We start from the raw sequence: 111,598 nt of genomic DNA, 5'->3' as shown, positions 1-111,598 counted from the left end.
AGTCGCGCTCTTTGAACTTGGGTACGTGTTAATCGATATGGACACGTTTTATGTTGTTATGAGCGCCAATTCGTTTGTGAACTACAGGCGTGCCAACGATGAATGCACAGAGTAGATGCCATGGTGAAGCGTGCCGCACACCCAGAGATCATAGGTTGGCGTGAACGCATCAGCCTGCCCGACTTTGGAATAGAGAATATACCGGCCAAGATAGACACGGGCGCGAGAACCGCAGCGCTCCATGCTGTGGATCAGTCAGTGTTCGAGATTGACGGCGAGCGATGGGTCGAGTTCATGATACCAGTCCAAAACCGCCGTTCGCCAAACCGGGTTCGAACCAGGGTTGTCGACGAACGCGAGATTAAGAACACCGGAGGTGTCCCCGAACGTCGACTGATTGTGAGAACGCAGCTTTTGCTCGGGCGGCATCGCTGGCAGATCGACGTCTCTCTGGCCAACCGTGCGAAGATGGAATTTGATCTGATCCTTGGCCGCACCGCTATTCGCAGGCGGGGGATTCTTGTCGATCCGGGTCACTCCTATCTGCTGGGTTCCGGAAAAGCTCCAACAGGGAAAAAAAAGAAAGCAAGAAGCAGGGACCCGGAGGGACAACGCCAATGAAATTTGTCATGCTGGCCCGGAACCCGGGCCTTTATTCGCACCGTCGTCTGAAAGAAGCCGCAGAGCAGCGCGGACACGAGCTGGATATCGTGAACACTCTGCGCTGCTATATGAACATCGCTTCACGCCGACCTGAGGTCTATTACGATGGTAAGAAGCTTGGGCGTTATGACGCTGTGATCCCCCGGATCGGAGCATCGGTCACTTTTTATGGATTGGCCGTGCTGCGGCAATTCGAAATCATGGGGGTCTTCCCGCTCAACGAGTCAGTGGCGATTGGCAGATCGCGCGACAAGCTGCGTTCAATGCAGCTCATGGCGCGGGACGGCATTGGCCTGCCTGTTACCACCTTCGCCCATGACCCGAAGCAAACCGGTGAAGTCCTCAAACTTGCGGGCGACGCGCCACTGGTGGTCAAGCTGTTGGAGGGCACACAGGGTATTGGGGTGGTTCTTGCCGACTCAAACCGGTCGGCAAAATCCGTGGTCGAGGCATTTCGCGGCGCGAAAGTTAACATCATGGTGCAGGAGTTCATCAAGGAAGCGGGCGGCGCGGATATTCGTGCGCTCGTGGTTGGTGGGCGCGTGATTGCAGCGATGCAGCGGAAAGGGGCAGAAGGAGAGTTCCGATCCAATCTACACCGGGGTGGAAGTGCCCAACCCATCAAGATCTCACCCGAGGAACGCTCTACCGCTGTGCGCGCGGCCAAGACGATGGGGCTCAATGTTTGCGGCGTGGACATGTTGCGAGCCAATCATGGTGCCGTGGTCATGGAGGTGAACTCCTCACCCGGTCTGGAGGGAGTTGAAAAGGCAACTGGCATCGATGTTGCCGGCAAGATCATCGAGTTTCTGGAAAAGAACGCCGCCAAGGGAAACACCAAGACCAGAGGGCGCGGGTAACGGCCATGCGCGAGCCATTTGAAATCGGGGGCTTCAGCGTCCCGGCAGGTACGCGGGCTACGCTGGACCTGCCGGTGAGCGTGATGTCCGATCATACCCCGGTGAGCATGTCAGTGCATGTGGTTCATGGCCGCCGCCCAGGACCAGTCCTGTTTGTCAGCGCGGCAATTCATGGCGATGAGGTGATTGGTGTCGAAATCGCACGGCGGCTGCTACGGGCACCGCAGCTGGACAAGGTCGCAGGCACTTTGCTGGTTGTGCCCATCGTAAACGCGTTCGGCTTCATGACCCAATCGAGATACCTTCCGGACAGGCGCGATCTGAACCGGTCGTTTCCCGGTAGCGAGGGCGGATCATTGGCGGGCCGCCTCGCACATATCTTCATGACCGAAATTGTTGAGCGTTCCGATCTCGGTATCGATCTTCATTCTGCCGCGATCCACCGCACAAACCTGCCTCAAATTCGAGTTTCGCCAGCCTCGGATGTGACGATCAGATACGCCGATGCGTTCGGTGCACCGGTCGTCATGATTTCCAAGCTGCGCGACGGGTCACTGCGAAAGGCGGCCCAAGAGCGGGGCGTCGATGTGTTGCTGTTCGAAGGTGGTGAAGGGCTGCGTTTCGACGAACTCTCGGCACGTGCGGGTCTCGTTGGTATCCTTCGGGTTATGAACGCGATGGGCATGGTCGCCAAGCGCGGCATCGCTGCCGTACGTGAGGCGCCGGTTCACGCACGGACGAGTTCCTGGGTACGCGCACCCGCCGGTGGATTGCTAAGAACGTTCAAGGCAGCGGGCGAATATGTGAAGGTCGGCGACTTGCTTGGCCGGATCTCGGACCCGTTTGGTGAAATCAGAATGGATGTTCTTGGAGAGTCTGACGGCATCATTGTGGGCCGCACCAACTTGCCATTTGTGCATGAGGGCGACGCCTTGTTTCATATCGCCAAAACGACGAGCGCAGATGTTGAAATGCGGGTCGACATGATCGCCAATCAGCTCGATGGTGATCCAATGTTTGATGAAGATGAGATCATTTAGGTGGCCTGATTGTGAGAGCGCGGGGCAGTTGCCCGCCCCGCGCCATTTTACGAGATTGCACGTAATCCGCGGCTCGCCATTACCTCCCATACGGCGAGCGCGATCAGCGCCGATCCTGTTAGCCAAGCGTTGGCCGTTGCCACAATGTGGCCGGTGAAGTTCAGCGCCGCAGGTGCGGCGATCAGAGAAATCCCCAGTGCCGAAACCGGAGCCACCCGTGCGAGAAGGTGGCTCCGGCCGTCAGCGCCGGACATGACCAGGACACTAATGCCAATGGCCATGAAGGCGAGCGCTTCAAGTTCAGCCATGCCCTGTAAAAGAGCTTCCTCACGGAACAGGACAAATGGGGAAAGAACCAACCAGATACCCATCGCGGCAAGCAGCCATTTCTGGGGCGGGATGGGCTTCCTCATAGCCGTGACGACTTTTGCTTACTGATCCCCTGCGGGACCAGGGAGAAGTTCTGCATCAACAGCGGCAGTCAATTCGTCGTCATTGACGAAACCATCGGCGTTTGCGTCGATCTCCAGGAAAAGATCTTCCGAGACTTCAGGGTACTTCGTCTGAAGCTCCGCCAGCGATGCTAGGCCGTCACCGTCCATGTCAAGATCAGCAGGCATGGCGAATGCCGGAAGGGCAAACAGGGATGAGAGCAGAGCAACAGCAGAAACTCGACTCATTTTGTTCTCCATCAGAAAATGGGTGTTCAGCCCATAGTGGGGTTGGTGTAGCGCTTGGGTGTCGGTGGCATTTCTACGGGTTTCAGGTTGCAACAGTTCCTCAGATCGAGATCTCCACTACAAAATGAGAAATTTTGATTGGCGTTCCGATCTGGTGGGGCACTTTCGCGCTACGTGGGGAATATGGCACAATCACTTCATGCTGAATATCGAATTTTTTTCGTGGATAGTATCGGAAAATCGAATAGGAAGTTTTAGGTGCAAAGGGCTGTCCAAACTAGCCTCGATACGGTGGCCAAGCTCCACCTGCGATCCAAGAAGTGCGAGCGGGTTTCGGCAATCTAGAATCCGTTCTGATGACGATTGGGCGGCACCCTTCTATGAATTGCTTAGGGTTGGCTGCTTTCGCAGACACGAATACACCTTTGCGCGCGCCAAATCCGGCAGATCAAAAGCTCCAGCCAAGCGGTCACTCGAAATAGCGCACCAAACAATGATTAAGTTCTTCAGCCTTCAAGTTCTGGAGCTAGTCAGCGAATAATCCGTTTCGGAACAGTTAAGATGGTTTGGCCTAAATGACCGCTCTGACGAAATTACTGCGACCGAAAAATACACATGGTGCAATCATTCGGGTTCAATCTGGTGATACTGTGCCGGGTTTTGGATAGCGCTGGTGCAACATGCGTTGACCGGGTTTTGGACGATACCGGCACTTGCAACATTACCTGAGTACCTTGGAGTCACTGCGATACCGGTGGGATGGGATTTGGATGCCCTTGCCTCCGCAACCTCGATCTATGCAGCAATCATCGGATTGAAAGCCATCGGCCTACTAGCCGTGAAAGCGCACATGATGAAAGAAGACTTCATGAAGTCCGATTCTTCGAAAGAAGGTGCCTGAACTTCCGAAGAGTATGACTGCAGTATGCAGGCAAAGTGAGTGTCCGCAAACGACCCAACCTTCAAACTCTTGTCGGTCTGTTAGTGACAGGTTTGTTGCGCATCTCGGAAGCTGCAAAGCTTGGTGGTGAAGGCCCGCTACGGGCTGTTTGTTCTGGTCGCTTGGTTCAATCGGCGAAAAAGGCCTCTGGGAAGCGACCTAATAATTACACCTCAGTAGCCTCCGCGATGGCGAGTGCTTCTTCTATACCCACGCCTAAATAGCGAACTGTACTATCCATCTTGGAGTGTCCATTTAGCAGCTGTATTGCCCGCAAATTGCCAGTTTGCCGCGGAAAATCCAAGATCATTGAGACGCGTTTTCCGGAACTCCCAATTTTCGCAAATCGTCTAACCAACGGTTGTGGAACTCTTTGTCGGTGAACGGAGCAGCTCCCGCTTCTTCAATATCGTAGTCGGGATTGTCTACTAGAAACTCGCCCATCATGGTGCGGGCCTCGTCATCCCGCCCCAACCGCAGCAAGATCGGAGCAAGAGTACGCCTGAGGCGATCCGGGACCCCGTTCATCTTCTCGATCGAAGCGAGCGCTCCTTCGTAGTCCTCCGCGAAGTACTGAGCCCAACCCAGATTCCACAGATACCAATCTGGATGATGAGGATTGAGGCGTATTGCAGCCTTCATCCGATCAACGGCTTCATCTGCCCTTCCGCTGTAGATCAAAGGATCAATAGAGTCGGCAAGTACCTGAGCAGAGTTCGGGTTTAGGGATATCGCCTTCTCATAAAGTGATGCGGCCTTCTCAAGATCGCCACTTTGCACTGTAACATTCGCCAAAACCTGATGAGCTTTGAAATTGAACGGCTCCAGTTTTATCGCTTTTCTGGCCATTTCAAACGCGAGCGCCAAAGATTCTTCACGCGATGTGATTTCAGTCCACCCCCAACGGTAGCCGAAGTTATGGGCCCAAGCGAGTTCGATGTATGCACTTGCGAAATTCGGATCCAGTTCGATTGCCTTCTTGCTCAGCTCCATCGCAAGAATGTTGCCTTCTTTCGTGAAGGTGAATGATTGTTCCTGCGCGCGCTTAAAAAGTTCGTATGCATTCAGGTTGTCAGTTGGTTGGTGTTCCAACCGGTCATACTCCGCCAGATCGATGTTCTCGTTGAGAGTCAGGGCGATGGTTCGCGTAACATCGTCTTGTACAGCAAAAATGTCCTCAAGACTGCGGTCGTAGCTTTCTGCCCAAAGATGTTTGCCGTTTGTTGCGTCAGTCAATTGCGCTGTGACACGCAACTTGTCGCCGGAAATTTGAACACTGCCCTCGACAATGTAGCGAACGCCCAGCTCTTCGGCCACCTGTTGTACCTTTACCGGTTGATCCTTGTAGGTAAACGTCGAATTGCGCGAGATTACGAAGAAGTCGACAAATCGGGAGAGCGCAGTGATGATGTTTTCGCTGAAGCTGTCGCTGAGGTAATCATGTTCCGGATCGCTGTTCAAATTGTCGAACGCCAGTACGGCGATAGACGGTTTGCCAGCTAGTGGGACGCCGGTTGGACCGGTCGTGTCGGATGATTGGTTCGAAGCAATCCAAGTTTGCCACAAGACCATCCCCCCGACCGCAACTGCAACCGCGACCAGAACAGCTACTAACCATGAGCGACGTGTCGGCGTCTCGGGTCGGGGTATAGTGGAAACGAGTGCCTTTGCTTTGTCATCAAGCAACAGGCTGAAAACACGTATAGGTTCTTCGATGTTTTTGACCTCATGCAACCCAAGGTCTTCAATGTTGAGGTCCAGTTTGTCCTTTACCTGATCAAATACGCTTGCCGCCATATAGATGCCATCAGGCACAGCCAGACCTTCCAGTCGCGAAGCAACGTTTACACCATCCCCGTAAATGTCATCGTATTCCACGACGACGTCGCCAACGTTGATTCCAATTCGGTAGTGTATCTGGTTGTTTTCCAGAACGTCCTTATTTTTCAGTTCGACGTAATGTTGAAACTCTATCGCGCATTGTACTGCTTCAACGGCGCTGGCAAATTCGATTAGCAGACCATCGCCCATCAATTTGACGATGCGCCCGTTTCGGGCTGCTACGATAGGTTCTATCAGATCTTCGCGATGTGCCTTTATGGACGCCAGAGTACCTGCTTCATTTTCCCGAATGAGGCGGCTGTAGCCCACAACGTCGGCAGCAATTATTGCCGTGAGGCGTCGTTCCAATACCTAACCTCCCTAGCTTAGCCAACAGGCTAGCCAAAAAGTCAAACCTAATCCAGATACGAGGTGAACCGCCACATCTCGTCAACGAAAGAAACCAATTTAATATTGGTCGAGAGCGGTAGCTTTGGTGCGCTTTGCTGGAACCGCAAAGCACGGTTTTGACAGTCTGCTTGGGGCTGCGAACAGCCGGTAACACGATTTGCAGTGAACGTAGGGAGTGAGCCCAGAGCCGACGAAAAACGCATGTCAGCTACACTGGTAGAACCATGTGGTAGTGTGTACCAACCCCATGGTTTTTGTCGAGTTCTGGCACGCGAGTTTCCACGGCAATCCGCATTCCGATATTCTCGTAAAACTGAACGGCGTCATTATCCGCCGCAACGTCAAGGCAAATTCGTTTGCAACCGGCGTCCTGAGCCTTTGCCTTAGCAACATCAATCAGTCGCCGGCCGATTCCCATGCGTCGAGATTTTGAAGAAACAGCCAGATCGAACACGAAATAGGACCCGTCCAATCCGGGTGGAAATAGCTGTTCCATGAGGTCGAATGCGTGGTCAAGGTGATTTCGGAACTCGGGGCTTTCGTTCCGTCCTTGCCGCGCTCGGGTCTGGACAAAGTGCTCATCAAACTCATCAAGTGTATGGGAGACGAGGACCCCGAGAACTTCGTCACCCTGCATCGCAAGCGTGGTCTGCTTGTGGCAAACAATGCCTTCCATTTCCGACCAATCATATGCGAAGATTCGTTTCCAGCGCTCCTCGTTTCCAAAAAGGAACTGCATGAGGGGTGGGTCGACGGTCCAGATAAGATCAGCGACAGGACCGGGCGGATGACTGGCCTTTGCTGCGAGAATTGACAACTCCATAGCTAAGAGGACCTCTCGGTAGATCGTTATCCGTCCAAGCATGGTTCAAACGAGCGCGAGTTTCCAAGTGATTTTTTGTGTTGGTTAAACAAGCGGGCCTATGCGTCGTCGAACGGCAAGTTCGTCCGCTATCCAGAATAGCGAGTTTTCCTTGTGGCTGTCGGATTTGGCTGTGACCTGCCTCATCAAGCCTATACCTGACACTCCGATAGCGAGAAATTCTAGATCTTTTCACCGCAATAACTAACCGGCGGCCTCTGCAAAGACTTCGACCGGCTCCCTAATGCGCTTGTTCTTTTCCTCGCCCCGGCTTTCAGCTTCAAGCGCACCCTCAAATGCGGCCCAGGTTCGAAGAGAAATAAGAATCTCATTGTTATCCGCCATGTCGCAGAGACGAGCAGCTGTGTTGATCGATGTTCCGGAGGCAGTGTAGTCGAAACGACTTTCGGAGCCGACGATACCGACCGTGGCATAGCTGTAGGAGATCCCGGTACCAAATTCTCTGCTCTGTGACCCCAATGGAGGGTTCCACAGTCGAGACTGTTGACTCGTTGCGACAAGTTGTACATTCTCTATATCAATACATATGTGCTGAAATACAGAACAACAGTGGAGTGAAGAAAAATGCATGTCAAAGGTATAGTGGCAAGTATAGCTGTTGCCGCAGGGTTCGCTTTCCCAAGTTTGGCACTTGCGGAAAGCCCGACCATCAAAGCAATCCAAGAGCGTGGCAAAATGCTTTGCTCAGGTCACAACGGCTCATATTTTGGTTTTGTCGAAGTGAATGACAAAAATGAGTGGAAAGGCTTGGACATTGACCTTTGCCGAGCGATGACCACCGCCTTGCTGGGTGATCCGGACAAGGCACAGATTGTTCCGCTTAGCTGGGCGCAGCGTTTCCCGGCCCTGCAATCGGGCGATGTGGACATCATCATCAAGGCCACCGGCTGGACCATGGGCCGTGACACCGAACTGGGTCTGCAGTTCTCGATCCCCTACTTCTTTGGTGGCGCACAATTCATGGCGCATGGCGATCTGGGGATCACCGAAGCGAAAGAATTGGAAGGCGGCACAATCTGCGTTGAAGCCGGAACCACCATCGAGCGCATCGCTGCTAACTACCTTGAGAGCCTTGGCGTAGAGCACACGATGGTGAGCTACGAAAAAGCATCGGAACTACGCGCGGCTTATCTGGCCAACAGATGCGATAGCTTCGTCGCCTGGGGTCCGTTCCTGGCCGTCCTGCGCGCCACCGAGATTGAAAATCCAGATGCGCACGTGATCTTAAACGATCAACTTTCGAATGAACCGATCTCAGCCGCGATGCGTCAGGGCGACGAGGACTTTGTCGACTTTACCAACTGGATGCTGGCCGCTCTGCTGATCGCCGAAGAAGAAGGCATTACATCGGAGAATGTCGAAGAAATGGCAGCAAACCCGCCGAACCCGAAGATCGCTCGGCTGTTGGGTGCGGAGCCAGGCATGGGCGAGCGTCTGGGGATCCGTGATACATGGGCCAAAGAGATGATCGCAGTCGTAGGCAACTATGGCGAGATTTATCACCGCAACCTTGGTGACAACAGCCCATACAAGCTGGAACGCGGTCTGAATAACCTCTGGAGCCACGGCGGTGTTCTGTACGCCCCGCAGCTTGACTAAGAGCTAACTTAGACACGGGGGCCGCGTGACATTGCGGCCCCGCATTCTCCCCTAAAATCAGAAGATTAAAAGCCATGGACGCATCCGAACTGAAGGCGCGCGCCAACAGGCGCAAATTGATCATCCAAAGCGCACTGATCGTGTTTACTGTGCTAGTTGTGATTAGCGCCATCCAAAGTGCCAAGGTCAATCTGAATGCGCTGGGTCTGGCCAGCGGCTTTGGGTTCCTTGAACGGTCTACAGGCTGGTCTTACTCTTTCTCGCTGATCGACCGGGATATCAATGACAGCTATGCCCGGACCCTGACGATCGGGTTCCTGAACACTGTTTTCTTGGGCTTTCTGACGATTGTGCTTTCCACTGTCTTTGGGTTTCTCATCGGGACGTTCCGAGACGCGCGGAACCCGGCGCTGAAAACCGCTGCAACGGTCTATATCCAAACCTTCCGGAACATTCCGCTGATCCTGCAGGGCATCTTCTGGTACGCCGTTGTGATCCACCTGCCGGGACCAAGGCAGGCGATGAACCTGGGCGAAGCGATTTTCCTGTCCAATCGGGGGTTGATGATCCCGCTGCTGAACGTATCTCTGACCGTCGCTCTTGTCATGGTATTGGTTCTGATCGCTGCGGCATTCTTTCTGTCGCGGATGAAGATCAGCCTTGCCAAGATCCTGCTGGCGCTGATCGGCCTGGGCTTTTTCATGGTTCTGGTCGCAACCGGCTTGACAGTTCCGGCGGGTGAGGGGGCAATCTCCTGGCCTGCGCTCAAGGGTCTGCGGTTTGAGGGCGGCCTGACGATCTCACCAGAACTGCTGGTCATGATCATAGCCATCACGCTGTATGGTTCGGCCTACATCGCCGAGGTTGTACGCGGTGGCCTTGCCGAAGTGCCAAAGGGTCTGATCGAGGCTGGTGAGGCGCTGGGGCTGACCCAACGTGCGATCTGGGCGCGGATCAAGATGCCCATGGCGCTGCGGACGATCATTCCGCCGCTTGGCAACCAGTGGATTTTCATCATGAAAGCCACAACCATTGGTGTCGCCATCGGGTTCTCTGACCTGTTCTACATCGTCTCTACCTCAATCACGCAGTCCGGGCAGACACTGGAACTGATCGCCATTCTCATGGGCGCGTTCCTGCTGGTCAATTTCTCGATTGCTCAGTTCATCAACTGGCTGAACGAAAGCCTCAAACTGAAGGCGCATTGATATGGCTGACGCGGTACTTACCAATAAATTCGACTGGGAGAAATTCCGCCGCCGTTCGTTCGCCACGCCGACGGATTCCGTCATCACAGTTGTTGTCTTTGCGGGCCTCGCTTGGCTGGTCTGGCAAGCGCTCAGCTGGGGTGTCTTCCACGCGGTGTGGAGCGCAGACAATGTCGAGGAATGTGGCCATGGCGGAGCATGTTGGTCCGTTATCGACGCCCGGCATCGGCTGATCCTGTTTGGTCTTTATCCGTATGATGAACACTGGCGCTCAGCGTTAGCTTGTTTGTCGATTGTCGGCACGGTTATCATCTCGTGCTTTCCATGGACCTGGACAGCCAAGCGCCTGTCTACCATTTGGATAGTGGGTTTCGCCATCTACTACCTGCTGATGGAGGGCAGTCTGCTGGGCTTGCCGAAGGTTACCACGGATCAGTGGGGCGGTCTGGCGCTGACATTGTTCCTGTTCTCAAGCGTAGTTCTAATCGGGATGCCGATGGGGCTTGGTCTTGCGTTGATGCGTCGGTCAGAGATGCCCGTCGTGCGCGGCTTTGCCTCGCTGGTGATCGATATGATCCGGTCTTTGCCGCTGCTGACAACGCTGTTCACCGCCGCCGTTGTGATCCCGATCCTACTGCCAAGTTGGCTGGAAGGAGATAAGATCTGGCGCGTGATCATAGCGTTTGGTTTGTTTTTTGCTTGTTATCAGGCTGAGGTTTTACGCGGCGGGTTTCAGGCTATCCCAAAAGGCCAGTTCGAGGCTGGCAAAGCGCTGGGTTTGACCTACTGGCAGATCCTGGCACGCATCGTTCTGCCACAGGTGTTCCGTCATGCCTTGCCCGCGACGGTCAACAACGTTGTCGTGACCTTCAAGGAAACCGCGATCGTGATCATCATCGGGTTCTTTGATGTGCTCGCCTCTGCCAATGCGGCCTTCGGGACGGGCGAATGGGCCCCATATTACATCGAAGTGCTGGCCTTTGTGGCGGCGATCTACTGGGTCTTTCTGTTCGGCCTTGGTCAGTATGGAGAATATCTAAAGCGCCGCATGAAAGTTGCAGAGCGGTAACCTCCCCGTCTTCCATAACCGTAACTGCACCAGAAGCCGCTCATCTGATTTCAGATGGGCGGCTCATTTGTGAACTCTTGTTTAGGCGGGATATTGGTCAAAGCTTGTTGATAGGGGTTCTAAGCATCATGTTCCCTTGGTCGTCTTCGGGAATCTCACCAGCGCGCATGTTTACTTGCAGCGATGGAAGAATGAGTTTTGGAACGGCCAGTTGCGCGTCGCGTTCCGTGCGGAATTTGATGAATTCCTCGCGTGATTTCCCACCGCCAACATGGATGTTCTTGGCCTTCTGCTCACCAATGGTGGTTTCCCACGCAATCGCGCGCCCTCCAGGGCCATAGTCGTGGCAGATAAAAAGCCTCACCTCGTCGGGGAGTGAAAGAACCCGCTGAATGGAATCGTAAAGCTGCCCTGCATCGCCGCCCGGGAAGTCGGCGCGTGCGGATCCGCCGTCCGGCATGAACAACGTGTCTCCAACAAAAACGGCGTCACCGATGACATGGACCATGCAGGCCGGTGTGTGACCGGGTGTGTGAAGCGCAAAGCAGGACAGGCTGCCCAGTTGATATGCTTCGCCGTCGCCAAAGAGGGCATCAAACTGCGAGCCATCCCGCTGAAACTCCGTCCCTTCGTTAAAGATTTTTCCGAACGTATCCTGAACCGTCTGGACATGTTCGCCGATGCCAATTTTACCACCCAACTCCCGCTGAAGGTAAGGCGCCGCTGACAGGTGGTCGGCATGAACATGTGTTTCGATGATCCACTCAAGCGTAAGATTTTTTTTGCGGACATATGCGATGATTTGGTCACCGCTTTCAAATGTCAGACGGCCCGCTGCAAGGTCGAACTCCATCACAGGGTCGACAATCGCGCAGGACGTCGAGTTTGGGTCGCGCACCACGTAGGTGATTGTGTTCGATCCCGGATCAAAGAAACCGGTGACGTCTGGCTTTTGTGTCAGGTTGACCGATGGGATCGACATGGGACACCTCTTTGTTAGTCGAGCGTAACTGTCCCGTTTGGGCTTTCCAGAACAAATGAAAGCGCAGTGGGACCTTCGCAAATCTCAGCCAGATGCGAGATCCCCAGTTTTTCAAACACGTCCTTTATGCGTGCAGCATCCGGTGTTTGAACCTGAACTTTCGACAGCGTCACCCCAAGGTTCTGCTGACCTGTGGAAGGGTGCGGACCCGGAGACCATTCGATGAAAGCCGGCAGCAGACCGCCTTCGGGCAGGTGGCCGTCTTTCGGCACGGTCAGACGCCAGGTCCGATCACCACGCTGAAAATTGACAACTTCGCCCAGGTCAACCGGGCTTGCGGCGATGACGGCATCCAGATCATCGGTGTTCACCACCCAGCAGAGCGCCCGCGGGCGGGCGCTCAGGCGGTCTTGCGTGCGGGGATCATCCAGAGTGAACCACCGTACCCGGCCCGGATCCGCCGCCTCGGGGTCGATTGCGATCAGTTCAAAGAAGCTCTCGTTACCCGCCTGCATAACGCAATTATGCGTGCTCATAGCATCGTGTTTTGATCCTTGAGGCAACTCGACACCCAGCGCGTCTTTCATGGCCGCAACGCCTTGGGCCAGAGTGTCGGCGCCGATGGCAAAATGGTCGATCTTGTTGAGCATTCTCAAATCCTTACTGATCAAGCAGGGGGATGGCGTTGGCGACGTCTGCTTTTAGGCTATCAAGGTCCTCCAACCCGATATTGAAACGGACAAGCTGGCCGGTTTCTGACCACTCGGTCGCTGTGCGTACAGGCGTGACCGGCAGGGCGAGGCTTTCATATCCGCCCCAGCTGACCCCTATTCCGAAATGGTGCAGCGCGTCGACAAAGCGATGCGCGGCGCTTTCACTTGTGGTGTGGAAGACGACGCCAAATAGCCCGGCAGCGCCGGTAAAATCCCGCGCCCAGTTCTCATGTCCTGGACAGGAAGGCAGCGCCGGATGCAGAACGGTTTTGACCTGAGGTTGGTCCAAAAACCAATTTGCCATCTCGCGACCAGCTCTATCGAAATACTCCATCCGCAGCTTCAGTGTTCTAAGTCCACGCAGGGCTAGCAGGATTTCCTGACCACCGGTTTTATCGCCGATCTGCATGACCGCCTTGCGAATGATCTTAGCGTAAGCAGCGTTGCTGGCGGTTATCCCCAGCATGCAGTCTGAGTGGCCTGAAATGTATTTGCTTCCCGAGTAGACAACGATATCAACGCCCCAGGACAGCGGTTGGCTAAAGATGGGCGTTCCCCACGTGTTGTCGAGGACGGTCGGCACATTTGCCGCTTTCGCTGCTTCCGCGGTAGCCCGGATATCAGGCATCTCGAAAGTTCCCGACCCCGGGCTTTCAAGCATGATCGCCGCTGTTTCTTCACGTATCAGATCGCTGATCGCGCCACTAATCAGCGGATCGAAATACTCAATCTGCACCCCTTGTTGAGTGAGCAACCCATCGCAAAAGGCACGCGTGTTACCATAGACGTTGTCCGCGACCAATAGATGGCTGCCGGGTCGGGTTAGCGCCATCAAGGTGGTCGTGATGGCGGCCACACCGGAAGATGTCAGCGTGATCGAGTCGGCCCCTTCGAGCTTGGCGAGTATCAGCTCCAACTTACGGGTCGCAGCGTTGCCATAGCGGCCATAGTAGAGTGTGCCGCTTTCGTACCGCGCGTCGCGCGCGGCCTCGAATTCCGAAAACGTATCAAATACCATCGTCGAGCCCAGCTCGATCGGCATATTAACGTGCCGCCCTTCTGCACGATCAGGCCGCCCATCCTGCACAAGGCAGTCTGATATATTAAATGGTGTGTCCTGCAATTTTATGCCCTCTGTGTTGATCGGCATGATGACAGTCCAGTTAAATTGTGTCAATATTCGGAAAGAGTGTTTTTCATATCGGAACAATAGACGTGACCGCAGATACTTCTCGGACCCTTACAGGAAATCATTGGGGTGCAGGTATTTCCGAAGCCAAAAACGGTAGACTGGTGGCGGTGCATCCGCATCCAAACGATCCGAATCCTTCAGAGATCAACCGCAATATCGCTTCAAGTCTGAATGGACGCGCCCGCGTGTTGCGCCCGGCAATTCGCCGCGGTTGGTTGGAGGGTCAAGGTGTCCGAGGGCGAGACAGTTTTGTAGAGGTAAGCTGGGATGACGCGCTGGACTTGATTGCCTGCGAATTGAATCGCGTGCGGGACACTCACGGCAACAATGCGATCTTTGGAGGGTCGTACGGTTGGTCCAGCGCGGGGCGATTTCACCACGCGCAAAGTCAACTCAAGCGATTCCTAAACGGGCAGGGAGGTTATGTCCGTTCGGAAGGCAACTACAGTTACAACGCTGCACTGGTGCTGATGCCACATATTGTCGGACCGTTTCGAACCCATGTGGCGCGGGCGACGCGATGGCCTGTTGTTGCCAAACATACCAACCTTGTGGTGATGTTCGGGGGCATGGCAACGCGCAACACACAGGTCAGTGATGGCGGCGTTGCGCGCCATCGGATGCTGGACAATCTGAAAGCCTGTCGTGCGGCCGGCGTTAAGTTCGTGAATTTCAGCCCTTTGCGCACGGACGCTGCGGACGAGATTGGCGCCGAATGGCTGCCACCCAAACCCGGCACAGATACTGCCGTTATGATGGGGCTGGCACATACGCTGCTGACCGAGAACTTGCATGACCGAGAGTTCCTTGATCGCTATACGGTCGGGTTCGACAAATTTGCGGCTTACCTGCGCGGTGATGACGATGGGATTGTCAAATCAGTGGGTTGGGCGGCGTCGATCTCGGGCATTTCTGCCAAGCGCATTGCAACCTTGGCGCGGGAAATGGCTGCCGGGCGAACAATGATAACCTGCGCAGCGGCGCTTCAGCGTGCCGACTACGGCGAACAGCCGTTGTGGATGACGGTCACTCTGGCGGCGATGCTCGGGCAAATCGGATTGCCCGGTGGCGGCTATACGGTCGGCTATGGAGTGAACGCCAATATTGGCAATATCGAACGACCGTTCCGTTGGGGTACGTTGCCACAGGGCAAGAACCCGATTTCTGATTTCATCCCGGTGGCAATGATTTCAGACATGCTTCTGAACCCAGGTGGTGAATACCAGTACAACGGCGAAACCCACGTGTTTCCTGACATTCGGATGATCTGGTGGGCTGGAGGAAATCCATTTCACCACCATCAGAACCTACGGCGCCTTCACAACGCGTTTCAAAGCCCTGAAACCGTGATCGTGAACGAGCTCAACTGGACCGCAACGGCGCGACATGCAGATATCGTTTTGCCAGTGGCCGCGCCGCAGGAGCGTACGGATTTCGGCGGCGGCAAATCAGATAATGCGCTGGTGCCCATGCCTGCCAGCACTGAACCACGCGAGGAGGCACGGATCGAGTTTGAACTATACGCTGACCTCTCCAAGCGAATAGGCAACGCGGACTTGTTCACTGACGGGTTGGACCAAGAGGGCTGGTTGCGTCGCATATGGGCTCAGACACAAGAGGCGGCATTGGCAAGTGGTGAGCGCTTACCGAACTGGGATACTTTCATCCAGGGCGACGTAGTGGAATTGCGCGATCCATCCCCGACGCAAGTATTCATGGCTGAGTTTCGGCAGGATCCGGATGCCAACCCGCTGCCAACACCCAGTGGCCGAATTGAGATATTCTCTGACAAAATTGCAAGTTTTCAGTTGGACGATTGTCGCGGGCATCCGACCTGGTTCGAGCCGCGCGATACTGCTGCGGGCACGCAACCGCTGTATCTTCTTTCGGGTCAGCCGGGCACCCGGTTGCATTCCCAACTAGACAATGGAGACTATAGCCTCAGCCTGAAGGTGCAGGGGCGGGAACCGGTTTTGATCCACCCGGAAGACGCGGCGGACCGAGGGATCTCGGATGGCGATGTCGTTGAGCTCTACAATGATCGCGGTCGGTGTTTGGCCGGAGCGCGCATCACGCCCGACATCCTGAAAGGCTGTGTTTTCTTGTGGACGGGTGCCTGGTACGACCCGGACTACGATGCTCCGCAACAACGAGATCGACATGGCAATCCGAACGCCTTGACCCACGACTTTCGCACATCGAGCCTGACGCAGAGCCCTGCGTCGCATTCGACAATGTTGGACGTACGCCTCTTTGACGGCGAAGTGCCCGAACTGACGGTTCATGAACAGCCTGCATTTGAAGCTGTTCCGCGTTCTGTTATACAGAACAAGTTGCGAGGAAAGGACGAGCTTTGAACAAAACACCAAAAGCCCCGAAAGTGGATTCAACCCTGTCTAAAGGGCTGGCTATACTAGAGAATCTCGCGGCACATCAGGGTAGTAAGGGTGTTACTGAGTTATCACGGGAACTGGAGCTGACGAAATCAAACACGTTCCGCCTACTGCAAACACTGATCACGCTTGGGTATGTAAAGCATCTGGACGATAAAACCTATGCAGCAACCCTTAAAACCTGGCAGGTTGGGCGCAGTTCAGTTGAAAACCTGAATCTACGGGCGGTGGCAGCGCCCGAGATGGCATTTCTGAGCCAGGAGACGGGTGAAGCGATCTATCTCGCCGTGCCAGAGGGCCTAAGCGTCATCTATATCGACAAAGTTGAAAGCTTAAAGCCGATCCGGTCCTGGAACCCGGTTGGTGGTAGCGCACCCATTCATTGTGTTGGAACAGGTAAAGCTATTTTGTCGAGCAATTTCGAGCAACTGCGAGAAAAGCTGGATGGTCAACTGGCCAGGTACACCGACAAAACCCTTACCACGCTGGATGAAGTGACTGCTGATGTAGAAGAAACGCGCAAACGGGGTTATGCCTATGATCGTGGCGAATTCCGCGATCGCATTCTGAGCTTTGGCGCTCCTATCCTGTTGCCTGACGGTGAGGCAATCGCGGCGCTTGGTATCTCACTGCCTGATATCAACATGGGCGACGGCGGTGAAGAACGGTTGGGCATGTTGGTACATCACGCTGCGGAAGGCGTAACCCAGAAACTGCGGCAACTCTGAAGCGCAGCTTCCGGTTCGAACTCAATCCTCCTTCTCGACTGGTCCACCGGATTTTTCCCAGGACCCGAAGCCGTCCTTCAGATGTGCGGCTTCAAAACCCATATCCTGCAATGTGGCTACAGTAAGGGCTGAGCGCCAGCCTGAGGCACAATGGAAGACGTATTTTGTGCCTTCCTGCGCAAAAATCTCCTTGTGATAGGGGCTGTCGGGGTCGACCCAAAACTCGATCATTCCGCGCGGAGCGTGGAAACTGCCCGGGATGAAACCGGTGCGCTGACGCTCGCGCACGTCGCGGATGTCCACAATAACAACACTGGGATCGTCGATCATTTCGATCAGGTCTGCTGTTTCGATTTCTTCGATGCGGTCCCGCGATTCCTGAACCATCTGGGCTGCTGTTTTTTTGAGCTGGGTCATGCTGTATTGTTCCGATATTTAAAACACGCTTTTCGTATATTGACACATTGAGGAGATCGTTGCAACGTTAGTTAACAGGAATCGCCGGATAGCTGGTGTGTTCTTTGCTTCAACACAAGAGGGTGCCCGCGCATGAATACAGACAGCCCGATCTCTCTTTGGGATATGTCAGCTGAAGAACCGGACCTTCGAAACCCGATGACAGGCGACGCGGAAACGGATGTCGCCATTGTTGGTGGTGGGTTCACCGGTTTGTCGACGGCGCTTCATTGTGCAGAGCAGGGATTGGGTGCCCACGTGCTTGAGGCCAAGCATATCGGGTTTGGTGGCTCAGGGCGCAATGTGGGTCTGGTTAATGCAGGGGTTTGGCACCCGCCAGCTGCGGTCCGCAAGAAGCTGGGTGACACTTACGGGCCTCGCTTTGTCAAGCGGTTTGGTGAGGGGCCCGCGCAAGTCTTTGATCTGATCGAAAAGCATCAGATCCGCTGCGAGGTTACCAAAACCGGAACAATTCACGCAGCGCATGCACCGTCAGGCTTCGAAGACTTAAAGGCGCGCCATGCGGAATGGGCACGTCTGGGCGAACCCGTCGATTTGCTATCCGCTGAAGAAATGATCGAAAAAACAGGAACAAGCGCATTCCATGGCGGTCTGTTGGACCATCGAGCGGGCACCATCAATCCGATGGGTTATTGCCGAGGCCTGGCGCGTGCCGCAAAGGGTGCGGGAGCCGAAATCAGCACAGGCGTACGTGCAACCAACCTGCGGCGAGACGGTGAAAATTGGATTGTCGAAACCGACAAAGGGGCGGTCAGAGCCAAGTACGTTGTGCTGGGTACCAATGCCTACAGTGACACACTTTGGCCGGGATTAAATCGCGTGTTCACAATGATCCGGTACTTTCAGTTGGCAACGAAGCCTCTGACCGCTGATATGTCGCATATCCTTCCGGGTCGTCAGGGCGTCTGGGACACAGGCCAGATCATGTTCAGCATACGGCGCGATGCGCATGACCGCCTGGTGATCGGTTCCATGGGAGCGGTCGTCGGATCAGTCGGTCGAGGATTGTCGCACCGCTGGGCCAAGAAACAGCTTGCGCGCCTCTACCCAGAACTCGGTCCGGTAGAGTTCGAGGAAGCGTGGCATGGGAAAATAGCCATGACCCCAGATCACCTGCCGCGTATCTATCAGTTGGCACCCAATCTGCTTACTCCGATCGGCTACAACGGGCGTGGCATCACCACCGGAACAATTTTTGGCGAATGCATGGCCAAACTGATCTCGGGCATGGATCCTAAGGACCTCCCGCTTCCCATGACCGAGTTGTCGACTGTGCCGTCGGCCCCGATCATGTCCCGCCTCTACCAAACGGCTTTTACTGCCAACCAAATCTTCAAGAGCCTTTAGAGATCCATGAGCAATTCAGAAATACGCGTCGGCGTAGATATTGGTGGAACCTTTACGGATGTAGCGCTGCAACATCCCGGCGGTTTGTCCACCTGCAAGGTTCTGACAAATTACAGTCAGCCGGAACAAGCCATACTGGATGGGATTGTTAAAGCAGCGGATCAGGCGGGTGTAGCACCCGGTGAAATCGGCCAGGTCATCCACGGCACCACTTTGGTGACCAATTCACTGATCGAACGGCGCGGCGCAAAGACTGCCTTTATCACGACCGAAGGGTTCCGGGACGTGATCGAGATGCGCTCGGAAAACCGGTTCGAGCAATATGACCTGAACTTGAACCTGCCGAAACCTCTGGTGCCGCGTCAGGACCGGTTCACCCTGAACGAACGCATGGGGCCGGACGGGGAGGTTCTACTGGCGTTGGACCTGTCTGAGGTCAACGCGATGGTCGACACGATCAAGGCAGGTGGGTTCGAAGCGGTCGCCATCGGCCTGATACACGCCTATGCCAATGACGCGCATGAGATCGCCATGGGCGAGGCGCTACGCAAGGCGATGCCAGACCTTTCGATTTCGTTGTCTTCGGTGATCTCGCCGCAGATGCGAGAGTTGCCGCGTTTCAACACGGTGATTGCAAACGCTTATGTGCAACCGCAGGTCGCCGACTATCTGGGCCGTTTGGTGGCGCGTCTGCGCGACAACGGGGTGACGGCGCCTGTGTTTATGCTGCACTCCGGTGGAGGTCTGATCTCGGTCGAAACCGCTGCGGAACAACCCGTGCGACTGCTGGAATCCGGCCCGGCCGGCGGGGCAATCTTTGCCGCCGATTTTGCGCGGGCGCACGATTTGGACAAGGTTCTCAGCTTCGACATGGGCGGGACCACAGCCAAAATCTGCCTGATCGAAGATGGTGCGCCCAAAACCGCCAACGCGTTCGAAGTCGCGCGAACTTATCGGTTCAAAAAGGGCTCGGGCATGACCGTGTCGACGCCTGTCGTGGAGATGGTCGAGATCGGTGCCGGAGGCGGTTCGATTGCTTCTCTGGACAGCATGGGACGACTTCAAGTTGGTCCGCGCTCGGCGGCGTCCGAACCGGGACCGGCCTGTTACGGGCGTGGTGGGACAGAGCCAACAGTGACCGATGCCAACCTGTTGTTGGGCCGTTTGGATCCAGACAACTTTGCCGGCGGTGCGATCCCGCTGCACACGGCGCAGTCCGAAAAAGCTGCTGCTAAACTGAACCTCTCCGCCAGGGACGCTGCCTTCGGCATTACTGAGTTGGTGGATGAGAATATGGCCAACGCCGCGCGCGTTCACACAGTCGAGAACGGGCGCGACATTGAACATTTCACCATGATCGCCTTCGGAGGCGGAGCACCGCTGCACGCCTGCCGCCAATGCGAAAAGCTTGGGATCAAGGCGCTGATCATCCCACCGGGTGCGGGTGTAGGCTCGGCCATCGGGTTTCTGAAAGCTCCGTTCAGTTTTGAGGCGACACGCGGGCTGTTCCAGCGACTGGACGATTTCGACGCTGGCGCGGTGAACGCTGCGCTGATCGATATGGAAGCCGAAGCGCGTGCCTTTGTGGACGAAGGTGCCAAGGGTGCTGAAACCGAAATCCGTATGACCGCGCAGATGCGTTATTCCGGCCAGGGCTGGGAAATACCTGTGGTGCTGCCCCACAAACAATTTGAAGACAGCGACGTATCGCTGATCCTCAATGCCTTCGAAGATGCCTATCGAACGCTGTTTGGCCGGATCATCGATGGATTGGCGGTTGAGATCACCAACTGGCTTCTGACAGTTTCCACGGTTTTGCCGGATGCCGAACCTGTCGTCGGTCATAACAGCGGGTCTGGCGCGGACGTCGCACGGATGCGCGGGTTTTTTGATGCCGCCCTACGCAAATCCGTCGAGGCACGCGAGGTTGAACGGTCGAGTATGACACCAGGCAAGGCGGTTGAAGGCCCCGCGATCATCGTCGAATCCGAAACATCAACCGTAGTCACTTCGGGCTATCGCGCGGTGGGGCAGGGCGATGGAAGTTTGCTTTTGCTGGCGAAGGAGGCTTAAGCCATGGGTGCGTCAGATATCGATCATCAGATCATGTGGAACCGCCTGATAGCGGTTGTAGAGGAACAGGCCACAACGCTGATCCGCACGGCCTTTTCAACTTCGGTCCGCGAGGCGGGCGACCTGTCGGCGGGTCTGTTCGACCGCGAGGGCCGGATGATCGCGCAGGCGGTGACCGGAACTCCGGGCCACGTGAATGCGATGGCAGAAAGCGTCACGCATTTTGCTGCTCAAATCGGGCCGCAGAACACGTTCGACGGCGATGTTTTCATCACCAACGACCCTTGGCTGGGCACCGGGCACCTGCATGATATCACCGTTGTCACGCCGGTGTTCCGCAAGGGGGCCCATATTGGGTATTTCGCCTGCACCGCTCATGTGGTGGATATCGGCGGACGTGGTTTCGGGCCCGATGGTAACGAGGTGTTCGAAGAGGGTCTCTTGATCCCCATCACCAAATTTGCCGAACGCGGACAGGTCCAATCCCTGCTGATTGAAATGATCCGTGCAAACGTGCGGACCCCGGATCAGACCGTTGGCGACATGTACTCGCTGGCCGCCTGTAACGAGGCGGGCGACCGTCGCCTTCAGGCGATGATGGATGAGTTCGGTATCGACGACCTGCAATCACTGTCGGATTTCGTCATCGAAACAAGCCGCAAAGCGACACTGGAAGCCATCGCCAAAGTGCCCTCGGGTACCTATCACGAGACGATGCAGGTCGATGGCTATGACGCCCCGGTGCATATGGAGGTGACGCTCAGCGTCGATGGCGATCAACTTCTGGCGGATTTCGCGGGCACATCGGGTACGAGCCGGTTCGGCGTAAACTGCCCCGAGGTTTATACACGTGCTTATGCCTGCTACGCGCTGAAGTGTGCGATTGCGCCGGAAGTCCCGAACAATACCGGCTCGCTTGAGCCGTTTCGGATCACCGCGCCCGAGGGTTGCATTTTAGCGGCCAAACGCCCCGCGCCAGTTTCGGTGCGCCATGTGATGGGACATCTGGTGCCCGATGTTGTGCTGGGTGCGTTGCACAAGGCGCTGCCGGATACGGTTCCGGCCGAGGGGGCAAGTGCGCTGTGGAACATTCAGATTTCCGCCCGGGCTTCGGACCCGGAAAGCGGCCTGCCGAACCGAGAGGTGCTGATGTTCAACTCGGGCGGCACCGGCGCACGCCCCGCCTTTGATGGGCTGAGCGCCACGGCCTTCCCCTCGGGTGTATCGACCATGAGCGTCGAGGCGACCGAACACGTCGGGCCAATCACTGTCTGGCGCAAGGACCTGCGCGAAGGCTCCGGCGGGGCCGGAGCCCTGCGGGGCGGTCTCGGTCAGACCATCGAGATCGAACCACGCGCGGGCTATGATTTCTATTTCAACGCCATGTTCGACCGTGTGAAAAACCCGGCGCGCGGGCGCAACGGCGGCCTGGCCGGTGGTGCGGGTGCTGTTGAGCTTACCGACGGGACAAAATTACGCTCGAAAGGGCGGCAATTGGTCAAATTCGGCCAGCGGCTGAAACTCAGCCTGCCAGGCGGCGGGGGCTACGGCGCGCCGAAACAGAGAGATCGCGCCGCAGTAGCCAACGATTTGGCGGCCGGTTTCATTACGCCAGAGCAGGCAAAGAACGACTATGGATTCGAAGGGTAAACGCAGATGGCTAATACTCCAGTTGCAGTTGTAACCGGTGCCGCTCAGGGCATTGGACTGGCCTGTGCCGAGGCGCTGAAAGAGGATGGCTTCAAGGTCATTCTGGTTGATATTCAGGACAGCGTGCACGAGGCGGCCGCCGCCCTTGGCGGGGTCGGAATGGTGTGTGACATGGGCGATGTGGACGCCATCAGAGCAATGTTTGACACGATTGAGACCGAACACGGCCCGGTGTCGGCGTTAGTGAACAATGCGGGCATCGCGATGCCGGGGAATTTCCTGGATTATGATCTGGCCGCCTATGACCGGGTGATGGATATCAACCTGCGCGGCGTGTTCGTGGCGATGCAACGGGTTGCGAACACGATGGTCGAAAAGGGCATTGAAGGCGCGATCGTGAACATGTCGTCGATCAACGCGCAGGTCGCGATCCCTGCGATCCCGGCCTATTGCGCCTCAAAAGGCGGGGTTATGCAGTTGACCAAGGCGGCTGCACTGGCGCTGGCTCCGAAAAATATCCGTGTCAATGCAGTCGGCCCCGGCTCGATTGATACCGAGATGATGGCAGGTGTGAATGCCAATCCCGAAGCCTTCAAGATGGCGATGTCGCGCACGCCAATGGGCCGTGCAGGCACCGCGCGGGAGATCGGAGATGTGGTGGCATTCCTCTGCTCGAAAAAGGCCAGCTATGTCACCGGCGAAACGATCTATGTCGATGGCGGGCGCCTCGGCCTGAACTATGTGATGTCATGAGCTACGCAGACGCATATGCAAGCTGGCAGGCTGATCCTGCGGCGTTTTGGGGCAAGGCCGCCGAGCAGATCGATTGGTTTACCACGGCGGAAAAAGTCTTTGACCCGGACATGGACGTCTATGGGCGCTGGTTCGCAGGGGCCACCTGCAACACCTGCTGGAACTGCGTCGACCGCCATGTCGAGGTCGGGCACGGCGACCGCAAGGCACTGGTTTATGACAGCCCGGTCACCGATACGGTTCAGACCTACAGCTTTGCTGAATTGCAGACCGAAGTCGGCGCGCTGGCCTCGGTCATGAGGGCGAATGGCGTCAGTAAAGGTGACCGCGTTGTCATCTATATGCCGATGGTGCCGCAAGCGGTGTTTGCGATGTTGGCCTGCGCCCGTCTGGGGGCAATCCATTCGGTTGTGTTTGGCGGATTTGCGCCGCACGAACTGGCCACCCGTATCAACGACGCCGCGCCCAAGATGATCATCTCGGCCTCCTGCGGGATCGAGCCCGGACGGATCGTACATTACAAACCGCTGCTGGACGCGGCCATTGAGGAAGCCAGCACCAAGCCCGAGCATTGCCTGATCCTGCAACGCGACATGGAACCGGCCGAGATGATTCCGGGCCGCGATCTGGATTATGCCGAACTGGTCGGCGCTTCAAAAGCAGCAGGGGGGACCACGGAATGCGTGCCGGTTGCGGCGACCGATCCGCTCTATATCCTCTACACCTCGGGAACCACCGGCCAGCCCAAGGGCGTTGTGCGCGACAATGGCGGGCATATGGTGGCGTTGAAATGGACGATGGAGCACCATTACGGGATCAATCCCGGTGAGGTTTTCTGGGCCGCGTCAGATGTGGGCTGGGTCGTGGGGCATTCCTACATCTGCTACGGGCCGCTACTGCATGGGTGCGCCACCGTGGTCTATGAGGGCAAGCCGGTGGGCACGCCCGATGCGGGCGCCTTCTGGCGGGTCATTCAGGATCATGAGGTTGCCGCGCTGTTCACCGCCCCGACCGCTTTCCGCGCGATCAAGAAAGAAGACCCGAAGGGGCAGTTGATCGGGCAGTACGACCTGTCGAAATTCCGTACGCTGTTCCTGGCCGGCGAACGCTCGGATCCGGCGACGATCCAATGGGCCGAGGAAAAACTGCAGCGCCCGGTTATCGACCATTGGTGGCAGACAGAAACCGGCTGGGCGATGTCGGGAAACCCGGTCGGGCTGGGACAGTTCCCGGTTAAATACGGCTCACCCGGTAAGCCAATGCCGGGCTACGACATTCAGGTGTTGGATGATGAAGGCCATGAGGTCCCGCCCGGCACCTTGGGCAACATCGTCTGCAAACTGCCGCTGCCGCCCTCGGGCTTTCCGACGCTGTGGAATGCGCCGGAACGGTTCCTGTCATCATATATGAACGAATTCCCCGGCTACTACGCCACTTCTGATGCCGGGATCATTGATGAGGACGGATATGTCTTCATCATGGCCCGCACGGATGACATCATCAACGTGGCCGGGCATCGCTTGTCGACCGGCGCGATGGAAGAGGTGATCGGGGCGCATCCCGACATCGCGGAATGTGCTGTGGTCGGCGCGGCGGACGCTCTTAAAGGTCAAATGCCGTTGGGTTTCTATGTGACCAATGATGGCGCTGACCGGGATTCGGGTGAGCTGGAAAAAGAGTTGGTCGCGCTGATGCGGGAACAGATCGGGGCCGTCGCAGCATTTAAAACAGCCATTCCGGTCAAACGGTTGCCGAAAACACGATCCGGCAAGGTATTACGCAGTACGATGCAAAAGATTGCCGATTGCGTCGAATTCAAAATGCCGGCCGCCATTGATGATCCGGCCATTCTGGATGAGATTTTCGATGCACTGAAGGGCCGGGGGTTGCTGAAATGATTGAACGTCTCCACACCAGCGAGCGGATGTCGAAAATCGTCAAGCACAATGGTGTGGCCTATTTGTGCGGTCAGATTGGCGCTGGAGAAAGTGTCACCGACCAGACGCAGGACTGCCTTTCGCGTATCGATGCCCTGTTGGCCGAGGCGGGTTCGGATCGAGAACACATCCTGCAGGCCATCGTCTGGCTGCGGGATATGGCGGATTTTGCGGAAATGAACGCCGTCTGGGATGCCTGGGTGCCTGAGGGACACGCGCCAGCACGTGCTTGCGGCGAGGCCCGGCTGGCGCGGGATGTACTGAAAGTCGAGATCATCATCACAGCCGCAATAAGAACTTGAAGGGGAGATTGCCATGTCCGAAACACCAGCCGTCAGACTAAGCAAAGTGGAAAAATACTACGGATCTTTCCATGCCCTCAAGAACATTAATCTGACCGTGACCAAGGGCGAGAAAATCGTCGTCTGCGGGCCGTCGGGATCTGGTAAATCGACCATGATCCGAACAATCAACCAACTCGAGGAACACCAGTCCGGTCTGATTGAGATCAACGGCCACGCGATCAGTGCCGAAGATCCGAATATCGACAAGATGCGGCAGGAAGTAGGTATGGTGTTTCAGCACTTTAACCTGTTCCCGCACATGACGATCCTTGAGAATTGTACATTGGCCCCGATGCTGGCCCGCAAAATCTCTCAGGCTGAGGCGGAAGAGACCGCGATGATGTATCTGGAAAAGGTCCAGATCGCCAATCAAGCTCCAAAGTATCCCGGCCAGCTGTCCGGCGGCCAACAGCAGCGCGTAGCCATCGCGCGAGCGCTTTGTATGAAGCCCGACATTCTGCTGTTTGACGAACCTACTTCGGCTCTGGACCCGGAGATGATTGGCGAGGTTCTGGACGTTATGGTGACACTGGCCCAGGAAGGGATGACTATGATTTGCGTCACGCATGAAATGGGTTTCGCACGAAAAGTTGCGGATCGGGTTATCTTCATGGATGCCGGCGAAATTATCGAGGAAGACGACCCGGAGAGTTTCTTCAACAACCCCAAGAGCGAACGCACAAAAAACTTCTTAGAGCAAGTTCTAGTTCATTAGAGAGCAAGAACTCACTCTTGCGAAAGTCCTATCAGTTTGGCGTGGAGCTATGGCACTCTTCGCTGAAATTCTTGGTGTGGCCGTTTCTTCCCAAGTATAAGGCAATATGCCCAATGAAAGCTCTTATTTTTGCTCATGCTCAGTTTAGGCTGGCATTCGAGGTGCTCGATAGAAATGGCTATGGTCCATTTCTTTTTACAAACTGAACGCTCGGAGGGTTTAGGGCCGCGTAACAAAAGGCCAAGAACTCGGAGGGACGAAGGGTTTTAAACTGCTCATAGCGGTCATGGTGCCCACCCAAGCTTTGGTTGGTATGCAAATTTGAGCACAGGCGTTGCAATCCACTGGTTTCTGTAAACAGATACATAGAACCTGTCTCTGTGTGTTGCAGTTTTGCTGAATTGACGCTGACGGCACTGTGGGAAGATGGCAATGAAGGAAAAAGGTCTCAAAAACAGACCGAAAAAAGAGGCATCTCCCCAATGCTCAGCAATTCTGATCTGATCGAGTTGACCGCGCTTCGTCGCAAGCTTCATAGCCGTCCGGAGTTGTCTGGCCAGGAAGTCGAAACCGCAAAGACCATTGCCAAGGAGGTGGCGCTACTAGGTCCTACTAAGGTTCTGAGGAACATCGGCGGGCATGGAGTTGCCGCTGTGTTTGATAGCGGTGAAGAAGGACCAACAGTGTTGTTTCGCGCTGAACTTGACGCTCTTCCTATTCAGGAAAAGTCCAATGCTCAATGGGCATCAGAAATTTCAGGTAAGGGGCATATGTGTGGTCATGACGGTCACATGATGTTCTTGATGGGGCTAGGGCGGTTGCTTTCGCGCAGGCCGGTAGCGAAAGGTCGTGTCGTATTGATGTTTCAGCCGTCCGAGGAAGACGGGCGCGGAGCACGCGCTGTAATTTCAGATCCGGCCTATGAGGAAATAAGAGCTGACTGGGCATTCGCAATTCACATCGAGCCCGGACGGCCGTGGGGTTATGTGTCCACTCGCAAAGGATTGATCAATTGCGCCTCTCAGGGGTTGAAGATCAAACTGTCTGGAAAAACGGCGCATGCTGCGGATCCCGAAGATGGCATCTCGCCGTCACTGGCAGTTGCGAAAATCGTTCCGGCGCTCGACGCTCTGGGTCAAGGTGGCAAGCTAGACGATGACTTCCGCCTCGTCACGGTCACTCATTTTCAGGTGGGGGAGCCCAATTTTGGAACGGCACCAGGAGATGGGGTGATTTTCGCCACACTTTGGTCTGTGAGTGACGATGCACTGGCGGGCATCGCAAAAGATGCGCGTAACTTGGCCTCGAAGGCAGCCGGCGAAGCTGGGCTTGAAGTGGACTTTGATGTGTTTGATCACTTTGCTGCTTCAATCAACGATGTTGATGCTACCGATGTTGCTATTGCCGCTATGGACAAGCTGGGAATCCAGAATGGCGATCTTGGTTTGCCAATGCGTGCGTCCGAAGATTTTGGTGTTTTCGGTTGGGATGCTAAAGCGGCCATGCTGTGCCTAGGGCCCGGTGAAGACTATTTCCCTCTCCACAGTCCAAACTATGATTTCCCGGATGACTTGTTGCCAACCGGCGTAGCGATCTTCGAGCGGATCGCAAGAGATCTCTTGGGTGGATAAACGGCTGAACTAGTACATTGTAGCAAGACATAGTCGTGTTGAGTAACGTGAAGCGCGCTAAGAGCAGTCATCTGCTGCAATTCCCAAGGTAACCGTTTTGTCGACAATGCTGCGGGACTCAGAGTGTGCGGCATTGATAGGGAATAAGCAGCAGCTAGCGAACGGGTGAAACCATGTCGTTACACATCCAGAAGCTTGTAGTTAGCTGAACTCTGCCATGTCTATTTTGCTCCTCGCCGTTGAGTGGAAGTTTTCAATATTGAACTCAACTTCATCCCCGGTGGTCTAGTCGAACAGTGAGCGGTCAACTTTTGTCAAGCCCACTGCTTCCAGCGCCTCTCGCGCTTTGTCGCCTCCCTTGCCGAAATAGAAAGTGTGGGTCACTTCCGGCCAATCACGTAACGCGACGGGGCCGGTCGGATGAAAGAAGCGGGAGTCATCGTCAACACGCCCTTCGGACGGCATGAAGAAAGCCAGCCATCCATCGCGCGGCCCCAAGCCGCCCCAAACACCCTCAGGCAGTTCATCAAGGCTTACAGCAAATATTCCCGTCAACGACTACCCGGAATTTGCCAAGAACACCGTCAACCTTGGCAAGCGCCTGGCTGCGGATGACTTTGACATTTATGCCCCTGAGGGCGCGGCATAGGTGAGAGCCCGGGTCATTGGCGTCATTGAAAACCAAGCCCCGACACGGGCGCTGGAGGCCAATCTCAGCGTCGAGAACGGGTTGGTCAGCATGGATGCCGGAAAAGATGTTTGTCAGATCGCGCTGGTCGAGCGCCACCGAGGTACCGGCGGTGTGGTGAATGGCTTCGTATCCGGTTTCAGCTATGACAAACCCTGTGCGGTGGCCTCAACTGTCGCACATGACAGCCACCATGGGATTGTTGTTGGCACCTCCAAGGAAGACATGGCGGAAGCGGCCAATCACCTGGGAATAGTCGGCGGGGGTATCACCGTCTTCTCCGAAGGCAAGGAGTTGGCAACAGTTGAACTGGCCATTGCCGGTCTGATATCAGAGGAACGCGCGGAGATTGTCGCCGAGAAAGCCGCGGCGATGGTCGCCGCTATGGGCACATGCGGCTGCAAGCTGAACAATGCCTATATGCAGCATTCGCTGCTGGCGCTGGTTGTGATTCCCGAAATCCGGATTTCAGATTTGGGGATCATTGACGTCTCAAAGTTTGAAAAGGTCGATCTGTTCATCTGAATCAGGAGGAGAACGGTTACCGTAACCACCCTTCTGGAACCTTCAGCGAATACTCACTTGGTTCTCTGTTCTATGAGATTGGCTTCTGGTTTTCATTGCGAAGGAAATAAACTGCCGTATTCCCAACCGTCGCAGCGCGAATTGAGAGCGGGTGCAGCAAACTTTCGCTGCGCCTGTGATCAACGAGAATTCAGCGTGAGCTGCTCGCCTCAAACGTCTGCAGTTTGAAGTTAACCTGTTCTCCAAGCCAGGAGATAAACAATGCTCATAAACCGTTTCAGAGAAGTGCAGATTACTGGCATCCTGAAAGAGCATCAGGTTGAATGACCACAAATGGGAAATTGGCAGCGCTGAAGGCCACGTGACAGAGGGCGTAAGGTGACCGTCTTGCCATTTTGTTGGACGTGCATTGGTCGAGAGTTTCGTGACTTGCAGATGCACGTCAGATGCCCCGGTTCAAAACTGTGGAAAGCACTTTGGACGCTCTGCATCTCCGCGCCGGGTGAACCACAAAATGCTGCGATTTGCTGAAGAAGTTCAATGACCGCTTTGTCCGCGTTTCGCGAATTGGATCTATGTGTGTATTTCTCTCACGGCGAATGTCCGGAAGGAGGGCTGAAATCGCAGCGTCTGGGGTAATGCGCCAAGGTCCGCAAAGGGCCGCGCTTATCAAATGCTACAGATTGAAGTAGCCTTTTCCGAAAGCGTATCCGGGATTGAAATTTAAGATGGAAAAAGTAGTAGGAATTGGGGGGTTTTTCTTCAGGGCAGACGAGCCCGTCGCTTTGGCGGCATGGTATCGTGATATGTTGGGCATTGATCTCGTACCAAACGACTATGAAACACCGTGTTGGACGCAGGAAGCAGGTGAGACTGTATTCGCCCCGTTCGAAAAGGTGACAGAATACTTCGGGAACCAAGAAAAGGCATTTATGCTGAATTTTCGTGTTCGCGACATTGAGAAAATGATCGCACAGCTCGAGTCTAAGGGTGTTGAAGTCCGCCGGGATCCAGACTCGCCTTATCCAAATGGCAAGTTTGCTTGGCTCAATGATCCAGAAGGTAATCCAATAGAGCTTTGGGAACCCGCTTAGCCTGAGTCTGGAAGGCTGCATTTTGTGTCTTGGTGATCCAAATTGCTATCTTATGACCCCGCATTCTGGGTCCGTTGTCGGATTTGCATGTTTTCGCGCGTCCTTGCACCATGTGACTGAAGGATGGAGGCGAAAATGATTTACGCAATCACAATCTATGGGGAACCTGGCGTGTTCGAGGCGCTACCCAAGGAACGCCAGGACGAAGTGATGTTGGGCCACAGCGAACTGCAATCGGCGTTAACGGGCCGCGGTGATTTCGTCACTATGAAGCTGATGCCGCCAACTTCTGCAGTGATGGTCGAGCCCGCCCAGACCGACGGCGCGCGGCCACTGATCACTGACGGTCCGTTTGCCGAAACAAAGGAAAACTTCCTTGGGTTCTATGCTGCCGATTTCAAAGATCTTGAAGAAGCGCTGGAATACGCAAAGATGATCTCATCTCCAGTTGCACGGCTTGAGGTGCGACCGGTCGCCTGGGCCGGCGGTGTGATCTCGTCGGAATAGGCCATGTCGGACTGGCTTGAGGCCACATTCGCCCTGTACCGCCCGCGTGCGCTTGCGGCCTTGACCCGGTTGTTCAAAGATATCGACATGGCCGAAGAGGCTTTTGCCGACGCTTGCCTGAAGGCGCTGACGGTCTGGTCGGAAGATGGGGCGCCGCGCGATCCGTTGGCCTGGCTGCTAACCACCGCGCGCAACGCAGGTCTTGACCATGTGCGAAAATCACAGCGCCGCGCGGCAATCCTGTCGCGTCACACCGAGGAGTTTCAGCCTGTGCCTGCCGAAACACCGGATCCGGACGAGATGCGAGATGACGTTTTGCGGCTGCTGTTCATCTGCTGTCACCCGGAACTTGATCGTCGGGACCAGATTGCCCTTGCCTTGCGGGTCGTCCTGGGGTTGAGCGTGGATGAGATTGCCAGCGGATTTCTGATCAAGTCCAAAACCATGGAGCAGCGGATCACCCGGGCGAAAAAGAAAATAGCGCTCAGCCCGGTCGCCTTTGAAACGCCAAGCCCGGCGAAAAGGGGCGCGCGATTGAGCGAAGTGTCCCTGATGGTCTACCTGATGTTCAGTGAGGGGTGGTCGACCTCGGCCGGGCCAGATCAGATCAGGCTTACCTTGTGCGAAGAAGCGATCCGATTGGCGCGTCTGCTTGCGACGCTGTTTCCGGCGATGGGGGAACAGGCCGCGTTGCTGGCGCTGTTGCTGTTTCAACACGCCAGGCGCGGCGCGCGCATTGATCCCGAGGGTAAGCTTGTCGCGCTGGACGATCAAGATCGCACTCTTTGGAACCGCGCGGACATAGCCGAGGCAACCGGTCTTTTGCAAAAGGCCCAGAGGACGGGCCATCATGGTGTCTATATCATCCAGGCTGCAATCGCTGCGACGCATGCTCGGGCAGCGTCGGATCGGGATACGGACTGGGCGTCGATCGAAAGCCACTATGCTGCCCTTTACGCCTTGCAGCCGACGCCTGTGGTGCGTCTCAATCAGATTGCAGCGCAGGCCAAGCTGCACGGTTCGCATCATGCGCTGAAGGCGATGGAACCTTTGGCGCAGGAGCTGTCCACCTATCGCTGGTTTCATGCGATGCGGGGCGGGCTTTTGCAGGACACAGGCGATCACCGTGCGGCCATTGCGGCGTTTGAAACCGTGATGACGCTTGGCCCGACAACCCTTGAACGTGTTGCGATTACGGAAAAAATCGCGATCAGCCAAGAAAATTTGCGCCGCGTGTAGGGATCGCGTCGTTTCGTGCGTCCTTGGATCAGACCCGTATGTGGCGGGCGCAACCAAGGGAGAAACACATGAGTATTCTTGAGATGACCACCGTCGGAAACTCCGGCTGGATCGGACATTCCGGCCCTGATCAGGGCAAAGCCAAGGCGTTCTATCAAGAGGTGCTGGGCTGGACGATCAAAGACATGCCCATGCAGGACGGGTCGAGCTATTCTGCTGCTGTCGTGGGGGAAACCGCTATCGGTGGGTTTTCTCCGATGCCCGAGGATCAGGGAAGTTGGACGATCTTTTTTACCGTGGCTGATGTGGATGCCAGCGTCGCCAAAGCCCAAGCCAAGGGCGCCACGATCACTCAGCCTGCGATGGATGTGCTGGGGGTCGGCCGTATGGCCACGCTGACTGACCCTCAGGGAGCACGGTTTGCGCTGATCACCTATGAAAGCATGGCGATTTAAGCTCGACCAGACAGGAGACATCAAATGGAACAGGTTCCCCAAATCGCGCTGGCTGTCACAGCCATTTTTGTTTTGATGAGCATTCCGATGGCGATTGCCGTAGGCGTGCGGCGTACCAGAACCGGGATCCCTTTGCTGCATGGCGAAGATGAGAGCCTGCTGCGGCTGATGCGGGCGCATGGCAATTTTATCGAATATGTGCCGCTTGCCCTGCTGGCGCTGGCGGGGGCAGAGATCGCGGGAACCCCATCCTGGTTGGTCGCGGCCTGCGGTGGCATACTGCTGCTGGCCCGTCTTGTCCACTATTTCAGCCTGAGCGCCTCGGTGGATGGTCAGGGGCGTTCGGTTGGCGCGGCGCTGACGACACTGACCATGCTGGTGCTGGCGCTGGCGATCCTCTGGCACCTTTGGGCTGCCAATTGATGTCGGTGGATGAAGCCCTCAACGCCCGCATGCGAGAGGCATTGACCGCGCATGTGGGCATTTCCGAAAAGCCGATGATGGGCGGCCTGTGTTTCTTTTTGAACGGCAACATGCTGTGCGGAGCGCGGCGGCACAAGGACGGCGTGGGCCGGTTCATGTTCCGCGTCGGTAAAGTGAACGAGCCCACCGCATTGCAGAACGTCACCGCCCGTGCCGTGATCCACGGAACCCGTAAGCTGGGTGGTTTTGTGAACGTTGACGAAACAGATTGCGATGATTCCGCTTTACTGCGTTGGCTGCACCTTTGCCTTGAGCACGCCGCAGCGCTGCCGAAGAAAGACTGAACGGAGGACTCCATGGCTCAATTTGACTGTTTCTCGCCTGAGGCACTTGGCTTCCTGCAAGGTCTGAAGGCCAACAATACTAAAGATTGGTTTGCGGCGAACAAAGCGACTTATGAAACCCACCTGAAGGCACCCAGGAAGCTTTTCGCCGACGACTTGGCGTTGGTCTTGCGTGACCTAACCGGTCAGGATCACGGCAGCAAGATCTTTCGGATTTATCGCGATGTTCGGTTTTCCAAAGACAAGACACCCTATAACGCGCATTTGCACCTTGCGTTCATGCCGACAGGGCAGGGGGTTCAGCCGCCGATGTGGTTCTTTGGGCTATCCCCGGAAAAGCTGTCCCTCGGATGCGGGGTTTTTCAGTATGGCAAAGCGGCGTTGGATGCCTTCCGCGATGCGATGGCAGGCCCATTGGGAGCAGAGTTGATCCAGACCACGACAGAGTTCCGAGAACGCGGGTTCCGGATTGGTGATCCGGAATTGAAACGCGTTCCGTCCGGATTTGACAAGGATCATCCCCATCAGGAGGCGCTGCGGCGCAAAGGCTTCGCGGTTTGGGTGGACGCTGAGACTCCTGACTTTGTTCTTGAGCCGAACCTGACAGAAAGAACAAACGCAGTGTTCGCCGAACTCTTGCCGGTGTTTCGCCTGCTTTCCCGGATCAAGTGACCCCAAATTTGCGAATGCAGCGAATGGCGTCTTTTTCAGCCCGCATTGCGGCGAAAGTAGAAATCGGCAAAAGTCGGCTTTGAGCCGTAGGCGATTGCCGCTAAGTAGCGCATGGGCTTGCGGACTTGGCAATAACGCGCTGTACTACTTTGTGGTACTCTCCCCGAGAAATACGAGACCAACTGTTTGCGCTCTAGCCCAAACCTTCCTCTGCTTCTATCGCAAAGCACGGTCAGTCATCACATTCGGCAGTTTAAAACGATGCGCGGAACGCCGCTTTTCGCACGGCATGCCCGCAGCATCTCTTTGACACCTGAAGATAAGCGTTATCTCGTCGAAATTAACGCCGCATTCCGTACGATCACGGATGCGACTGCGGAGCTTCGGGCTGAGGCAGGACGAGAGACGCTTCGCGTAACGGCGCTGCCGTCCTTCTGCTCAATGTGGCTCATGTCACGTCGTACCTCTTTTGCGGCTGTTCATCCAGGGATTGAAATTGACCTCGACCCGACACTTGAGATTGTCAGCTGTGCTCGCGCCGAGGCTGATCTGGGCGTGAGGTTCGGAACCGGCCCTTGGAAGGGTGTGGACGCCCGACTGCTGCATGTCGAAAAGATTGCTCCCGTAGCAAATTACAAGCGAACCCTCACGCTCACAGACCTGTCTGACGAAAAACTCCTTGCGAGCCTTAAGGAGTAGGAATGGCAGTCTTGGGCGGGGTCGCGCGGAATAGATATTGCGGGTGCGAAACGGATGCAGCTCAACGACTTTAACGTGGTGATCCGAGCCGCAATCAATGGCGGAGGTGTGGCGATCGGTCGTCAATTACTCGTTGAAACATTCGTGGGTGAAGGTCGGCTAATTTGGCTCGCAAAACCCGAGTGTGTTTTTCGCCTAGAACAATGATCGATTCGCTTAAGTAAAAATTTCGTTAATGTTGCGTTAACGTCTCTTTTCCGCCTCATTTTGCGTTGATAAGAGAAGCCTAGTCAGTAGTGAAATGTTGAAGGTGCAGGCGGGTACAATGAGAGCCGGAGAAAACGGTCGAACGGCAGTATTTTGGAGTCAGACGGAAATCGATGGACTTGAGGCGGCGCCTTTGTCCTTTCTGTCTATCGGAGCCGCGTGGTCATGGCGCGGACAGACGCGACACCTGGTTGAGACGGCCGAACACGCGCTGGAATGGACCGGACATGCCCGCGGCAGTGCAGCTGCAACTCTTGATCGTTGTGCTCAAGTCGAATACCTGCCGGACGAAGCAAACGGGCTGGTTGTTTTGACCAACGGCGCGCAAACATTCACAGCAGCCTTGTTTCCTGTAGCCGGAGAATCGGTTCCGATGCTGGTTTTCGAAGGCGATTGCCCCGAGCGGGAACAGGATTTCTGGATCAGCGAAATTGCTGAAAGCGGACATCAAAGCCGCACTTCCTCCGGTATGGCGAACACCGTTGTCGCGTTTCCGGTCCGGTCAAGGCAGGATGTGGATGAGGCCGACCTTCGGGTTGCGGTTTCCGCCGGGCGCAGGGCCGAATAGTTCTCAGTTTTTTTCGGAAAATCCATTGCTGCACAGCGGGGCGTGTTGACTCTGCTGGTTTCGCGGATATAAGCGCGGCTTCATTGGTGTTGGTGGCCCCCGCAAGGGGATGCCTGTCATGGGGGAAACCTCAAGAGGACAACGCCCTTCAAAGTGGCCCGCAGGGCCTCGACCGAAACGAAGGAGATCAGCCGTGACCAAACGCACGTCTGCCAAGTACAAAATCGACCGCCGGATGGGCGAAAACATCTGGGGCCGTCCGAAATCCCCAATCAACCGCCGTGAATATGGTCCCGGCCAGCACGGTCAGCGCCGCAAGGGTAAACTGTCGGACTTCGGTCTGCAGTTGCGCGCCAAGCAGAAGCTGAAAGGCTACTACGGCGACCTGACCGAGAAGCAGTTCCGCCGCATCTACGCAGAAGCCGAGCGTGTCAAAGGCGACACCGGTGAAAACCTGATCGGTCTGCTGGAGCGCCGCTTGGACGCCGTTGTCTACCGCGCCAAGTTCGTGCCGACCGTCTTCGCTGCACGTCAGTTCGTGAACCACGGCCACGTCAAAGTGAACGGCAAGCGGGTCAACATCCCGTCTTACCGCGTCAAAGAAGGCGACGTGATCGAAGTACGTGACAAATCCAAGCAACTGGCTGTCGTTCTGGAAGCTGTCGGCTTGGCCGAGCGTGATGTTCCTGACTACATCGACGCCGACCACTCGAAAATGACCGCGACTTTCGTGCGTGCACCGGGCCTGAGCGATGTGCCTTACCCGGTCATGATGGAACCGAACCTGGTTGTCGAATTCTACGCGAAGAACTAATCTTCGCTGATCCGACTGGAATTCAGAGCCGCACTGAGAAGTGCGGCTCTTTTTTGTTTTCACCCAAGCAAAACTATGTCCGATGCACCGGTGCTGCGGCGCAGTTCGTGGAGGTCTTTCAGTTCCGGGTCGTTGATCCAGCCAAGGGCTGCCTCTCTGTCCGGAAAGGACAAAAGGGCGGCAACGTCCGGAAGATCGGGGGTGCCATCCAACGCCGTTGTTTCGGCTGTGGCCTGTTCAACCTTGCCGCCGTGACGGGCCAAGGCAGGGCCCGCCTGCTCGCGATAGGCGGCCAGAGATTCGGGATTATTCACGGTAAGCTTGGCGTATGCGTAGATCATGGTTCTTGTCCTTATTTGTGTAAGGCAAAGCTAGGTTGAGCGGGATACTGCGAAAACGCGTGCGATTGCATCCAATACATGCAAATTTGCATGCATGGAGATTCACTGGGATGATTATCGGGCGGTGTTGGCAGTTGTCCGTCGGCGGACCTTGTCTGCAGCGGCCAATGAACTGGGCGTAAACTACACTACAGTTGCACGTCGCATTGTGCGGGCCGAAGCGGCAACGGGGGAGATCTTGTTCGAACGTTTGGCCGATGGGTATCGGCCAACCGAGGCCGGACAATTGGTTGCCCGGCATGCGGCCGAGATGGAAAGCGCTGAGCACGCGATGCTGCGCGGGCTTACTGGGCGAGACGAAACGCTGGAAGGGGAGCTAACCCTGACGGCCCCACAATTGCTGATAGCGCATATGCTTGCGCCAGTGCTGGATTCCTACAGCAGAAAACATCCTTCGGTCACACTTCGGGTCCGTGCGGCAAATGAAATCCTCGACCTCAACAGGCGTGAAGCGGATATTGCCATCCGTATCAGTCGGAACCCCGGCGATACCTTGAAAGGGTTGCGCCTGGCCGAACAGCATGCGGCCAGCTTTGCCACGCCTGAACTGGCCGAGCGAATTGCCAATGACCCAGAGGGCGTTGTGGATTGGCTGGCCTACGAACGCCAGCAGGGCCTGCCAGACCATGTTCGCACGTCACGCCCTGGCTCGCGTATCAAGATGCAGTTTGATGACATGGTTGCTATGGCCGCCGGTGCGCAGGCAGGGTTGGGCGTGGTCAAGATGCCCGTGTTTCTGGGGCGGTCACTGCCGGGACTGGTGCAGGTGCCTGAATTTCAGACGCAACCCTACGCGGATATCTGGATCGTCGCCCATCCGGATGTCTGGCCCTCGGCCAAACTCGAGGCGTTTCGCGCCATTGCCGTTCCATTCTTCCGTGAAAAACGCCCGTTGTTCGTGACCTGATCAAATCGGCAGCGGGCGGCTTTCGGCGATCGCTTCCATTGCAAAATACGAGGTCACGCTGTCCAGTTCGACTTTTTCGATCAGGCGTTGATAGACCTTGTCATACGAGGCCATATCCTCGGTGACGACTTTCAGCTGATAATCGTAATCACCGCCAATGCGGTGAAAATCGACCACCTCTGGGATAGTCAACACATGGCTGCGAAAGGCTTGCAGCCATTCGGCGGAGTGGTGCCGCGTGCGCAGCATGACGAAAACCACAAGGCTCAAACCCAGTTTCTCGCGCGCGATCCGTGCGGTTGAGCCGGTGATCACCCCATCCTCGTTCAGTGCCTTGAGCCGCCGCCAGCAGGCATTCTGCGACAGCCCGACCCGATCCGCCAGTTCACGCTGAGATAGGGTTGCGTCGGTTTGCAGTTCGCGCAGGATGCGTTTGTCGATATGATCTATTTTTTTCCCCATCATTGATCATATGACACAAAGAATGACAAATCTATCGAAATAAAGGTGATGTTTTCTCACACTTAATCAATCACATTGGAGGGGCAATATGGAGACCACGCCATGACCCTGTCCAAATTTCGCGCAGAAATCCAATCCACCACTCGCAATTCAAACCTGCGCGACGGGCTGATCGGAGAGAATGTTCTGATCCCGGGTCTGCATGGGGATGTACCGCTGGTTTATGCGGATTATGTCGCCTCGGGGCGTGCGCTGCGGCAGGTTGAGGATTTTGTCGCCGAGCAGGTGCTGCCTTTCTATGCCAACAGTCATACCGAGGCCTCCTATTGCGGATCCTACATGACTCGTCTGCGCCGAGAAGCGCGCGCAGAGATTGCCCGCATTGTCGGTGCAAGGGAAGAAGACGCGGTGATCTTCACCGGGTCTGGCGCCACTGCGGGCCTGAACCGGCTGGTCAGCCTGTTGGGTGTGGATGCGGCTGACCGGCCGGTCGTTTTGATCGGGCCATACGAGCATCATTCGAACATATTGCCTTGGCGGGAAAGCAAGGCGCAGGTGATCGAGATTCCCGAAGCCGCCGGGGGTGGCGTTGATCTGGATGCGCTGGAGCGGGCTTTGGTCGAGAACGCCAATTCTGACCTGATCATCGGGTCATTCTCGGCAGCATCGAATGTCACAGGTATCATCACCGAACCGGACCCGATCACCCGGTTGCTAAAAAAGCATGGGGCGGTGTCGGTCTGGGATTACGCAGGCGGTGGGCCATACCTGCCGATGAATATGGGGCCTGCGGATGCGCGCAAGGATGCCATCGTTGTTTCACCGCACAAGTTCCCGGGCGGGCCGGGCGCGTCGGGCGTGCTGATCGTCAATCAGACCGGCGTGAAACGCACATGCCCCAGTTGGCCCGGCGGTGGTACAGTCAGCTTCGTATCGCCTTGGCGGCACGACTACAGCGAAGACTTGGCCACACGCGAAGAAGCCGGAACGCCCAACGTGATCGGGGACATCCGCGCAGCGCTGGCCTTTATCGTCAAGGATGTCGTCGGCACCGACGAGATCGCCAAACGTGAGGAGCAGTTCAACCGCATGGCGCTTGAGGGGTGGGGCAACAATCCAAACCTGACCCTGCTGGGTGTCGACAACCCGCATCGCCTGCCGATCTATTCCTTCCTTGTTCGGGATAACTCGGGCCATCCGGTTCACCAGCAGCTCTTTACCAGGATGCTCAGTGATATCTATGGCATTCAGGCGCGCGGCGGCTGTGCCTGTGCGGGGCCCTACGCGCACCGCTTGTTGGGGATCGACCGTGCAACCTCGGATGAGTTGCACGCGGCCTTGTCCGCGGGGGAAGAGATGAAGAAACCCGGTTGGGTACGGCTGAACTTCTCGTATCTGATGAGCGAAGACAATGTTCAGTTCATCATCGACAGCGTCAATGACCTGTCTCGCCGAACCGAAGAATTCGCTCCATTCTACAACGCCGACCCGGCGACGGCCCGCTTCAAAGCGGCGTGACGGAATTGCCGCTTTTCTCAACGCGTTGAGACGGGTATGAGAGGCACCAATCAACGGAGCCTCTTATGAACAAGATCACCCCTCAACCCGGCATTATGGACATCGCGCTGTATCAGGGCGGCCAGTCGCATCTGGCCGGGGTCGAGCATGTGATCAAGCTTAGCTCGAATGAAAACCCGTTCGGGCCCAGTCCCAAAGCGATTGAGGCCGTGCGCGACAGTGCCGCCACCTTGCATCGTTATCCCAGTACCGACCATGCCAGCCTGCGCACTGCGATTGGCGATCGTCACGATTTGGATCCGGCGCGGATTATCTGTGGTGTGGGCAGCGACGAGGTGTTGCAATTCATCGCCCAAGCCTATGCCGGCCCAGGGGATGAAGTCATCTATACCGAGCACGGGTTTTCCATGTACCCGATCATCGCCCGCATGGTCGGTGCGACGCCGGTCATGGTTCCTGAGCGTGATCGTCACGTGGATGTGGACAACATCATTGCCGCCGTCACTGCGCAGACGCGCATCGTGTTCGTCACCAATCCGGGCAATCCGACCTCGACCATGATCCCTGAAGCGGATCTTGTGCGGCTGGCTGAGGCTTTGCCGCAAAGCTGTCTAATGGTCATTGACGGAGCATATGCCGAATTTGTTGACGGGTTCGATGGTGGTGCGTCGCTGGCGGATCGGTTCGAGAACGTGATCATGACGCGGACCTTTTCGAAGGTCTACGGTCTGGGCGGAATGCGTGTCGGTTGGGGATATGCCGCGCAGTCGATCATCGATGTTATGAATCGGGTGCGTCAGCCGTTCAACCTGTCTTTGACGGCTTTGGCGGCAGCCGAAGCGGCGGTGAAGGATATGGAGTTTCTGTCTTTCTGTCAGGCAGAAAACGCGCGCCTGCGGGTGTGGCTGTCGGCGGAATTGGACAAGATCGGAGTACCGTCGGATGCGTCTTGCACCAACTTTATCCTCGCCCGTTTTGCTGATCAGGCCGAAGCCGAGGCCTGTGACGATTACCTGAAGACCCAAGGCCTGATCGTCCGTCGCGTGGCGGGGTACAACCTACCCAACGCCCTGCGGATCACCGTTGGCGACGAAGAGGCCTGCCGCCGTGTCGTTGCAGCCATCACTGCGTTCAAAGGGGGGGCCGCATGAGTCAGGTTTACGATCGCGTCGCTCTGATCGGGCTGGGCCTCATTGCGTCGTCCATGTTTTGGGCCATCAAACGCTCGGGCCTCGCGGGTGAGGTCATCGGCTATGCTCGGTCCCAGGCCACCCGAGACACTGCGCGCCGGATTGGTCTGTGTGACCGCGTTTGTGATACCGCGCAAGAGGCGGTTGAGGGCGCGGATCTTGTCGTGCTCTGTGTCCCCGTAGGTGCGATGGGCGCTGTGGCGGCAGATATTGCTCCGGTCCTGAAGCCGGGCGCGACTGTGACGGACGTTGGATCGGTCAAGCGTCACGTCATTGAAGCGGTATCGCCACATATCCCGGAGGGTGTACATTTCATCCCTGCGCACCCTCTGGCAGGGACCGAACACTCTGGCCCGGAAGCCGGATTTGCTGAGTTGTTCGACAATCGCTGGTGTCTGCTGGTTCCCGTCGAAGGCTCAGATACGGATGCGATCGTTCGTTTGCGGGCACTGTGGGAAGGCATGGGCGCGAATGTCGATGAGATGGACGCAGATCACCACGATCTGGTTCTGGCGGTCACGTCTCACGCGCCACACCTGATTGCCTACACGATGGTGGGTGTCGCCGATGACCTGCGCCGTGTGACCGATACCGAGGTCATCAAGTATTCCGCCGCCGGTTTCCGGGACTTCACGCGGATCGCGGCCTCGGACCCGACAATGTGGCGCGATGTGTTCCTGACCAACAAGGATGCAACGCTGGAAATCCTTGGGCGCTTTACTGAGGAGCTTTTTGCCTTGCAGCGTGCCATCCGGACCGGTGATGGTGAACACTTGTTCGACTATTTCACCCGCACCCGCGCGATCCGGCGCGGGATCATCGACGCCGGACAGGATACGGATGCGCCGGACTTCGGACGAGGCAAAGCAAGCTCATGAGACGCAGCTGGAGGTTTCTGATGATTGGATGCGTGGCGGTCAGTGCCACATGGTCCAACGCGGCGCCTCTGGAACAGTCACTGGTTCCAGTCACGCGACCATCCGAGGCCCAAGTGCTGGCCTTTGCCAGCCCGGTACCCGCTGATATCCGCCCCAAACTGAGACCTGAATCACAAATCACTCTGGCCGCAGCCGCTCCGCCGGCGGGTGTAACGGCGTTGGGGCAAACTTCGCCAATCCGACCGCTCCTGCGACCGGAAGCACTGGAGCTTGAAGTGCTGTTTAAGAAACGCGAGCTGCGCAAAACCTCGGTGTGCGGAGACATCGACATTCAGGGAAAGCCGGTGGGCAACGTTCCGGGGCGAAACAAGGCGTGTGGTATCAAGGATGCCGTACAGGTCACCTCGGTTTCGGGCGTGGCGCTTAGCCGCCCATCGACGATGGATTGCGGCACCGCCATTGCGTTGAACAAATGGGTCGACAAAACCGTCAAGCCCACGTTCAAACGGCGCGGGCCGGTGGTCGAGCTTAAGGTCGCGGCGCATTATGCTTGCCGGACCCGCAACAATCGCAAAGGCGCGAAGATATCCGAACATGGCAAGGGTCGGGCGATCGACATCTCGGGCTTCAAGATGGCCGACGGCGAAGTGGTGACGGTCCTGAACGGCTGGCGCAAGAACCCGTCAAAGCGGCAGTTGACCAAAGTCTGGCGGGGGGCGTGTGGGCCGTTTGGCACCGTGTTGGGACCAAACGCGGATCGCTATCACCGGGATCATTTCCATCTGGACACGGCACGCCATCGCAGGGGCCCGTACTGTCGTTAACGCAGGATTAGGCGCGGGGCGGGGCCGAGTGGCAGAGGGCCAAGCGCCACATAGCCATCGCGGAAATTCAGTTGCAAATCCAGAGCGTTGGGATTGCCGCCCAGCCCGGCCATGAAGTTTAGCGCGCGGGTCACCGGATCGACTGCTTGATCAGGCAGGGCGCCTGCCGCATTGGCCATCGCGATCATGTCACGCCAGTTTTCGGCCTTGACCGCAATCTCTCCTGTGGGAATGCCTTGTTGATCGACTTCCAGCTCTCCGGCGGCGAACAGCCGCAGCGCGCCCCACTTCATCTCAGCCAGGCGCAGATCGATCTTCACCGGCTGTGGCCTGCTTTCTTCCAGTGCCGAGCGATCCCAGGTCTTGTCGAACGTCACGGTCATATCCAGCTCCAGCGTCTCGAAAGCCTGAGGCAGGGTCGTGGCCGAGCGCATCAGTTCGCGCAGGTCGTCGCCGGGGGTGAAGCCGTCAATCCGGGCGCCGATCACATATGCCTCGGGGGTCGGTGTCTGTTCCATCACGAGGGCAAGCGTATCGCCGCCCGCCAGCGCCTCGGCGTCGTCAGTGATTGACCACGGCCCGGCTGTCAGCGCCATCTTTTCCAGCACCAGTGCGACACCGGGCTGCAATTGCAACTCGGCCTGCAGGTCGCGGGCTTTGATGGTGGCCGTCTGGTCATAGTAGGACAACCGCTGCGGCGTTTCGGCAAAACGCAGCACCTGTCGGCCAGGCCAGATCGCGGGGCTCTGGAATTCGATCCAGTCGGCACTCCAGGCGGTGCCATTGACTGGGTCGGCCAGCGCAGGGCTGCTCAGGCGGGTCATGTGGTGGAACGGATAACCGGCGGTTTCAACATCGGCAAACTCGGCCTGCCAACCTCGTTCCTGCTGTTTGTCGAACCATGTCGTGATTGCATTGCGCAGACCGAAACCGGCGATGAACCAATAGGCGCTCCACGCGACAATGATGAAAATGATAACCCGCACCAGACCGCGCATGACAGATGGCCCTTTTTCCCGCCTCGGAATTGATGTTTATAGGCGCAAACGGGCAAGGACCAGTGCTATGACGATGTGGGTTTTCGGATATGGATCGCTGTTGTGGAATCCGGGCTTTCCGGTGGCCCGAAGAGAGCGCGCCACGCTGCACGGCTATGCACGATCCTTCTGCATGAGTTCGATCCATCACCGCGGCACCGAGGACCATCCCGGCCTCGTTCTGGCGCTGGATGAACAGGCCGATGCCCATTGCAAGGGCTTGGCTCTGGCGGTCGAGGTCGGTCACGAAGACCGCACGCTGCACGATCTGCGTGAACGCGAGCTGATCTCATCAGCCTATGTTGAAAAGATGCTGGGTATTCGACTGGACAGCGGTGAGGTGGTGACTGCGGTGACCTACGTGATTGACGCTGACCATGTGCAGTATTGCGGGGGAATGCCGCTGGAAGAGCAAGCGCAGATCATCGCCCAAGCCGTAGGCGGGCGCGGGCCGAATACCGAATATCTGTACAACACAGCCGAACATCTGGCCGAGATCGACCTGCGCGATCCCGATCTTGAGTGGTTGGCGCAACGGGTCCGCGCCATCACCGCATAAACCCTTGGCGTCACCGGTGTGTTTTCGTTAGTTTCAGCGTAGAGCAGGCAAAACACCGGGAACCACGCGCATGGCGCAGGCACATCAGGGCGCGAGACCGCATTTCTCGCAACCCATTCGTCAGATCGTTACGATGCTGGTCGCGATCGCCTTGGCGGGGTTTGGGGTATTTATGGCGCTGCCCTACGTCATGCCGGTGGTTCTAGCCAACCCTTATCTAAATGGATTTATCATACTGGTCTTCGTTATCGGTGTGTTGGCCTGCTTCTATCAGGTGACACAGCTGATCGGTTCAGTTCGCTGGATCGAGGCTTTTGTCGGAGGTGTCGTCCGCGAAGACGCCCGGACGCCACAATTGCTGGCACCGTTGGCGTCGCTGTTGCGTGAAAGGGGCGCGCGGTCGCAGATTAGTTCCACCTCGACACGGTCCATTCTGGATTCGGTGGCCGAGCGGGTCGAAGAAGAGCGCGAGATCACTCGATATATCACCAACGTTCTGATTTACCTTGGCCTTTTGGGTACATTCTTCGGGCTGGCAACTACCGTTCCAGCCATTGTAGACACGATTCGCAGTCTAAATCCGCAAGAGGGTGAAGAGGGGCTAGCCGTATTCAACCGCCTGATGGTCGGATTGGAATCACAGCTGCAGGGTATGGGCGTGGCCTTCGGGTCCTCGCTGCTGGGTCTGGCAGGGTCGCTGATTGTCGGCTTGCTGGAACTGTTCGCAGGCCACGGACAGAACCGGTTCTACCGCGAGCTTGAGGAATGGTTGTCCTCGATCACCCGTGTGGGATTTGCCGCAGGGGACGAAGGCGGCGCTGAACTCGCCGTGCTGGCCCCTGTGCTCGACGCCATGTCCGAACAAATGAACGCACTACAGGATCTGTTTTCAGCGCAAGAGGCGGACAGCGCGGCGGTATCGACCAAGTTGGGCCAGTTGGCGGACTCGATTGGCGAAATGAACGCACGACAATCCGACAACGATGGCGTAACAGCCGCATTGGAACGCGTGGCTCTTGGGCAAGACGCGCTTTTGGATCACATGCGAGAACAGGGTACTGGCGACGGTATCGATGCCGAAAGCCGGATGCGCCTGCGCTCGATGGACGTGCAGCTGCTGCGGATTCTCGAAGAGATATCTGCCGGGCGGCAAGAGAGTATGAGCGAGCTGCGCAAGGATATTGAACTGTTGGTCAAAGCCCTGACACTGCCCCGAGGCGCCGTGCGTACTGCTCCGGAAGGAGAGTAACCTATGGCCCTGTCCCGCCGCACAGGTCAGCGTTTCCAAGGCTCAGTCTGGCCCGGCTTCGTGGATGCGATCACCGGGCTGTTGATGGTGCTGACCTTTGTGCTGACCATCTTTATGGTTGTGCAATACGTGCTGCGCGAAACAATTTCGGGGCAAGAGGACGAGCTGACAGCGTTGTCTGACGAAGTTGCAGCCCTGGCCGGAGCGTTGGGTCTGGAAGAGCGGGAAAACAGCAGGTTGCAAGCGCGGTTAGGGGTGTTGAGCTCTACCCTGACACAGGTCGAGACCGAATTGGTGCAGGCGCAGATTCAACTCACCGATTTTGAGGACCAGGTCGCAGCCCTGTTGCTGGATCAGGCCCGGTCACAAGGTGAAATCGCCGAATTGCAGAGCGAGCAGGATGCATTGAACCTGGCTTTGGCGCAAAGCCGGACCGAGATCGACGAACAGACCGAGGCCGCCCGTCTCGCCGCCGCTCAACGCGAGGCGCTCGAGGCATTGGTAGCCGATTTGGAACAAGCGGACGCGGCGCAGACCACCCGGATTTCCGAACTTGAAGAACAACTGACTACTGAAGAGGCCGCCAGGCTGGCCGAGATCGCTGCTGCCGAAAACCTGCGCACCCGACTACAGAATGCAGATGCTGAACTGACCGCCATGACCCTTGCGCTGGAAGCGCAGCGCAAGCAAGCCGAGGACACATTGACTCTGCTGGCTGCAGCGCAGGCCGCGAAAGCGGAACTGGAACGCCAGTTTGGCGACCTGAACGCCGAAGACCTGCGGGCCCAACTTGAAGCTGCTCTTGCCGGGCAGACCGAGGCACAGGCCGAGGCACAGGAACAACGCTCATTGGCTGAGGAGCGCGCGGCCCTGCTCGCCGTGGCGCGTGACACGCTGTCGTCCGAGCAGGCGATCTCGGAAAAGGCGCAACGCGAAACCGCGCTGCTGAATCAGCAAATGGCCGCGCTGCGCGAACAGTTGGGCGGGCTGCAGGCACTGCTGGACGATTACGAAGAGCGTAACGCTGCTGCTGACATCCGCATCCAGTCGCTGGGGCAGGACCTGAACGCCGCGCTGGCGCGTGCTGCGTCAGAAGAGCGTCGCCGTCGATTGCTGGAAGAAGCCGAACGCACCCGCCTAGAGGCCGAGGCGCAGGACCTTGCCGCGCAGGCTGAGGACCTGCAACGGTATCGCTCGGAATTCTTCGGTCGCCTCCGTGATGTGTTGGGTGATGAAGAAGGCGTTCGGATCGAAGGCGATCGCTTCGTGTTTTCCTCCGAGGTGCTGTTCGATACCGGTTCGGCCATTCTGTCTCCGATCGGTCAGCAAGAGGTTGCCAAGGTGGCCGCTATCTTGCGCAGTGTGGCTGCGGAAATACCAGAAGGCCTGAACTGGGTAATCCGGGTGGATGGCCACACGGACAATGTGCCTTTGGCCGGGACAGGGCGTTACCGCGACAACTGGGAACTCAGCCAAGGGCGGGCGTTGTCTGTTGTGCGCTACATGGTCGATGCGCTGGGTATTCCGCCAAACCGCCTGGCCGCCAATGGGTTTGGACAGTTCCAACCCGTCAATCCCGCTGATACCCCAGAAGCCCGGGCGCAGAACCGTCGGATTGAGTTGAAGTTGACCGAGCGGTAGATCCGCGACCTAATGCCGGCATTCGGTCAGTTAGGGTCGCCCAAAGCGGAAGCTACCGTCAGGTGTGCCGGCAAAGCATCTGGGAACTACAGGATAGTCCTCGGTCAGGAAGTATGCGTATGTGCCCGATGGGTATTCAGGCGATGTCGTGAAGGCTCCATTGCATACATCCAGATTTCCGGTTCCCGATGCGTACACAAAATCCTCGTTGAAGGTGCCATCGTGTTTTCCATCTGGCGCCCGTCCGCCCGGACGATTGCCGTTTTTCAACCTGTAGGACGAAGTCATTTCAGTCACCTTCCCGTCCACTACCCCCGTCATCGCATAAATCGGGAATCCGTCCGCGGCGTATCCAATTAATGGAGAGTGACGAGCAGGAGTGTAATCCAGCAGCTCGATCAGTCCGGTTGGAACCCCGTGATAGTGGTATTTGCCGTTGGGCTGAACATGCGCGAAGTTCTCGTCAAGTCCCAGCGCGACCGCTCCACCCAGGGCGTTGTATGACCAACCCGAACGTGGATCGCCATGCCAGAATTCAGCGGCGAGCGGGTCAAATACCACACCGTTCAAGGACACGCCAAAATTCCAGCCCAATTTCAACGGAGTTGAGGAACCCGTCGATTTGGGATTAGCAGGGATCTTCAGTTTGACCTTTTGTTCGGCTATCCGGTGCGGATTGCCTCGGTTCGGGAACTGTCCAACAAGATGATCAGGAATCCCATTGGCCGAGACACGCGTCGAGTTGCGCCCTTCATCGATATCGACCTGACTGACCCCTGGGTCGTGAGTTGCAGCTTGCAGGGTCAGCGGCCTTGTTTCCGTCTCATCGTGGTAGCGAAACCTGTGCTGAGCGGTTGCGATGGCGGCGGCGGAAGTAATGGCGAAGGCAACGCTCCAAACGACGATGGTTTTGGTCATCATAATCCCCTTGTCGGATTAACTGTGAAGTTAAAACGAGTGGGCGGAGTGTTTCCGTCGGGAAGCCAGGACTAAAACACCGACTGAGCAAAATGAAAACGCCCGGTTGAAGGACTAACCGGGCGTTTTGCTGCTGATATAGTCGTCGGTTTGACGTTAGTCCGCCGTCAGCAGTGGCGGTTTGTCGCCCGGAATGCGCGGCTGATCCGGGCCGAAGATTTCCAGGTTCAACTCGCCTTTCTTGACCGAGACACGGACCACACCGCCCTTGGCCAGCTTGCCGAACAGCAGTTCCTCGGCCAGGGGCTTCTTGATGTGCTCCTGGATCACGCGGCCCAGCGGACGCGCGCCCATTTTGTCGTCATAGCCCTTATCGGCCAGCCATTCGGCGGCCTTGGGCGTCAGGTCGATGGTTACGTTGCGGTCCAGCAGTTGCGCTTCAAGTTGCAGCACGAACTTCTCGACGACCTGCAGGATGACCTCTTTCGGCAGCGGTGCGAAGGAGATCACGGCATCCAAGCGGTTGCGGAATTCAGGTGTGAACATGCGCTCGATCGCGGCGGTGTCTTCACCTTCGCGACGATCGCGCCCGAAACCGATGGCGGCCTTGGCCTGTTCCTGCGCGCCCGCGTTCGAGGTCATGATCAGAACTACGTTGCGGAAATTCACTGTGCGGCCGTTGTGATCGGTCAACTCACCGTGGTCCATCACCTGCAACAGAATGTTGAACACATCCGGATGCGCTTTCTCGATCTCATCCAGCAACAATACGCAATGCGGATGCTGGTCGACGCCGTCAGTTAGCAGACCGCCCTGATCAAAACCGACATAGCCCGGAGGCGCACCGATCAGACGGGAAACTGCGTGTTTCTCCATGTACTCGGACATGTCGAAGCGCAGCAGTTCCACACCCAGCGTATCCGCCAACTGTTTCGCAACCTCGGTTTTACCCACACCGGTCGGACCGGCAAACAGATAGTTACCGATAGGCTTTTCAGGTTCCCGGAGACCGGCGCGGGCCAGTTTGATCGCACTGGACAGCGCCACGATGGCGTCATCCTGCCCGAACACGACACGCTTCAAGGATGCTTCGAGGTCTTTCAGAACCTCTGCATCGTCCTTGGTGACGTTCTTCGGTGGGATGCGGGCGATCTTGGCGACAACGGCCTCAATCTCTTTCACGCCAATGGTCTTGCGACGCTTGCTTTCCGCAACCAGATGCTGTGCGGCACCGGCCTCGTCGATCACGTCGATAGCCTTGTCAGGCAGTTTGCGGTCATTGATGTAACGCGCTGAGAGTTCAACGGCGGTCTTGATCGCGTCCGCGGTGTATTTGATCTCGTGATGTTCTTCGAAATAGGGTTTCAGACCGCGCAGGATTTTCACGCTGTCCTCGACCGAAGGCTCGTTCACGTCGATCTTCTGGAACCGGCGGCTAAGCGCGCGGTCTTTTTCGAAGTGCTGGCGGAACTCTTTGTATGTGGTCGAGCCCATTGTGCGCAGCTTGCCGCCCTGCAGCGCAGGTTTCAGCAGGTTGGACGCATCCATTGCGCCACCCGAGGTGGCGCCGGCGCCGATCACAGTGTGAATCTCGTCGATGAACAGCACCGCGTCGGGGTGATCTTCCAACTCGGTGACGACCGCCTTGAGTCGTTCTTCGAAATCACCGCGATAGCGGGTGCCCGCAAGCAGCGCGCCCATGTCCAGCGAAAAGATAGTGGTGTTGGCCAGCACATCGGGTGCCTCGCCCGCGACGATTTTGTGCGCCAATCCTTCGGCGATGGCGGTTTTGCCTACGCCCGGATCACCCACCAGCAGCGGGTTGTTCTTGCGGCGACGGCAGAGAACCTGAATGCAGCGTTCAACCTCATCGGCGCGCCCGATCAGCGGGTCTACATCGCCCGCCCGTGATTTGGCGTTCAGATCAATGCAGTATTTTCCAAGCGCGCTCTCTTTCTGGTCGCCTTCGCCTGCGGTGGACTGAACCTCTTCCTCGACCTGATCGGCGCCTGAAACCGAGCGGTTTTCGCCATACGCAGGGTCTTTGGCCACACCATGCGCGATGAAGTTCACCGCATCATAGCGGGTCATGTCCTGTTCCTGCAGGAAATAAGCTGCGTTGCTTTCGCGTTCGGCAAAGATAGCGACCAGGACGTTGGCGCCGGTCACTTCGGTTCGGCCCGAGCTTTGAACGTGGATCGCGGCGCGTTGGATCACGCGTTGGAAAGCGGCCGTTGGTACGGCCTCGGAGCCGTCGATATCTGTGACCAGATTGGACAGGTCTTCGTCAATGAATTCGACCAGAGTGCTGCGCAGTTCATCCAGATCGACGCTGCAGGCTTTCATGACGCGGATGGCATCAGGTTCCTCCAGCAGCGCCAGCAGCAGATGCTCCAGCGTTGCGAATTCATGTCGCCGCTCATTCGCAGCCGCCAGGGCCGCGTGAATGGCTTGTTCTAATGTGCTCGAGAATGAAGGCACGCGGGTGCTCCTCTGTCTTGGGTCGAAGGGGGGCGTCTATGGCCCCAATCCAACCATGTCCTCATACTATTAGAGTTTGGTTGATCGTGGCCCGGCTTCAAGGGTTTTCTTTCTCTTGACAGTCACATTTAACGTGACCGTGTCCGAGAAGAGAGCGAAATATGCACTAGAAGCGGTCCTTTCTAGCCCGGATTTCGGCAAAAACCTCAGCGGCGTCGCCATTTTCCATCCCCAAATGCGCCTGAATCGCCGGATCAGTGGCGCGCAGAAACGGGTTTGTGGCCTTTTCCAGCGCCAGGGTCGACGGAACAGTGGGTTGTCCTGCTGCGCGGGCAGCATCAATATCAGCTTTGCGTTGCTGCAGTGCGGCATTGTCCGGATCGACGGTGACAGCGAATTGCGCGTTGGACTGAGTATATTCGTGACCAGAGCAAACGAGAGTGTCGCCGGGCAGGGTGGCCAGTTTGCTGAGGGACGTCCACATTTGCGGTGCAGTCCCCTCGAACAGGCGGCCGCAGCCAAGGGCCATCAGGCTGTCAGCGGTGAAAACCACAGAGCTTATCGGCATATGATAGGCTACATGCCCGATGGTGTGGCCGGAAACGTCCAGGACCTGAACCGGTTCGCCTCCGATCTCGAAAGTATCGCCGTCCGAGACCTGCTGGTCCAGCGGGGGCAGGCGATGGGCGTCGGCAGCTGCGCCAACAACCTTGGCTGGGTGGTTTTCCAGAATTGCGGGTAGACCATCCACGTGGTCGAAATGGTGGTGCGTCAGCAGCACATGGCTGAGCTTCCAGCCGCGCCTGTCCAATTCGGCCAGAATTGGGCCGGATTCGGGTGCGTCAATAAGGGCGGTCTGGCCACTGGCAGCGTCATGCGCCAGAAAAGCGTAGTTATCGCTGAGACATGGGATGGTGACGATCTCAAGAGGCATGGCCTTTTGCCCTTTCGTTGCTAGACTGCGCTCAGCTAAGCCGATTGACCGGGTGTCCGCAATGCATCTTGATGTGCAGGATTTGAGGAACTTCTACTACCGCAGCACATTGGGCCGGGCGGCGCAGGCGGCTATTCGGGGTCGGTTGACCGAGATATGGCCCGAAGCCAAGGGGCAGACTGTGGTGGGCTTCGGCTTCGCGGTGCCCTTGCTGCGCCCCTTTCTGGCCGACGCGCGGCGGGTAATCGGCCTGATGCCTGGGCCACAGGGAGTGATGCCGTGGCCCCCGGGGATGTCCAACGTGTCAGTTCTGACCGAGGAAACCATGTGGCCGGTCGAAACCGGCCATGTGGACAAATTGGTGGTGATGCACGGGCTGGAGACTTCGAGCCGTCCCAGTGAACTGCTCGACGAATGCTGGCGCGTTCTGGGCCCGGGTGGGCGCGCTTTGTTCGTTGTGCCGAACCGGGCGGGGTTGTGGTCGCGGACGGACCGGACACCGTTCGGGTTCGGGCGACCGTATTCGGCGTCGCAGCTCGAGAGCCAGTTGAAAGAGCACCATTTTCTTCCTGAAAGCCACTGTTCCGCCCTGTACATGCCGCCGTCCTTCCGCCGGTTCTGGCTGAAATCTGGAAGTCTGATCGAGAAAACCGGGCAGCGCTTGCCCACGGTCATGGCCGGTGGTGTTCTGATGGTTGAGGCGACCAAACATATCCGCCCGCCCAGCGGCAGCGTCACAAAGGACACTGAGCGGCGCCCCATCAAGGCACTGGATGGCTTGTTAAAGCCCGCGTGACCACTCATCCGCCAAAAGAGCGGAAAAAACGCGGGAAAAAAGTCACAGGAATCGCAAAAACTTGCATATTCGTAACATTTTTCACCTGACCTTGGGGGTTCAAACCGTCGCACTTGGTGTAAGATGTTGAAAAGTAATGTTTTGTGGATAATTCCGTTACCGCTATAGTATATTGCTTGGTTGGTTCTGCTCTGCTACATCCCCGGTGATTTTGATCCCCGCCCTACATGGACGGGGTTTCCTCACGCCCCAAGGTAGCGGCCGCTACTCAAAATCGGGGCCTCAAATATCGGAAGGGTGGACGTGTCCGAACCAGCTTCGATTTCCACTGGCATCGCCGAGCGCTATGCCACCGCAATCTTTGAGATTGCGAAAGAGAACAATGACCTTGCAGGTCTGGAATCCGGCATCAATGATCTGGCTGCAGCCTTGGGCGAAAGCGCCGAATTGCGCGACCTGATCGCATCTCCGCTGGTTTCGCGTGCCGAACAAGAAGGCGCAATCACCGCAGTTGCCGACAAGATGGGTTTGCACGCCATCCTGCGCAACACGCTGGGTCTGATGGCGCAAAAGCGCCGCCTGTTTGTCGTTCCGCAACTGGTTCAAGTCCTGCGCGAAATGCTGGCGGACGAGCGTGGCGAAGTGACCGCAGATGTTGCGTCGGCCAAGGCGCTGACCAAGACGCAAATGGAAAAACTGTCCAAGACGCTGTCCGAGCGTGTGGGCAAGACCGTGACAATCAATGCGACCGTTGATGAAAGCCTCATCGGCGGTCTTGTCGTTAAAGTGGGCTCGAAAATGATCGATAGCTCGATCCGTTCGAAGCTGAACTCCCTACAGAATGCAATGAAAGAGGTCGGATAAATGGGAATCCAAGCTGCAGAGATTTCTGCAATCCTGAAGGACCAGATCAAAAATTTTGGTCAGGAAGCCGAAGTGGCCGAGATCGGTCGCGTGCTGAGCGTCGGTGACGGGATTGCCCGTGTATACGGCCTGGACAACGTACAAGCCGGTGAGATGGTCGAATTCCCCGGCGGCATCATGGGCATGGCGTTGAACCTGGAAAGCGACAACGTCGGTGTCGTTATCTTCGGTTCGGACCGTGACATCAAAGAAGGTGATACTGTTAAGCGCACGAACTCGATCGTGGACGTTCCGATCGGTGACGAGCTGCTGGGCCGTGTTGTTGACGGTCTGGGTAACCCGCTGGACGGCAAGGGCCCGATCAACGCAACCAAGCGTGGCGTTGCAGACGTCAAAGCGCCCGGCATCATCCCGCGTAAATCGGTTCACGAACCGATGGCAACCGGCCTGAAATCGGTTGACGCGATGATCCCGATTGGCCGTGGCCAGCGGGAACTTATCATTGGCGACCGTCAGACCGGTAAAACTGCCGTTGCTCTGGACGCGATCCTGAACCAGAAAACCTATAACGACGCAGCCGGCGACGACGAGTCGAAGAAGCTGTACTGTGTCTACGTTGCGATTGGTCAAAAGCGTTCGACCGTTGCGCAGCTGGTGAAGAAACTGGAAGAATCCGGTGCGATCGACTACTCGATCGTTGTGGCCGCAACCGCGTCCGACCCGGCGCCGATGCAGTTCCTGGCACCTTACGCCGCAACTGCAATGGCCGAGTACTTCCGTGACAACGGCCGCCACGCGCTGATCATCTATGATGACCTGTCGAAACAGGCTGTGTCCTATCGTCAGATGTCGCTGCTGCTGCGCCGCCCGCCCGGACGTGAAGCCTATCCTGGTGACGTTTTCTACCTCCACTCGCGGCTGCTTGAGCGCTCGGCGAAGCTGAACGAGGACTTCGGTGCAGGCTCGCTGACTGCTCTGCCGGTTATCGAAACTCAGGGTGGAGACGTTTCGGCGTTTATTCCGACCAACGTGATTTCGATCACCGACGGTCAGATCTTCCTGGAAACCGAACTGTTCTATCAGGGCATCCGTCCTGCTGTGAACACCGGTCTGTCGGTTTCGCGTGTAGGCTCCTCGGCTCAGACCAACTCGATGAAGTCGGTTGCTGGTCCGGTTAAGCTGGAGCTGGCTCAGTATCGCGAAATGGCTGCGTTTGCGCAGTTCGGTTCTGACCTGGACGCCGCGACCCAGCAGCTGCTGAACCGTGGCGCACGTCTGACCGAGCTGATGAAACAGCCGCAGTACTCGCCGCTGACCAACGCTGAAATCGTTTGCGTCATCTTCGCCGGTACCAACGGTTACCTCGACAAGATCGACGTGTCCGATGTAGGCCGTTACGAAGCTGGCCTGCTGGCGCATCTGCGTGGCAAGCACGCGGATCTGCTTCAGTGGATCACGGACGAAGATCCCAAGATCAAGGGCGACGCTTCCGACAAGATCAAGGCTGCGATTGACGAATACGCCGCAACCTTCGCTTAAGGGAGAGGCGGGCATATGCCAAATCTTAAGGACCTTAAAAACAGGATCGAGTCGGTCAAATCGACCCGCAAGATCACCAAGGCCATGCAGATGGTCGCGGCTGCAAAACTGCGCCGCGCCCAGGAATCTGCCGAAGCCTCGCGTCCCTATGCCAAGCAGTTCAATGCTGTAATGGCGGGGTTGGCGGCGTCGGTCGGGGGCAGCGACAGCGCCCCCAAGCTGCTCCGGGGTACGGGCAGTGATGATGTCCACCTGCTGGTTGTCATGACAGCTGAGCGCGGCCTCTGCGGCGGCTTCAACTCGAACATCGCCAAGCTGGCCCGTGTCAAAGCGGAAGAGCTTCGCCTGAAAGGCAAAACAGTCAAGGTCTTGACTGTCGGCAAAAAAGGCCGCGACGCTCTCAAGCGTGATTTTGGCGATCTGTTCGTTGGACATATCGACCTGAGCGAAGTCAAGCGTCTGGGTTACTCCAACGCGCAAGACATCGCGAAGGATATCCTTTCCCGCTTTGACGGGGGTGAGTTCGACGTTGCCACGATCTTCTACTCGAAGTTCGTCAACGTTGTGACCCAGATCCCGACGGCACAGCAGGTCATCCCCGCCTCGTTTGAGGACACCGAGGGTGACGACAGCGGTGCCATCTTCGACTACGAGCCCAGCGAAGAGGCCATCCTGGCCGACCTGCTGCCCAAGGGGGTTGCGACCGCGATCTTCTCGGCTCTGCTCGAAAACGGAGCGTCTGAACAGGGTGCACGAATGTCCGCGATGGACAACGCGACACGCAACGCGGGTGAGATGATCGACAAGCTGACGATCCAGTTTAACCGCTCACGTCAGGCCGTGATCACCAACGAGCTGATTGAAATTATTTCCGGCGCCGAAGCGCTGTAGAGACAAACCGGAGACGAAACATGGCGAATGCAAAAGGCAAAGTCACACAGATCATCGGGGCCGTCGTCGACGTGCACTTCGAAGATCAGCTGCCTGAAATTCTGAACGCGCTGGAAACCACCAACAACGGCAAACGTCTGGTGTTGGAAGTTGCTCAGCACCTGGGTGAAAACACCGTCCGCACCATCGCGATGGACGCGACCGAAGGTCTGGTCCGTGGCGAAGAAGTGTCGGACACCGGCGCACCGATCTCGGTTCCGGTTGGCAACGCCACCCTGGGCCGCATCCTGAACGTGGTTGGTGAGCCGATCGACGAAAAAGGCCCGGTCGAAGCGACCGAAGCCCGCGCAATCCACCAGCCTGCACCGAGCTTTGATGAACAGTCGACCGAGTCGGAAGTTCTGGTGACCGGCATTAAGGTTGTTGACCTGCTGGCCCCTTACGCCAAAGGCGGTAAGATCGGCCTGTTCGGCGGCGCCGGCGTTGGTAAAACCGTTCTGATCATGGAACTGATCAATAACATTGCAAAAGTGCACTCGGGCTTTTCGGTGTTCGCGGGTGTTGGCGAACGGACCCGTGAAGGGAACGACCTGTACCACGAGATGATCGAATCGAACGTTATCAAGCCGGACAACCTGTCGGAATCGCAGGTGGCCCTGGTTTACGGTCAGATGAACGAACCTCCGGGAGCGCGTGCACGAGTTGCTCTGACCGGTCTGACCCTGGCCGAGCAGTTCCGCGACCAGTCCGGTACCGACGTTCTGTTCTTCGTCGACAATATCTTCCGCTTCACGCAGGCGGGCTCCGAGGTTTCGGCTCTGCTGGGTCGTATTCCTTCGGCGGTGGGCTACCAGCCCACGCTGGCCACCGACATGGGCGCCCTGCAGGAACGCATCACTTCGACCAAGTCGGGCTCGATCACCTCGGTTCAAGCGATCTACGTGCCTGCGGACGACCTTACCGACCCCGCGCCGGCAACCTCGTTCGCCCACTTGGACGCGACCACCGTTCTTAACCGTGCGATCTCGGAAAAAGGTATCTACCCGGCCGTTGACCCGCTCGACTCGACCTCGCGTCTGCTCGACCCGGCCATCGTTGGTGAAGAGCACTATAAGGTTGCGACCGACGTTCAGCAGATCCTCCAGCGTTACAAGTCGCTGCAGGACATCATTGCCATCCTCGGCATGGACGAACTGTCGGAAGAGGACAAACTGACCGTGGCCCGTGCCCGTAAGATCGAACGCTTCCTGTCACAGCCGTTCGACGTGGCCGAGGTCTTCACCGGCTCGCCGGGCGTTCAGGTTCCGCTGGATGTCACCATCTCGTCGTTCAAGGCCGTTGTGGCTGGCGAATACGATCACCTGCCCGAAGCGGCCTTCCTGATGGTTGGCGGTATCGAAGAAGTGATCGCCAAAGCGGAAAAGATGGCCGCAGAAGCCGCCTAAGGAGTATCCCTGATGGCAAACACGATGCAATTCGACCTCGTCAGCCCCGAGCGGAGCCTAGCTTCGCTTGCGGCGACGGCGGTCCAGATTCCCGGCGCGGACGGGGACATGACGGCGATGCCCGATCATGCCCCCACCATCACTACCCTGCGCCCGGGCATCCTGAAGGTCGACTCACCCGAAGGCTCCAGCGAGTATCTGGTCACCGGCGGGTTTGCTCAGATCAACGGAGATAGCCTGTCGGTTCTGGCCGAAAAGGCCATTCCGGTGACCGAGGTGACCCGGTCGCAACTGGATGACCTGATCGCCGAGGCCCGCGCTTCGCACGAAGTGGCCAAGAACGGAGACGATCAGAGCATCGTCGACGACGCCGCCAAGCTGTTGGCCGACATGGAAGCCCTTGGAACGCATATGAGCCTGTAAGGCTCTGGCTTTTCTTGTGATTTAAAACGGCTCCGCCTGTGCGGGGCCGTTTTTTTTGTCGTGATTTTCCCGGAGTCGCAGGATAGGTGTAGGGAATACAAAGACAAAGACATCAATAATGAAGACTTTTCGAACCCACCCAATTGGTATCGACCAAGGCGAGGCAGTGCTGTTTTCTGATTTCGCTGACGGCGGCGATATGTGGACCGGAGAAGGCCCGCGCGAACGGCGTTCTGCCGTTACTTTCAGCCAACCATTCCGCTCTGCGCCAGTGGTTCAGATCGGTGTCTCGCTTTGGGATGTTGATACGTCCTCCGCGTTGCGAGCTGAGGTGACGGCTTCGGATATTACATCTGAAGGGTTTACTGCCATCTTTCGAACATGGTCTGACACTCGGATTGCGCGAATCCGGGTGAACTGGACTGCAATCGGAGAGATCGCACATGAGGATGACTGGGATATCTCGTGAATGATTGAACGCCTGAGTCTGGAAGTAGTTAGAAAAATATGCTGCGCACTTTTCGGGATGATCAGTGTAGTCTGGAAAACAACCAGTTCCATTCGTAAGGATTAGTACCACTCAGCATTATGGTGGAAATCGTTATGACGGCTCCAAGGACGCAATAGACCGGAACACGGCTCAAGGCATAACCACGCACGAAAAGTCCGATTAATCCTATCAGCAAGGACAGCAGAGGGAGACCAATCATAATCACGCCGGCCCCAAGGGAGTACTCGCGGGCACTCTCGGTATCCATTGAGTGGGCGATTTTGCCTGTAATAAGGTAATATGTGGCAATGACGCCAAAGGTGAAGCCCACTATGGAACATATGGCCCGAGCCCTGTTTGACGCAATACGCTTTCGACGCCCGCCCGTTATGGAGGCGTCCGAGATCGCCTTGTTCCGCTGTTTGTTGCCAGCAGTAATGCCGCGGTACATTAGGATACAGCCAGCCACTAACGCGATTACCCCCACAACACCTAGCCCGGCTGCGGCACCGATCCCATAGCTTTGCTTTATAACCTCGTAACTTTCGTTTGCCTGTTTTATTGCTTGTTGGCCGACACTCAAAAACAGTATGCCGACAAGGACCTTCCAGTGATTTGGTCTGAGTGACGGAGCTTTTGTTTCTTTTTGCGAAAGGTCAGAGGTTGCTTGCAGGTTGTTGGCGTTGATGCGTTGAATGCGGTCTTGAAAGCTTGTGTTTGACATGGAGCGAGGTCTGAAACTCTATAAGTTTGTTTTTGCAGGATTTTTACCAAGGCAATGTGGTGAAAATTGGTCAGACGTCAGCGTAGTTGATGCGCCGAGGCCAAGAAAGGAGCCGCTGTAAAATGGGCGTGAGACGTCTGAACTTTGCTTATATTGTCAACATTCGTAGCGCTAAGGCACAGATCGCTCACAAGGTTGCGTCGCCAACATGCATTGACGTGTGCCAGACATAGTCCAACTAGAGCTCTGCAAGCGGGCGCCGCCAGGTTTGCGGTGCTCTGAAGTGGCCTGAAATGCTGCTCTAGGCCTCATTTCCCTCAATCATATCTACACGCGTCGCATGACGACCGCCTTCGAACTCGGCAGTCAGAAAGGCGTCGACGATGTCCAGAGCCTGACCTTCCCCCACCACACGCGCTCCGATCGACAGCATGTTTGCATTGTTGTGCTGACGGATCATTCGGGCAGAAAACGCGTCCGAGCAGACGCCGCAACGGATGCCTGGTACTTTGTTGGCTGCCATCATAATGCCCTGTCCGGTGCCGCACAGAACAATCCCCAGCTCGCAATCACCCGAGGCCACAGCCTGCGCTGCGGCTTTGCCGTGTTTGGGGTAATGCGTGCTTTCGGGAGTGGTTGGCCCGATATCCACCACGTCCCAGCCTTTCGCCGAGATATGGGTGGCGACGGCCTGGCGCAGGTCGATGGCTGCGTGGTCGCTTGAAAGAACGATGCGTTTTGAGGCTGTCACGGAAACGTCCTGCCCTGATTGGTTGTCGGGAATGCAATAGGGCGGCTGTTAGGCCGCCCGTTTCTGTCAGGCGATATTATGGTACATGGATTCGTAGATCGGTGTCAGGGTCTTGTCCTCGAACAGCGATGACACGCTGGTTCCGTTCCAAATGTTCAGGATCGCCTGGGTAAAGATCGGCGCGGTCGGGACAATACGGATGTTCTTGGCCTTGGTGACTTCTTTGGTAGGTTGGATCGTGTCGGTCAGCACCAGTGATTTCATCACTGAGTTCGTCACACGCTCGACCGCGGGGCCGCTCATGACGCCGTGAGTTATGTAGGAGTGCACCTCCTTTGCGCCGTTGTCCAACAGCACCTGCGCCGCTTTGCAAAGCGTACCAGCAGTATCGCACATGTCGTCCACGATCAGGCAGATCTTGTCTTTCACGTCACCAATCACGGTCATCTCGGCCACTTCACCGGCCTTTTCGCGGCGCTTGTCTACGATGGACAGGGGGGCGTTGATCCGCTTGGCAAGCTCGCGTGCGCGCGCCACGCCGCCCACGTCAGGCGAGACGACCATCAATTCATCCAGGTTGTTCTTGAACTGATGTTTCACGTCCAGCGCAAAAATCGGAGAGGCATAGAGGTTGTCGACCGGCATGTCGAAGAACCCCTGAATCTGGGCGGCGTGCAGGTCCATGGTCAGGATCCGCTCGATCCCGGCACCGGTCAGCATGTTTGCAACCAGCTTGGCACTGATCGGCGTGCGGGCCTTGGTGCGGCGGTCCTGACGGGCATAACCGAAATAGGGGATCACGGCGGTGATCCGCTGGGCCGAAGACCGGCGCAGCGCATCGGCGATGATCAGCAGCTCCATCAGATTGTCATTGGCCGGGTTCGAGGTCGGCTGGACAATAAACATATCCTCGCCGCGCACGTTTTCGAACACTTCGACGAAAATCTCGCCGTCGTTAAACCGCTCGACTCTCGCATCGACCAGACCCTGATCGACACCGCGATACAGGCTCATGCGGCGAGCAATGGATTCGGCAAGCGGAAGATTAGCGTTCCCAGCGATAAGCTTGGGTTCGTTGAGTGTCGGCATCGGCTGAGGTCCCCGGGCAGCAATGGCAAATGTGACAGATTCGTGATGTTGACACCGCTTAGCATGGCCTTACCGTCCAGCAAAGATAACCCAGCGGAGAAAGTGCACATGGCCCAGATTGACTACTTTTTTGCGACAATTTCGCCATTCACATATTTGGCAGGCGGGCGACTAGAGGAGGTCGCGGCCAAGCATGGGGCAACGATCAACTACAAACCGCTGGACATCATGGCGCTGTTCGGACGCACGGGTGGGACACCGCCGAAGGACCGGCATATCTCGCGCATCGAATACCGCAAGCAGGAGCTGCTGCGGCAATCGAAAGCTCTGGGCATGGATTTCAATCTGCAGCCCGCGCATTGGCCGACCAATATGGCGCCATCGTCTTATGCGGTAATTGCGGCGGTGAAGGATGGATCAGGGGATATGGGCAAGCTGGTCCAATCCTTCCTGCGCGCCTGCTGGGCCGAGGAGAAGGACATTTCACAAGATGACGTAATCCGCGATTGCCTGTCTCAGGCCGGGTTTGATCCGAGCCTTGCTGATAGTGGCCTGCTGGTGGGTGCGGAAACTTATGCCGCCAATCTGGAAGAGGCCGTGGATCGTGGCGTCTTTGGTGCTCCGTTCTATATCACTAAGGATGATCAGAGGTTCTGGGGTCAGGATAGGCTGGACGATCTGGATCGGCACCTGGCCGAGATGAAGGTGTGAAGGACCAGTTGCCGGTCCACGTCAGAACCTTGGGTCAGGGCGCACGAAAGGTGCTGGCCCTGCACTGCACCATTGCGCATTCCGGCGCGTGGTCCGGTCTGGCTGCGGCGCTTGCCGGTGAAGCGACCCTGGTTGCCCCCGACATGCTGTCACACGGCCGCAGCCCGGATTGGGACGGGCAGGGGGATTTTTTCGACCTCGCCACTGAATTGGCTGCTGCTCAACTGACCGAACCGATGGACGTGATCGGCCATTCTTTCGGCGGTATGGTTGCGCTGCGCCTTGCGGTCGAGCATCCCAACCTGATCCGCAGTGCCGTGTTGATCGAACCGGTGTTCTTTGCGGTTGCGAAGCGGGATGCGCCCGAGTTGGTTGCGAAACATGACCACGAAGCGCAGCCCTATACGGATGCTCTGGCCGCCGGAGACATGGCGCTGGCCGCGCGCCTGTTCAACCGGATGTGGAGCACCGATGACAGCCCCCGTTGGCCGGACCTGCCTGAACGCACCCGTGCCGCGATGGTGCGGGGCGTGCACGTTGTTCCTGCGGTGGAAGACGTATTGTTTCAGGATCGGAGCGGGTTTTTGAACTCCGGCGTTCTGGACTGCGCGACCATGCCGGTGCAGATTCTCAGCGGGTCAAGGACGCACCCGGTGATGCCTGCGATCGGCAAGGGGCTGCAGCAGCGGCTGCCCAACGCATCCTACGCCATGGTCGAGGGCGCAGGGCATATGCTGCCGATTACACATCCGCAAGATACGGCGGGATTGGTGCAGAAGTTCTGGCAGGATACTCGCGACCGTTAAAGCAGGGAAAGAAACCGGTCGATATCCTCGGCGCTGATCGACCAGTCGCAGACCAAGCGGCAGGCGAGGGTTTCCTCGTCATCGGCTCCGTCCAGTTCCGCTCCCCACAGGTGATAGACGGCACCTGCTTCGTGCAGCTGTTTGTGCCGCCCCCGCGAGAACTGCGCGAAGATCATGTTCGCCTGCGGCTCGTGCAGGAACGAGGCCCCTTTGGTCCGCAACCCCTCGGCCAGTCGGGTGCAATTGGCATTGGCCTGACGGGCCAGTTTCAGCCACAGATCTTCTTGCAGATAGGCAGCCATCTGCGCCGACAGATAGCGGTGTTTGGAAAACAGATGTGCCCCGCGTTTGCGGCGCAACTCAAATTCCCAGGCTTTGGATTCGTCGAAAAAGACAACCGCCTCGACCCCCATCAGCCCGTTCTTGGTGCCGCCAAAACTGACCGCGTCCACGCCTGCTTTCCACGTCATCTCGGCCGGAGAGCAATTCAGCGCCACCAGCGCATTGGTGAACCGCGCACCGTCCAGATGTACTGGCAGGCCATATTCCTTCGCCACACCGCACAGCGCCTGCAATTCGGCCAGTGAATAGACCGAGCCACGCTCGGTCACCTGCGTGATCGAAACAGGCCCGCGTTGCGGGCCGTGCACGCCGCGTGTTTCCTCGGCCAGAATCGCGCCGCGCAGTGCCTCGGGGTCCATCTTGTCGCCGCCGGGCACGAGCGTCAGTTTGGCTCCGCTGTAGAATTCCGGTGCGTTGCACTCGTCTTCGTGGATATGCGCCACTGGCGAGCAGAAGACGGTATCCCAAGGGTTTGCCAAAGTCGCCAGCGCCAGCGAATTCGCCGCCGTGCCGGTGGCTACCAGATACACCGCTGCACCGGGCGCTTCAAAGATGCCGCGAATGCGATCCCGCACCGCGTTCATCAGCGTGTCGGCACCATAGGCCATCTGATAACCCTCATTGGCTGCATTCAATGCGGCCATAACCTGCGGGTGAACCGGCCCGGAATTGTCAGAGGCGAAATACATCAGCTGGGCTCCTCGATGATATAATCTTCCCACTCTTCAAGCGGTGTTTCGAACTCGGATACCGTGCGACCCCGGACCGACATTCCGGCGGCGTGCACGCTGTCCGGCGTACCAGATATCAACGGGTGCCAGTCATAAAGAGGTTTCCCCTCCCACAGCAGCCGGTAGGCGCAGGTCTGCGGCAGCCAATAGGCGTGGTCGTCGATATTGTCAGGCTTCATCACGATACATTCCGGCACGAACTGGTGGCGGATGTCGTATTGGGTGCATCGGCAGCTCTCGTCATCCAGCAGGCGGCAGGCGACGCAGGTCAGCGCGACCTCGCCGGTATCCTCGTCCTCCAACTTGTTCAGGCAGCACTTGCCGCAGCCGTCGCACAGCGCTTCCCATTCGCGCTGGTTCATCTTGGACAGCGGTTTACGTTCCCAGAAGCGCGGGCTCAGACCATTGCGATCAATGGGATCGGTGGTCATAGCGCCGTCAGAATGCTGCGGGCCTTGTCGCAATCGGCACCCATTTGAGTGATGAGGCCGTCCAGCCCGTCGAATCTCATCTCTGGCCGCAAGTATTCAACCAGCCCGACTGACAGGGTAGCCCCGTAGAGGTCACCCAAGAAATCGAACAGGAATGTTTCGATATTGGGGACTTCGCCCTGAAACATCGGACGTGTGCCAACCGAGGCCGCGCCATGATAGCTGCCCTGATGGGGGCCGCCCAACACATCGACCAGCACTGCGTAGACGCCGAATTTCGGCGGGTGTAGCCCCTCGATGGACATGTTCGCGGTGGGAAAACCCAGTTCGCGGCCCCGCTGTTCGCCACCGATCACCTCGCCCTCGATCCGGTGCCAATGGCCCAGCATGGCGGCGGCATCCCGGGGACGGCCTTCGGACAGGGCGGTGCGGATCGCCGTGGACGATACCACGTTTTCGGATCGCTCCATCAGCGGGGCAATGGTGACACCGAACTCCATTTCCTGCCCAAAGCGGGCCATGTCATCCGCCGTACCGCTGCGGCCTTTGCCGAAACAGAAATCGGCCCCCACGACCACATGCGACAGGCCCAGCCCGTCGCAGATCACGTTGCGCGCGAATTCTTCCGGAGTCAGCCCGGCCAAGGCGGCATTGAAGGGCAATTCGTACAGTTTCCGCACCCCCAGCTTTTCCAGCCTGTGCGCGCGGGCGTTGCCGCGCATCAGGCGAAAGGGTGGTGCGTCGGGTGCAAAATACTCGCGCGGGTGGGGCTCGAACGTCAGCACTCCCAAAGGGGCGTCCGGGGCGGCATTGCGCGCCAGTTCGATTACCGACTGATGCCCGACATGGACGCCGTCAAAGTTCCCGATCGCCACGCTGGCGCCGCGGTCCTGAGGCTCGATAAACTGAAAATCCCGGATGATGCGCATAGGCGAGTGCGTAGCGTTGCGAGTCCATTTGTTCAAGCGGCAGTTTGGATTTGGAAGGCGCTACCCCGAGAAATAGCCCGGAACTGAGCTGTAGGCGGCAAGACGCAAGAGGTTTCCCTAAGTATACCGGGCTGCGTACCTACAACTTCTTGATTTGAAAAAAATCCTGAGTGTAGACTGAATGCCCGGTCCACAGAATTTTCTGTGAACGGGATCGAGGCCCGGCCAGGTTCTGGATGAGCCCAGCACAGGAGGCAGACCCATGTATCGGTTGCGACTTTTCGCGATTCGCCATGCCCGCACGTTCGAGTGGATTTACAAATGTGTCGAACGCGGCATGGTCGCGATGGACCCGCTATTTTCAAAAGTCGGCTATAACCGCGTCGAACGCCCAATTGCATTGGTCGAGAAGGGTGTGAAAACCCTTTTGTTTGACTGCAAGATGTGCGGGCAATGCGTGTTGTCATCCACTGGCATGTCCTGCCCGATGAATTGCCCAAAACAGCTGCGCAATGGTCCTTGTGGGGGGGTGCGCCCCGGCGAGTTCTGTGAGGTAAAACCCGAAATGAAATGCGTCTGGGCGTTGGCTTGGGATGGGTCGAGTCGTATGCGTCACGGAGGAGACAAGATAAAAGAAGTCCTTCCACCGGTGGAGCATACGTTGCGGGGATCGTCATCCTGGTTGCGAGTTAGCCGGGAAATCGCGACTCAGGAACGCGAAGCCCGTGACGCCGCGCGGGTGACCCTGGCGCAGGCGTTCCCGGAAGCGCGCGAAAATGAGCCCTCTGCGGCACCGTTGGCCGCCGAACCACCCAATGCGGTGAACCGGGAGCTTAGGAAATGATCGATGCACATCGCAATGAGGTCGAGCCAATCGGATATGTTCCGGTCCCCAATGGGTATGTGTCGCACAGCCGGCTGGAAAAGGTTTTGCGCTCGGGCCGTTTTGCAGTGACGGCAGAGTTGAATCCGCCCGATAGTGCCGATCCCGAGGATGTTTTTCAGGCCGCTCAGCCGCTTGGCGAAGTAGCTGACGCGATCAATGCAACCGATGCTTCGGGTGCCAATTGCCACATGTCTTCAATTGGAATCTGCGCATTGCTGACGCGTGCGGGGTACTCTCCGGTCTATCAGATTTCCTGCAGGGACCGGAACCGGATCGCCATTCAGGGCGATGTTTTAGGAGCCGCTGCATTGGGGGTAAGCAACGTGCTTTGTCTGACCGGTGACGGTGTCGGCGTCGGAGATCAGCCGGGTGCAAAACCGGTCTTCGATTTTGACTCTCTGACCTTATTGCGCACAATCCGCACCATGCGCGATCAGGGAAAGTTTCTCTCTGGCCGCAAAATCACACGCCCCCCTCAACTATTTCTGGGAGCGGCGGAAAATCCTTGCATACCTCCCTTTGACTGGCGTCCGGATCGTTTGGCAAAGAAGGTAGACGCCGGGGCCGAGTACATTCAGACCAACTACATCTACGATATTCCGCTATTTGAGAGGTTCATGGCGCGGGTTCGGGATGCAGGGCTGGACAAGAAAGTTTTCATAATTGCCGGCGTCGGACCCATCGCATCGGCGCGCGCGGCACGCTGGATGCGCAGCAATGTGCCCGGCATCCATATCCCGGATCAGGTCATCGAGCGGATGGAAAAGGCTGAGAAACCTGGTGATGAGGGGAAAAAGATCTGCATCGAACTAATCCAGCAAATCCGGGATATTGCCGGGGTTTCAGGGGTCCATGTGATGGCCTACAGGCGCGAACACGTGGTGTCAGAGATCATTCTGGAATCCGGTGCATTGAAGGGGCGCAAGCGAGCCCGCCAATCCTGACGACTTTGCGCGCTTCGACGCTTGAACCTAATGACAAAAAAGGCGCCTGTTGGGCGCCTTTTACATGTGATGGTGCCGCAATCAGTCGAACTTACGTGACGGGGCCAGCACCATGGCTTCACCGATCAGAACTTTCTTGCCGTCGACCGAGCAGTGGCAATCCAGTTTGACACGACGCTTGGAAAAGTCGATGTCGATCACTTTGACCTCGGCGTAGACCATGTCGCCAGGGCGGACAGGGGCCAGGAATTTCAGCGACTGGCCCATGTACACTGTGCCATGTCCGGGCAGCTGTTCCCCAATCACGGCCGAGATCAGACCAGCGGTCAGCATCCCGTGCGCGATGCGGCCCTCAAAGATCGTATCGCGAGCGTAATCGTCATCCAGATGCACCGGATTCCGGTCAGTGGAAACCTGCGCGAACATCTCGATGTCTTCGTCCGTCACTACTTTGCGCAAGTGACGGGTCATGCCCATTTCGATGTCTTCGATACAGATCGTGCCGCGCGGAAGATTGTCCAACATGTCGCCCTCACTTGATTCTTCAGGGCAACAAAACAACTAAAGTCACCCCAGTTCGGCAACTTTATTACTTCGCAGTCGCAGAAAATCAAGTCTTTTCTGACTATCTCAAACGACCGATTGTGAAGGTGGGATTGATGTTTTCCCTTGCGATATAATCAGTTAGGGATTCTTCGTGTGGATGGTGCGACGTTTTTGTTTCAGCCGCGGCCAAGCCGCCCGAAATGAACAGAGAATCAATCCCTTCACCCATGCCACCCAGAATGTCTGTGTGGGGGCCGTCTCCGATCACCAAAATGTCGCCGTCGGGGATATCGTGACCCAGTTCCTGCAACCGGCGTCGGGCCAGGTCGTAGATTGGCGGATGCGGCTTGCCGAAATAGAGGCTTTCACCCCCCATCTCGGTATAAAGCCTTGCCAGCGCTCCGGCGCACCATTCGCGCACCTCGCCCCGATCGACCACGATATCGGGGTTGGCACAGAGCAGCTTCATGCCCTTTTGCTTGGCATAGAGGAAATCCGGACGGTTCACTGACGGGTCCGCCATCGGATCGAAGGGGCCACAGCAAACGATGCCTTCAGCTTCGTCCAGCGGGACACGCTCGATGTGAATGGGGTGGTGTAGCAATTTCAACGGTTCAAAGAACCCCGCATCACGTTGCCATTCCCCCATGAAATAGACCTTTTCGCCCACCGCGCCCCGAAACATCGCCGAGCGCGCCGAGTCGCCACTGGTGGCGATGGTGTCATAGGCATCAGCGGGCACGTTGAATTGCTCCAGTTGCACGGCGACGCCCGCGCGCGGTTTCGGAGAGTTCGTGACCAGCACCACGATCCCGCCCTTTGAGCGGTATGCCTGCAAGGCGGCCACGGCCTCGGGGAAAGCGGTGATGCCGTTGTGAACGCAGCCCCAAAGGTCAACGAACAAAGCTTTATAGCGATCGGAGACGTCGGACAGGGCGTGGATGATCTGGGTCATATTGGCCTCGGATGAGAATGCAGGTTTGCGCTAGCTATGCCAAAGCCAGCAGCGAATGACCATCCCGCAGGGTACGCGACCTCTTTATGCAAATCGTCAGTAAGCCGGATTCATGGTACATTACTGCTCGTCATTCATTTAGTTTTTTGGAGGTGCCATGGTTGAAGTGGGCAAGGGAAGCGGCTTTGCAGAGACTTTTTTCCGATGGTTCCAGATTGTTGCAATAACCCTGGCAGGACTTTGGGCTGTTTTGCAGTTTGGTTTGCTAGAGGCAGGGAAGAATTACGTGCTCGAGGTGGATGTCTCGGCCACTGTAGGCGATGTAGCCGAAAGCGGTGGTATGTTGCCGGTCAAGGTTACATCGGTGGTGAAAAACACCGGCCATCGCGGTCTGAACCTGATTTTTGCGAAAGCAATCTTCGGAGAGGAGGACTTCCTGTATCATGATGGCGAATTCAACCCACCCATACGCGATTGGGCTTCTGCAAAACACGAGCCGTTTCGATATATGGAAATGATGGGCGAACGCAGGTTTGTGGGCGCAACGGCGTTTGAATTGTTCTCTCCTTTGTATTGGCTGGACCGAAATGAGAAACAGAGAAATGAAATTCTGTTTTTCGCCAATACCGAACGGGCTTTCGTTTTCACCTATCAGGTATACTACTATGCGGCGCAAAGGTGCCGTGGTTATCTTATGTTTGAAACTTGCTTTGAGTTCACAGCGGAGACCAGTGAGCGACCGGAAGGTGGCGAATGTCCCGGAGATACACTGTGGGTCGGGGTCACCCGGCTGTGCGTCCAGTATTTCAGCCGTGAAATCACAGAAGCAAACAGCAAGTGGCAGCCTATCAGCCAGCAGGAATTGGCTGAAAACCACAAATTGATCATCTATCGCAGGGACGGGACCATATTTCATATGCCCGCCGATACTTCCGAGACCGAGACCTACGTTGAATAAATTAGGGCGCCGAAAGGGCGCCCTAAATGAGTTACTTATGGTGCGGGTGTCTCAGACCTTGAGGTTCGGAATGATCTGCTTTTTGCGGCTCATGATGCCGGGCAGAACAACGGCGTCGCCATCGACCGATGCGCCAAAGCTCTTTTCGGCCACGCCTTTGACCAGATCGTTCGGCACCAGCAGGGTGGCTTCTTCGTTCAGGATGTCGACCACGAAAAGCAGAACCTGGTCAACACCGTCTTCCGTCGCGACATTTACCATCGAGTCGGCCAGGCTGGCCTTGCGGTCCAGCACAACGCCCGGCGCCGTGGTTTCCAGAACCGAGACACGGAACTTGGTGCCGTCGACCTCGTATTCCTTGCTGTCCATGCGGATCAGTTCGGCGTCCGAGAAAGACGATACATCCGATTTTGCGGCAAACATGTCGGCGGCATAGGCAGACACGTCCAGACCCAGATCAGCCGCCAGTTTCTCGGCCACTGCGCGGTCGTGGGCAGTGGTGGTGGGCGAACGGAATTCCAACGTATCCGACAGGATGCAGGTTAGCGCTGCTCCCTTGATGGCGTCGGGCATCTTGGCCGCGTCGTCGCCCATCAGGTCGACCATGATGGTGGCGGTGCAGGCCAGAGGGCGCACGGTAATGTCGATCGGCCCTTTGGTTTCCAGACCGCCGACCAGCTTGTGGTGGTCTATGATGGCTTGGATATCTGCGCTGTTGATGCTGGCGGGCAGTTCAGCCGGGTTGTTGGTGTCGACAATGACAACCGGCGCGTCTGCTTTGACGTCATTGATGATGCGCGGCTTGGGCAAGTCCCAGCGTTGCAGCATGAAGGCCGCTTCGGTGTTGGGTTCACCCAGCAGAACGGGCTCGGCCTGTTCGCCTTTGACTTCGTTCAGGTACCACGACCACAGGATCGGCGAGCCTGTGGAATCGGTGTCGGGGGATTTATGGCCAAATACAAGAGTTGTCATGTCAGCGTCCTGAGGATGATAATTTTGCGCGCCTTATAGGGCGCTCCGCCAGGCTTGTCACCCGGCAGAGTTTACGCTGCGACGGTTGGTCTGACTTTCGCTGGTGTCAGGTCAAAATGGCGCGCGGGTCAGGGTGTATCCGGCCTGTTGCAACTGGTTCAGCAAACCATGTGTGTCACTCAGGTGTCCTGCACCTACCGCTATCACTGCTGTCCGAACCTGAATGTTCAGAATTGGTTTCATCCAGTTGTTGTTGCGTTCGACAAGAAGTTGCTGTTCGAAGTCGCTCCATTCCTCGTCGAACACCTCGGGCGAAAGGCCTGAAAAGTCGCGCCCCATGATGCGGGCCAGTTGCAGGGCCTGTGCGTGCTGTTCGTCGATATAGGCGTTGGTCATGGTCGCCATCTGATCTTCGCTGTTTTCGAAGGCACCGGCCATTCTGGCAAGCGATTGAGCCTGTTTTTCGATGGGGTGGATGTCAAACATGGCCATCAGGTCCTCGATCCGCTCCAGCGAATGCTGCGGGATGCCCCGGTCTTCGGCCAGAGCGTTCAGGCGGGCATCCATGCCGTGATTGGCATCCGGATCCTCGATCATGCAAGGCGGGATGCTCAGCATCATGCTTAGGAACCAGGGCCGCATTTTCGCACCCACCCAGCCCGGTATTCCCCGTTCGGCCAGGTTTGCGGATAGGGCGTTCCAATCTTCTTCGGGCAGGAGGTCAATCAGGGTAGGGCCGGACGTGATCATGATCGCGCTCGGGTCGGTGGCAAGTTTCTGCTCCCACGCTTTCATTTCGTCTTGGGTGACTTCGAAATAGAAAGCATCGGCTTTGCTGAGTGTCGGCGTCAGGCGTTCTACAATCGCGTCCATGCGCGGATCATTGAGGTGCATGGTTCCGATCAGATGCAGTATCGTGTCGCCCTTGGTTGCGATCCAGTGGTTGCCTTCGGGATAGGGGACACCTTTAAGGGCCTGTTTCAGTTCCGCCCGGGCCGCGGGTGTCAGATCTGCCGTCAGATCACGCCCGTCGCAAGCGGCCTGAACCGTGACGGGCAGCAGTAAGCAGATCAGAAACAGGAACAGGCGCATTCGTATCATCCCGGTTGTGTCAGTTGGTGCCGAGATTGACCCGATGCCCGGCATTGTGCAAGGCGGAACAGGGGTTTGCACGCGACCTCTGGCATTCTGTGGCAATTCGCCTAGCATGTGGTCATGGACCGCGAGCAGGATCTCTATCCGCCCATCAAGGCGCTGCTGGAGCGTCAGGGCTATACCGTCAAAGGTGAAGTTGGCGCGGCTGACATCGTCGCTGTGCGGGGTGGCGATGCGCCTGTGATCGTGGAGCTCAAACTGCGGTTTACTCTGGCGTTGTTTCATCAGGCGATCACGCGGATGAAAGTGACCGACCAGGTTTATATCGGAGTTTGCAAACCTAAAGGGCGCACGGCCCGGAGGGCGTTGAAGGACAACCTTGCCCTGTGTCGCCGTTTGGGTCTGGGGCTGATCACCGTGCGGGCCGATGGCGTGGTAGAGGTGCAATGTGACCCCGGCCCCTTTGCGCCGCGCAAGAACAAGGTCAAGGCCGCGCGCTTGCTGCGTGAATTCGACCGGCTGGAAGGCGACCCCAATTCGGGTGGAGCGACCCGGCACGGGATTGTCACGGCCTACCGCCAGGACGCTTTGAAATGCGCGGCTCATCTGGCCGAATGCGGTGCCACCAAGGGGGCCGAGGTGGCAAAGGCGACCGGAGTGCCCACCGCCACACGTCTGATGCGGGAAAACCATTATGGCTGGTTTGACAAGATCGATAAGGGCATTTACGCCCTGTCAGAGGCTGGCAGTGACGGGCTGAAACATTGGGCCTTTAGCTGGGAAAGCACTGACTGAAGCGAATTGCCAAAAAAATCCATCACAGCTTGTTGACTCGAGGATTTGGACCCCCTAGCTATGCGTCGTTATCACTCTCTACCCTTGAGTGCTAACGCCTCGCCAGTCGGCGAGGGGAGGATAATAAACTTTGAGCCCAAGGAGCTGCAAAGATGGCATTGAAACCGCTTCATGACCGCGTGCTGGTTCGCCGTACGGAAAGCGAAGAGAAAACCGCAGGCGGCCTGATCATTCCCGACAGCGCAAAAGAAAAGCCCAGCGAAGGCGAAGTCGTCGCAACCGGCGAAGGCGCACGTAAGGACAGCGGCGAGCTGATCGCAATGGCTGTAAAAGCTGGCGACAAGATCCTGTTCGGCAAATGGTCGGGCACCGAGGTTCAGGTCAACGGCGAAGAGCTGCTGATGATGAAAGAAAGCGACATCATGGGGATCATCGAGTAAGCCGCGCGCTTCTCTGATCTTCATTTCCAACACATTTCTCAAGGAGAAACGACATGGCTGCAAAGGACGTCAAGTTCGACACCGATGCCCGTAACCGCATGCTGGCAGGTGTGAACATTCTGGCCGATGCTGTTAAAGTGACCCTGGGCCCCAAAGGCCGCAACGTGGTTCTGGACAAATCCTTCGGCGCACCGCGCATCACCAAAGACGGTGTTTCGGTTGCCAAGGAAATCGAACTGGAAGACAAGTTCGAAAACATGGGCGCGCAGATGGTGAAAGAAGTCGCCAGCCGCACCAATGACGAAGCAGGCGACGGCACCACCACCGCAACCGTTCTGGCACAGGCAATCGTTCGCGAAGGTCTGAAGCAGGTTGCTGCTGGCCTGAACCCGATGGATCTGAAGCGCGGCATCGATCTGGCAACAGCCAAGGTTGTTGAAGGCATCAAAAACGCCTCGCGCGAAGTGAAAGACTCGGCAGAAGTTGCTCAAGTTGGAACCATTTCGGCCAACGGCGAAGCCGAAATCGGCCAGCAGATCGCAGACGCGATGCAGAAGGTTGGCAACGAAGGCGTCATCACCGTCGAAGAAAACAAAGGTCTGGAAACCGAGACCGACGTTGTCGAAGGTATGCAGTTCGACCGTGGCTACCTGTCGCCTTATTTCGTCACCAACGCAGACAAGATGATCGCAGAGCTCGACGACTGCATGATCCTGCTGCACGAAAAGAAACTGTCCTCGCTGCAGCCGATGGTTCCGCTGCTCGAGCAGGTGATCCAGTCGCAAAAGCCGCTGCTGATCATCGCTGAGGACGTTGAAGGCGAAGCGCTGGCAACTCTGGTTGTCAACAAACTGCGCGGCGGCCTGAAAATTGCTGCTGTCAAAGCACCGGGCTTCGGCGATCGCCGCAAAGCCATGCTGCAGGACATCGCAATCCTGACCGGTGGTCAGGTCATCAGCGAAGATCTGGGCATGAAGCTCGAGTCCGTCACCATGGACATGCTGGGCACCGCCAAGAAAATCGAGATCACCAAAGACGAAACCACCATCGTCGACGGTGCTGGCGAGAAAGCCGAGATCGAAGCACGTGTTGCTCAGATCCGCACTCAGATCGAAGAAACCTCGTCGGACTACGACCGTGAGAAGCTGCAAGAGCGCGTTGCCAAACTGGCAGGTGGTGTTGCTGTTATCCGCGTCGGCGGCATGACCGAAGTTGAAGTGAAAGAGCGTAAGGACCGTGTGGACGATGCTCTGAACGCAACTCGCGCTGCTGTACAAGAAGGCGTTGTTGTCGGTGGTGGTGTTGCTCTGGTTCAAGCCGGTAAAGCACTGGAAACTCTGGAAGGTGCAAACGCTGACCAGAACGCTGGCATCAACATCGTTCGTAAAGCCATCGAAGCGCCGCTGCGCCAGATCGCCGAAAACGCAGGTGTCGACGGTGCGGTTGTTGCGGGCAAAGTCCGTGAATCTGCTGACGCAGCCTTCGGCTTCAACGCGCAGACCGAAGAATATGGCGACATGTTCTCGTTCGGCGTCATCGATCCGGCAAAAGTTGTCCGTACCGCTCTGGAAGATGCGGCATCGGTTGCTGGTCTGCTGGTCACCACCGAAGCAATGGTTGCCGACAAGCCGCAGAAAGACGCACCTGCCGCTGGCGGCATGCCCGACATGGGCGGCATGGGCGGCATGATGTAAGCTGCTTAGGCCATAGTGCTTAGGAACGGGGTCGCCTTTGGGCGGCCCCGTTTTTTTTACGCGCCGCGCAGGAATGTGGATGTCCAAGTCGCCGAGGAACGGCTATGCGATTGATATGCGTCTGTTTCTGCTCACCGCTCTGACCATGTGCGCTTTTGCGGCGAACTCGATCCTGAACCGTCTGGCAATCGACAGCGGTGCCAGCGATCCCGCCGGGTTCGCGGTTGTGCGGGTCGTGGCTGGGGCTGTGGTGCTGGTCGCTCTGGTCTGGCTCAGGGCAGGGCACCTGCCCCTACGCAACCGGCGCCGGATCGCGGGGGCAGGGGCTCTGTCGCTCTACATGATCGGGTTCTCGCTTGCCTACCTGACGCTGGACGCCGGGCTGGGGGCGTTGATTCTGTTCGGCGTGGTGCAGATCACAATGTTTGCGGTGACCTCTGTGATGGGCAGCGCTCCAACCCGCCGTCAGATTGCCGGTGCAGTGATTGCACTGACAGGGTTGGCCTATGTGCTCTGGCCGACCGGCGCGGTACAGGTCGATCTTGCGGGCGCGATGCTGATGACGGTCGCGGGCGTGGGCTGGGCAGTTTATTCGCTGGTTGGGCGGTCTGAACCGGACGCCTTGGCCAGTACGGCGGCCAATTTCGTCGTCGCGCTGCCGGTCACGGCACTGGCGCTTTTGGCCAACGGAGCAGAATGGCGGGTGACCGGTTTGGGCTATCTGCTGGCAGCCGTTTCCGGCGGCGTCACGTCGGGGATGGGCTATGCGCTTTGGTATCGCGTCTTGCCGCAACTGGCACCCACCACGGCGGCGGTGGTACAACTGAGCGTTCCTATCATCGCCATTCTTGGCGGCGTCCTTTTACTGGGTGAGGTCGCCAGCTGGCGCTTGGTATTAGGGGCATTGCTGGTTCTGGGCGGCATTACGCTGGCCGTCCTGCGCCTGAAACCGCGCTAGGGGTTTCATCACCCGCGCTTAAGGCTTATCTGGCCGCTATGAGGTATCTGACCGCCCTGCTTTTGTTTCTTGTTCCGGCCGTGGCCCAGGCGAAATGCGTGGTGCTGCTGCACGGGCTTGCACGGACCGAGGCGTCGTTCACCGTTATGGAACAACTTTTTCAGGCGCACGGGTACACCGTGGTGCGCCCCGGCTATCCCTCTACCGATCTGCCGATCCCGGAACTGGCTAACCAGACTTTGCCGGATGCTTTTGCGGCCTGCGGAGACGACACGGCGAATGTCGTCGCGCATTCGATGGGCGGCATTCTGTTGCGTTATTGGCTTCAGGATCACCATCCCGAAAACCTGGGTCGCGTGGTCATGCTTGGGCCGCCCAATCAAGGCAGCCAACTGGTCGATGAATTGGGCGCCTGGGAGGTGTTCGGCATGTTGCATGGCCCGGCCGGGCTGGCGCTGGGCACCGGCCCTGAAGGCGTACCACGCCAGTTGCCGCCGGTGGATTTTGAACTGGGCGTAATCGCGGGAGAAAACTCTTTGAATCCGGTGTTTTCGTCAATGATCGACGGCAGGGATGACGGCAAGGTGTCGGTCGAGACGACGAAGGTCGAAGGGATGAAAGATCATATCGTCCTGCCGGTGACCCATACGTTTATGATGAACAATCCGCGGGTCATGGCACAGGTGCTGCATTTCATCGAATTCGGGCAGTTTGATCCCCAGATCACCTGGCTGGACGGGGTGCTGGATGTCATCGACGAAATCTGCATCGGGCAGGATTGCTCGGAACCCGCTTCGGAGCCATCGCAATGACCGCCTTGAACCTGACGCTGACCGGCGCAGAGGTGCTGTTACCGGAACAGGGCCTTGTACCCTTCGACTTGGCCATGGCGGAGGGCGTCATTCAGCCGGGCCCCACTGGGCAGGTGATCGACCTGTCCGGCTACCTCGTGCTGCCCGGTATCATCGATCTGCACGGAGATGGGTTCGAGCGCCATATCGCGCCGCGGCGCGGGGCGATGAAGCAAATGGACGAGGGCATCCTCTCGGTCGAGGCTGAACTGGCCGCCAACGGTATCACTACCGCTGTTCTTGCCCAATTCCACAGTTGGGAGGGCGGCGTGCGAGGTCCCGAGTTTGCGGGGCAGGTTTTTGACGCCATTGCCGCCGTCAAGGATCGCGTCGTGACTGACCTGATGCCTCAACTGCGTTTCGAGACGCATATGCTGGGCGACTATGCGGGCTTGCCCCAACGTATTGCCGAGTGGCAGGTGCCCTATGTGGTGTTCAACGACCACCTGCCGCATGACCGTCTGGCCGAGCGACGCAAGTCGCCGCGCCTGACCGGGCAGGCGCTCAAAGCCGGGCGCAACCCGGAGAAACATTTCGAGTTGTTGCTTTCCATGCATGACCGCCGGTCCGAGGTACCTGCGGCGCTGGACGCGCTGTGTGCGATTCTCGCCAAGCAGGGCGTGCGCATGGGCAGCCATGACGATGCCACCGCGCAATCCCGCGCTGACTGGCGCGCCCGGGGGGCACGGATTGCCGAATTCCCAGAAACGCTTGCGGCCGCCGAGGCCGCCCGTGCTGCTGGCGACTACATCATCTTAGGTTCGCCCAATGTGGTACGCGGGGGCTCGCACAAGGGCAACGTCAGCGCGCTGGACCTTATCACGATGGGGTATTGCGACGCGCTGGCCTCAGACTATCATTACCCCAGCCCCAGACGGGCGGCGCTGATGCTGGCTAAGTCTGGGTTGGTCGACATGGCAGGGGCTTGGGCGCTGGTGTCCTCGGGACCTGCACGTGTGTTGGGATTGCATGACCGGGGCACGCTGATATCGGGCCAGCGCGCCGATCTGGTCATTTTGGATGCTATTACCTACAGGGTAGCCGCCACGTTGGCAGCGGGGCGGGTGAGTTACATGGCAGGTGATATCGCGGCGCGTTTCGTGGGCTAGTTACCGTGCGATACGGTTGAAATGACCCATTTTGCGACCGGCCTTGACCTCGGCTTTGCCATAAAGATGCAGAGCCACGTCGCGTTCCCGCGCCAATTCGGGCACCCGGTTCATGTCGTCGCCGATAAGGTTCTCCATGACCACATCCGAATGCCGTTGCCCGTCACCTAATGGCCATCCGGTCACCGCACGGATATGCTGTTCGAACTGATCCACAGCACAACCGTTCTGTGTCCAGTGACCCGAGTTGTGTACACGTGGCGCGATCTCATTCACGATCAACCCTGCGGGTGTGACGAACAGCTCAACCCCCATGACACCCACGTAATCCAGCGCGTTGAGGATATTGGCGGCCAACAGCACCGCATCCGTACGCTGTGCTGGGCGCAGGCGAGCAGGGACCGTCGTAGTGTGCAGGATACCATCGCGGTGCACGTTCTCGCCGGGGTCGAAACAGGCGACCTGCCCGTCCAGACCACGGGCTGCGATGATCGAAATCTCGTGGCTGAACTCTACGAACCCTTCAAGGATCGACGGCGCGCCAGCCATATCGGTCAGGGCGGCCTCGGCGTCTTCAGGCGCGCGCAACCGCGCCTGTCCCTTGCCGTCATAGCCAAAGCGGCGGGTTTTCAGGATAGCGGGCGTGCCGATCTGAGCGATCGCCGCGTTCAGACTGTCCAGATCGGTGATGTCGGCAAAGGGTGCTGTTTGCAGACCCAGCCCCTGCAGAAAGTTCTTCTCGGTCAGCCGGTCCTGACTGACCCGCAGCGCCTCTCGCCCCGGGCGGATCGGGCGGTGGGATTCCAGCAGGTCCAGCGCCTCGGTCGGGATGTTCTCAAACTCATAGGTGATGACGTCGACCGACTCGGCAAAGGCGCGCAAGGCGTCCGCGTCGTCATAGGCAGCGGTTGTCACCCGGTCGGCCACCTGCCCGGCGGGCGGGTTGGTGCCGGGCTCAAAGATATGGGTCACAAATCCCAGACGAGCTGCTGCCACGGACAACATCCGGCCCAGCTGACCTCCGCCCAGGATACCGATCTTCGCACCGGGTTGTAGTGTGTCGGTCATTCTTTCGTCTCCAACCGTGATCCAATCGCCGCCAGGGTCGCGCGCAACACATCATGGGCGCGACCGGACTGCAATCCATCCGTCATCTGCAGGCTCAGCGTTCCTTCGGTCGCAAGGGCATCGCGCTCTGTGGCCAGTCGCCCCGACGTACCCGTCTCCATCGTGGACAGGAACCCTGACAGCAATTGTGTTGTGTAGAATTCGGCAGCATCGGCGTCGCCGGTTTGTTCGGTCAGCCACGCCGCACCTGTTGCTATCAGGTCAAGCATTCCGGGGACCATCGCGCAAATTGCGAAATGCGCATTCAGCGCCGCCTCGTCCGAGACTGCGACGATCGGGTTTTCCGGTTGGAACAAATCGGCCAGCAGAGTGTCATTTCCAAAAGCTGCCAACGGGCACCCGCCCTGCAGCAGGAAGCCCAAAGGGATCGTCTGCACGAAATCCGAGGCCGGGGCGCAAAGTTGCGCCAGTTGCTGCGCCGATACCGCAGCCATGACCGATACGATTTGCTGATCGGCGCGAAACCTCAGGGTTTCAAGAATGCCAGGCGCAATCTGCGGACGAAGGCACAGGAACACGATGTCCGAGATATCGATAACGGATTGGGCATCGGTAACCGTCACATCCAGTTCGGCCTTAAGGGCCGCCGAAACGTCGGTGTTGCGTTCAGTGACGGCTATGGAATGCCCTTTCGAAGCCAGAAACCGAACCATCGGAGCCGCAATATGTCCGGTTCCGATAAACCCGATACGGCTCATCCTTGTGGCTCCTCGGGGATCGAGGCCGACAACGCCTCACGCCACGCGTCCAGCCGCTGTGCCAGCGCGTCGTCCTGCAACGCAAGTATGCCGGCGGCCATCAGGCCCGCATTTGCACCGCCAGCCGATCCGATCGCCATTGTTGCCACCGGAAAACCCTTGGGCATCTGCACGATGGAATACAGTGAATCGACGCCCGACAGCGCGCGCGTCTGTACTGGTACACCAATCACCGGCACCCGCGTTTTCGAGGCCATCATGCCCGGCAGATGTGCGGCCCCTCCGGCCCCGGCAATGATCACATTCAGGCCGCGTGAAACGGCGGTCTTGCCATAGTCCCACAACCGGTCAGGAGTACGGTGTGCCGAAACGATGCGTTTTTCATATGCGATGCCCAGCTCATCCAGAATGTCTGCGGCTTCTTTCATCGTGGGCCAGTCCGACTGGCTGCCCATGATGATCCCCACTTTGACGTCGCTCATCCGCTTGTTTCCCTGCCTTCCGAAAGAGCGCGCACTATAGCCAAATCCAAAATCGTGGCAATGCGTCAGGCGATGATGTCAGGGGTCAAACGGTCTTCGATCAGACGAATGATGTCCTTCAGCCGCAGTTTCTGCTTTTTCAGCCGCTTGATCGTCAGTTGATCGGCTGTGCCGGTGGCTTGCAGCGCTTCGATGGCTTCGTCCAGATCACGGTGCTGACGGCGGAAAACCTCCAGTTCAACCCGCAAAACCTCGTCTGTTTTCATCGAAAGATCGGTGGGCGCGTTCATGAGCGACTCAGTGCCTTTTGTGGTGCTTGAAACACAAGATAGTGTGTCAGGCTTTATCCGGCCAGACCTTGTGGACATCCCTGCATATTCCCATATTCTATTCTACGCGGTTGCCAGAACGGGGCCGCACCACACGTCGCTTTGACAATAAAGGACGAAAATACGTGTCGAAACTTACTCTTGGCTCATACCCGCATCTTTTGGGGTTCGAGCAGCTGGAACGTCTTCTGGAACGGTCTGCAAAGGCTGGCAACGAAGGGTACCCGCCCTACAACATCGAGCAGACTTCGGATTTTTCATACCGCATCACCCTGGCGGTGGCCGGTTTTGCGGAGGAGGATCTGTCGATCACCATCGAGGATCGCCAATTGGTGATCCGGGGCCGTCAACACGACGACAGCGAGGGGCGTATTTTCCTGCACCGTGGCATCGCCGCGCGTCAATTCCAGCGTATGTTCGTGCTGGCCGACGGTGTTGAGGTGGGCGAGGCGATCATGGAGAACGGTCTGCTGCATGTGGACCTGACCCGCGCCGTGCCGGAAACCGTGGTGCAAACGATCAACATAAGAAAGGGGTAAGAGCAATGAATACACCGATTGAGCTGAACACCGAGGGCGACCGGATCGTCTATGTGAAAGCTGTCGACGTCGCTGATCTGCCTCGGGAAGTGCGCGAGCAGGCGGGCGATCTGGATCAGCTTTATGCCGTTCACGATTCCGACGGTCAGCAACTGGCACTGGTCGCCGACCGCAAGCTGGCTTTTGTTCTGGCGCGCGAACATGACTTTTCGCCGGTGGCCGTCCACTGAGCCACTCGATTTCCCCGTGACATCTGCTGCCCCGCGGGCGAGATATGCGGACCTGAAGCGGTTCGCATATCGGAAGGGGCGAGACATGAGCTGGTTTGACTTTGACTGGGTAGACGCCTTCAGCGACCGTGCCTTTGGCGGCAATGGCTGTGCTGTTGTCCACGGTGGGGCGGTGTTGTCGCAGCAAGTCTGTATGGCCTATGTTCGCGAAACCTCTCTGGTCGAATGCACGTTTACCGGACCCTCCGATGTGGCCGATATCCGGGTACGATACTTTCTGGCCAGCCGAGAGATTCCCTTTGCCGGGCACCCCACCATCGCCACTGTGGCCGCGATGCGGTCGCGCGGCCTGTTTCAGGGCGACACGCTGACTTTGGAGACCGGCGCCGGGATCGTCTCGATCCGATTGAACGGGGAAGAGATCGAGATGACGCAAGTCGCGCCGCAATTCGGAAATTCAGTACCGGCGGATCTGGTCGCCGCCGCTATTGGCCTGCCGGACGGCGCCATCATCTCTCCGCCGCAATTCGTATCCACTGGACTGCCATTCTGCATCACCGTTTTGCGCGATCATGAGGCTTTGCGCACCGCTAAGCTAAACGAGGACGCGTTGCACAAGATCACCAAACTGGCCGGATTTTCCGGGTCGGACATGGCCGAACCCTTCCTTGTCACGCTCAAAGGCGCGACTGACGCAGGTGATACGTTCTCGCGCCTGTTGATGGCGCCACCAAGCCCGCCCGAGGACCCGTTCACCGGATCGGCCACCGGTGCGATGGCGGCCTATCTGTGGAAATATGGGCTGATGCCGAAAGACACATTCGTTGCCGAGCAGGGGCACGATATGGGGCGCCCAGGTCAAGCGACCGTCAGCCGTGTTGGGCCTGCGGATGGAATGACCGGCATCAAGGTTGCCGGACGCGGTCATGTTCTGATGCGCGGTCAGGTCGATCTGCCCGAGGTCGCGCAATGACCCAGCCCGCCATTGCGATCCTGCCCTATGGGCACCGGTTGGGGCCAAAACTGGCCTCGGTCCCGCTGTCGGAATTGATCTGGCCCGAGGGCTGCCCCGACCGCCTGACCGGCAAGACGGTTGGTGATCTGGAACACACCGATCACCTGATCATGTACCCGAACTCGACCGTGCATCTACGCCTGCGCCGGGGCACCCGCGCGCGGATCTCTCTTATGATGGGAGAGCCGTCGGCCATCCACGCCAAACACGACCGGATGCTGCGCTATACTTGGCGCCGGTTTTTCCGGGTGCTGACGTTTCATGATGTTCTGCTGCAGAGCATTCCGAACGCGGTGTTCCTGCCCTATGGCGTCACCATGGTGCCTGACTGGCAGGATCTTGATGTCAGTAAATCTAAATCCTGCTCGCTGATCGCCTCGGCCAAGCGCGACCTGGAGGGTCACCGGCTGCGTCATTCGGTGATCGACTGGGTGCGGGAAACCGGCGCGGACGTGGATATCATGGGGCGCGGTTATACGCCCTTTGATCGCAAGTCTGACGGGCTGGCCCCGTATCGCTATTCCGTAGTGATCGAGAATGTGCGGGAACGGAACTATTTCTCGGAAAAACTGACGGACGCGATACTGTGCTCGACGGTGCCTATCTATTGGGGCTGTCCGAATATCGGGGATTTCTTCGATACGTCCGGCATGATCCTGTATGAATCCGAGGGCGATATTCAGCATGCAATTCAAATAGCTTCGGCCGAGGACTACGATGCCCGCCTGCCGCACCTGCGGGCGATACAGCCCCAAGCGGCCGAGTTCGGAGATTTCGAAGCCCGCGCCGTCGCCGCCATCCGCGCTGAACTCTGACCACGAAAAAAGGCCCCCGCGATGCGAGGGCCTTGGAATGATTCTGGTGCCAGCTTACGACGCGGCGATCAGACCCATGCTTTCCAGTTTCAGCAGAACCTGATGGGCGCAGTTGTCGACGTCCACATTCTCGGTCTCGACGCTCAGTTCTGGGTTCTGAGGTACGTCATAGGGGTCCGAGATGCCGGTGAACTCCTTGATCTTGCCTTCACGCGCCAGCTTGTACAGGCCTTTGCGGTCGCGGCGTTCGCATTCCTCGATCGAGGTCGCAACGTGCACTTCGCAGAAGGCGCCGAACTGTTCGACGTCTTCCCGTACGGCGCGGCGGGTGGTGGCGTAAGGCGCGATCGGCGCACAGATGGCAATACCGCCATTCTTGGTGATTTCCGAGGCGACATAACCGATGCGACGGATATTCAGGTCGCGGTGCTCTTTCGAGAAGCCCAGTTCCGAGGACAGGTTCTTACGAACGATGTCACCATCCAGCAGCGTCACCGGACGGCCTCCCATCTCCATCAGCTTGACCATAAGCGCGTTGGCGATGGTGGACTTGCCCGAACCCGAGAAACCAGTGAAGAACACGGTAAAGCCCTGCTCTGAGCGAGGCGGTGATGTGCGGCGCAGTTCCGATACGACCTCTGGGAACGAGAACCATTCAGGAATTTCCAGACCTTCGCGCAGACGGCGGCGCAGTTCGGTGCCCGAGATGTTCAGGATCGTGACGTTTGCCTTGTCTTCGATCTCGTCATTCGGCTCGTACTGGGCGCGTTCCTGCACGTAGACCATGTGTTTGAAATCGACCATTTCGACACCGACTTCATCCTGGAACTGGCGGAACAGATCCTGCGCGTCGTAGGGGCCATAGAAGTCCTCGCCCTGGCTGTTCTTGCCGGGGCCGGCGTGGTCGCGGCCCACGATAAAGTGGGTGCAGCCGTGGTTGGCGCGGATCAGACCGTGCCAGACCGCCTCGCGCGGGCCAGCCATGCGCATCGCCAGGTTCAGCAGCGACATTGAGGTTGTTGAGGCCGGGTATTTGTCCAGCACTGCCTCATAGCAGCGGACACGGGTAAAGTGGTCCACGTCGCCGGGCTTGGTCATGCCAACGACAGGGTGGATCAGCAAGTTAGCCTGCGCTTCCTTGGCGGCGCGGAAGGTTAGTTCCTGGTGCGCTCGATGCAGTGGGTTGCGGGTCTGGAATGCAACGATCCGGCGCCAGCCCAGCTTGCGGAAATAGGCGCGCAGCTCATTCGGGGTGTCGCGACGGCCACGGAAGTCATAATGAATCGGTTGTTGAATGCCGACCACGGGTCCACCCAAATAGACCTTGCCAGCCACGTTGTGCAGGTAGTTCACCGCCGGGTGCGCATCGTCATCGGCGCCAAAGACCTTCTCGGCCTCGCGGACCTTGTTCGGAGTCCAGCGGTCTGTCACGGTCATGGTGCCAAGGATGACACCTTCCTGATCGCGCAGGGCGATATCCTGACCCAGTTCGATGGTCTCGGCAAAATCTTCGCTGACATCCAGCGTGATCGGCATCGGCCACAGGGTGCCATCGGCCAGTCGCATGTTTTCAACGACGTTTTCGTAATCGGCCTCGGACAGGAAACCTTTGAGCGGGTTGAACCCGCCATTCATCAGAAGCTCCAGATCGCAGATCTGACGCGGGCTGAGGTCCCAGCTGGTCAGGTCGGCGGCTTCCACTTTCAGCTTTTGGGCCGATTCATAAGATACATATAGCTCGGGAATCGGAGCCAGATTGCTTAACATCGTCATGGGAATACTCTTGTCGAAGTGCGGTTTAACCGGTGATTCAGGGGTGCTTGCGGGGCATTTGCCCCGACTACTGGTCGAAGTCCATATACATTCACGAAATTAAGGACGATATGCGCGGTTTTTGCCCGGATTGGAAGGAAATTTCGGCAGGATCAGCTTTTGACGACTTTATTCCCGCTGGTGCGTGGTTGTCGTGCGGATTCAGCACATCTGTTCCTATCCTGCGGTGACCAGCGTCAAATCTGCGGCGCTTGCTACCGGCAGGGCTGGAATCAGGCGCGTTACGCCGCGCAATTCGAATGACTTCGTACCGCTCTGGTCGCCTTCATAGCCTGCCATCTGCAGTAATTCCGTCGAAACCAGAAGCTCGACCCCCAGTGCCTTGGTTTCACCCTCAAGCCGACTGGCCACGTTGACCGCGTCACCAATGATGGTGCGTGCCGCATGACCGGCAGCCCCGATTTCCCCCAGCACCAGATCGCCCAGATGCAGCCCCATTCCAATGCGTATCCGTGGGCTGCCTTCGGCCTCAAGCCGCTGGTTGAACTGCGCGAGGGCGCGGCTGACATCGGCCGCAGCCTTCAATCCTGCCCGGGCCGAGCTTTTGGCGTCGGGTGTTTCGAACACGGCCAGCAGGCCATCGCCCATGTATTTGTCGACCACACCGCCATCGGCAGTGATCGATGGAACAATGGCGTCGAAAAACCGGTTCAGCAGAAAGACGATGTCATAGGGCAAATGGCCGGTCGTGCGTGAGGTGAACCCGCGCATATCCAGAAACAGAACGGCCAGCTTGCGCTCCTGTCCCTGGCTTGCATGGGCACGGTGCCGCCCTCCTTCCGGGCGGAACATCCGATACGCGGTAAGTGGTTCGGTGGGGCGGATCTGGCAGGCCAGCCGCGCGCCTTTCGGGGCACCAACTGCGGTGAGACTGCGGGCCTCGACCACAGCGGGAGCGGGGAGATTGTCGCCACCATCCTCGACGATCACGCGGCATGTGGTGCACCGCCCCTTGCCGCCGCACAGGGCCGTGTGCGGAATGCCATTGGCCTGCGAAATCTCAAGCAAGGTCATGCCCTTTTCGGCCACGACCTCGGGGCCCTCGACATATTTCACCCGCACAGAATGCCTGCGACGCCAGAGCTTGCGGATCGCAAACACCGCCAGCGCGGCCCCCAGCGCGAACCAAAAGGCCATCAGTGCATTGTTCTTGACGCTGAACATGGCCTCAAATGCCTCGGGCGAGGGCCAGTTGTAATGCTCGATATACTGTTCGCGCAGGAATGGATCGGCGAAATCTGCCCAGATGCGCCGCCCTTCAGTCAGCAGACCGGCCAGCGCAAAGGATGGAATGAACACCGCCGCACCAATCAGATAGGGCACAGTTTTCGACCACCATCGGGTCAGTCGCAGCCACATGTGCAGCCCGATGCAGCCATGAATCCATACCAGCAGTAATAGCAGGCTTTGCATCCAAATCACGGTGCCGGGCCACATCAGGATGATGATATAGCCCATCTCGTCATTTACATCGTAAATCTCATGTGCATAGCGCGTTTGCACGATATGAGAGATCAGTTGCAGCGGGATCAGCAGGCCAAGCACAACCTGCACACCGGTCGCAACCGGCATTCGTAGCGTCCTGCGCTGGCTGATCGAGTACAACGCCAGACCGGCATGCACCAGCAAGGCTGTATACAAAACCACACTCATGACGTCGTGGCGGGTGACGGCTTTGCGGCCATCCTGCATTCCGTGCAAGTAGTCGGTGTGAAACAGGCCCAACCCGATATTGATGAAGTGAAAGAAGGCAAAGGTAAACAGGATCAGGCCGCTGCCGATCCTCAGCCGGGTTGCCCACCCGCCTCGCCATAGAGCGCTATTCAATCAGGTCACCTGCATTCGCTTTGCGTGCGCCCGAGTCTGATACGGGCGGGCGAGTGGGTCAAGCAGAGGTTGTGCGGGGAAAGGAGGGCAGAATTCCCCGAACAGACCGGGGAATTCTTAAAAGCGTTTAGTCCTGCTCCGCCAGAAAACGTTCCGCGTCCAGCGCGGCCATGCAGCCCATGCCAGCGCTGGTAACAGCCTGACGATAAATGTGGTCGGTCAGGTCACCTGCGGCGAAGACACCAGGCACCGAAGTTTCGGTCGAGCCCGACTTGGTCACGACATATCCGCCCATGTGAGTGTCCAGCGTATCTTTGACCAGTTCGTTGGCCGGGGCGTGGCCGATGGCCACAAATACGCCCTTGCAGGGGATCTCGGTGATCTCGCCGGTCTTGACGTTCTTGACGCGGACGCCTTCGACGCCAAGCGGGGCATCGGTGCCGACCACCTCTTCCAACTCGTGGAACCACAGTGGTTCGATCTTTTCGTGCTTAAGCAGGCGATCCTGCAGGATTTTCTCGGCCCGCAGTTCGTCACGGCGGTGGATCAAAGTGACCTTGCTGGCGAAGTTGGTCAGGAACAACGCCTCTTCCACGGCAGTGTTGCCGCCGCCGACTACGACGATTTCCTGCCCGCGATAGAAGAACCCGTCGCAGGTGGCACAAGCTGACACGCCAAAGCCCTTGAATTTCTCTTCCGACGGCAGACCCAGCCACTTCGCACGCGCGCCGGTGGCCAGAATGACGGCATCAGCTGTGTAGGTAGTGCCGTTGTCGCCCTTGGCAGTGAAGGGGCGTTTGGAGACATCGAGATCGCTGATGAAGTCACCGATCACTTCACACCCCATGGCCTGCGCGTGCTCCTGCATCTTGATCATCAAGTCAGGGCCCTGAACTTCAGTGAAGCCGGGGTAGTTCTCGACATCCGTGGTGGTCGTCAGCTGACCGCCGGGTTCGATGCCCTGAACCAGGATCGGTTCCAGCATAGCGCGGCTTGCATAGACGCCTGCGGTATAACCTGCCGGTCCCGACCCGATGATCAGAACCTTGGTGTGACGTGTTTCGGACATGGTACCCCCAACTCGATATGCCTGATTTGGGCGCATGGCCCTTGGCCGATGGATATAGCGACCCCAGTGCCGCGCTTAAAGCCCCTTCCTGTTTCACATCCGCTATGTGCCCCGAGAATGGCGCACAAAAAAAGGACATTGAAAATAAACAATATTGCGCGACCGCGAAAGAATATTGCGCATCTGCCGGGTGCTGATATAACAACCGAAAAATCAGGAGCATTAGATGGTCGCGATACGGCTGGATGAGATTGACCGCAAGATTCTGGCGGAATTGCAGGCAGACGGTCGCATGACCAACGTCGAGCTGGCAAAGCGCGTTGGTATTTCGGCACCTCCGTGCTTGCGGCGTGTGCGCACGCTGGAAGAATCGGGCCTGATCCGCGGTTACCACGCCGAGGTGAATTCGCGCGAGCTGGGATTCGAAGTTCAGGTCTTTGCCATGGTCGGCCTTGAAAGCCAGCCCGAATCCGAACTGAGCGCATTTGAGGAACGCTGTCGCGAATGGCCGCTGGTGCGGGAGTGCCACATGCTGAATGGCGAAGTTGATTTCATCCTGAAATGCGTGGCACCGGACCTGAGCAGTTTTCAGCAATTTCTGACGGGCGAGTTGCTGACCACGCCAAACGTGGCCAGCGTCAAGACCTCGCTGGTCATTCGCGGTGCAAAAGACGAGCCCGGCGTACCTTTTGATGTTCTGGAAGAACGAATGAATCGGACGGCGTGAGCGCCGTCCCCTTCGGGTGCGGCTTCATCGGTGGCAGAAAAGCTGCCACCGTCATGTAAAACACCCAACTTAACAACAACTGCATAACGCCCCCACATTGCAGAAAAAGCCCGGATTCAAGCGGTTATCGCATTCACCTCTCCGTCCCCGGCGCGCGGCAAAACCAGCGGCCCGAAGTCGTTTAACGTGTCGATATGCGAAAACAGGTTCAGATAGATCGACCTCAGTGACTGGCTGACTCTGCGAATGGTGTTGATGCCGGGGTGATAGGATTCGAACTGCAACCCGTCGACCCTGATCACTGAATGGCGTTTCAGACAGATATGAAACAACTCGACTGGTGTCGGTGGCAGCGTTTCGATGACGCTTGTACCGTCCTGGAACTCGTGGACCGGTGTCAGAACCTGATCGTCGCCGTGTAGATGCCGCAGGTGCGCAGGCGTTCCCAGCAACCGCGCGGCAGGGCCGGCGATGACGCCCGACATCGGTTTTTGCATCCCGAACGTGTCGGCCATGATCCGTGTCAGTGGTCGTGTCCTGCCGCGAGCGTCTTCGCGCCCGGGCACCAGAGTGACAGACCCTTTCCACAGTACTGTTTCAGAGGCACCGCATTGCGTCAGTACGGTGTCGCCGGGCAGCAGGTCTTCAATCGCCATTGGCCCGAATTCGGTTTCAACCAGAGATCCCCGGGTAAAGGCGCAAAACGCGTCTTCGAACATGGGCAGGGCGGGCGCAATGTGCCGGGTCTGTACGACATCCCCGTTTCTCATCAGAGTACTGACCTCATAGCGCCGCAACTGCGCCTTTTTTTGAATCGTCGGCCTCGGTGCGTCGCGCAGCAACGGCGAGGTTTCAACGGCATTTCTTGCAGCGCGCGATAACGAACGTGGAATATCCATTTCAATTCCGTCCCCTCTAACTACCGCACAGACAAGCTGAACCCCCGTACAGGCCCGCCTGATCGGATTTACTTTTGTCTCGCAAGAAACTGGTGACTGCAGGACGACAGGCACGGTTTGCGCTTGTCGAAACAATATTCCCTATGCTTTTAGTCACCACTGGTCCCCCCAGACAAACTCACACAAACGCAGGCGAAATTACCTGCGCACACACGCCCCAAACCTGATCCGCACACAATACTCGCGGCAGGCCACACACCAGATCGGAGCCTTCCTCCGGTGTGCGTCTTTACCCCCTAAAAACCGGCAGCTTGGTTCACGGGGCCTTTTGATCAGCGACGTGCCGCCAGGCGGCGCGCAACTCTGACCGAATGGCTGGAGACCCGTTTCCACGGCATTTCCAGCTGTTGCTCTCTGGTGGCCGCAACCACGGCACTGAGAAAGCGCGATTTCGTCTTCATGTTATGTCCTGCCCGTTTGGGAGCGTCTGTCCCGTTTCCTCTGAGCTCCCAATGTGAAGTGTCATTGCGGCGGCGATAAGGCTGATCCGGGATGAATTCAGGACAATGCGCAGCTAGCGACTCCTCTTTTGCGGATACGTCGCGCTCGGCTAAGGTTTCGGCTGATAACCAACTGAGAGCGGACAATAAAAAATGAGTTGTTGCGACTCAGGTAGACAAAAGAATTGTGGCAAAAAAGCGGCAAGACAAACGTAGCCCGGACGAGTTCTTAAAGTTTTATGGCTGAAATCAGGCGGCCGTAGTCGGCCTCTTTCGCGTGGGTCGACCGGCGGTAGGAATAGAATCTGTCAGGGTCCGAGTAAGTGCAGTGCCGGGTCCATTCGGCTTGGCCGACACCGGCCTGGCGCAGCCGGTGCAGGCCAAAGGCAGGCAGGTCAAATTGCAACCTGTCACCGTTGCCATTAGCGAAGAACTGCAGGTTTTCCGGGGAATCAGCGATGAACTCGTCCAGAAACTCGGGTCCCACCTCATAAGCGCGCTGCGAGATTGACGGCCCGATCACCGCTACGGTGTTTTCCCGATTGGCACCCAAGGCTTCCATCGCATCAAGGGTTGCCTCAAGCACCCCGTCCAGCGCGCCGCGCCAACCGGCATGGGCTGCCCCGATCACATTTGCGTCAGAATCGGCAAACAGGACCGGTTGGCAGTCGGCTGTAAGAATCGTCAGGGCCAGATCGGGTGTTGCCGTGACCACCGCGTCGGCCTTGGGTTTTTCGCCATTGATGGGGGCATCGACGGTTAGCACGGTTGGGGAATGGACCTGATGAACGCCGATCAGCGCCTCGGGCACGACGTCCATCGCCTGCGCCACGCGGCTGCGATTCAATGTGACGGCCTCGGTTTGGTCGGATGAGCCATAGCCGCAGTTGAGCCCGGCAAAAACGCCCGAAGATGCACCGCCGCGGCGGCTGAAAAACCCGTGACGCATGGGCGACAGTAAATCTGAGGTCAAAATCTCGAGGGTCATGGCTCCAGTCCCGGTGGCGGTGAGGAAGGGGTAGGGTAGAGGCCCAGCACTTTGAACAGGTTTCCCATTTCCTCGGGATGGGTCAACCGCCGATGTGCGGCAACCAGTGCATCAAGCTCAGACCCGCTGAGAGATGCAGCCAATGCCTGCGCGCGGTTGGTGATTCCCAGTCGTTCAAGGAACACGCCCTGCGGTGTCAGGCGCGAATGGGCGCATCCAGCAGCGCGAGTTGCCAGGGCCAGCGGTTCGAAATCCACATGCGCTGTCAGGTCGGCCTGACCGGGCAGGACCAGAGGATCAGTGCGTTCATGCGCCTGCAGTGCCTGAAAAGTGTCACCTAGAGAGTGCCAGTCACCGTAATCCACGATCTGCCCTGCACCACCATGGGTGCCGATCCGCCCTGCGATCACGGTGATGATGGGAATCGCCGCTGCGCACAGCTCGACCAGATCGCCGTCTTTGGTGTCATACAGCCGATACTTCAGGGCAACTTGTTCGCCCCGCGGCCCCAGCCCCCAAGTCAGCGATTCGCCATCCGCACCGATCAGACGTTCCCGCCACCCATTGCCGTCACGCAGGAACTGGCGGATTGGCAGGGCGTCGAAAAACTCGTTCGCGACCAGAAACAGCGGTGCTTCGGGCAGGTCCGCAACAGAATCGATCCAGCGCGGCTTAAACTCCTTCAAGGTCTGCGCCTGCATGTCCCGCAGGGTAGGAGAGGCCTCGACAAGCACAATTTCGGCGGCGTCGAGAAACCCCGGTACGCGAGCTGTGGCGCGCAGCATGTCCGACATCAGTGTGCCGCGCCCCGGGCCAAGCTCGGCCAGCACGAAACGGCCCGGGTGCCCCTGATCCAGCCAACTCTGCGCCAGAGACAGGCCAATCAGTTCCCCAAACATCTGGCTGATTTCCGGGGCGGTGACGAAATCCCCCTGTGCGCCCAGCGGGTCGCGGGTGGTGTAATAGCCGTGCGTCGGGTGCAGCAGGCATTCGGTCATGTAATCGGCCACGCTCATCGGGCCGTCCTGCGCGATACGCGCCAGCAGATGATCTTCCAGGCTCATGATACCGATCTTGCACGCAAGGCAAACCACAAGCCAAGTGCGATCATCGGAAGCGACAGCAATTGCCCCATCGTCAGGCCATATCCACCGACTTGCAGGGCCAGTCCCAGCGGATTGCCGGCCGAGATGAACTGCGCGTCGGGCTGACGGAAGAACTCGACAATGAAACGCGAGGCACCATAACCCGCCATGAATAGGCCCATGATCAGGCCGGGTTTGTGAAAGGCGCCGCGCCGATAAACCAGCCACAGCAAAAGAGCGCCCAGCAGCAGCCCTTCCAATGCGGCCTCGTACAGTTGCGACGGATGCCGTGCGCACATGCCCGCCACCACGCCGGGGCAGTCCTGTGCGGCCGCACCCGGGAAGATCACGGCCCAGGGCAGCTCGCTCGGTCGGCCCCAGAGTTCCGCATTGATGAAATTTGCCAACCGGCCCAGCAACAACCCCGGTGGCACGGTATGGGCGATCAGGTCCGCCATGGGCAGAACCGGAATCTGGTGGCGCCGTGCATAGAGGAAAGACGCAATCACCACCCCCAGCAACCCGCCATGGAAGGCCATACCGCCTTGCCAGACTTTCACGATCTCCAGCGGATTCGAAAGGTAGTAAGACGGCTGATAGAACAACACGAACCCCAAGCGCCCCCCGAGAATCACGCCGAGGATGATCCAGGTGATCAGATCCTCAAGCTGTTCGGGTTTCATCGGCGGAGTCTTGTCGGGCCACAGTGCCGGGCGCTTCAGCGCCATAACGCCCATCCGCCATGCAATCAGGATACCTGCGATATAGGCCAACGCGTACCACCGCAGCACGAACTCCATCCCGAACAGCGAGATCGAGAACAATTCGGGAGACAGATCGGGGAAATTCAAAACAGCCTGCATGTGCGTCTCATTGCCCGGGGTTTACTGGGCAAGTCAACCTTGAGCCTGCGCCAATCATTCCCCATATAGAGACCAACCGCGATTTCGGAGTAAAGCCATGCAAACCCGCAACAAGATTCTCGACGACGTATCCCAGCTGATGACCAATGCCATGGGTGTGGCTCAGGGCGCGCGGGAAGAGGCCGAGAATGCGATGAAGTCTATGATCGACCGCTGGCTAGCCGACCGGGATTTCGTCACGCGTGAGGAATTCGATGCCGTTCGCGCAATGGCCCAGAAGGCGCGTGAAGAGAACGCAGCGCTTGAAGCACGCATTGCCGCGCTTGAGGCGAAGCTGGAAAAGTAAGCCCACATTCAGTTTTCGGTAAAACACATTCACCGTACAATCCGGACCCGGGTTGTGCGGTGTCGTGCATCTTGCCGTCTTGCGGAGTTTAATCAAGACAAAGCTGCGTGATGAGCCAATATTTTGATCGCAGTTGCCTTCTGTCCACAACTTATTGCTGTTATCCCCAATAAATAGGGTTGCCAGAACCCATCTTGCGTCGCACCATATTTAGTACAGGCCTACGGGGGAAGCCCGGCTTGTAGAGCAGGCAACTAGCGCTGGGGCGCTGCCAGCCCCAAAATGCTAGAGATTAGTGAGGTGGCATTATGGCCCTTTCCGAGCAGTTTCTCGAAGAAGACCTTCATCCGATTGATATTGTTGAACATTTGGCCGAACATCACGACTGGGACTTTGACCGGATCGGGGATGATCAGATCGCCATGGCTGTCGAAGGGCAGTGGCGGACGTATTCGATCACTTTGGCCTGGTCGCACTATGATGAAACCCTGCGGATGGTCTGCTCCTTTGAAATGGAGCCTCCGTCCGAACGCGAAAACGAGCTGTATGAGCTGCTGAACAAGATGAATGATCAGTGCTGGGCGGGGGCGTTCACCTATTGGGCCAACCAGAAACTGATGGTCTATCGGTACGGACTGGTTCTGGCCGGCGGTCAGATGGCGAGCCCAGAACAGATCGACACCCTGATCAACGCAGCGGTGCTGAGCGCCGAACGGTTCTACCCGGCAATCCAACTGGTCACATGGGGCAACCGTACCCCTGAAGAGGCGATGCAAGTCGCCATTGCAGAGGCCTACGGCCGCGCGTAAAGCTTTGCCCCAAACCGTGTAGGGGGAGGGGCAATCATGGACATGTCACGCGTCGCCGAGCAGGGGCTGGTGCTTTTGGGATGCGGTAAGATGGGATCGGCCATGCTCGCCGGATGGTTGGAGCATGGCCTTACTGCGTCCGCTGTCTGGGTGATCGACCCGAACCCCTCGGACTGGTTGAAGGCGCAGGGTGTCAATATCAACACACCTTTGCCCGAAGCGCCCGCGGTGGTGCTGGTGGCCGTCAAACCGCAGATGATGGGTGAGGCCCTGCACGCCATAAAAGCTTTGGGAGGGGGTCGCAGTCTGTTCGTGTCGGTCGCTGCGGGCACCTCGATTGCCACATTCGAATCCGTTTTGGGTGACGACACACCGATCGTGCGCGCCATGCCAAACACTCCAGCCGCGATCCGGCAGGGAATCACAGCCTTGATCGGCAACTCGGTTGCATCGGATGCTGATTTAGCGCTGACCGAAAACCTGCTGTCGGCCATTGGTGAAACGGTTCTGTTGCAGGACGAGGCGCAAATGGACGCCGTCACCGGCCTCAGCGGCTCAGGTCCGGCCTATGTGTTCCATTTGATCGAAACACTGGCAGCTGCCGGGCAGGCGCAGGGCCTGCCGCATGAGTTGGCGATGAAGCTGGCCAAATCAACCGTGGCCGGGGCAGGGGCGTTGGCGAAGGCGGCCGAGGAAGACCCTTCACAGCTTCGTATCAACGTGACCTCACCAAACGGCACCACGCAGGCCGCGCTTGAAGTGCTGATGCACGAAGAAGAGGGCTTCCCCGACCTGCTGTACCGCGCTGTCAAAGCTGCAACCGACCGATCCAAGGAGCTGTCCCGTGAGTGAGATTACCTTCGACGACTTTCTCAAGGTTGATATACGCGTGGGTGAAGTGACCCGCGCCGAACCCTATCCCGAAGCCCGCAAACCGGCGATCAAGATGTGGATCGATTTCGGCGATGAGATCGGCGAGCGAAAAACCTCGGCCCAGGTCACCGCGCATTACGATCCGGCGACGCTGGTAGGTAAGCAGGTGATGGCCGTCGTGAACTTCCCACCACGCCAGATCGGCCGGTTCATGTCTGAGGTTCTGGTACTGGGTCTGCCCGATGAAAACGGTGAAATCGTCCTGATCGGCCCGGACGGCGAGGTTCCTGTTGGCGGGCGAATGCACTGATGAAACTGTTTATCGCTCGCCCAATGACGGCTGCCGTCGAGGCCCGCGCCCGCGCAGAGTTTGATGTCGAGATCCGCAGTGAAACGCTGCCTTTGACACGCGATGAGATGCTGCGCGCGCTGACTGACTTTGACGTGGTTGTGCCCACACTAGGCGATCTATTCTCGGCTCAGGTGTTCGCCGAAGCGCCCAAACCGCGCTGCAAACTGCTGGCAAATTTCGGCGTCGGCTACAATCATATCGACGTAGACGCGGCCCGTGCCGCTGGCATTGCCGTCACCAATACACCCGGGGCAGTGACCGATGCCACCGCCGACATCGCCATGACCCTGCTGCTGTCGACCGCGCGCCGCGCGGGCGAGGGCGAACGGCTGGTTCGGGCTGGTTACTGGCAGGGCTGGCACCCGACGCAGATGCTGGGTCATCACGTCACCGGCAAACGAGTCGGCATCGTCGGCATGGGACGGATTGGTCAGGCCATCGCGCGCCGTTGCCATTTCGGGTTTGGAATGCAGGTCGCCTATCAGTCCCGCAGCCCGAAGGACTTGGACTTTGCCGCTGAATTCACCCCCGACCTGGCCGCTTTGGCCGGATCGGTCGATTTTCTAATCCTGGCCGTCCCTGGCGGTGCCGAAACCCGCCACCTGATCAACGCACAGGTGTTGGAGGCGATGAACCCCTCGGCCATCCTGATCAACATCGCGCGTGGAGAGGTTGTGGACGAGACCGCCCTGATCGCCGCGCTTCAATCGGGCCAGATTGCGGGTGCGGGGTTGGATGTCTACGAATTCGAACCCGCCGTTCCGCAAGCTCTGAGCAATATGGAGAACGTGACCCTGTTGCCTCATCTGGGTACCGCTACCGAAGAGGTGCGCACCGATATGGGGCACATTGCGCTGGACAACGTCGCCGCCTTCGTCGCGGGTCGCGCGCTGCCAAATCCGGTTTAAGATCCGATTGCCTCGCGCCAGTGTTTGCGGCAGAGCGAGACATAGGTCTCGTTCCCACCTATCTGTACCTGTGCTCCCTCGGTGATGGTCTTGCCGTTTTCGTCCTGGCGAATCACCATCGTCGCCTTGCGGCCGCATCTGCAGATCGTGCGGACCTCTCGCATCTCATCCGCTAGCGCCAGCAGGGCAGCTGATCCGGGGAACAAGTGCCCCTGAAAATCCACCCGCAACCCATAGGTCAGGACCGGAACACGCAGATCATCCACTGCGCGGGCCAGTTGCCAGACTTGCTCTTCGGTCAGAAACTGCGCCTCATCCACGAAAACGCAGGCGATCTGACCTCGGTTCAGGCGCGTCTCAATCATTGCAAACACGTCATCGCCCCCCGAGAACGTATCGGCATCGGCGGAAATCCCGATCCGCGAGGCGATCTTCCCCGCGCCGGCCCGTCCATCCAGAGCAGCGGTCATCAGATAAGTGTCCATGCCCCTTTCACGATAGTTGTGCGAGGCCTGCAGCAACACGGTCGATTTACCCGCGTTCATGGTCGAATAGTTGAAATACAGCTTTGCCATGCGCCCGGGTCTAAAACGCCTTACCCCCTTGGGCAAGATACGAAACAAGCGACGTCGCCGCTGTTGTTGCAGGGGCCGAGCCTAAGCTCAAGGGGGATGGATCCCCCGCTTTCACAACAACGACGCCGTTGGCCGACATGCGGCCAAAACAGAGCGAGGCTAGTATTCTGCCCCGCAATTACTCGTCACCGGCCTAAACGGCCGCCACTCACTCACAAAACCCCCGAATATCTGAGGGATAGCCAATGTATGACATTTCAATTAAGACTCGAGTATGGGAAATTTCTTTTCCCTTTCCCCCACAGTGGCAGATGTTGTGGGAGAGACAGGCAGAAAAGGTAAAAACATGGCAGATATCGGGGCCTATCTGAAAAAACACACAGAAGCATTGGTCAAGGACGTCGGCATTGAATCCGCATGTGAGATCACTGGCAAATCCAAGGCGACTCTGGGCCGGTATTATTCAGACAACGCCGAACATGTTGATCGGTTCATGCCGGTGGATTCAGTCGCGCGGCTTGAGGCCGTTTCTACCTATCCGCATGTCACCTCGGCACTGGCCGATCTGAAAAACATCACCTTGTCCTATGACGGTCGCAATGCGGACACACCGCGCACCGGCGGAGTGAACTCGGACGTCATCGCCCTGAGCCAGCGGTTCGCGATGCTGATGACCGAATATCAGGCCGCAATCGAAGACGGCATCATCACCGTGAACGAAGCCAAGCGCCTGCTCAAGGAAACCAGCCTGCTGCAACAGGTGCTGATCGAGATGAAGCTGCATCTGGAAGAGGAAAGCGTAAGCTAGGGTTAGTCGCTAACCTTCTGATTACGAATATCTGATGACGCGAGCTACAAAGGTCTGGTTTGCGGACAAAGCTGCCATTGAAGTGACGATCTGAGCGCGTCGACAACTCATGCAACCGACGGACTAATGTGGTTGGCAACTAGACTTCATCTGAAAATGTTGACACCAACCTCTGTGTACAGCCATTTGAGAAAGATCCCAAAAGAGCAGAGGCTAGTACATTGCTGCAATTCTTGACGAATGGACTTTCTTGCCTGAGTTTCTGCTTGGCAAACGCTCTGTCGGTCGCGGCGTTGACGTTCGCGCCATCAGAGTCAATCGCGGATACTTCTACTAGGGAGATCTATCCCAAGCCGGTTTTCTTCAATCAAGCAAGTAACCCGAGAGATCAATTTGTGCTTGATGCAATTGCAGCTACATTTGTAGCCTTGCGACCAAATGGAGATGTCAGCAAGGATTTAGATTTCAACAAGGAAATTACAAATCCAAATCTTGTCTTTGTGTCAGAGCCCAACATCATTCAGGACCGAAGGTTAAACCCCGACGCCATAGGGTTCATTGAAGGCTCTTGGGAAGAAGCGCTGCTCTCACAGGACACGGTGTCGGACACATGCTACGTGCAAGAGATTGTCCCTCCTTTAGCTGTAGAACGTTCGGTCATCGCGTTTCATAACGTCCAACCAGAGTCCACTGAGGATATCTACAGGTGTTTTACTTTGGCGCTGACTTTCCTGCTAGATGGCCGTTACGACGAGCTTGACCTCGACCAATGGAGAGACGACGTCGTTAAACTGTTGGCTCGATACTAGTGTGCCGAAACTTACTTGAACTTTTTGATCATTTTGAACAGCACCGCAATTGACACAAAGGGCTCAAAGCAGACAGTCGAACACTCTTTTGTGCGAATTCTGGAAACAGCCCACTAACCGCGCCGCTTCACGATCACCGACCCCACCGAATACCCGGCCCCGAACGAGCAGATCAGCCCGACATCCCCATCCGTCAGATCATCGGAATACTTGGAGAACGCAATGATCGACCCGGCCGAGGATGTATTGGCATAGTCCTGCAGGATGTTGGGTTGCTCACCGGCCTCAGGCTCGCGGCCCAGCACCTTTTTCCCGATGAAATCGTTCATCGTCTTGTTGGCCTGATGCAGCCACAGGCGTTTCAGGTCACTGCTGGCCACGCCTTCGGACTCCATGTGATCCGAGATGTGTTTGCTGACCATCGGCAGCACTTCCTTAAACACCTTGCGACCGTTCTGCATGAACTGCATATCGCGACGATCCACCACTCCGGCAGGGCGCGAGCGGCGCAGGAAGCCGTTGTTGTTGCGGATGTTGTTCGAGAACGAAGTGGCACAGCGGGTCGAGAGGATTTCGAAATGAGGGCCTTGCGCGTCTTCGATCCGTTCGATCAGGGTGGCCGTGGCCACGTCGCCAAAGATAAAGTGACAGTCTCTGTCGCGCCATTCCAGATGGCCCGAGCAAATCTCGGGATTCACCACCAGTGCCGACCGCACCGAACCCGAACGGATCATGTCCGCCGCCGCCTGAATGCCGAACGTGGCCGAGGAACAGGCGACGTTCATATCGAAACCGAACCCTTTGATCCCCAGCGCCTGCTGGATTTCAATTGCAATTGCCGGATAGGCGCGTTCGTGGTTCGAGGCGGCGCAGATCACCAGATCGACATCTTCGGCGCTGCGCCCGGCCTGAGCTAACGCCTTTTTGCAGGCATACACAGCCATTTCGGTCATGATGCCGGGCTCTTCATCGCTGCGCTGGCGCAGCAGAGGGTGCATCACATCCGGGTTCAGAACACCCGACTTGTCCATCACATAGCGGTTCTCAATGCCCGAGGCCTTTAGGATGAACTCCTCGGAGGAATGCTGCATCGGCTCCATCTCGCCAACTGCTATCGCGTCGGCATTCAAAGCGTTCTGCTTGTCGGCATAGGCGTTGAAGGCGGCGACAAGCTCGGCATTGGTGATGACGCTTTCGGGCGTGAAAACACCGGTGCCGGTGATTGCAGGGGTATACATGGCGGGTCCTGGACGTTTCGAGTTTGCCTAAAATGCAGTCACAGCAGGGTTTGATCAAGGTATGGTGACCTAACGGAATGTGGTAGGTTCTTCCTATTTGCGCTTCATATCTTGAATAGTTCGAAATTCGAAGTATATGACCAACCAGACTCATCCGGAGAGTTCGTATGTCAGACGATATCAGCACCAGGCTTAGCCGTCTCAGTCCTGAGATTCAGGCCATTATGGGTGTGTATGCTTTATACTGGAAGCTGGAAGAGGCCTTTGACTGCGTCGAAACCGATCTGAGCCATCTCGAATGCCATATGCTGATTAAACTGGATCAGCCGAAACGCATGGGCGTATTGGCTGTGGATATGTTGACCGTCCCTTCGACCATCACGGCAACAGCGGACGGTTTGGAAAAGGCCGGGCTGTTGATCCGCGAACGCGACCCGGAAGACCGTCGAGCCTGGCTGCTGGTTTTGACAGAGCAGGGCCAGGACCTGCGCAACATGCTGGTGTCCGTGGCCGGAGACGTGTTCCACCGCTCTTCTGGTCTGGATGCGGAAGAAACTGCCCAATTCGCGCGGCTGGCGCGCAAAATTCGAGACAACATACTGAAAACGGGAATTCCCGAGGGACTGACGAAATGAAACTCCTCACTGTTCTAAGCGCGACCCTGATCGCGTTGGCGACCACGGCTGTGGCGCAAGACACGGCCAAGCCAGTCAAGTTGATGCAGGTACAGGAAACCTCGCCCGGATTTTCGCGGCAGTTTTTCGGGCGCGTGGCTGCCCGGCAGACTGTTGACCTGGCCTTTCAGGTATCCGGTCAGATCGTGGAAATGCCGGTGAACGAAGGCTTTGTGATCCCCAAAGGCGAGTTGATTGCGCAACTGGATCAAGCCCCGTTCCAGCGCCGTTATGACCGGGCCGTGCTGCAAAAGGACCAGGCTGATCGGACCTTGGCCCGTCTGTCGCGCCTGCGGGGAACGACGGCCAGCCAGGTGGCAGTGGACGACGCAGAAACTGCAGCACAACTGGCCGAGATCGCGGTGCGGGATGCGGAATACGATCTGGAACACGCCACGCTGACAGCACCGTTTGACGCGCTGGTGTCCAGCCGGGCGGTCGAGGCCTTTACCACGGTGTCAGCCGGTGCGCCCATTGTTCGCATTCACGACATGTCCGAGTTGCGGATCGAGGTCGACGTGCCCGAGATTCTGTTCCAGCGGTCATCTCAAGAAAATGAACTGACGATCACCGCGAAATTCCCCACCAGTGATGAAGTGTTTCCTCTCGAGATCCGCGAGTTCGATGCCGAAACGTCCAGCGTGGGGCAGACGTTTCGTATCCAGTTCGGCCTGACCCCGCCAGAGGGGCTGCAGATTCTGCCGGGCTCGTCCGTGACTGTGAACGTTAAGGTGCAGGATACACGGACTGGCATAGTCGTCCCGGCTTCGGCAATCGTTGCCGATGCTGATGGTGCGCTGGGCGTCATGGTATTCTCGCCGGTCGGTGCCGATGAGGGCTCTATCCGTTACGTGCCTGTTACTATCGAACCGACCCAAACGGGTGATGTTCGGGTGCTGACCGGCCTGTCGGATGGCGATGAAATCGTTGTCGCCGGTGGGGGAGCACTGACCGATGGTCAGGCCGTACGCCGCTTTGCCGGTTTCGCGAACTGAGGGTGGACAGATGAACATCGCACGCACCTCAATTGACCGGCCACTTTATACTTGGCTGATCATCCTGTTCGCCCTGTTTGGCGGTATCTGGGGGTTCCTTTCGCTGGGCCGATTGGAAGACCCTGCCTTCACCATCAAAAACGCCGTCATCGCGACCCAGTATCCGGGTGCCACTGCAGAACAAGTGGCGTTGGAGGTTTCGGAGCCGCTGGAATCTGCCATTCAGCAAATGGGCGAAGTCGATACCATCACATCAGTCAACCAACCTGGTTTCTCGCTGATCGAGGTCGAGATCAAATCTACCTATGACGGCACGGAACTGCCGAGTATCTGGACCGAACTGCGCGCCAAGGTGCGCGATGCGGGGCGAAGCTTGCCTCCGGGTGTTGGCGCGCCTTTGGTCAACGACGGATTTGGCGATGTGTTTGGCCTGTTTTATGCAGTAACGGCCGAAGGTTTTACAGACGCCGAGAAACACGAACTGGCGACTTTTCTGCGACGCGAGCTGCTGACCGTATCTGGTGTGGCGGATGTCGAGGTTATGGGCCTGCCGCAAGAGGCCATCTTTGTTGAACCCGACCTTGCCATTTCCGTGAATCAGAATGTACCTATTCAAACCATCAACGAAGCCATTGCCAACGCAGATTCTGTGAATGCATCTGGTTCGGTTCGGTCCGAGAATGACCGCACGACCATCCTGACGGCCGAAGGGTCGGACACCGTTTCGGCCATTGCCGGGTTGTCGGTGGGATCGCAAGGGCAGGTGATCAACCTGTTCGACATGTCCCACGTTTACCGGGGTCGCCAGACCGACCCGGATGTCATGATCCGGTTCAACGGCACTGAGGCGTTCACGCTGGGCATCGCGGGGCTGTCGACCGAGAACATTGTCGAGGTTGGTCAACGCGCGGATGCCAAGTTTGCCGCGCTGGATTCCCAGATCCCATTTGGGGTGGAAATCCTGCCGATCTATCAACAGCATGTTGTGGTCGAGCAGGCCTCCAACGATTTCCTGGTGAATCTGGCGATGTCCGTCAGTATCGTGGTTGCGGTGCTTGGCATATTCATGGGGTGGCGCGCGGCGGTGGTCGTTGGCTCGACTCTGTTGCTGACTGTTGTGGGCACATTGTTGTTCATGTCGATTTTTTCGATCGAGATGGAGCGGATTTCGCTCGGCGCCCTGATCATTGCGATGGGGATGCTGGTGGACAACGCTATCGTTGTCGCCGAGGGGATGCAGATCGCCATGCTGCGCGGTAAGAACTCGCGCGATGCGGCGGATGAGGCCGCGTCCAAGACGCAGATCCCGCTGCTGGGGGCCACTGTAATCGGCATAATGGCGTTTGCCGGGATCGGTCTCAGCCCCGATGCGACTGGCGAATTCCTGTTCTCGCTGTTTGCGGTGATCGGCATCTCACTGATGCTCAGTTGGGTGCTGGCGCTGACCGTAACACCTTTGTTAGGACACTACTTCTTCAAACAGGGTAAAGAGGGTGAGGTTGATGCCTATGGCGGTATCATGTTTCGTGTCTATGGGGCGATCCTGCGTTGGTCGCTGCGGATGCGCTGGCTGGTGATTGCAGCCTTGGTCGGAATCACGGTGGCCTGCTTCGCGGGCTTCGGTCTGGTAAAACAGCAGTTCTTTCCAGACTCGAACACGCCGCTGTTCTTCGTACATTACAACTTGCCACAAGGTACGCCGATTGCCCGTACGGCCGAAGACATGGCCGTGTTCGAAGACTGGCTGGCCGAGCGCGACGATGTTGTGTCCGTCACGACCTTTGTCGGACAGGGTGCAACTCGGTTCCTGCTGACCTATTCGGCGGAAAAGCCAAACCCAAGCTACGGTCATATGATCATCCGAACCAACACGCTGGATGACATCCCGGCGCTGCGGGCGGATCTTGAGGCGTTCGGTCAGGCGCAATTCCCCGAAGGCCAGTTCCGTACCAAGCGTTTGATCTTTGGCCCTGGAGGAGGTGATCCGGTTCAGGCGCGGTTCTCGGGAAGTGACCCGGCGGTGTTGCGCGAACTGGCCGATGCTGCGGTGCTGAAATTGCGCGAGGCCTCGCCCAACGCGCTGAACGTCTATCACGACTGGCGCGAGCAAGAATTGGCAGTGCAGCCGATCTACGCGACCGAGCGGGCCCAGACTGCAGGTGTCTCACGCGAGGACATTGCGGCAACGTTACAGTTTTCCACAGATGGCATCACTGCCGGCGGCTTCCGCGAGCGGGACCGCTTGATCCCGATCATCCTGCGCCGCCCCGCGGACGGGGACTACTCGATCGTGGATCAGGTTGTGTACTCGGATCAGTCGGAGAAATTTGTTCCCATCGAGCAAATGGTCGATGGGTTCGAATACAAGTCGCTCAACACGCTGGTGCATCGCCGCGACCGGGTGCTGACAATCACCGTTGGCGCTGACATCCCACCGGATATGACGGCAGCACAGGTCCACTCCGAAGTCCGTGCGGCCATCGAGGGTATGGAGCTTCCGCCGGGGTACCGGATGGAATGGGGAGGCGAGTTCGAAAACGCCGGTGAAGCCAATGAAAGCCTTGGCCGCCAGTTGCCGCTGAGCCTGCTGATCATGGTGCTGATCTCGGTGCTGATCTTTAATGCAATCCGTCAGCCGATCATCATCTGGCTGCTGGTTCCGATGTCGGTGAACGGCGTGGTGATCGGCCTGCTGGGCACCGGTCTTCCGTTCACCTTCACCGCGCTGCTAGGCTTGCTCAGCTTGTCGGGGATGCTGATCAAGAACGGCATCGTTCTGGTCGAAGAAATCGATCTGGTCCGCGCCACCGGCAAACCCTTGAGAGAAGCGATTGTCGAGGCTTCAGTCTCGCGTCTGCGCCCCGTAATGCTGGCCGCAATTACCACCATTCTGGGGATGGCGCCGCTGCTGACGGATGCGTTCTTCCGCTCCATGGCGGTGACGATCATGGGTGGCCTGGCCTTCGCCACGATCCTGACAATGGTTGCGGCGCCGGTCTTTTACCTCGTGTTATTCGCGCGGGATGAAAAGCGCGAGGCAGCAACGGCCTGACAATCACCGGGCGGCTGTTTCAGTCGCCCGGATCTTCTGCCGGGTCGTAGTGATTGAAAAAACCTGACAGCTTGTTGCCATCCGGGTGGCGCAGATAGGCGACATAGAAATCGGGCGCGTAGGATTCTCGTGTGCCCGGTACCCCTTCGTCGGTGCCGCCGTGGTGCTGCCCCGCCGCGTGAAATTGCCGGACCTGTGTCGCGTTGTTGGCGGGGAAGGCCATCATGGTCCCGTTGCCCACGCTGGCGGCCCTGCCGTCAAAGGAGGAACAGACCCAAAATCCGGTACCGTCTTCCGGTTCCTTTCCCAAACCTGCGCGATCCTCGGATCACCCTGGCAGGCGGGGTTGTTCCAGAACAACAAAGATCGCGCCATAAAACCGGATGGCCCGTTTCAGGTCATTTGTGCCGTATGTGGTGTAAAGGCGCATGGCTCTCCTGCTGGTTTAAAAAAGCATCATGCAGCCTGCGCACGCACAGGGACAGCTAAACAGTACTGAAGGCCGTGTCAGATCAGTGGGATCAGCGGTACATCACATGCGGCAAGCGTCATCAAAGCGGCGAGAACCATAAACCTGCGCATTTCGTATTCCTTCTGCTCGTTTGCAGAAAAGATGCGCGCCCGAAGACACGGGGTCAACGGGCGCGGTGTGTTTGGTTCAAAATGCGCGGGTTTCGCCGCAGGCGAGTTAGCCCTGCAGCGACTTCACCTCAACATCCCCTTCGGCCTGTGCCTTGATCGCCAGTGCCGCAGCATGGCTGGCGGCCGCAGTGGTGAAATAGGGGATCTTGTCATAGAGCGCGATTGAGCGGATGGATTTGCTGTCCTCGACCGCCTGTGCGCCTTCGGTTGTGTTCATCAACAGCTGCACCTGACCGTCTTTCAGCATGTCAACGACGTCCGGACGGCCTTCATAGACCTTGTTGACCACGTCGCAGTCCACGCCGTGATTGGACAGCCAGCTTTGGGTGCCGCGGGTCGCAATCAGCTTGAACCCTTGCTGGATCAGAACCTGAGCGGCCTCGAGCATCGCAGCGGTCTTGTCAGCATCCTTGATCGAGATAAATGCGCGGCCCGAGGACGGCAGCACCATACCGGCCCCCATCTGCGCCTTAAGGAAGGCGCGCGGGAAGTCGCGATCCCAGCCCATAACCTCGCCGGTTGAGCGCATTTCCGGGCCCAAAATGGTGTCAACGCCGGGGAACCGAGCGAAGGGCAGCACGGCCTCTTTTACTGAGAACCACGGCATGTCCGGGTCGGCCAGGGTCATTTGGTCGGCGATCTTGGTGTCCTTGCCTTCCTGATACGGCGGACGCATCGGGAAGTTCGACAGTTTCTCGCCTGCCATGACGCGCGCGGCAATCGAGGCAATCGCGCTGTCAGTGGCCTTGGCCACGAAGGGCACGGTGCGCGAGGCACGGGGGTTCACTTCGATCAGGTAGATTTCGTCGTCCTTGATCGCGAATTGCACGTTCATCAGACCAACGACATTCAGCGCCTTGGCCAGTTTGAAGGTCTGATCCTTGATCTGACCGATGATCTCTTTCGACAGTGAGTAGGGCGGCAACGAACAGGCGGAGTCGCCCGAGTGGACACCCGCCTCTTCGATATGCTGCATGATGCCCGCGACATGGACGTCAATACCATCGCAGAGCGCATCTACATCCAGTTCCACGGCACCTGCTAAATAACTGTCGAGCAGCACAGGGCTGTCGCCCGACACTACCACGGCCTCGTTGATGTAACGTCTCAACTGGTCCATATCGCGCACGATTTCCATCGCGCGACCACCCAAAACGTAGGAGGGGCGGATGACCAGCGGAAAGCCGATCTCGTCGGCAATTTCAAGTGCCTTTTCGTCAGTCGAAGCGATGCCGTTTTTCGGCTGTTTCAGGCCCAGTTTGTTGACCAGCGCCTGGAACCGCTCACGGTCTTCGGCCAGGTCGATGGCGTCCGGTGTGGTGCCGAGGATCGGGATACCCTCGGCCTCCAGCGCGTTGGCCAGTTTCAGTGGTGTCTGGCCGCCGAACTGTACGATAACACCGTGCAACGTGCCGTTTTCCTGTTCTTTCGTCAGGATTTCCATCACGTGTTCAAAGGTCAGCGGCTCGAAATACAGGCGATCCGAGGTGTCATAGTCGGTCGAGACTGTCTCGGGGTTGCAGTTGACCATGATGGTCTCATAGCCGGCCTCGGTCAGCGCGAAACAGGCGTGGCAGCAGCAATAGTCGAACTCGATCCCCTGACCGATCCGGTTCGGGCCACCGCCGAGGATGACGACCTTTTTGCGATCACTGGGCCGCGCCTCGCATTCGACCTCACCCATCATCGGCGCTTCATAGGTCGAATACATATAAGGCGTCTGAGCCTCGAACTCGGCTGCACAGGTGTCGATGCGTTTGAACACGGCATTGACGCCCAGATTGCGGCGGGCGCGGCGGACGTTGTCCTCGTCCCGGCCCGTCAGATTACCCAAGCGCGCATCGGTGAAACCCAGCATTTTCAGCTTACGGATGCCTTCTTCGGTGACGGGCAGGCCGTCTTTGCGGACCTGACGCTCGGCCTCAATAATCTCGCGGATACGGGCAAGAAACCAAGGGTCGAACTTAGTGACGCCAAAGATCTCGTCATCAGTCAGACCGTGACGTATGGCCTGTGCGATGGTACGCAGACGGTCGGGCGTCTGTTGGCTGATCGCCTTGATCACTGCAGCCTTGTCGTCGGCTTCTTCCCACACACCCACATTCAGGCCAGGGATTTCGATTTCGTCAAAGCCGGTCAGGCCCGATTCCATAGAGGCCAGCGCCTTTTGCATCGATTCATGGATCGTGCGGCCTATAGACATGGCCTCACCCACCGACTTCATGGCGGTGGTCAGGTAAGGCTCTGAGCCGGGGAACTTCTCGAATGCAAACTTCGGGATCTTGGTGACGACATAGTCGATGGTCGGCTCGAACGAGGCGGGCGTGACCTTGGTAATATCGTTGTCCAACTCGTCCAGCGTGTAACCAACGGCCAGTTTTGCCGCGATTTTGGCAATCGGGAAACCGGTCGCTTTCGATGCCAGTGCCGATGAACGAGAAACGCGCGGGTTCATCTCGATCACGACCATCCGGCCATCTTCAGGATTGATCGCCCATTGCACGTTTGAACCGCCGGTTTCGACCCCAATCTCACGCAGAACGGCAATCGAGCCGTTGCGCATGATCTGGTATTCCTTGTCGGTCAGCGTCAGGGCAGGGGCCACGGTGATCGAGTCGCCGGTGTGCACGCCCATCGGGTCAATGTTTTCGATGGAACAGACGATGATCGCGTTGTCGGCGGTGTCGCGCACCACCTCCATCTCGTATTCTTTCCAACCCAGCAGGCTTTCATCGACGAGGATCTGGTTGACCGGCGAGGCATCCATGCCCGAGCGGCAGAAATGGATATAATCCTCGCGGTTATAAGCTACACCACCGCCGGTACCGCCCAAGGTAAAGGCAGGGCGGATGATGGCAGGCAGGCCGATCTCTTCCAACTCGTCCAGCGCCATCTGCACACCGGCGTCCAGATCGGTGGAACCGTCTTTACGCTTGGGAGCAGTCACGATGGTCGCTTTTGGGTTTTCCAGGCCCAACCGGTCCATTGCCTTGCGGAACAAGGCGCGGTCTTCGGCCATCTCGATAGCGTCGCGCTTAGCACCGATCATCTCGACACCGAACCTGTCCAGAACACCCATTTCTTCCAGCGCGAGCGAGGTATTCAGGCCGGTCTGCCCACCCATGGTGGGCAGCAGCGCGTCGGGGCGTTCTTTCTCGATGATCTTAGCAACAACTTCGGGGGTGATCGGCTCGATATAGGTGGCGTCCGCCAGCCCGGGATCGGTCATGATGGTGGCTGGGTTTGAGTTCACCAGAATGACCCGGTATCCTTCTTCCCGCAGCGCCTTACAGGCTTGGGCACCGGAATAGTCGAACTCGCAGGCCTGACCGATAACAATGGGGCCCGCCCCGATGATCATGATCGACTTGATGTCGGTTCTTCTCGGCATGGCCACGTTCCTTCGATTGTCCGCGAGTCAGGGCGCCCCCAAGCGCCCAAATTGTCCTGCGTTATAGGGACCGCGCGAAAAGGTTCAAGGGGTATCGGAATTGGGTGTGAAATTGCCGCTTTCCCCTCTTTCCCTTGCCGCCCTATCCTCTATACCGCGCAACACGGCAAATGAGGATGCAATTGCGTATTCGTTTTGATCAGGGGCCGGCCGGGCCTGGAACCGATTTCGACTGGCCTGCCAAGGTGATCCGCGCGGACAAGGCGGAGGATGTGCCCCACGCGCTGGCGGCGCTGGATGTGGCGCGTGCCGAAGGGGCATGGCTGGCGGGCTATGCCAGCTATGAGTTGGGCTATGCGCTGGAGCCCCGTTTGACCGACCGTCTGCCTCAGGATCGCCGCCTGCCTTTGTTGTGCTTTGGCGTCTATGATGCACCTGCCCAACGTGAGCTGCCTGCGGCTTCGGGCGGCGTCACTGGTTTTGAACCGCGCTGGGACGAGGCCCGTTATACCAGAGCCTTTCAGCTGGTTCACGATGCCATCGGGGCCGGGGATATCTATCAGGCCAACCTAACCTTTCCCATCGACCTGACCGTCGAGGGTGACAGCGCCGCGATTTATGCTGCTTTGGCGAGCGGGCAGCCGGTAGGTCACGGTGCGCTGGTTCTGCAGGACAGTCTGCCTGATCTTCTCAGCCGCTCGCCCGAGTTGTTCTTTCGCATCGAGGCGGACCGGATGATCGAAACCCGTCCGATGAAGGGCACCCAACCCCGCAGCGAGGATATGGCCGAGGACGCGCGGCGGCGAGCCTTCCTTTCGATTGATGAAAAGAACCGGGCCGAAAACCTGATGATCGTCGACCTGCTGCGCAATGACATCAGCCGCGTCGCGCTACCTGGTTCGGTCAAGGTGCCCGAGCTGTTCAAGGTCGAAACCTATGCCACCGTGCACCAGATGATCTCTCTGGTGCAGGCACAGCTGCATCTGGGGGCCGAGCTGTCAGATATCCTGATGGCGCTGTTTCCCTGTGGGTCGATTACTGGCGCGCCGAAAATCCGCGCGATGGAGATCCTTTCCGATCTCGAACCCTGGCCACGCGACATTTACTGTGGCGCCATTGGCTGGGCCGCGCCCGACGGGCGTGCCGAATTCAACGTGGCAATCCGAACCCTGATGGTTGAGAATGGCACGGCGACCCTGAACGTGGGGGGCGGCGTGGTCTGGGACAGCACGGCCCCGTCCGAATATGAGGAAGCGTTATGGAAAGCCCGCTTTGCCCACCAGTTGACCCTGAATTCCGCCTGATTGAAACGCTAGCCTTTCGGCCGGGGCAGGGATTTGTGCGAAGGGATCGGCATCTGGCTCGTATGGCGCGCTCGGCCAGAACCTTTGGGTTTCCGTTCGACGACGGGTTGGCCGCCGACAAACTGGATGCGGTTTCGGGCGCATCGCCGCTGCGCTGTCGTATGACGCTGTGCGCAGAGGGTGAGATTGATGTGACAACCGGGGCGCTGGCAGACAACCCTCCGGTCTGGCGTGTGGCGATTGCTCAGGCGCGCCTGACCGCAGATGATATCTGGCTGCGGCACAAAACGACCCAACGCGCGCTTTATGACAGCGCCCGCGCGTCCTTGCCAAAGGGGATTGACGAGGTCGTTTTCCTCAACGAACGTGATGAATTGTGCGAAGGCACCATCACTAATCTGTTTCTGCACATGCCGGACGGTCGGTGCCTGACCCCTGCATTGTCCAGCGGCGTCCTGCCGGGCATCCTGCGCGAAGAATTGCTGGAAAATAAACAGGTTACTGAAGCGACCCTGACCTTGTCCGATCTGAAAAACGCATCGAAAATCCATATGGGAAATTCGTTGCGTGGTCTGATCCGGGCGGAGTTCGCAGTACAATGAGCAAATCAACCGATTGGGCAGACAGCGCCGCGCCGCTCTCGTGGTTGCGACTGGAATTCGGGCTGTTCTTCATTGCCGTGCCGGTACTGATCGCTGTGTTTTTTCCTCCGAACTGGATGTTCCCGTCGCTGTTCGCCTTCACGGCCATTGGGATTGTTCTACTACACTGCACACCGGGCTTTTCCTGGGTCGAGCTACGATATAATTGGCGCAACTGGTCCTGGGCCGAAGTCGCGTTGTTTGCAGTTGCGATGATCTTATTCTGCGCCGCGCTTGTGATGGCCACCCGGCCCGAGGCTGCGTTCTTCCTGCTGCGCAACCGGCCCGAATTTCTGCTGCTCATCTGGCTAGGCTATCCGCTGCTGTCGGCCTTGCCGCAGGAGTTGCTGTTCCGCTCGCTGTTTTTCCGCCGCTATCATGCGATCCTGCCGAATGGGCGGGCAGCATACCTGCTGAATGCGGCGCTGTTTTCGTTGGCGCATCTGATGTATTGGAGCTGGATCGTCGCCGGCATGACATTTGCCGGAGGGCTGCTGTTCACCTGGGCCTATCGCCAGCGTGGATCGTTTTTCTATGCGGTCCTTCTACATGCGATAGCGGGGAATATCATCTTCGCTGCGGGTCTGGGCATCTATTTCTACTCGGGCAACGTGCAAAGGCCGTTTTGAGCGGCATACCCGCCTTGACTTTCCAATCCTGACGGGGTGTATCGGCGCGACGAATTCTGCGCCCGAAGGGATATGATCCATGCACGCCTATCGCAGCCACACCTGCGCCGCTCTGACCGCCGCCAATGTTGGTGAAACCGTCCGCCTGTCCGGTTGGGTGCATCGTGTCCGAGATCACGGCGGCGTGCTGTTCATCGACCTGCGCGACCATTTCGGCGTCACGCAGGTTCTGTGCGATGGCGACAGCGCGGCCTTTGCCGAGTTGGAGAAGGTGCGTTCAGAGTGGTGTATCCGGATCGACGGCACCGTAAAGGCACGCGCTCCCGAGTTGGTGAACCCGAAACTGCCCACCGGTGAGATCGAAGTTTACGTGCGCGAACTGGAAGTTCTGGGTGCCGCCGACGAACTGCCATTGATGGTGTTCGGCGATCAGGAGTACCCTGAGGAAACCCGCCTGCGCTATCGCTATCTGGACCTGCGCCGTGAGGCGATGCAGCAGAACATGACCCTGCGTTCGGACGTCGTGGCTTCGATGCGCCGCCGTATGTGGGATCAGGGATTTCGTGAGTATCAGACGCCGATCATCACCGCCTCGTCGCCCGAGGGTGCGCGTGACTTCCTAGTGCCCTCGCGTCTGCATCCGGGCAAGTTCTATGCGCTGCCGCAGGCGCCGCAACTGTTCAAGCAGCTGATCATGGTGTCGGGCTTCGACAAGTATTTCCAGATCGCACCGTGTTTCCGCGATGAAGACCCGCGCGCCGACCGTTCGCCCACCGATTTCTATCAGCTTGACCTCGAGATGTCGTTCGTCGAGCAGCAGGACGTGTTCGACACCATCCAGCCCGTTCTGACCGGGGTGTTCGAAGAGTTTGGCGGTGGCCGCAAGGTTGATCAGGACTGGCCGCAGATTTCTTACAAGGACTCGGCTCTGTGGTACGGGACCGACAAGCCTGACCTGCGCAATCCTATTAAAATGCAAGTGGTCTCCGACCACTTCCGCGGGTCTGGCTTCGCGATTTTCGCGAAGCTGTTGGAGCAGGAAGGCACCGAAATCCGCGCCATCCCCGCGCCGACCGGCGGCAGCCGCAAGTTCTGCGACCGCATGAATGCGTTCGCCCAGAAAGAGGGTCTGCCCGGTATGGGCTACATCTTCTGGCGCGATCAGGGTGAGGGTATGGAGGCTGCGGGACCGCTGGCCAAGAACATCGGCCCCGAACGCACCGAAGCGATCCGCCAGCAATTGGGTCTGGGCGTCGGAGATGCCGCGTTCTTCCTGGGTGGCAAGCCGAAAGCCTTTGAAAAGGTCGCAGGCAAGGCCCGTGATGTGATCGGCGATGAACTGAACCTGACCGAGAAAGACCGTTTCGCCTTTGCCTGGATCGTGGATTTCCCGATCTATGAGCAGGACGAGGAAACCGGCGCGATCGACTTTGAACACAACCCGTTCTCGATGCCGCAGGGTGGTTTGGAAGCCCTGAACGGTAACCCGCTGGACGTGCGTGGCTATCAATATGACCTGGCCTGCAACGGCTATGAGCTGGTGTCGGGCGCGATCCGGAACCACAAGCCCGAGATCATGCTGAAAGCCTTTGAACTGGCAGGGTATGGCGAGGACGAAGTGAAATCCCGCTTTGGTGCCCTGTTCAGCGCATTCCACTATGGTGCCCCGCCGCACGGTGGCTGTGCTGCCGGGATCGACCGGATCGTGATGCTGCTGGCCGATGAGGCCAACATCCGCGAAGTCATGATGTTCCCGATGAACCAGCGAGCCGAGGACCTGATGATGGACGCGCCGTCCGATCCGACCTCGGATCAGTTGATGGAGCTGGGATTGCGCATCATCCCGCAGGATTGATCAAAGGCCCGTCGCAGACCCTGCGGCGGGTTATTCTTTGGTTGCGGGTGCCGTGCCTGAGTGCGCCGCCGAGCACAATGGGCAGGGGCGTGTGCCGCGTGC

The 111,598-nt window shown here is 57.7% G+C and carries 116 protein-coding genes and 2 pseudogenes (2 of these 118 running past the window's edge); 74 read left to right on the top strand and 44 right to left on the bottom strand.

Annotated features, from left to right (window positions below; translation table 11 throughout):
- The 4 genes in view from ACR1XY_RS04875 to ACR1XY_RS04860 are tightly spaced (at most 5 nt apart) and all read left to right on the top strand, a layout consistent with a single transcriptional unit that may run on beyond the window.
- On the top strand, positions 1-115 hold the end of the coding sequence (locus ACR1XY_RS04875; RefSeq protein WP_480590424.1) for a hypothetical protein. Its footprint begins 164 nt before the window's first position; the window shows 115 of its 279 coding nt (coding positions 165-279); its start codon lies beyond the left edge, outside the window; the stop codon is at positions 113-115.
- A 5-nt stretch (positions 116-120) separates the two neighbouring features.
- Complete coding sequence (locus ACR1XY_RS04870; protein ID WP_480590421.1) at positions 121-621, top strand: ATP-dependent zinc protease family protein; 501 nt, start codon at positions 121-123, stop codon at positions 619-621.
- The gene (rimK, locus tag ACR1XY_RS04865) at positions 618-1,523 is read left to right on the top strand and encodes a 30S ribosomal protein S6--L-glutamate ligase (RefSeq protein ID WP_480590419.1); all 906 of its coding nucleotides are present in this window, start codon (positions 618-620) and stop codon (positions 1,521-1,523) included. The genes ACR1XY_RS04870 and rimK overlap by 4 nt, the downstream gene beginning before the upstream one ends.
- Positions 1,524-1,528: 5 nt before the next feature.
- On the top strand, positions 1,529-2,563 hold the full coding sequence (locus ACR1XY_RS04860; RefSeq protein ID WP_480590417.1) for a succinylglutamate desuccinylase/aspartoacylase family protein: 1,035 nt from the start codon (positions 1,529-1,531) through the stop codon (positions 2,561-2,563).
- 47 nt (positions 2,564-2,610) lie between these two features.
- On the opposite strand, the gene ACR1XY_RS04855 is transcribed toward ACR1XY_RS04860, so the two are convergent.
- The gene (locus tag ACR1XY_RS04855; protein ID WP_480590414.1) at positions 2,611-2,976 is read right to left on the bottom strand and encodes an SPW repeat domain-containing protein; all 366 of its coding nucleotides are present in this window, start codon (positions 2,974-2,976) and stop codon (positions 2,611-2,613) included.
- 18 nt (positions 2,977-2,994) lie between these two features.
- A complete protein-coding gene (locus ACR1XY_RS04850) occupies positions 2,995-3,336 on the bottom strand; it encodes an EF-hand domain-containing protein (protein WP_480590412.1) in 342 nt (113 codons plus the stop codon).
- Positions 3,337-3,916: 580 nt separating this feature from the next.
- Here ACR1XY_RS04850 and ACR1XY_RS04845 point away from each other — a divergent pair.
- Positions 3,917-4,144 carry a hypothetical protein gene (locus ACR1XY_RS04845; protein WP_480590409.1) on the top strand — a complete coding sequence of 76 codons (228 nt, stop codon included), beginning with the start codon at positions 3,917-3,919 and terminating at the stop codon, positions 4,142-4,144.
- Positions 4,145-4,349: 205 nt separating this feature from the next.
- On the opposite strand, the pseudogene ACR1XY_RS04840 reads toward ACR1XY_RS04845, so the two are convergent.
- From ACR1XY_RS04840 to ACR1XY_RS04825, 4 genes and pseudogenes are all read right to left on the bottom strand, one after another.
- Positions 4,350-4,472: pseudogene (locus tag ACR1XY_RS04840) on the bottom strand (integrase); the annotation flags it as partial.
- Between the two features lie 17 nt (positions 4,473-4,489).
- Positions 4,490-6,373, bottom strand: a complete 1,884-nt coding sequence (locus tag ACR1XY_RS04835; RefSeq protein ID WP_480590407.1) for an adenylate/guanylate cyclase domain-containing protein — start codon at positions 6,371-6,373, stop codon at positions 4,490-4,492.
- A gap of 250 nt (positions 6,374-6,623) precedes the next feature.
- Positions 6,624-7,238, bottom strand: a complete 615-nt coding sequence (locus tag ACR1XY_RS04830) for a GNAT family N-acetyltransferase (RefSeq protein WP_480590404.1) — start codon at positions 7,236-7,238, stop codon at positions 6,624-6,626.
- A gap of 243 nt (positions 7,239-7,481) precedes the next feature.
- Entirely contained in the window at positions 7,482-7,757 is a 276-nt protein-coding gene (locus ACR1XY_RS04825; RefSeq protein ID WP_480590401.1) for an adenylate/guanylate cyclase domain-containing protein, read from the bottom strand.
- Between the two features lie 105 nt (positions 7,758-7,862).
- Between ACR1XY_RS04825 and ACR1XY_RS04820 the strand changes: the two genes are divergently transcribed.
- From ACR1XY_RS04820 to ACR1XY_RS04810, 3 genes are all read left to right on the top strand, one after another.
- Entirely contained in the window at positions 7,863-8,897 is a 1,035-nt protein-coding gene (locus ACR1XY_RS04820) for an amino acid ABC transporter substrate-binding protein (RefSeq protein ID WP_480590398.1), read from the top strand.
- A 74-nt stretch (positions 8,898-8,971) separates the two neighbouring features.
- Positions 8,972-10,105, top strand: coding sequence for an ABC transporter permease subunit (locus tag ACR1XY_RS04815; RefSeq protein ID WP_480590396.1), 1,134 nt, complete (start codon positions 8,972-8,974; stop codon positions 10,103-10,105).
- 1 nt (position 10,106) lies between these two features.
- Positions 10,107-11,174 (top strand): amino acid ABC transporter permease, encoded by a 1,068-nt coding sequence (locus tag ACR1XY_RS04810; protein WP_480590394.1) that lies wholly within the window; start codon positions 10,107-10,109, stop codon positions 11,172-11,174.
- 97 nt (positions 11,175-11,271) lie between these two features.
- Here ACR1XY_RS04810 and ACR1XY_RS04805 read toward each other — a convergent pair whose 3' ends face one another.
- Genes ACR1XY_RS04805 through metC form a run of 3 tightly spaced genes read right to left on the bottom strand, consistent with a single transcriptional unit; the run spans position 11,272 to position 14,019 of the window.
- Positions 11,272-12,156: an MBL fold metallo-hydrolase gene (locus ACR1XY_RS04805; RefSeq protein ID WP_480590392.1), complete on the bottom strand. Its 885-nt coding sequence runs from the start codon at positions 12,154-12,156 to the stop codon at positions 11,272-11,274.
- Positions 12,157-12,170: 14 nt separating this feature from the next.
- The gene (locus ACR1XY_RS04800) at positions 12,171-12,806 is read right to left on the bottom strand and encodes a VOC family protein (protein WP_480590389.1); all 636 of its coding nucleotides are present in this window, start codon (positions 12,804-12,806) and stop codon (positions 12,171-12,173) included.
- Positions 12,807-12,816: 10 nt separating this feature from the next.
- Entirely contained in the window at positions 12,817-14,019 is a 1,203-nt protein-coding gene (gene metC / locus ACR1XY_RS04795; protein WP_480590387.1) for a cystathionine beta-lyase, read from the bottom strand.
- A gap of 65 nt (positions 14,020-14,084) precedes the next feature.
- Here metC and ACR1XY_RS04790 point away from each other — a divergent pair, with 65 nt between their 5' ends.
- Both ACR1XY_RS04790 and ACR1XY_RS04785 read left to right on the top strand, forming a co-directional pair.
- Entirely contained in the window at positions 14,085-16,418 is a 2,334-nt protein-coding gene (locus ACR1XY_RS04790; protein ID WP_480590384.1) for a molybdopterin-dependent oxidoreductase, read from the top strand.
- Entirely contained in the window at positions 16,415-17,182 is a 768-nt protein-coding gene (locus ACR1XY_RS04785; protein ID WP_480590382.1) for an IclR family transcriptional regulator, read from the top strand. Before ACR1XY_RS04790 ends, ACR1XY_RS04785 begins: the two co-directional genes overlap by 4 nt.
- A 21-nt stretch (positions 17,183-17,203) precedes the next feature.
- Here ACR1XY_RS04785 and ACR1XY_RS04780 read toward each other — a convergent pair whose 3' ends face one another.
- A complete protein-coding gene (locus ACR1XY_RS04780; RefSeq protein WP_480590379.1) occupies positions 17,204-17,599 on the bottom strand; it encodes a rhodanese-like domain-containing protein in 396 nt (131 codons plus the stop codon).
- A gap of 132 nt (positions 17,600-17,731) precedes the next feature.
- Here ACR1XY_RS04780 and ACR1XY_RS04775 point away from each other — a divergent pair, with 132 nt between their 5' ends.
- The 8 genes from ACR1XY_RS04775 (at position 17,732) to ACR1XY_RS04740 (ending at position 28,109) form a co-directional block, all read left to right on the top strand.
- The gene (locus ACR1XY_RS04775; RefSeq protein ID WP_480590377.1) at positions 17,732-19,006 is read left to right on the top strand and encodes an NAD(P)/FAD-dependent oxidoreductase; all 1,275 of its coding nucleotides are present in this window, start codon (positions 17,732-17,734) and stop codon (positions 19,004-19,006) included.
- A 6-nt stretch (positions 19,007-19,012) separates the two neighbouring features.
- Positions 19,013-21,079: a hydantoinase/oxoprolinase family protein gene (locus ACR1XY_RS04770; protein WP_480590375.1), complete on the top strand. Its 2,067-nt coding sequence runs from the start codon at positions 19,013-19,015 to the stop codon at positions 21,077-21,079.
- Between the two features lie 3 nt (positions 21,080-21,082).
- Positions 21,083-22,729: a hydantoinase B/oxoprolinase family protein gene (locus ACR1XY_RS04765; RefSeq protein ID WP_480590373.1), complete on the top strand. Its 1,647-nt coding sequence runs from the start codon at positions 21,083-21,085 to the stop codon at positions 22,727-22,729.
- Positions 22,730-22,735: 6 nt separating this feature from the next.
- Positions 22,736-23,482 carry an SDR family NAD(P)-dependent oxidoreductase gene (locus tag ACR1XY_RS04760; RefSeq protein ID WP_480590371.1) on the top strand — a complete coding sequence of 249 codons (747 nt, stop codon included), beginning with the start codon at positions 22,736-22,738 and terminating at the stop codon, positions 23,480-23,482.
- Positions 23,479-25,380 (top strand): propionyl-CoA synthetase, encoded by a 1,902-nt coding sequence (locus tag ACR1XY_RS04755; RefSeq protein ID WP_480590368.1) that lies wholly within the window; start codon positions 23,479-23,481, stop codon positions 25,378-25,380. The genes ACR1XY_RS04760 and ACR1XY_RS04755 overlap by 4 nt, the downstream gene beginning before the upstream one ends.
- Positions 25,377-25,721 (top strand): RidA family protein, encoded by a 345-nt coding sequence (locus tag ACR1XY_RS04750; protein ID WP_480590365.1) that lies wholly within the window; start codon positions 25,377-25,379, stop codon positions 25,719-25,721. Before ACR1XY_RS04755 ends, ACR1XY_RS04750 begins: the two co-directional genes overlap by 4 nt.
- A gap of 13 nt (positions 25,722-25,734) precedes the next feature.
- On the top strand, positions 25,735-26,478 hold the full coding sequence (locus ACR1XY_RS04745) for an amino acid ABC transporter ATP-binding protein (RefSeq protein ID WP_480590363.1): 744 nt from the start codon (positions 25,735-25,737) through the stop codon (positions 26,476-26,478).
- Between the two features lie 482 nt (positions 26,479-26,960).
- Positions 26,961-28,109 carry an amidohydrolase gene (locus ACR1XY_RS04740; protein ID WP_480590544.1) on the top strand — a complete coding sequence of 383 codons (1,149 nt, stop codon included), beginning with the start codon at positions 26,961-26,963 and terminating at the stop codon, positions 28,107-28,109.
- A 285-nt stretch (positions 28,110-28,394) separates the two neighbouring features.
- Here ACR1XY_RS04740 and ACR1XY_RS04735 read toward each other — a convergent pair whose 3' ends face one another.
- Positions 28,395-28,664 (bottom strand): hypothetical protein, encoded by a 270-nt coding sequence (locus ACR1XY_RS04735; RefSeq protein ID WP_480590552.1) that lies wholly within the window; start codon positions 28,662-28,664, stop codon positions 28,395-28,397.
- Here ACR1XY_RS04735 and ACR1XY_RS04730 point away from each other — a divergent pair.
- The 11 genes and pseudogenes from ACR1XY_RS04730 to rpsD form a co-directional block, all read left to right on the top strand.
- A pseudogene (locus ACR1XY_RS04730) lies at positions 28,642-29,322 on the top strand (adenine deaminase C-terminal domain-containing protein); the annotation flags it as partial. The gene ACR1XY_RS04735 and the pseudogene ACR1XY_RS04730 sit on opposite strands and share 23 nt — an antisense overlap.
- A 728-nt stretch (positions 29,323-30,050) precedes the next feature.
- Positions 30,051-30,416 (top strand): VOC family protein, encoded by a 366-nt coding sequence (locus ACR1XY_RS04725; protein ID WP_480590362.1) that lies wholly within the window; start codon positions 30,051-30,053, stop codon positions 30,414-30,416.
- A gap of 135 nt (positions 30,417-30,551) precedes the next feature.
- Entirely contained in the window at positions 30,552-30,923 is a 372-nt protein-coding gene (locus ACR1XY_RS04720) for a YciI family protein (RefSeq protein ID WP_480590359.1), read from the top strand.
- Positions 30,924-30,926: 3 nt separating this feature from the next.
- Positions 30,927-32,162: an RNA polymerase sigma factor gene (locus tag ACR1XY_RS04715; RefSeq protein WP_480590357.1), complete on the top strand. Its 1,236-nt coding sequence runs from the start codon at positions 30,927-30,929 to the stop codon at positions 32,160-32,162.
- A gap of 68 nt (positions 32,163-32,230) precedes the next feature.
- Positions 32,231-32,617 (top strand): VOC family protein, encoded by a 387-nt coding sequence (locus ACR1XY_RS04710; RefSeq protein ID WP_480590355.1) that lies wholly within the window; start codon positions 32,231-32,233, stop codon positions 32,615-32,617.
- A 24-nt stretch (positions 32,618-32,641) separates the two neighbouring features.
- Positions 32,642-33,040 carry an MAPEG family protein gene (locus tag ACR1XY_RS04705; protein ID WP_480590352.1) on the top strand — a complete coding sequence of 133 codons (399 nt, stop codon included), beginning with the start codon at positions 32,642-32,644 and terminating at the stop codon, positions 33,038-33,040.
- Positions 33,040-33,384 carry a TfoX/Sxy family protein gene (locus ACR1XY_RS04700; RefSeq protein ID WP_480590350.1) on the top strand — a complete coding sequence of 115 codons (345 nt, stop codon included), beginning with the start codon at positions 33,040-33,042 and terminating at the stop codon, positions 33,382-33,384. Before ACR1XY_RS04705 ends, ACR1XY_RS04700 begins: the two co-directional genes overlap by 1 nt.
- A gap of 12 nt (positions 33,385-33,396) precedes the next feature.
- A complete protein-coding gene (locus tag ACR1XY_RS04695; RefSeq protein WP_480590348.1) occupies positions 33,397-34,056 on the top strand; it encodes a DUF2461 domain-containing protein in 660 nt (219 codons plus the stop codon).
- Between the two features lie 186 nt (positions 34,057-34,242).
- Positions 34,243-34,755 (top strand): LysR substrate-binding domain-containing protein, encoded by a 513-nt coding sequence (locus tag ACR1XY_RS04690; RefSeq protein WP_480590346.1) that lies wholly within the window; start codon positions 34,243-34,245, stop codon positions 34,753-34,755.
- A 325-nt stretch (positions 34,756-35,080) separates the two neighbouring features.
- A complete protein-coding gene (locus ACR1XY_RS04685) occupies positions 35,081-35,590 on the top strand; it encodes a hypothetical protein (RefSeq protein ID WP_480590343.1) in 510 nt (169 codons plus the stop codon).
- 193 nt (positions 35,591-35,783) lie between these two features.
- Positions 35,784-36,404, top strand: a complete 621-nt coding sequence (gene rpsD / locus ACR1XY_RS04680; protein ID WP_170332083.1) for a 30S ribosomal protein S4 — start codon at positions 35,784-35,786, stop codon at positions 36,402-36,404.
- 59 nt (positions 36,405-36,463) lie between these two features.
- Here rpsD and ACR1XY_RS04675 read toward each other — a convergent pair whose 3' ends face one another.
- Positions 36,464-36,745 carry a DUF1330 domain-containing protein gene (locus tag ACR1XY_RS04675; RefSeq protein ID WP_480590341.1) on the bottom strand — a complete coding sequence of 94 codons (282 nt, stop codon included), beginning with the start codon at positions 36,743-36,745 and terminating at the stop codon, positions 36,464-36,466.
- A gap of 94 nt (positions 36,746-36,839) precedes the next feature.
- Between ACR1XY_RS04675 and ACR1XY_RS04670 the strand changes: the two genes are divergently transcribed.
- Positions 36,840-37,712 carry a LysR family transcriptional regulator gene (locus tag ACR1XY_RS04670; protein ID WP_480590339.1) on the top strand — a complete coding sequence of 291 codons (873 nt, stop codon included), beginning with the start codon at positions 36,840-36,842 and terminating at the stop codon, positions 37,710-37,712.
- Here ACR1XY_RS04670 and ACR1XY_RS04665 read toward each other — a convergent pair whose 3' ends face one another.
- Positions 37,713-38,174: an Lrp/AsnC family transcriptional regulator gene (locus ACR1XY_RS04665; protein WP_480590336.1), complete on the bottom strand. Its 462-nt coding sequence runs from the start codon at positions 38,172-38,174 to the stop codon at positions 37,713-37,715.
- A gap of 102 nt (positions 38,175-38,276) precedes the next feature.
- Between ACR1XY_RS04665 and ACR1XY_RS04660 the strand changes: the two genes are divergently transcribed.
- The 4 genes from ACR1XY_RS04660 to ACR1XY_RS04645 all read left to right on the top strand — a co-directional run bounded on the left by ACR1XY_RS04660 (position 38,277) and on the right by ACR1XY_RS04645 (position 42,584).
- Positions 38,277-39,692, top strand: coding sequence for an aminotransferase class V-fold PLP-dependent enzyme (locus tag ACR1XY_RS04660; RefSeq protein WP_480590334.1), 1,416 nt, complete (start codon positions 38,277-38,279; stop codon positions 39,690-39,692).
- A 65-nt stretch (positions 39,693-39,757) separates the two neighbouring features.
- Entirely contained in the window at positions 39,758-40,843 is a 1,086-nt protein-coding gene (gene hisC, locus ACR1XY_RS04655) for a histidinol-phosphate transaminase (RefSeq protein WP_480590332.1), read from the top strand.
- Entirely contained in the window at positions 40,840-41,760 is a 921-nt protein-coding gene (locus tag ACR1XY_RS04650; protein ID WP_480590329.1) for a prephenate/arogenate dehydrogenase family protein, read from the top strand. The genes hisC and ACR1XY_RS04650 overlap by 4 nt, the downstream gene beginning before the upstream one ends.
- A 20-nt stretch (positions 41,761-41,780) precedes the next feature.
- A complete protein-coding gene (locus tag ACR1XY_RS04645) occupies positions 41,781-42,584 on the top strand; it encodes an extensin-like domain-containing protein (RefSeq protein WP_480590326.1) in 804 nt (267 codons plus the stop codon).
- Here ACR1XY_RS04645 and ACR1XY_RS04640 read toward each other — a convergent pair.
- Entirely contained in the window at positions 42,581-43,582 is a 1,002-nt protein-coding gene (locus ACR1XY_RS04640; RefSeq protein ID WP_480590323.1) for a DUF2125 domain-containing protein, read from the bottom strand. The two genes, ACR1XY_RS04645 and ACR1XY_RS04640, sit on opposite strands and share 4 nt — an antisense overlap.
- Positions 43,583-43,649: 67 nt before the next feature.
- On the opposite strand from ACR1XY_RS04640, the gene ACR1XY_RS04635 reads away from it, so the two are divergent.
- The 3 genes from ACR1XY_RS04635 (at position 43,650) to ACR1XY_RS04625 (ending at position 47,070) form a co-directional block, all read left to right on the top strand.
- Positions 43,650-44,180 carry a gamma-glutamylcyclotransferase gene (locus tag ACR1XY_RS04635; protein ID WP_480590320.1) on the top strand — a complete coding sequence of 177 codons (531 nt, stop codon included), beginning with the start codon at positions 43,650-43,652 and terminating at the stop codon, positions 44,178-44,180.
- Between the two features lie 70 nt (positions 44,181-44,250).
- The gene (locus ACR1XY_RS04630) at positions 44,251-45,429 is read left to right on the top strand and encodes a biopolymer transporter ExbB (RefSeq protein WP_480590317.1); all 1,179 of its coding nucleotides are present in this window, start codon (positions 44,251-44,253) and stop codon (positions 45,427-45,429) included.
- A 3-nt stretch (positions 45,430-45,432) separates the two neighbouring features.
- A complete protein-coding gene (locus ACR1XY_RS04625) occupies positions 45,433-47,070 on the top strand; it encodes a peptidoglycan -binding protein (protein ID WP_480590315.1) in 1,638 nt (545 codons plus the stop codon).
- Positions 47,071-47,100: 30 nt separating this feature from the next.
- On the opposite strand, the gene ACR1XY_RS04620 is transcribed toward ACR1XY_RS04625, so the two are convergent.
- The 3 genes from ACR1XY_RS04620 to gloB form a co-directional block, all read right to left on the bottom strand.
- Entirely contained in the window at positions 47,101-47,988 is an 888-nt protein-coding gene (locus ACR1XY_RS04620) for a YHYH protein (protein WP_480590313.1), read from the bottom strand.
- A 156-nt stretch (positions 47,989-48,144) separates the two neighbouring features.
- Positions 48,145-50,469 carry an ATP-dependent Clp protease ATP-binding subunit ClpA gene (clpA, locus tag ACR1XY_RS04615; RefSeq protein ID WP_480590311.1) on the bottom strand — a complete coding sequence of 775 codons (2,325 nt, stop codon included), beginning with the start codon at positions 50,467-50,469 and terminating at the stop codon, positions 48,145-48,147.
- Between the two features lie 166 nt (positions 50,470-50,635).
- Positions 50,636-51,403, bottom strand: a complete 768-nt coding sequence (gloB, locus tag ACR1XY_RS04610) for a hydroxyacylglutathione hydrolase (protein ID WP_480590308.1) — start codon at positions 51,401-51,403, stop codon at positions 50,636-50,638.
- A 61-nt stretch (positions 51,404-51,464) separates the two neighbouring features.
- Between gloB and ACR1XY_RS04605 the strand changes: the two genes are divergently transcribed.
- The 7 genes from ACR1XY_RS04605 to ACR1XY_RS04575 all read left to right on the top strand — a co-directional run bounded on the left by ACR1XY_RS04605 (position 51,465) and on the right by ACR1XY_RS04575 (position 57,830).
- Positions 51,465-52,199, top strand: coding sequence for a methyltransferase domain-containing protein (locus tag ACR1XY_RS04605; protein ID WP_480590306.1), 735 nt, complete (start codon positions 51,465-51,467; stop codon positions 52,197-52,199).
- 303 nt (positions 52,200-52,502) lie between these two features.
- A complete protein-coding gene (locus ACR1XY_RS04600; RefSeq protein WP_480590304.1) occupies positions 52,503-53,063 on the top strand; it encodes a F0F1 ATP synthase subunit delta in 561 nt (186 codons plus the stop codon).
- Positions 53,064-54,602: a F0F1 ATP synthase subunit alpha gene (atpA, locus tag ACR1XY_RS04595; protein ID WP_480590301.1), complete on the top strand. Its 1,539-nt coding sequence runs from the start codon at positions 53,064-53,066 to the stop codon at positions 54,600-54,602.
- A 15-nt stretch (positions 54,603-54,617) separates the two neighbouring features.
- On the top strand, positions 54,618-55,493 hold the full coding sequence (locus ACR1XY_RS04590; RefSeq protein ID WP_480590299.1) for a F0F1 ATP synthase subunit gamma: 876 nt from the start codon (positions 54,618-54,620) through the stop codon (positions 55,491-55,493).
- A gap of 20 nt (positions 55,494-55,513) precedes the next feature.
- Entirely contained in the window at positions 55,514-56,938 is a 1,425-nt protein-coding gene (gene atpD / locus ACR1XY_RS04585; RefSeq protein ID WP_480590297.1) for a F0F1 ATP synthase subunit beta, read from the top strand.
- Between the two features lie 12 nt (positions 56,939-56,950).
- The gene (locus ACR1XY_RS04580; RefSeq protein ID WP_480590295.1) at positions 56,951-57,361 is read left to right on the top strand and encodes a F0F1 ATP synthase subunit epsilon; all 411 of its coding nucleotides are present in this window, start codon (positions 56,951-56,953) and stop codon (positions 57,359-57,361) included.
- A gap of 118 nt (positions 57,362-57,479) precedes the next feature.
- On the top strand, positions 57,480-57,830 hold the full coding sequence (locus ACR1XY_RS04575) for an H-type lectin domain-containing protein (protein ID WP_480590293.1): 351 nt from the start codon (positions 57,480-57,482) through the stop codon (positions 57,828-57,830).
- Positions 57,831-57,891: 61 nt separating this feature from the next.
- On the opposite strand, the gene ACR1XY_RS04570 is transcribed toward ACR1XY_RS04575, so the two are convergent.
- From ACR1XY_RS04570 to ACR1XY_RS04560, 3 genes are all read right to left on the bottom strand, one after another.
- A complete protein-coding gene (locus ACR1XY_RS04570) occupies positions 57,892-58,575 on the bottom strand; it encodes a hypothetical protein (protein WP_480590291.1) in 684 nt (227 codons plus the stop codon).
- 301 nt (positions 58,576-58,876) lie between these two features.
- A complete protein-coding gene (gene rpiB / locus ACR1XY_RS04565) occupies positions 58,877-59,326 on the bottom strand; it encodes a ribose 5-phosphate isomerase B (protein WP_480590289.1) in 450 nt (149 codons plus the stop codon).
- Positions 59,327-59,392: 66 nt separating this feature from the next.
- Positions 59,393-60,415: a ribose-phosphate pyrophosphokinase gene (locus ACR1XY_RS04560; RefSeq protein ID WP_480590287.1), complete on the bottom strand. Its 1,023-nt coding sequence runs from the start codon at positions 60,413-60,415 to the stop codon at positions 59,393-59,395.
- A gap of 108 nt (positions 60,416-60,523) precedes the next feature.
- Here ACR1XY_RS04560 and ACR1XY_RS04555 point away from each other — a divergent pair, with 108 nt between their 5' ends.
- Positions 60,524-61,126, top strand: a complete 603-nt coding sequence (locus ACR1XY_RS04555) for a DsbA family protein (protein WP_480590285.1) — start codon at positions 60,524-60,526, stop codon at positions 61,124-61,126.
- Entirely contained in the window at positions 61,123-61,932 is an 810-nt protein-coding gene (locus ACR1XY_RS04550; RefSeq protein WP_480590283.1) for an alpha/beta fold hydrolase, read from the top strand. The genes ACR1XY_RS04555 and ACR1XY_RS04550 overlap by 4 nt, the downstream gene beginning before the upstream one ends.
- Here ACR1XY_RS04550 and ACR1XY_RS04545 read toward each other — a convergent pair.
- From ACR1XY_RS04545 to ACR1XY_RS04535, 3 genes are read right to left on the bottom strand one after another with little or no spacing between them, the layout of a single operon-like run.
- A complete protein-coding gene (locus tag ACR1XY_RS04545) occupies positions 61,929-62,963 on the bottom strand; it encodes a threonine aldolase family protein (protein ID WP_480590281.1) in 1,035 nt (344 codons plus the stop codon). The two genes, ACR1XY_RS04550 and ACR1XY_RS04545, sit on opposite strands and share 4 nt — an antisense overlap.
- Positions 62,963-63,436 carry a YcgN family cysteine cluster protein gene (locus tag ACR1XY_RS04540; RefSeq protein ID WP_480590280.1) on the bottom strand — a complete coding sequence of 158 codons (474 nt, stop codon included), beginning with the start codon at positions 63,434-63,436 and terminating at the stop codon, positions 62,963-62,965. Before ACR1XY_RS04540 ends, ACR1XY_RS04545 begins: the two co-directional genes overlap by 1 nt.
- A complete protein-coding gene (locus ACR1XY_RS04535; RefSeq protein WP_480590278.1) occupies positions 63,433-64,365 on the bottom strand; it encodes a bifunctional riboflavin kinase/FAD synthetase in 933 nt (310 codons plus the stop codon). Before ACR1XY_RS04535 ends, ACR1XY_RS04540 begins: the two co-directional genes overlap by 4 nt.
- Before the next feature lie 262 nt (positions 64,366-64,627).
- Here ACR1XY_RS04535 and ACR1XY_RS04530 point away from each other — a divergent pair, with 262 nt between their 5' ends.
- Positions 64,628-65,209, top strand: coding sequence for a methylenetetrahydrofolate reductase C-terminal domain-containing protein (locus ACR1XY_RS04530; protein WP_480590276.1), 582 nt, complete (start codon positions 64,628-64,630; stop codon positions 65,207-65,209).
- A complete protein-coding gene (locus ACR1XY_RS04525) occupies positions 65,206-66,195 on the top strand; it encodes a methylenetetrahydrofolate reductase (RefSeq protein WP_480590274.1) in 990 nt (329 codons plus the stop codon). Before ACR1XY_RS04530 ends, ACR1XY_RS04525 begins: the two co-directional genes overlap by 4 nt.
- Positions 66,196-66,276: 81 nt before the next feature.
- Here ACR1XY_RS04525 and ACR1XY_RS04520 read toward each other — a convergent pair whose 3' ends face one another.
- Complete coding sequence (locus ACR1XY_RS04520) at positions 66,277-66,720, bottom strand: MaoC family dehydratase (RefSeq protein WP_170325944.1); 444 nt, start codon at positions 66,718-66,720, stop codon at positions 66,277-66,279.
- Positions 66,721-66,820: 100 nt separating this feature from the next.
- A complete protein-coding gene (locus tag ACR1XY_RS04515) occupies positions 66,821-67,696 on the bottom strand; it encodes an HAD family hydrolase (protein WP_480590273.1) in 876 nt (291 codons plus the stop codon).
- A 157-nt stretch (positions 67,697-67,853) separates the two neighbouring features.
- Here ACR1XY_RS04515 and ACR1XY_RS04510 point away from each other — a divergent pair, with 157 nt between their 5' ends.
- Positions 67,854-68,654, top strand: a complete 801-nt coding sequence (locus ACR1XY_RS04510; RefSeq protein WP_480590271.1) for a hypothetical protein — start codon at positions 67,854-67,856, stop codon at positions 68,652-68,654.
- A 51-nt stretch (positions 68,655-68,705) separates the two neighbouring features.
- Here the strand turns inward: ACR1XY_RS04510 and ACR1XY_RS04505 are convergent, their stop codons facing one another.
- Both ACR1XY_RS04505 and ACR1XY_RS04500 read right to left on the bottom strand, forming a co-directional pair.
- The gene (locus ACR1XY_RS04505) at positions 68,706-69,626 is read right to left on the bottom strand and encodes a manganese-dependent inorganic pyrophosphatase (protein WP_480590269.1); all 921 of its coding nucleotides are present in this window, start codon (positions 69,624-69,626) and stop codon (positions 68,706-68,708) included.
- Between the two features lie 111 nt (positions 69,627-69,737).
- Entirely contained in the window at positions 69,738-70,718 is a 981-nt protein-coding gene (locus tag ACR1XY_RS04500; RefSeq protein ID WP_480590268.1) for a TraB/GumN family protein, read from the bottom strand.
- Between the two features lie 123 nt (positions 70,719-70,841).
- Between ACR1XY_RS04500 and ACR1XY_RS04495 the strand changes: the two genes are divergently transcribed.
- The 6 genes from ACR1XY_RS04495 to ACR1XY_RS04470 all read left to right on the top strand — a co-directional run bounded on the left by ACR1XY_RS04495 (position 70,842) and on the right by ACR1XY_RS04470 (position 76,568).
- On the top strand, positions 70,842-71,516 hold the full coding sequence (locus tag ACR1XY_RS04495; RefSeq protein ID WP_480590266.1) for a DUF2161 domain-containing phosphodiesterase: 675 nt from the start codon (positions 70,842-70,844) through the stop codon (positions 71,514-71,516).
- A gap of 152 nt (positions 71,517-71,668) precedes the next feature.
- Complete coding sequence (gene groES / locus ACR1XY_RS04490) at positions 71,669-71,956, top strand: co-chaperone GroES (RefSeq protein WP_039523824.1); 288 nt, start codon at positions 71,669-71,671, stop codon at positions 71,954-71,956.
- Positions 71,957-72,009: 53 nt separating this feature from the next.
- Positions 72,010-73,650, top strand: coding sequence for a chaperonin GroEL (gene groL, locus ACR1XY_RS04485; protein ID WP_480590264.1), 1,641 nt, complete (start codon positions 72,010-72,012; stop codon positions 73,648-73,650).
- Between the two features lie 115 nt (positions 73,651-73,765).
- On the top strand, positions 73,766-74,608 hold the full coding sequence (locus ACR1XY_RS04480) for a DMT family transporter (RefSeq protein WP_480590541.1): 843 nt from the start codon (positions 73,766-73,768) through the stop codon (positions 74,606-74,608).
- A gap of 38 nt (positions 74,609-74,646) precedes the next feature.
- Positions 74,647-75,420 (top strand): esterase/lipase family protein, encoded by a 774-nt coding sequence (locus ACR1XY_RS04475; protein ID WP_480590262.1) that lies wholly within the window; start codon positions 74,647-74,649, stop codon positions 75,418-75,420.
- Positions 75,417-76,568: an alpha-D-ribose 1-methylphosphonate 5-triphosphate diphosphatase gene (locus tag ACR1XY_RS04470; protein WP_480590261.1), complete on the top strand. Its 1,152-nt coding sequence runs from the start codon at positions 75,417-75,419 to the stop codon at positions 76,566-76,568. Before ACR1XY_RS04475 ends, ACR1XY_RS04470 begins: the two co-directional genes overlap by 4 nt.
- Here the strand turns inward: ACR1XY_RS04470 and ACR1XY_RS04465 are convergent, their stop codons facing one another.
- The 4 genes from ACR1XY_RS04465 to ACR1XY_RS04450 all read right to left on the bottom strand — a co-directional run bounded on the left by ACR1XY_RS04465 (position 76,569) and on the right by ACR1XY_RS04450 (position 79,166).
- Positions 76,569-77,636 carry a 5-(carboxyamino)imidazole ribonucleotide synthase gene (locus ACR1XY_RS04465; protein WP_480590259.1) on the bottom strand — a complete coding sequence of 356 codons (1,068 nt, stop codon included), beginning with the start codon at positions 77,634-77,636 and terminating at the stop codon, positions 76,569-76,571.
- Positions 77,633-78,394, bottom strand: a complete 762-nt coding sequence (locus tag ACR1XY_RS04460; protein ID WP_480590257.1) for an NAD(P)-binding domain-containing protein — start codon at positions 78,392-78,394, stop codon at positions 77,633-77,635. The genes ACR1XY_RS04465 and ACR1XY_RS04460 overlap by 4 nt, the downstream gene beginning before the upstream one ends.
- Entirely contained in the window at positions 78,391-78,876 is a 486-nt protein-coding gene (gene purE / locus ACR1XY_RS04455; RefSeq protein ID WP_170325932.1) for a 5-(carboxyamino)imidazole ribonucleotide mutase, read from the bottom strand. Before purE ends, ACR1XY_RS04460 begins: the two co-directional genes overlap by 4 nt.
- Positions 78,877-78,941: 65 nt before the next feature.
- A complete protein-coding gene (locus ACR1XY_RS04450; protein ID WP_170325931.1) occupies positions 78,942-79,166 on the bottom strand; it encodes a YdcH family protein in 225 nt (74 codons plus the stop codon).
- 164 nt (positions 79,167-79,330) lie between these two features.
- Between ACR1XY_RS04450 and ACR1XY_RS04445 the strand changes: the two genes are divergently transcribed.
- The 4 genes from ACR1XY_RS04445 to ACR1XY_RS04430 all read left to right on the top strand — a co-directional run bounded on the left by ACR1XY_RS04445 (position 79,331) and on the right by ACR1XY_RS04430 (position 81,804).
- A complete protein-coding gene (locus ACR1XY_RS04445; protein ID WP_480590255.1) occupies positions 79,331-79,744 on the top strand; it encodes an Hsp20 family protein in 414 nt (137 codons plus the stop codon).
- A gap of 5 nt (positions 79,745-79,749) precedes the next feature.
- Positions 79,750-79,974 (top strand): DUF1150 family protein, encoded by a 225-nt coding sequence (locus tag ACR1XY_RS04440; RefSeq protein ID WP_170423088.1) that lies wholly within the window; start codon positions 79,750-79,752, stop codon positions 79,972-79,974.
- Positions 79,975-80,059: 85 nt separating this feature from the next.
- Positions 80,060-80,947, top strand: coding sequence for a PhzF family phenazine biosynthesis protein (locus tag ACR1XY_RS04435; RefSeq protein ID WP_480590253.1), 888 nt, complete (start codon positions 80,060-80,062; stop codon positions 80,945-80,947).
- Entirely contained in the window at positions 80,944-81,804 is an 861-nt protein-coding gene (locus tag ACR1XY_RS04430; RefSeq protein ID WP_480590251.1) for a hypothetical protein, read from the top strand. The genes ACR1XY_RS04435 and ACR1XY_RS04430 overlap by 4 nt, the downstream gene beginning before the upstream one ends.
- A gap of 54 nt (positions 81,805-81,858) precedes the next feature.
- Here the strand turns inward: ACR1XY_RS04430 and ACR1XY_RS04425 are convergent, their stop codons facing one another.
- The 3 genes from ACR1XY_RS04425 to trxB form a co-directional block, all read right to left on the bottom strand.
- Positions 81,859-83,577 carry a bifunctional sulfate adenylyltransferase/adenylylsulfate kinase gene (locus ACR1XY_RS04425; RefSeq protein WP_480590249.1) on the bottom strand — a complete coding sequence of 573 codons (1,719 nt, stop codon included), beginning with the start codon at positions 83,575-83,577 and terminating at the stop codon, positions 81,859-81,861.
- Between the two features lie 216 nt (positions 83,578-83,793).
- Positions 83,794-85,464, bottom strand: coding sequence for an adenylate/guanylate cyclase domain-containing protein (locus ACR1XY_RS04420; RefSeq protein WP_480590247.1), 1,671 nt, complete (start codon positions 85,462-85,464; stop codon positions 83,794-83,796).
- Positions 85,465-85,591: 127 nt separating this feature from the next.
- On the bottom strand, positions 85,592-86,533 hold the full coding sequence (trxB, locus tag ACR1XY_RS04415; protein ID WP_480590245.1) for a thioredoxin-disulfide reductase: 942 nt from the start codon (positions 86,531-86,533) through the stop codon (positions 85,592-85,594).
- Positions 86,534-86,759: 226 nt separating this feature from the next.
- Between trxB and ACR1XY_RS04410 the strand changes: the two genes are divergently transcribed.
- Positions 86,760-87,260, top strand: a complete 501-nt coding sequence (locus ACR1XY_RS04410) for an Lrp/AsnC family transcriptional regulator (protein WP_480590243.1) — start codon at positions 86,760-86,762, stop codon at positions 87,258-87,260.
- A 116-nt stretch (positions 87,261-87,376) separates the two neighbouring features.
- On the opposite strand, the gene ACR1XY_RS04405 is transcribed toward ACR1XY_RS04410, so the two are convergent.
- The 5 genes from ACR1XY_RS04405 to lgt form a co-directional block, all read right to left on the bottom strand.
- Positions 87,377-88,159 (bottom strand): Hint domain-containing protein, encoded by a 783-nt coding sequence (locus ACR1XY_RS04405; RefSeq protein ID WP_480590241.1) that lies wholly within the window; start codon positions 88,157-88,159, stop codon positions 87,377-87,379.
- A gap of 332 nt (positions 88,160-88,491) precedes the next feature.
- The gene (locus tag ACR1XY_RS04400; protein ID WP_302478180.1) at positions 88,492-88,620 is read right to left on the bottom strand and encodes a hypothetical protein; all 129 of its coding nucleotides are present in this window, start codon (positions 88,618-88,620) and stop codon (positions 88,492-88,494) included.
- A 268-nt stretch (positions 88,621-88,888) separates the two neighbouring features.
- A complete protein-coding gene (gene pgeF, locus ACR1XY_RS04395) occupies positions 88,889-89,647 on the bottom strand; it encodes a peptidoglycan editing factor PgeF (RefSeq protein WP_480590238.1) in 759 nt (252 codons plus the stop codon).
- Positions 89,644-90,711 (bottom strand): class I SAM-dependent methyltransferase, encoded by a 1,068-nt coding sequence (locus ACR1XY_RS04390; protein ID WP_480590236.1) that lies wholly within the window; start codon positions 90,709-90,711, stop codon positions 89,644-89,646. Before ACR1XY_RS04390 ends, pgeF begins: the two co-directional genes overlap by 4 nt.
- Complete coding sequence (gene lgt / locus ACR1XY_RS04385) at positions 90,708-91,595, bottom strand: prolipoprotein diacylglyceryl transferase (RefSeq protein ID WP_480590234.1); 888 nt, start codon at positions 91,593-91,595, stop codon at positions 90,708-90,710. Before lgt ends, ACR1XY_RS04390 begins: the two co-directional genes overlap by 4 nt.
- A gap of 97 nt (positions 91,596-91,692) precedes the next feature.
- Between lgt and ACR1XY_RS04380 the strand changes: the two genes are divergently transcribed.
- The 5 genes from ACR1XY_RS04380 (at position 91,693) to ACR1XY_RS04360 (ending at position 94,883) form a co-directional block, all read left to right on the top strand.
- Positions 91,693-91,941 (top strand): accessory factor UbiK family protein, encoded by a 249-nt coding sequence (locus ACR1XY_RS04380; RefSeq protein ID WP_171669487.1) that lies wholly within the window; start codon positions 91,693-91,695, stop codon positions 91,939-91,941.
- A 308-nt stretch (positions 91,942-92,249) separates the two neighbouring features.
- Complete coding sequence (locus ACR1XY_RS04375) at positions 92,250-92,750, top strand: type III secretion system chaperone family protein (RefSeq protein ID WP_480590232.1); 501 nt, start codon at positions 92,250-92,252, stop codon at positions 92,748-92,750.
- Between the two features lie 36 nt (positions 92,751-92,786).
- Positions 92,787-93,602 carry a pyrroline-5-carboxylate reductase gene (gene proC, locus ACR1XY_RS04370; RefSeq protein WP_480590230.1) on the top strand — a complete coding sequence of 272 codons (816 nt, stop codon included), beginning with the start codon at positions 92,787-92,789 and terminating at the stop codon, positions 93,600-93,602.
- On the top strand, positions 93,595-93,933 hold the full coding sequence (locus ACR1XY_RS04365) for a tRNA-binding protein (protein ID WP_170670547.1): 339 nt from the start codon (positions 93,595-93,597) through the stop codon (positions 93,931-93,933). The genes proC and ACR1XY_RS04365 overlap by 8 nt, the downstream gene beginning before the upstream one ends.
- Positions 93,933-94,883 (top strand): 2-hydroxyacid dehydrogenase, encoded by a 951-nt coding sequence (locus ACR1XY_RS04360; RefSeq protein WP_480590228.1) that lies wholly within the window; start codon positions 93,933-93,935, stop codon positions 94,881-94,883. Before ACR1XY_RS04365 ends, ACR1XY_RS04360 begins: the two co-directional genes overlap by 1 nt.
- On the opposite strand, the gene ACR1XY_RS04355 is transcribed toward ACR1XY_RS04360, so the two are convergent.
- The gene (locus ACR1XY_RS04355) at positions 94,880-95,458 is read right to left on the bottom strand and encodes a thymidine kinase (protein WP_480590226.1); all 579 of its coding nucleotides are present in this window, start codon (positions 95,456-95,458) and stop codon (positions 94,880-94,882) included. The genes ACR1XY_RS04360 and ACR1XY_RS04355 overlap by 4 nt on opposite strands.
- Positions 95,459-95,804: 346 nt before the next feature.
- Between ACR1XY_RS04355 and ACR1XY_RS04350 the strand changes: the two genes are divergently transcribed.
- Together ACR1XY_RS04350 and ACR1XY_RS04345 are read left to right on the top strand one after the other, a co-directional pair.
- Positions 95,805-96,266: a hypothetical protein gene (locus tag ACR1XY_RS04350; protein ID WP_480590224.1), complete on the top strand. Its 462-nt coding sequence runs from the start codon at positions 95,805-95,807 to the stop codon at positions 96,264-96,266.
- 266 nt (positions 96,267-96,532) lie between these two features.
- Positions 96,533-97,075, top strand: a complete 543-nt coding sequence (locus ACR1XY_RS04345) for a hypothetical protein (RefSeq protein WP_480590222.1) — start codon at positions 96,533-96,535, stop codon at positions 97,073-97,075.
- Positions 97,076-97,188: 113 nt separating this feature from the next.
- On the opposite strand, the gene ACR1XY_RS04340 is transcribed toward ACR1XY_RS04345, so the two are convergent.
- Positions 97,189-98,313, bottom strand: coding sequence for a beta-ketoacyl-ACP synthase III (locus ACR1XY_RS04340; RefSeq protein WP_480590220.1), 1,125 nt, complete (start codon positions 98,311-98,313; stop codon positions 97,189-97,191).
- Positions 98,314-98,480: 167 nt separating this feature from the next.
- Between ACR1XY_RS04340 and ACR1XY_RS04335 the strand changes: the two genes are divergently transcribed.
- Genes ACR1XY_RS04335 through ACR1XY_RS04325 form a run of 3 tightly spaced genes read left to right on the top strand, consistent with a single transcriptional unit; the run spans position 98,481 to position 103,034 of the window.
- Positions 98,481-98,948 carry a MarR family winged helix-turn-helix transcriptional regulator gene (locus ACR1XY_RS04335; RefSeq protein ID WP_480590218.1) on the top strand — a complete coding sequence of 156 codons (468 nt, stop codon included), beginning with the start codon at positions 98,481-98,483 and terminating at the stop codon, positions 98,946-98,948.
- Positions 98,945-99,982, top strand: a complete 1,038-nt coding sequence (locus tag ACR1XY_RS04330; protein ID WP_480590217.1) for an efflux RND transporter periplasmic adaptor subunit — start codon at positions 98,945-98,947, stop codon at positions 99,980-99,982. Before ACR1XY_RS04335 ends, ACR1XY_RS04330 begins: the two co-directional genes overlap by 4 nt.
- 10 nt (positions 99,983-99,992) lie before the next feature.
- Positions 99,993-103,034: an efflux RND transporter permease subunit gene (locus tag ACR1XY_RS04325; protein ID WP_480590215.1), complete on the top strand. Its 3,042-nt coding sequence runs from the start codon at positions 99,993-99,995 to the stop codon at positions 103,032-103,034.
- A 19-nt stretch (positions 103,035-103,053) separates the two neighbouring features.
- On the opposite strand, the gene ACR1XY_RS04320 is transcribed toward ACR1XY_RS04325, so the two are convergent.
- Together ACR1XY_RS04320 and carB are read right to left on the bottom strand one after the other, a co-directional pair.
- On the bottom strand, positions 103,054-103,344 hold the full coding sequence (locus ACR1XY_RS04320; protein WP_480590213.1) for a VOC family protein: 291 nt from the start codon (positions 103,342-103,344) through the stop codon (positions 103,054-103,056).
- Between the two features lie 378 nt (positions 103,345-103,722).
- Positions 103,723-107,067 (bottom strand): carbamoyl-phosphate synthase large subunit, encoded by a 3,345-nt coding sequence (carB, locus tag ACR1XY_RS04315; protein ID WP_480590211.1) that lies wholly within the window; start codon positions 107,065-107,067, stop codon positions 103,723-103,725.
- 176 nt (positions 107,068-107,243) lie between these two features.
- Between carB and ACR1XY_RS04310 the strand changes: the two genes are divergently transcribed.
- The 4 genes from ACR1XY_RS04310 (at position 107,244) to aspS (ending at position 111,496) form a co-directional block, all read left to right on the top strand.
- Positions 107,244-108,371: an aminodeoxychorismate synthase component I gene (locus ACR1XY_RS04310; protein ID WP_480590209.1), complete on the top strand. Its 1,128-nt coding sequence runs from the start codon at positions 107,244-107,246 to the stop codon at positions 108,369-108,371.
- Positions 108,326-108,973, top strand: coding sequence for an aminotransferase class IV family protein (locus ACR1XY_RS04305; RefSeq protein ID WP_480590208.1), 648 nt, complete (start codon positions 108,326-108,328; stop codon positions 108,971-108,973). The genes ACR1XY_RS04310 and ACR1XY_RS04305 overlap by 46 nt, the downstream gene beginning before the upstream one ends.
- Positions 108,970-109,641, top strand: coding sequence for a CPBP family intramembrane glutamic endopeptidase (locus ACR1XY_RS04300; protein ID WP_480590206.1), 672 nt, complete (start codon positions 108,970-108,972; stop codon positions 109,639-109,641). Before ACR1XY_RS04305 ends, ACR1XY_RS04300 begins: the two co-directional genes overlap by 4 nt.
- Before the next feature lie 79 nt (positions 109,642-109,720).
- Positions 109,721-111,496 (top strand): aspartate--tRNA ligase, encoded by a 1,776-nt coding sequence (gene aspS, locus ACR1XY_RS04295; protein ID WP_480590204.1) that lies wholly within the window; start codon positions 109,721-109,723, stop codon positions 111,494-111,496.
- Positions 111,497-111,526: 30 nt separating this feature from the next.
- On the opposite strand, the gene ACR1XY_RS04290 is transcribed toward aspS, so the two are convergent.
- Positions 111,527-111,598 carry the end of a hypothetical protein gene (locus ACR1XY_RS04290; RefSeq protein WP_480590202.1) on the bottom strand. Its footprint extends 87 nt past the window's final position, so the window shows 72 of its 159 coding nt (coding positions 88-159); the start codon falls outside the window, past its right edge; the stop codon is at positions 111,527-111,529.

It is taken from the genome of Ruegeria sp. AD11(2025) (genome assembly GCF_056542405.1).
Note: the sequence above shows the minus strand (reverse complement) of the source record. Positions and strands in the feature narration are given on the sequence as shown.

Excerpts from the sequence above, each read along its gene's own strand:
- ACR1XY_RS04870 (WP_480590421.1), top strand. The coding sequence starts at position 121 with ATGGTGAAGCGTGCCGCACACCCAGAGATCATAGGTTGGCGTGAACGC.
- rimK (WP_480590419.1), top strand. The coding sequence starts at position 618 with ATGAAATTTGTCATGCTGGCCCGGAACCCGGGCCTTTATTCGCACCGT.
- ACR1XY_RS04860 (WP_480590417.1), top strand. The coding sequence starts at position 1,529 with ATGCGCGAGCCATTTGAAATCGGGGGCTTCAGCGTCCCGGCAGGTACG.
- ACR1XY_RS04855 (WP_480590414.1), bottom strand. The coding sequence starts at position 2,976 with ATGAGGAAGCCCATCCCGCCCCAGAAATGGCTGCTTGCCGCGATGGGT.
- ACR1XY_RS04830 (WP_480590404.1), bottom strand. The coding sequence starts at position 7,238 with ATGGAGTTGTCAATTCTCGCAGCAAAGGCCAGTCATCCGCCCGGTCCT.
- ACR1XY_RS04820 (WP_480590398.1), top strand. The coding sequence starts at position 7,863 with ATGCATGTCAAAGGTATAGTGGCAAGTATAGCTGTTGCCGCAGGGTTC.
- ACR1XY_RS04815 (WP_480590396.1), top strand. The coding sequence starts at position 8,972 with ATGGACGCATCCGAACTGAAGGCGCGCGCCAACAGGCGCAAATTGATC.
- ACR1XY_RS04810 (WP_480590394.1), top strand. The coding sequence starts at position 10,107 with ATGGCTGACGCGGTACTTACCAATAAATTCGACTGGGAGAAATTCCGC.
- ACR1XY_RS04805 (WP_480590392.1), bottom strand. The coding sequence starts at position 12,156 with ATGTCGATCCCATCGGTCAACCTGACACAAAAGCCAGACGTCACCGGT.
- ACR1XY_RS04800 (WP_480590389.1), bottom strand. The coding sequence starts at position 12,806 with ATGCTCAACAAGATCGACCATTTTGCCATCGGCGCCGACACTCTGGCC.
- metC (WP_480590387.1), bottom strand. The coding sequence starts at position 14,019 with ATGCCGATCAACACAGAGGGCATAAAATTGCAGGACACACCATTTAAT.
- ACR1XY_RS04780 (WP_480590379.1), bottom strand. The coding sequence starts at position 17,599 with ATGACCCAGCTCAAAAAAACAGCAGCCCAGATGGTTCAGGAATCGCGG.
- ACR1XY_RS04775 (WP_480590377.1), top strand. The coding sequence starts at position 17,732 with ATGAATACAGACAGCCCGATCTCTCTTTGGGATATGTCAGCTGAAGAA.
- ACR1XY_RS04770 (WP_480590375.1), top strand. The coding sequence starts at position 19,013 with ATGAGCAATTCAGAAATACGCGTCGGCGTAGATATTGGTGGAACCTTT.
- ACR1XY_RS04765 (WP_480590373.1), top strand. The coding sequence starts at position 21,083 with ATGGGTGCGTCAGATATCGATCATCAGATCATGTGGAACCGCCTGATA.
- ACR1XY_RS04760 (WP_480590371.1), top strand. The coding sequence starts at position 22,736 with ATGGCTAATACTCCAGTTGCAGTTGTAACCGGTGCCGCTCAGGGCATT.
- ACR1XY_RS04755 (WP_480590368.1), top strand. The coding sequence starts at position 23,479 with ATGAGCTACGCAGACGCATATGCAAGCTGGCAGGCTGATCCTGCGGCG.
- ACR1XY_RS04750 (WP_480590365.1), top strand. The coding sequence starts at position 25,377 with ATGATTGAACGTCTCCACACCAGCGAGCGGATGTCGAAAATCGTCAAG.
- ACR1XY_RS04745 (WP_480590363.1), top strand. The coding sequence starts at position 25,735 with ATGTCCGAAACACCAGCCGTCAGACTAAGCAAAGTGGAAAAATACTAC.
- ACR1XY_RS04740 (WP_480590544.1), top strand. The coding sequence starts at position 26,961 with ATGCTCAGCAATTCTGATCTGATCGAGTTGACCGCGCTTCGTCGCAAG.
- ACR1XY_RS04725 (WP_480590362.1), top strand. The coding sequence starts at position 30,051 with ATGGAAAAAGTAGTAGGAATTGGGGGGTTTTTCTTCAGGGCAGACGAG.
- ACR1XY_RS04720 (WP_480590359.1), top strand. The coding sequence starts at position 30,552 with ATGATTTACGCAATCACAATCTATGGGGAACCTGGCGTGTTCGAGGCG.
- ACR1XY_RS04715 (WP_480590357.1), top strand. The coding sequence starts at position 30,927 with ATGTCGGACTGGCTTGAGGCCACATTCGCCCTGTACCGCCCGCGTGCG.
- ACR1XY_RS04710 (WP_480590355.1), top strand. The coding sequence starts at position 32,231 with ATGAGTATTCTTGAGATGACCACCGTCGGAAACTCCGGCTGGATCGGA.
- ACR1XY_RS04705 (WP_480590352.1), top strand. The coding sequence starts at position 32,642 with ATGGAACAGGTTCCCCAAATCGCGCTGGCTGTCACAGCCATTTTTGTT.
- ACR1XY_RS04700 (WP_480590350.1), top strand. The coding sequence starts at position 33,040 with ATGTCGGTGGATGAAGCCCTCAACGCCCGCATGCGAGAGGCATTGACC.
- ACR1XY_RS04695 (WP_480590348.1), top strand. The coding sequence starts at position 33,397 with ATGGCTCAATTTGACTGTTTCTCGCCTGAGGCACTTGGCTTCCTGCAA.
- ACR1XY_RS04685 (WP_480590343.1), top strand. The coding sequence starts at position 35,081 with ATGAGAGCCGGAGAAAACGGTCGAACGGCAGTATTTTGGAGTCAGACG.
- ACR1XY_RS04675 (WP_480590341.1), bottom strand. The coding sequence starts at position 36,745 with ATGATCTACGCATACGCCAAGCTTACCGTGAATAATCCCGAATCTCTG.
- ACR1XY_RS04670 (WP_480590339.1), top strand. The coding sequence starts at position 36,840 with ATGGAGATTCACTGGGATGATTATCGGGCGGTGTTGGCAGTTGTCCGT.
- ACR1XY_RS04665 (WP_480590336.1), bottom strand. The coding sequence starts at position 38,174 with ATGGGGAAAAAAATAGATCATATCGACAAACGCATCCTGCGCGAACTG.
- ACR1XY_RS04660 (WP_480590334.1), top strand. The coding sequence starts at position 38,277 with ATGACCCTGTCCAAATTTCGCGCAGAAATCCAATCCACCACTCGCAAT.
- hisC (WP_480590332.1), top strand. The coding sequence starts at position 39,758 with ATGAACAAGATCACCCCTCAACCCGGCATTATGGACATCGCGCTGTAT.
- ACR1XY_RS04650 (WP_480590329.1), top strand. The coding sequence starts at position 40,840 with ATGAGTCAGGTTTACGATCGCGTCGCTCTGATCGGGCTGGGCCTCATT.
- ACR1XY_RS04645 (WP_480590326.1), top strand. The coding sequence starts at position 41,781 with ATGATTGGATGCGTGGCGGTCAGTGCCACATGGTCCAACGCGGCGCCT.
- ACR1XY_RS04640 (WP_480590323.1), bottom strand. The coding sequence starts at position 43,582 with ATGCGCGGTCTGGTGCGGGTTATCATTTTCATCATTGTCGCGTGGAGC.
- ACR1XY_RS04635 (WP_480590320.1), top strand. The coding sequence starts at position 43,650 with ATGACGATGTGGGTTTTCGGATATGGATCGCTGTTGTGGAATCCGGGC.
- ACR1XY_RS04630 (WP_480590317.1), top strand. The coding sequence starts at position 44,251 with ATGGCGCAGGCACATCAGGGCGCGAGACCGCATTTCTCGCAACCCATT.
- ACR1XY_RS04625 (WP_480590315.1), top strand. The coding sequence starts at position 45,433 with ATGGCCCTGTCCCGCCGCACAGGTCAGCGTTTCCAAGGCTCAGTCTGG.
- ACR1XY_RS04620 (WP_480590313.1), bottom strand. The coding sequence starts at position 47,988 with ATGACCAAAACCATCGTCGTTTGGAGCGTTGCCTTCGCCATTACTTCC.
- gloB (WP_480590308.1), bottom strand. The coding sequence starts at position 51,403 with ATGCCTCTTGAGATCGTCACCATCCCATGTCTCAGCGATAACTACGCT.
- ACR1XY_RS04605 (WP_480590306.1), top strand. The coding sequence starts at position 51,465 with ATGCATCTTGATGTGCAGGATTTGAGGAACTTCTACTACCGCAGCACA.
- atpA (WP_480590301.1), top strand. The coding sequence starts at position 53,064 with ATGGGAATCCAAGCTGCAGAGATTTCTGCAATCCTGAAGGACCAGATC.
- ACR1XY_RS04590 (WP_480590299.1), top strand. The coding sequence starts at position 54,618 with ATGCCAAATCTTAAGGACCTTAAAAACAGGATCGAGTCGGTCAAATCG.
- atpD (WP_480590297.1), top strand. The coding sequence starts at position 55,514 with ATGGCGAATGCAAAAGGCAAAGTCACACAGATCATCGGGGCCGTCGTC.
- ACR1XY_RS04580 (WP_480590295.1), top strand. The coding sequence starts at position 56,951 with ATGGCAAACACGATGCAATTCGACCTCGTCAGCCCCGAGCGGAGCCTA.
- ACR1XY_RS04575 (WP_480590293.1), top strand. The coding sequence starts at position 57,480 with ATGAAGACTTTTCGAACCCACCCAATTGGTATCGACCAAGGCGAGGCA.
- ACR1XY_RS04570 (WP_480590291.1), bottom strand. The coding sequence starts at position 58,575 with ATGTCAAACACAAGCTTTCAAGACCGCATTCAACGCATCAACGCCAAC.
- ACR1XY_RS04560 (WP_480590287.1), bottom strand. The coding sequence starts at position 60,415 with ATGCCGACACTCAACGAACCCAAGCTTATCGCTGGGAACGCTAATCTT.
- ACR1XY_RS04555 (WP_480590285.1), top strand. The coding sequence starts at position 60,524 with ATGGCCCAGATTGACTACTTTTTTGCGACAATTTCGCCATTCACATAT.
- ACR1XY_RS04545 (WP_480590281.1), bottom strand. The coding sequence starts at position 62,963 with ATGTATTTCGCCTCTGACAATTCCGGGCCGGTTCACCCGCAGGTTATG.
- ACR1XY_RS04540 (WP_480590280.1), bottom strand. The coding sequence starts at position 63,436 with ATGACCACCGATCCCATTGATCGCAATGGTCTGAGCCCGCGCTTCTGG.
- ACR1XY_RS04535 (WP_480590278.1), bottom strand. The coding sequence starts at position 64,365 with ATGCGCATCATCCGGGATTTTCAGTTTATCGAGCCTCAGGACCGCGGC.
- ACR1XY_RS04530 (WP_480590276.1), top strand. The coding sequence starts at position 64,628 with ATGTATCGGTTGCGACTTTTCGCGATTCGCCATGCCCGCACGTTCGAG.
- ACR1XY_RS04525 (WP_480590274.1), top strand. The coding sequence starts at position 65,206 with ATGATCGATGCACATCGCAATGAGGTCGAGCCAATCGGATATGTTCCG.
- ACR1XY_RS04520 (WP_170325944.1), bottom strand. The coding sequence starts at position 66,720 with ATGTTGGACAATCTTCCGCGCGGCACGATCTGTATCGAAGACATCGAA.
- ACR1XY_RS04515 (WP_480590273.1), bottom strand. The coding sequence starts at position 67,696 with ATGACCCAGATCATCCACGCCCTGTCCGACGTCTCCGATCGCTATAAA.
- ACR1XY_RS04510 (WP_480590271.1), top strand. The coding sequence starts at position 67,854 with ATGGTTGAAGTGGGCAAGGGAAGCGGCTTTGCAGAGACTTTTTTCCGA.
- ACR1XY_RS04505 (WP_480590269.1), bottom strand. The coding sequence starts at position 69,626 with ATGACAACTCTTGTATTTGGCCATAAATCCCCCGACACCGATTCCACA.
- ACR1XY_RS04500 (WP_480590268.1), bottom strand. The coding sequence starts at position 70,718 with ATGCGCCTGTTCCTGTTTCTGATCTGCTTACTGCTGCCCGTCACGGTT.
- ACR1XY_RS04495 (WP_480590266.1), top strand. The coding sequence starts at position 70,842 with ATGGACCGCGAGCAGGATCTCTATCCGCCCATCAAGGCGCTGCTGGAG.
- groES (WP_039523824.1), top strand. The coding sequence starts at position 71,669 with ATGGCATTGAAACCGCTTCATGACCGCGTGCTGGTTCGCCGTACGGAA.
- groL (WP_480590264.1), top strand. The coding sequence starts at position 72,010 with ATGGCTGCAAAGGACGTCAAGTTCGACACCGATGCCCGTAACCGCATG.
- ACR1XY_RS04480 (WP_480590541.1), top strand. The coding sequence starts at position 73,766 with ATGCGTCTGTTTCTGCTCACCGCTCTGACCATGTGCGCTTTTGCGGCG.
- ACR1XY_RS04475 (WP_480590262.1), top strand. The coding sequence starts at position 74,647 with ATGAGGTATCTGACCGCCCTGCTTTTGTTTCTTGTTCCGGCCGTGGCC.
- ACR1XY_RS04470 (WP_480590261.1), top strand. The coding sequence starts at position 75,417 with ATGACCGCCTTGAACCTGACGCTGACCGGCGCAGAGGTGCTGTTACCG.
- ACR1XY_RS04465 (WP_480590259.1), bottom strand. The coding sequence starts at position 77,636 with ATGACCGACACACTACAACCCGGTGCGAAGATCGGTATCCTGGGCGGA.
- ACR1XY_RS04460 (WP_480590257.1), bottom strand. The coding sequence starts at position 78,394 with ATGAGCCGTATCGGGTTTATCGGAACCGGACATATTGCGGCTCCGATG.
- purE (WP_170325932.1), bottom strand. The coding sequence starts at position 78,876 with ATGAGCGACGTCAAAGTGGGGATCATCATGGGCAGCCAGTCGGACTGG.
- ACR1XY_RS04450 (WP_170325931.1), bottom strand. The coding sequence starts at position 79,166 with ATGAACGCGCCCACCGATCTTTCGATGAAAACAGACGAGGTTTTGCGG.
- ACR1XY_RS04440 (WP_170423088.1), top strand. The coding sequence starts at position 79,750 with ATGAATACACCGATTGAGCTGAACACCGAGGGCGACCGGATCGTCTAT.
- ACR1XY_RS04435 (WP_480590253.1), top strand. The coding sequence starts at position 80,060 with ATGAGCTGGTTTGACTTTGACTGGGTAGACGCCTTCAGCGACCGTGCC.
- ACR1XY_RS04430 (WP_480590251.1), top strand. The coding sequence starts at position 80,944 with ATGACCCAGCCCGCCATTGCGATCCTGCCCTATGGGCACCGGTTGGGG.
- ACR1XY_RS04425 (WP_480590249.1), bottom strand. The coding sequence starts at position 83,577 with ATGACGATGTTAAGCAATCTGGCTCCGATTCCCGAGCTATATGTATCT.
- trxB (WP_480590245.1), bottom strand. The coding sequence starts at position 86,533 with ATGTCCGAAACACGTCACACCAAGGTTCTGATCATCGGGTCGGGACCG.
- ACR1XY_RS04410 (WP_480590243.1), top strand. The coding sequence starts at position 86,760 with ATGGTCGCGATACGGCTGGATGAGATTGACCGCAAGATTCTGGCGGAA.
- ACR1XY_RS04405 (WP_480590241.1), bottom strand. The coding sequence starts at position 88,159 with ATGGATATTCCACGTTCGTTATCGCGCGCTGCAAGAAATGCCGTTGAA.
- ACR1XY_RS04400 (WP_302478180.1), bottom strand. The coding sequence starts at position 88,620 with ATGAAGACGAAATCGCGCTTTCTCAGTGCCGTGGTTGCGGCCACCAGA.
- pgeF (WP_480590238.1), bottom strand. The coding sequence starts at position 89,647 with ATGACCCTCGAGATTTTGACCTCAGATTTACTGTCGCCCATGCGTCAC.
- ACR1XY_RS04390 (WP_480590236.1), bottom strand. The coding sequence starts at position 90,711 with ATGAGCCTGGAAGATCATCTGCTGGCGCGTATCGCGCAGGACGGCCCG.
- lgt (WP_480590234.1), bottom strand. The coding sequence starts at position 91,595 with ATGCAGGCTGTTTTGAATTTCCCCGATCTGTCTCCCGAATTGTTCTCG.
- ACR1XY_RS04380 (WP_171669487.1), top strand. The coding sequence starts at position 91,693 with ATGCAAACCCGCAACAAGATTCTCGACGACGTATCCCAGCTGATGACC.
- ACR1XY_RS04375 (WP_480590232.1), top strand. The coding sequence starts at position 92,250 with ATGGCCCTTTCCGAGCAGTTTCTCGAAGAAGACCTTCATCCGATTGAT.
- proC (WP_480590230.1), top strand. The coding sequence starts at position 92,787 with ATGGACATGTCACGCGTCGCCGAGCAGGGGCTGGTGCTTTTGGGATGC.
- ACR1XY_RS04360 (WP_480590228.1), top strand. The coding sequence starts at position 93,933 with ATGAAACTGTTTATCGCTCGCCCAATGACGGCTGCCGTCGAGGCCCGC.
- ACR1XY_RS04355 (WP_480590226.1), bottom strand. The coding sequence starts at position 95,458 with ATGGCAAAGCTGTATTTCAACTATTCGACCATGAACGCGGGTAAATCG.
- ACR1XY_RS04350 (WP_480590224.1), top strand. The coding sequence starts at position 95,805 with ATGGCAGATATCGGGGCCTATCTGAAAAAACACACAGAAGCATTGGTC.
- ACR1XY_RS04340 (WP_480590220.1), bottom strand. The coding sequence starts at position 98,313 with ATGTATACCCCTGCAATCACCGGCACCGGTGTTTTCACGCCCGAAAGC.
- ACR1XY_RS04335 (WP_480590218.1), top strand. The coding sequence starts at position 98,481 with ATGTCAGACGATATCAGCACCAGGCTTAGCCGTCTCAGTCCTGAGATT.
- ACR1XY_RS04330 (WP_480590217.1), top strand. The coding sequence starts at position 98,945 with ATGAAACTCCTCACTGTTCTAAGCGCGACCCTGATCGCGTTGGCGACC.
- ACR1XY_RS04325 (WP_480590215.1), top strand. The coding sequence starts at position 99,993 with ATGAACATCGCACGCACCTCAATTGACCGGCCACTTTATACTTGGCTG.
- carB (WP_480590211.1), bottom strand. The coding sequence starts at position 107,067 with ATGCCGAGAAGAACCGACATCAAGTCGATCATGATCATCGGGGCGGGC.
- ACR1XY_RS04310 (WP_480590209.1), top strand. The coding sequence starts at position 107,244 with ATGCAATTGCGTATTCGTTTTGATCAGGGGCCGGCCGGGCCTGGAACC.
- ACR1XY_RS04305 (WP_480590208.1), top strand. The coding sequence starts at position 108,326 with ATGGAAAGCCCGCTTTGCCCACCAGTTGACCCTGAATTCCGCCTGATT.
- ACR1XY_RS04300 (WP_480590206.1), top strand. The coding sequence starts at position 108,970 with ATGAGCAAATCAACCGATTGGGCAGACAGCGCCGCGCCGCTCTCGTGG.
- aspS (WP_480590204.1), top strand. The coding sequence starts at position 109,721 with ATGCACGCCTATCGCAGCCACACCTGCGCCGCTCTGACCGCCGCCAAT.